This is a genomic window from Hyphomicrobiales bacterium (genome assembly GCA_016710435.1).
In the GTDB taxonomy this organism is placed as follows: domain Bacteria; phylum Pseudomonadota; class Alphaproteobacteria; order Rhizobiales; family Aestuariivirgaceae; genus Aestuariivirga.
In genome coordinates this window covers 1,862,610-1,974,942 of sequence record JADJVV010000001.1, presented here as the reverse complement: position 1 = coordinate 1,974,942, position 112,333 = coordinate 1,862,610, and the positions used below count along the sequence as shown (strand labels likewise).

Genomic DNA, 112,333 nt, shown 5'->3' with positions numbered 1-112,333 from the left:
CGATCTCGGCACCCACGGCCTTTTCGCGGACCTTCTCCGTGAAGGTCTTGACCACTTCGAGGGCAACGTCGGCTTCCAGAAGGGCGCGGCGGACTTCGCGCATGGCGGCATCGACGTCAGCTTCCGACAGCGCACCGCGGCCGGTGAGCTTGTCGAAGATGCCTGTCAGGCGCTCGCTTAAGGTTTCGAACATTGCGTCATCCTGTAATCCCAAACGAAAACGACACCCGGGGGCGCGAACGCGCTGCCGGATGCTGGCCGCTGCACCTCCCGGGAATTCTTGTCTTGAGCAACTTCGCTTGGCAAATCCGAGATTTGCCCGCCCGTTGCCCTGACCCCATGTGTGCAAGGACCTCGTAACGTTCAAGACGTTAGTGAGATGACGGGCGACATAGGGGAAACGGCAGGGGAAGTCAAATCCCGGGGGCCCCGCCCCCTCCCGGCAAAGGGGATGCTGCATTCCGCCCGCGCCGGGGTATAGTCAGGGCCGGGCCGGGGACGTGTGCTGGAGCAGACCATGCCTCAATCGTCCGCCGTTCGCCATGCCCTGCTCTTCTACGGGATCACGCTGTTCCTGGCGACCCTTGTGCGGCTTGCCGTACCCTGGGTGGGTGTAGCCAGCCTGCCGCTGACCATGCTGACGCCCGCGGTGGCGGTGCTGCTGATGCAGGCGGCAATCGCCCCGGAAGGGGGATGGCGCAGCTTTGCGGTTTCACTGGGACTGACCACCGCCGGGTGGAAAGCCTGGCCGCTGGCCCTGTTTGCACCGCTGCTGATTCATGGCGTGGGGCTATTGGTTCTCGTGGCCACTGGCCTGACGGTGTTCCGGCCGCTCGATACGACCGCGAACCTGGTGCTGGCGCTCGCGGATGTGCTGGCGGGACTCGTTGTCTCGACGCTCTTTGCAATGGGCGAAGAGGTGGGCTGGCGGGGATACATGCTGCCCCGCTTGCTCCGCCTCGGCGTGCTGCCGGCACTCCTGCTCACCGGATTCCTGCAAGGCGTGTGGCACATGCCGCTGTTGCTGACGACGGACCTCTATCACAGCAGTGGCAATCCATGGATCGTGGCACCGCTCTTTCTGGTGACGCTGACACTGGCAGGCATCTTTTTCGGATTCCTGCGGCTGTGGACGGGGAGCGTGTGGCCCGCTGCCCTGGCCCACGGTGCCGTGAACGTGGCGTGGTCCGCTGTGACGCGCATGTCCGGCACGGCATCGCCCATGGTGCTGGAATATATTGGCGGGGAGAGCGGGCTCATCGTGATCAGCGGTCTTGTTGTCGCCGATACGCTGATCATCGGCTACATGCTGCGCGTCGGCATGATGGGGCGGCGCGCACAAAGGCCTTGACCTGTCGCCTGTTTGCCTGCTCGAAGTTGTCATCCCATTTTTTTTCGCTGCACATGACAGACCTGCTTCACATCGCAACTTCATCCGCCCTCGTCCTTGCGGGGCGGAACGGGACCTTTGCTATCGGCCCCTCGCCCGGCATCCGCGAACTGTGGGAACAATTCATGCCGGACTACGGACGGATTGCGGGTCAGGTCGGCAGCAAGACCTATGGTGTCTGTCACCGCTTCGACGGCAAGGGGCGTATGGATTACATGGCCGCCGTGCAGGTGGAGAATGCGGGCGAGGTTCCCGGCTATCTCCACACGCTCATCATTCCCGCACGCAAGGTCGCGGTGTTCACCCACGGCGACGGCGTCGATACGCTGAGCGATAGCTGGCGGCGGGTGTTTGATGACCTGATCCCGGCCGCAAAGCTGACGGTTGCCGATGGCCCGCAGTTCGAAGTGTACGACTTCGCGTCCGACGAAGCGCCGGGCGCGGTCGAGATTCACATTCCCGTCAGGTGATGGCGCCATCCGCCGAGATGGTCAGGTGGGGGCACGGCACAAGGGCTGCGTAATCCTGTTCGGAAACGGCGATCACGGGGCATTCCCTGCCATAGAGCGCTGCCGCGACCTGCGCACCCACAGCGAGATTGATGTCCGGCGTGATGAGGATGATGCCGAGGGGGCCTGTGCCGCGGCGTACTGCTTCGGCGATGCCGCCCGGTGTGCCGCCGGAGCCCCGCGTTTCCGGCAGGAGAAGAATGTGACCGCCCAGTTTCGTGCCGCATTGCGGGTGATGGGTGTCGACGATGGCGCCGGTGCGCGGATCGAATGCACCCCAGAAACTGACGGGTTCGGTGAGCACGCGTGTTGGACCGCTGGCGGCGCCGGGATTGAGGATGGTGCCCTGAACTTTCATCAGAGGGCGCTCCACAATTGCGGATCGCGCCAGACTTCGCCGCGCACGGCGCTTTCCATGCATTCACTCAGGGAGCCGAAGCAGACTTCGACCGGCAGCATTCCCGGCGCGTAGTAGGCCCACTTGGCGGCGTTGGTCATGACACGGCCCTTCATGGGATTGATGCCGGGCGCATAGTAGCTGCAGATGTCGCCGATCACTTCCACGCCGGCGCGGCGCAAGTCTTCGGCCCAGCCCTTGTCCTCGATGTAGCCCATGACGAAACGCGAGGTGGTGATGATGCAGCGGAGGCCGGGTTTCACCTTGCGGCCATCGAGAAGGGCGAGGACGTCGCGGAATTCGGTGGTGGAGAAATGCGGTGTGCCAAGCGCTACCACTTCGAGCGGACCATCGCGGCCAATGGAAAGCGCGGCCTGGGCGGCGCGAAGATCATCGCGGGTGAGCCGGAATGTCTCACCGCCGCCGAAGACTGCGTCCAGCGACGGAGCTTCCGGTGTGACGCCGACCCCGTGCCAGAGTTCAACGCCCCCCGAGGAAGCAACGGCGGTGCTTACGGCCTTCAGGTTGTCGACACTTGCGGATTTCGGCAGGCCACTGACCACGGGCACGCGGCGGCCGGCCAGGCGGCCAACGTGATGGCCGAGGAGGTGGTAGAAAATGTCCTCGCGCTTCCAGTCCCCGGGAATTTCATCCGTGGACAGATGAATTTCGGCGCGGCGCCCCTCGTCGGTTTGCAGGCCGGCATAGGGCACCTTGCCGATGAGGGCGCAGGCAACGTCGAGGTAGTCGCCGTATTTGTTGGTGCGCGCGCCGGTGACGGAATTGTAGAAGCTCACGGCGTTGCTTTCGCCCGCAACGATCTGGTCCCCGAATTTCGGTCCTCCGGGAATGTGATAGGGGGCGCAGGTCCATGTGGGCTTGCAGCCCAGCAATTCGTAGAGTTCCAGCAGTTTGCGTGCCCCTTCCACCATCTCCGTGTCGGGATGATTGCGGTAGAGTTCCGGGTGCGTGAGGCTGACCACGCCGTTGTTGCCCCAGGTCGGCACGGCGAAGGTAGCGCGGTGATCGAGACAGAACCGGGCGAAGTCGATGTGGGCCTGGCCGTTGTAGAAACAGGCATCGAGATGGGCGAAGGTGACGTGCTGCAGGCGTTCCGCGCCCATGATGCGGCCGGCCTGCATAACGATTTCCATGGCCAGTTTCATGGCGGGTCCGCGCGCGCCTGCGAGCAATTCCCGGTCGTCGGAGTCAATATCCATAAATTCCCAAATTCAGCCGAAGTTCTGCCGCAAAGGAATGCCATCCTAGCATCATGCGGCGAATGCTCAAGGTCCTCGGCTGGTTTTCCCTTCTCCTCATCCTCGTCCCTTGCGCCATTGGCACGGGACTTGGCTATGCCCACGGGTGGCCGACCTCCTGGCGCAAGGCGAACTGGAGTTCTTCCGGTGTGTTGCCCCCTGCCCGTGCTTCCCGCGACGCCACCGTCATCCTGCTGGCTTCGCGCACCGGACAGTGGAAGAGCATCTTTGCCGAACACATGTCGATTGTCGTCAAGCCCGGGGGCGCGGAGCATTGGGTGCGCTATGACGTGGTGGGCTGGGGCAATCCGGTGCGCAAGGACGCCTATGCGGCGGATGCCTACTGGTACGGCAACGCGCCGCGGGTGATCTACCGCCTCGTCGGACAGGAAGCGGCGCGGCTCATTCCCCGGATCGAAGCGTCGATTGCGCGCTATCCCCATGGGGCACGCGGTACCTATACGGTGTGGCCCGGCCCCAACAGCAACACCTTCGTGAGCTGGGTGGTGCGCAACACCGAAGGCTTCCATGCCGAGTTGCCTCCCGTGGCGGTGGGCAAGGACTGGCTGGGCTGGGCCGGCATCGCGCCGGCGCCAAGCAAGACAGGCTATACGGTGTCGGTAGCAGGCCTCTTTGGCGGAACGCTGGCCACGGAGGAAGGGGTTGAACTGCACCTCCTGGGCTCGACCATCGGAGTCGACTTCAATGACCTCGCCATCAAACTTCCTGCGCTCGGCAAACTTGGTGTTCTGGACGTCTTGCGCAACCGCACGCTATGATTGCCGCCGAGGGGCGGGCGATGACATTCAGGGACAGGGTTGAATACTACTACGAAGGCGACTCCTACGCCGCGCACCGGTTCCGTTATGCGCTGCTCGCGTTCGACCTCGTCACCATTCTTTTCCTGATCGTCTCGTCCTTCCTGCACTGGAAGGGCACCGAATATCTGGATGCGGCCATCGGCATCGTCCTGACGCTGGATTTCCTGGCGCGCCTGTGGACCTCGGAACACAAGGTCCGGCATCTGTTCAGTCCACTGGGACTTGTCGACCTCGTTGTCATCGTATCGCTGCTGGCGCCGCTGGCGGGCGAAGGGGTTGCCTTCCTGCGCGTGGCCCGGCTCTTGCGGCTGGGGCGGAGCTACCTCATCATGCGGCGGCTGAAAAAGGACTTTCCCTTCATCCGCCGCAACGAGCAGACCTTCACCGCCTCGATCAACCTCGGTGTCTTCATGTTCATCATGACGGCCATCGTCTACGAGACCCAGCACGTCATCAATCCCAAGATCGTAAACTATGCCGACGCGCTTTACTTCACCGTGACGGCGCTGACGACAACGGGGTTTGGCGACATTGTGCTGGAGGGAACGTGGGGGCATCTCATTGCCTCGGTCATCATGATCGCCGGCGTGACGCTGTTCCTGCGGCTGGTGCAGGTGATGCTGCGGCCCCCCAAGGTGGATCACAGGTGCCCGGCCTGCGGGCTGCGGCGCCACGACCACGACGCCGTGCACTGCAAAGCCTGCGGAATCGTGCTCAATATCGAGGATGACGGTTCCGTCTGAGGTGCGCCCCTCAGACGCCTTTACCCGGCCAGTGTTTTCCGTTATCGCCTGCGCCGGAACCAGCTTCACCCCTTCAGGAGAGACGATCACCATGGCCCGCATCACCCTTCGCCAGTTGCTCGACCACGCCGCCGAACATGACTACGGCGTGCCCGCATTCAACATCAACAACATGGAACAGGCGCTGGCCATCATGGCGGCGGCGGACAAGACCGACTCGCCGGTGATCATCCAGGCGTCGCGCGGCGCCCGCTCCTACGCCAACGACATCATGCTCAAGCACATGATGGACGCGGTGACGGAAATCTATCCGCACATTCCCGTCTGCGTGCATCTCGACCACGGCAACGAGGCCGCGACCTGCATGACGGCAATCCAGTCCGGCTTCACCTCGGTGATGATGGACGGTTCGCTCAAGGCCGACGGCAAGACGCCGGCCGACTGGGCCTACAATGTGGGCGTCACCAAGAAGGTGACGGAGATGGCGCATCTCGGCGGCATTTCGGTTGAAGGCGAGCTTGGCGTTCTCGGTTCGCTGGAGACGGGCGAAGGCGAAAAGGAAGACGGCCACGGCGCGGAAGGCAAGCTCTCCCACGACCAGTTGCTCACCAATCCCGATGAAGCGGTGAAGTTCGTCAAGGAAACGGACGTGGACGCGCTCGCCATCGCCATGGGCACCTCGCACGGCGCCTACAAGTTCACCAAGAAGCCGGACGGCAAGGTGCTGGCGATGCACGTGATCGAAGAGATCCACAAGAAGCTTCCGAACACGCATCTGGTGATGCATGGCTCGTCGTCCGTGCCGGAAGACCTGCAGGAGATCATCAACAAGTTCGGCGGCAAGATGAAGCCCACCTGGGGCGTGCCGGTGGAAGAAATCCAGCGCGGCATCAAGAACGGCGTGCGCAAGATCAATATCGACACCGACAACCGCATGGCGCTCACCGGCGCCATCCGCAAGGTCTTCGCCGAGGAGCCTTCGGAGTTCGATCCGCGCAAGTACCTGAAGCCGGGCATGGATGCGATCAACAAGCTGTGCACGCAGCGTTTCAACGAATTCAACACGGCGGGCCAGGCCTCGAAGATCAAGAAGGTCATTCCGCTCGCGGACATGGCCAAGCTTTATGCCAAGGGCGACCTGAAGCAGAAGATCGCCGGCTGAGACAGCCACCACTGAACGTAACGAGGGCGCAGCCAAGGCTGCGCCCTTTTTTTCATGTCAGGCCCAGGCGCAATCTGTTCAGGCGCAGTCCCTTTCGCGTTCGCGCCATGTGGCGGGGGCGGTGCCGAAGTTCTTCTTGAAGGCGCGGCTGAAGGCTTCCTCCGACTCGTAGCCCACCTTGGCAGCGACGGCGGCGACGGTGTGGCCGCCGTCCTTCAGATGCGTCTGCGCCGCGCGCATGCGCCAGTCGGCCACATAGCGCATGGGCGACAGACCGGTGAGTTCGCTGAAGCGGTTGGAAAAGGCGGTGCGCGACATGCCGGCCTCGCGGGCCAGTACGTCCACCGTCCAGTCATGGGCGAGATCCTGATGGAGGCGGCTGAGGGCACGGCCCACCTGGCGGTCGCGGAAGCCGGCGAGCCAGCGGTAGTCCGCTTCGCCGGACGACATGTACTTGCGCAGGGCCTCGACCAGCAGAAGCTCCGCCAGCCGTGACATTGTGGTCGATGAGGCAAGGCGGCCCTGGACGATCTCCTGGATGGCGTAGCGCATGGAGCTTTCGATCCAGTCATAGGATTCGCATTCGTTGATGCTGATCTTGAGCAGAGGTGGCAGGGCCTCGAAGACCGGATTGGATTCCTCCGAGGTGGCGAGAAAGCCGCAGTAGATGCGGGTGAGCGCGCCACCGCCGCCCAGTCTGCAACAGGCGACCGAGCCTTCTTCGCCCGGAATGACGGACTCCTCGGCAGGCATGGGCGGCAGACCAAAGTCGCTCGACATGACATGCGCATCGTTGCGCGGCAGGATGACGGCATCGCCTGCCTCCGCAATGAGCGGCGCGTGCCCCGGGAGCGAGACAAAGCAGCGGCCTTCCGTGACGAGATGATAGGCAACAAGCTGGCGCGGATTCATGTGAAAGGGCACGCAATCCTGCACCGTCACCGAGGACAGGACCGACCATGGCGCAGTGAAATGGTTGTCGATGAACACGGCACCACTGAGCCTGATCATGCCCAGGATGGCGCCCAGCGGATCATCAGCAATCGAATTTGAACGTGCGGTCATGTGAGGTGGCCAATCTGTCATTCATGCCCCGCCCGCGCCTTCCTATGTAGCATCCCGTGCAAGACGCCCTCAACCCACTGACAGTTGAGAAATATTGCACGCGCGACGTGGGGCACGATGACCGAAGGAGAGAATGATGAGTATTCTTCGCGGCCGCCTTGCGCGCCGCATTGCCAACTGGCGGGCGGGACGCGAAACGCGCCGCGCCATCGCCCACCTTGACGACCGCCTTCTGGAAGATGCAGGCTTGCCCCGGCGCAGCACCGCGCCCCGCAAACAGACGCACCTGCACTATCCATACCTGGACATTTGAGGGTGACCGCCATGAGCTTTGATCTACAAGGAAACAGCCTGACGGGAGCGAGCCAGAACGGTGCCGCACAATTTGCGGCAGCGTTGCAGCAGCTTTCCAACTACGCCGGTGATCCCCTCGGACTGGCCGAGCAAGTGATCGCGGCGGAGCCCGGCTTCGTGATGGCCCACGTGCTGAAAGCGTGGCTCTACCTGCTGGGCACCGATGCCAAGGCCGCGGCTGCCATCCAGTCCGCCATCGCAGAGGCCGAGAATCTGCCTTCCAACGCACGCGAACAAGGCCACGTGGCGGCTGTGAAGGCGCTGGCGGGCGGGCGCTTTCACCAGGCGTCGCGCATCATCGAGGATGTCAGTGTGCACCATCCGCGCGACCTGCTGGCGCTGATTGCCGGACATCAGCTCGACTTCTTCACGGGCAATTCGCGCATGCTGCGGGACCGCATCGGACGGGCGGCGCCGCACTGGTCGCCTTCGATGGCGGGCTATCATTCGCTGCTCGGCATGCATGCGTTCGGTCTGGAGGAGATGGGCGACTATGCCCGCGCCGAGGCCAAGGGCCGCGAGGCGCTGTCGCTGCAGCGCCACGATGGCTGGGCGAAACATGCGGTTGCTCATGTGCTGGAAATGCAGGGCCGCCACGACGATGGCATCCGTTTCATGCGCGAGGATGTGGAGGGCTGGACCAAGGACAGCTTCTTTGCCGTGCACAACTGGTGGCATCTCGCCCTCTATCATCTGGAACGCGGCGATGAGGCGGCGGTGCTGGAACTGGCAGACGGGCCCATCACCACGGTGGCGCAGAACCAGATGATGGATCTGGTCGATGCCTCCGCCCTGCTGTGGCGGTTGTCCTTGCGCGGCATTGATCCCGGCAAGCGCTGGGCCGCGCTGGTGGCGCGCTACGAAGACCTGTGGGTGCCCGGATATTATGCCTTCAACGACCTGCATGCGGTGATGGCCTTCCTCGGCGCGGGACGGCAGGACCTGGTGGAGGCGACGCTGGCGGCGCAGATGGATGCGGAAGCCGACAACATCGCGTTTTCCAACGATGTGGGGCTGCCCCTGATCCAGGGCTTCATTGCCTTCCACAAGGGCGACCATGCGAAGGCCGTCAGCCTGATGCGGCCGGTGCGGAACAGTGCCGCGCGTTTCGGGGGCAGCCATGCCCAGCGCGACATCATCGACCTCACGCTGCTGGAAGCGGCCTTGCGCGGCGGAGACGCTGCACTGGCACAAGCCCTGACAGCGGAACGGGCGGAAGCCAAGCACGACAGCCCGCTTGTGGCCATGTTCGCGCGGCGTGCCGCTATGCTGCCAGAGACTGTAGCGGCATAGACCAGACACAACGCCAGATGGTTCTCTCCGGTGTTCCCGTGCCCATGCGGGAACTCCGGGGGATTAACTTCGATTTTGGCTGTGACAGGGTGACACGATGAAACTAAAAGGGGGTGCTGGCATAGCTTGACGTGTGTCAATGCGCTGCCAGCATCTCCATCCCAGATGATGCGGCTTTTTCAGAGGACCTTGTCATGACATTCTCCAAATCCCTCCTTGCCCTTGCTGCCCTCGCAGCGCTCTCGGCCCCCGCGCTCGCTGATGGTGACGCCGCCAAGGGTGCCATCGTCGGCAAGAAGTGCATCGCCTGCCACAGCGTCACTGACGCCAAGAACAAGGTCGGCCCGTCGCTGGTTGGCGTCGTGGGACGCCCCATCGCCAGTGCTGCCGACTTCAAGTACTCGGACAGCATGAAGGAATATGCCGCCACTGCCGGTGCGTGGGATGCGGCCAAGCTCGACTCCTATCTCGAGAACCCCAAGAAGGACGTGCCGAAGGGCAAGATGGCCTTCCCGGGCGTGAAGGACGCCACCGAGCGTGCCGACCTGATCGCCTATCTCGCCACGCTCAAGTAAGCGGGCCAACCCATTTACACGAACGGCAGCACTTCTGGTGCTGCCGTTTTTCATTGGCGAGGGCGTGTTCCCTACTGCACCGGGATCATGAGGTGGGCGTAAGGCGTGTTGGCCCACATGACATAGGGCTGCGTGGTGTCGGGTTTTGCCGAGGTGGGATAACCCTGCATCATGTCCATGGCGTTGACGACCATGACGTGCGGGCCGGTGGAGACCCAGTTGTTGCCTTCCGTGGGCCCGGCGGCAAAGGGATCCGTGTTGCTGCCATCAGAGCCACCCGCCAGCATGTACATGAAGCCGACCTTGCCCTTGGGCGGTTCCTTCTTGCCGATCCAGGCCATGGCCCATTCCATGGAATTCTGGTCGCCGCACATGGGATCGGGCCCCGGCGTCGATTCCACATCGGGCATGCACCAGAAACCGTTGCTGCCCTCGCGCAGGGTGCGCATCTGGCCCGAGGCATCCATGGCATAGATGGCGGCCTTGGCGGAAACCGTGGCCGGTGCTGCTGCCTCCGCACTCTTGATGAGGGCGGCGTCGTCGGCACGGGCGGCGGATGCGAGCGGCACGGCAGCCGTCAGCGTGATCGCCGCGGCGATTGAAAACTTCTTCATCGGACGTCTCCTGAAAAGCTGGTCTAGTTATCCCAGGCCTGAACCGTGGTCTGCTTGGTGATGCCCTGCGGGCCCACTTCCGCCACGGAAGATGAGATGACGCGGGTGCCATCGGAATATTTGCACCCCTGCACGAAGGCGAGGTGGCCATCCGACCGCACACCCATGTCGAGGGTGTGGACCATGTCGCGGCTATAGACGTCGTCGAGGAAGGCACCGATCTCCGCCGTGCCCTTGAGCGTGCGGGGCTTGCTGGGCGGGTTGTCACTGTCGATGATCGTCAATTCGGCATTGGGCGCATAATACGCCTTCAGGCTTGCGGCATTGCGGGTTTCAATCGCCTTGCGCAGATCCTGGATGGAGACGGCACTCTTGGCAGACATGGAACCTCCTTCCGCCGCGCAGTTCAACTGCGGGGGCATTGCATGATACAATCCGGTTCGTCACTCATGGCGCGGACTTGAAGTCCGGACCGGCTTCATCTACGTATGAAAACTGGAACTTGTCTACTAGTTGGTAAGTTTATTGCGGGCGGCGATGCAAGCCCGGATTGAGGGGGCCGGCCCATGGCAGACGGACACACTTCTTCCCGCGGAACCGCCGATGCCATCCTCGACGTGGCGCAGCGCCTGGTACAGACGCGCGGCTACAACGCCTTCAGCTACGGTGACATTGCCAGTGAACTGAAAGTCACGAAGGCAAGCCTGCACTATCATTTCCCATCGAAGGCAGAACTCGGGGCGCGGCTCATCGAACGCTATGACGGCCTGTTCACAGCCGAACTTGCACGGATTGATGACGTTGCAAAGTCCGCGCCGCAGAAGCTCAAACTCTTTGCCGACATCTACGGCCGTGTGCTGGCGGACAACCGGATGTGCCTGTGCGGCATGCTGACGGCGGAGTTCGAAACACTGCCCGGCGACATGCGGGAGCGATTGGCACTGTTCTTCAGGCACAGCGAGGCTTGGCTCACACAGGTTCTGAGTGACGGCCGCAAGCAGGGTGAACTTGCCTTCGAGGGCAAGCCCGCCGACGTGGCACAGTTCCTCGTGGGCTCGCTGGAAGGATTGATGATGATGGCGCGCTCGCAGGGCGGCGTGGCGCGCTTCAAGGTTTCGGTGCGGCGGCTGCTGGCAGAAGCGGGCGTTGACTGAGCCTCACGCGGCATCGGGGCGGCGCAGCGGCACGGGCGCGTGCTCCTGCGCCCAATCCTGCATGAAGCTGAAGGCTTCATCCATCAGGTGCGGCGTGTGCTTGCCGGGCGAGGTGCGCAACGCGCGGGCGAAATAGTCCTGCAGGGCGGCACGGAACTTCGGATGGGCGCAATTGGCGGTGATGACGGCGGCGCGCTGCTTGGGGCTGAGGCCGCGCAGATCGGCAAGGCCCTGCTCCGTCACGATCACCTGCACGTCATGCTCGGTGTGGTCGACGTGGGTGACCATGGGGACGATGCAGGAGATGCTGCCGCCCTTCGCCGTCGATGGTGTCATGAAGAAGTTGAGATAGGCGTTGCGGGCAAAATCGCCGGAACCGCCGATGCCGTTCATGATGCTGGTGCCGCTGATGTGGGTCGAATTCACGTTACCGTAGATGTCGGCCTCGATCATGCTGTTCATGGCGATGAGGCCAAGCCGTCGCACCACTTCGGGATGGTTGGAGATTTCCTGCGGGCGCAGGATGATGCGCTCGCGATAGAAATCAATGTTGTCGAGGAAGTCCCGCAGCGCTGCTTCCGACAGCGAGATCGCCGAGGCCGATGCCGAGGTGAGGCGGCCCGCGCGGATGAGGCGCAGCATGCCATCCTGCAGGACTTCGGTGTAGGCGGTGAGGTCTTCAAAGGGCGCATCCTCAAGGCCAGCGAGAACGGCGTTGGCGACGTTGCCCACGCCCGATTGCAGCGGCAGCAGGTTTTCCGGCATGCGGCCCGCCCTCACCTCATGGTGGAGGAATTCCAGCATGTGCGCGGCGATGGCCTGCGACGTGGCGTCCGGTGCCGCAAAATCGGTGTGACGGTCCGGCAGGTTGGTCTCGACGATGGCGATGATCTTGGCGGGATTGCAGCGCAGGTGCGGCACGCCAATACGGTCTGACGGCTTCGTCATCGGGATGGGCTTGCGCTGCGGGGGAAGTGCGGTGCCGTAGTAGATGTCGTGCATGCCCTCGAGACGAAGGTCCTGGGCGCTGTTCACTTCGAGGATGATGTTCTGGGCGAGATCGAGCCAGGTCTTGTTGTTGCCGACTGCCGTGGAAGGAATGAGGCTGCCGTCTTCGTTGATGCCTGTCACTTCGATGACGGCGTAGTCCAGCGGGCCGAAGAAGCCGAACCAGGCGTGTTGCGCCACATGCGAGAGATGCATGTCGATGTAGTTCATCTGCCCGGCGTTGATGCGCTGGCGGCAGGTGGGGTCTGACTGATAGGGCAGGCGCACGTCGATGCCATCTGCCTTGGCGAGCGCGCCATCGAGTTCCGGCGCGGTGGAAGCGCCGCTCCAGATGTTGACCTTGAAGGCCTCGCCTGCGGCATGGCGGGCGTTGATGATCTCGGCGAGTGCCAGCGGAACCGCCTTGGGATGGCCGGAGCCAGTGAAGCCACTCATGCCGACATTGCTGCCGGGGCGGATGAGTGCGGCTGCTTCCGCTGGCGACATGATCCTGGAGGCAAGGTGGGCCGCACCGATGCGCCGGCCATTCGTCAATTTAGTTGTCATTTCAAATCACTGGGCGGCCAAGCGAATCCATCCGCTGAAGGCCGATTTAGGCATGCAGGATGCGCATAACAAGTGAATGACGGGTTAAATTATTGCGCCTGCGAAGTGGCGCCCATGTCATGCTCCCAGCCGATCTGATGGATGGTCTGGCACCGTCCCAGGTCCTTGATGGCTGCAAGTCCGCACATGCGCGCGCGATCGTCCGGCGCGCCTACCGGCGAGACCATTTCATTCATGATGCGCTCTGCGGCGGCTGCGGGGGAATGGCCGGGGCCATACCTGAATGCCGCATCAACCTGGCCTGCCGTGAAATTGGACTTGCCTCATGCGGCTTGCGCCACAAGTTCGTTCAATCAGATGGCGGCCATGATCACGTGTGCCTGAATCTTGGCGGCAACCTCGCCACTGCCGTGACGGTTGGCGATCACCGATGCAACATAGTCAGTTGCCGCCGCCAGTTTTCCCGGGTCCCTGGCCTCGATTTCGTTCCGAAGAAGAGTGCCTTGGCAGTAGGCCACAGCCGGAATATACGCCGAAGATGCGCGGCTTTGTTCCGCTCTGGTCTCGATCTCCACGGCGGAGAAGCCTGCCGCCTCCACGTCGTCACGAATCCGCGCCTTGTCGTGGTAGCCATGCGGGGTGCGGGCCATGAAGCGAGGCGGATCGCCGGGAAACATCCCGGCGAGGGCATTCGTCACATCATCCGCAAACACGTTCTCTTCGATGCGATCCCATACGTTGAACAAGAAATGTCCTCCGGGTTTGAGGACCCGTTTGGCCTCGCGGTATGCAGACACGCGGTCGGGAAAGAACATCGCGCCAAACTGACAGCAAACAAGATCGAAGGACGCGTCTTCAAACGGCAAGGCCAGAGCATCCGCCTGGCGCCAGGTGATCCGACTGTCAACACCTTGCCGCAACGTGGCAAAGTCCAGCATGGGCTGGTTGAGGTCGGTTACGACATAGCGTGCATCCGAGGACAGTCCCGGCGCCAATGCGCGGGTGACGGCCCCGGTGCCTGCGGCGATTTCCAGAACAGCGCCGGGCGAGAGGGACGCTGCCCGCCGGGCAATATCTGCAGCGTACTGGGCGAATATCAACGGCACCATATAGCGGTCGTAGTTTTCTGGCACCGAGCCCGCGAACACCTTGTCGGTTTCCTGCATGCTGCCTCCTGGTGTCAGTTCATCGGCCCGCGCAAGACCAACCTGATCCAGCGTCCGTGTGGAGCGTTGGATCATCTCCTACCAGAAACTGCACGCGCCAGACAGTTCGAATCTCGATTGGCGGATTGGCGCGCCCGACAGGATTCGAACCTGTGACCCCAGGTTTAGGAAACCTGTGCTCTATCCTGCTGAGCTACGGGCGCTGTGGGGTCTCTGCTAACATGTGCTGGCATGATTTCGCAATGTTTGCTGCTGGGGTCCGCCCAAACAGTGCGGGCGTTCTGGACCTAGCATAGGTCCAGTTGGGCGGCTAAAGATGCGCTGACCCCATTTGGAGACACGCGCCCATGAAAATGACGACCGAAGAAGCCTTCATCAAAGTGCTGCAGATGCACGGCATCGACAATGCCTTCGGCATCATCGGATCGGCCTTCATGCCGATTTCCGATCTCTTCCCCAAGGCGGGCATTGCGTTCTGGGACTGCGCGCATGAAGGCTCCGGCGGCATGATGGCGGACGGGTTCACGCGCGCCTCCGGCCGCATGTCCATGATGATCGCGCAGAACGGCCCGGGCATCACCAATTTCGTGACCGCGGTGAAGACCGCCTACTGGAACCACACGCCACTGCTGCTGGTGACGCCGCAGGCGGCGAACCGCACCATCGGCCAGGGCGGCTTCCAGGAAGTAGAGCAGATGGCGCTGTTCAAGGACATGGTGTGCTACCAGGAAGAGGTGCGCGACCAGCACCGCGTGGCGGAAGTGCTGAACCGCGTGATCCAGAACGCCAAGCGCATGTCGGCGCCGGCGCAGATCAACATGCCGCGCGACCTCTTCACCCATGTGGTCGATATCGAACTGCCGGTGATCGTGGACTTCGAGCGGCCGTCGGGCGGCGATGACACGCTTGATGCGGCGGCGAAGCTGCTCTCCGAGGCCAAGTTCCCGGTGATCCTGAATGGTGCGGGCGTGGTGATCGGCGGGGCCATTCCGGCATCGAAGGCGCTGGCCGAGCGGCTGGATGCGCCGGTGTGCGTGGGTTACCAGCACAATGACGCCTTCCCCGGATCGCATCCGCTGTTTGCGGGTCCGCTGGGCTACAACGGCTCCAAGGCGGCCATGGAACTGATCAAGCAGGCCGACGTGGTGCTGTGCCTCGGCACGCGCCTCAACCCCTTCTCGACGCTACCTGGATATGGCCTCGAATACTGGCCTAAGGATGCCAAGATCATCCAGGTCGACATCAACCCCAACCGCATCGGCCTCACCAAGAAGGTGAGCGTGGGCATCGTGGGAGATGCGAAGAAGGTGGCGGAAGGCCTGCTGGCCCGCCTCTCGCCCAAGGCGGGCGATCAGGGCCGCAGCGAGCGCAAGAACCTCATCTCCACCACGAAGTCGCGTTGGGCGCAGGAACTTTCGTCGATGGATCACGAGAACGATGATCCGGGCACGACATGGAACGAGCGCGCCCGCAAGGCGAAGCCCGACTGGATGAGCCCGCGCATGGCGTGGCGCGCCATCCAGTCCGCACTGCCGCGCGACGCCATCATTTCCTCCGACATCGGCAACAACTGCGCCATCGGCAACGCCTATCCGTCGTTTGAAGCGGGTCGCAAATACCTGGCGCCGGGCCTGTTCGGCCCGTGTGGCTACGGCCTGCCCTCCATCGTGGGCGCCAAGATCGGCTGCCCCGATGTGCCCGTGGTGGGCTTCTCCGGCGATGGTGCCTTCGGAATTGCCGTCACGGAACTCACCGCCATCGGCCGCAAGGAGTGGCCGGCGGTCACCATGGTGGTTTTCCGCAACTATCAGTGGGGCGCAGAGAAGCGCAATTCGACGCTGTGGTATGACGACAATTTCATCGGAACCGAACTTGACCCGGAAGTGTCCTACGCCGGCATTGCCAAGGCCTGCGGATTGCAGGGCGTGCAGGCGCGCACCATGGACCAGTTGCGCGATGCGCTGTCGAAGGCCATCGACGACCAGATGAAGCATGGCAAGACCACGCTCATCGAAGCGATGATCAATCAGGAACTGGGCGACCCCTTCCGCCGCGACGCCATGAAGAAGCCCGTGGTGGTGGCAGGTATCGATGCCAAGGACATGCGGAAGCCCAAGGTGGCGTGATGCAGCCGATCGTGTGACGTGGGAAAGGGCGCAGGTTTCTGCGCCCTTTCTCTTTTATAAGGCGACGCGCGTCAATCCGTTGTCGTGGTCTGCTTCAGCTTGCCGATGCCGAGGACATCGAGCGCGAGTTTTTCGTAGAAGGTCTCGCTGGTGCCGCGGCGCATCTTGTGAAGGAAGTATTTTTCGAAGCCGATCTTGGCGCCGTGGACCCACTTGCCCGACGACGACCAGTTGACGTTGCGGGGCGGGATCTGCGGCTGGGCCACAAAGGCCACGCCGGAATCGCCAAAGTCCGCGAGGCAGACGGCATTCCATGTGGCCTGATGCTTGGGCTCTTCGCCGCGCAAGAGCAGGCCGATGTTCTGCGCCGTGGCCGTGACCATGGACTCGATCATGAAACCCGTCTTGGGCACGCCGCAGGGCACCGGCGTCGGTCCCATGGGCGGGATGGCGACGCAGACACCGACGGCGAAGACATTCGGGTATTTCGGGTTGCGCTGGTGCTTGTCGATGATGGTGAAGCCGCGCGGGTTGGAGAGACCTTCGATTCCGCGCAAGGGCGCGATGCCACGGAAGGCCGGGAGCATCATGGAGAAGCCGAAAGGCAGTTCCTTCGTTGCCTTCACCGTGCCGTCGTCGGCGACTTCTTCCACCGTCATCTTGCCGGCTTCGACTTTCTTGACGCGGCTCGACGTCATCCACTTGATGTGGTGTCCGCGCATTTCGCTTTCCAGAAGGCCCTTGGTATCGCCCACGCCATCAAGGCCGAGGTGGCCGATGTAGGGTTCGGCGGTGACAAAGGTCATTGGCACGCGGTCACGGATCTTGCGGCGGCGGAGTTCCGTTTCGAGAATGAAGAGGAACTCGTAAGCGGGTCCGAAGCATGACGCGCCCTGCACGGCGCCGACAATGATGGGGGCCGGGTTCTTGCAGAATGCCTCGAAGGCCTCGCCCGCCTTCTGGGCGTGATCGACGTGGCAGACAGATTGGGTGTGCCCGCCGTGGGGGCCAAGTCCCTCGATCTCGTCAAAGGCGAGTTCAGGGCCTGTTGCGATGACGAGATAGTCGTAGGTGACGGATGAACCGTCCGCCAATTCAATTGTATTGCTGGCGGGATCGACCTTCGTGGCCGGTGACGGGCGGAAGGCGATGCCCTTGCGGGCAAAGACGGGCGCCAGATCGACTTCCACGTCCTCGCGCTTGCGCCAGTTGACGGCCACCCAGGGATTGGATGGGACGAAGTGATACTTGGCTTCCTTGGTGACGACGGTGAGCGTGTCTTCGGGCCGCAGCTGATCCTTCATTTCATAGGCCATGATGGTGCCGCCCAAGCCGGCTCCCAGTACAACGATATGCGCCATGATTTCCTCCCTTATGGTGGCACGTCGGTTGGAACGAATTCGTGTGATGGAGGCGCATCCGCATCCTGCGGAGGTGCCTTGTAACGAAGCGCCATGTAGATCGCCGGAATGACGATCACGGTGAGCGCTGTCGATGAGGCAAGGCCGAAGAGCAGCGAGATCGCGAGGCCCTGGAAAATGGGATCCGCCAGGATGACGACGGCGCCGATCATGGCGGCAATGGCGGTGAGCAGGATGGGCTTGAATCGGATGGCGCCGGCTTCCAGCAGAACCTCGCGCAAATCGCGGCCCTCTGTTTTCGTGTGGCGGACGAAATCCACCAGCAGGATCGAGTTGCGCACGATGATGCCGGCGAGCGCAATGAAGCCGATCATGGACGTCGCCGTGAAGGCGGCACCGAAGAGCCAGTGGCCGAACATGATGCCGATCAGGGTGAGGGGAATGGGCGTGAGGATCACCAGAGGCAGCTTGAAGGAGCCGAATTGCGCCACGACAAGAATGTAGATGCCGAGGAGCGCCACCATGAAGGCCGCTCCCATGTCGCGGAAGGTGACCCACGTCACTTCCCACTCGCCATCCCACAGCAACGCGGGCTTGCTGTCGTCCTGCGGCTGGCCGTGGAGGATCACCTCCGGCTTGACGAGGCCGGTCCAGTCCACCTGGTCGAGCGCGCGGCCCACTTCAAGCATGCCATAGACCGGCGCTTCGAAGGCCCCGGCGAGTTCGGCCTGCACCATTTCGGTTGCCTTGCCGTTGTGGCGGAAGATGGGGAAGGAGGAGAGCTCCTGCTTCACGCGGACCACGTCACCCAGTTCCACGACCCCACGGTCGCCGGGCAGGGCGTTGGCGGGCACGGGTGTGGAGAGCACACGCTCATCCAACACTCTGGATTCCTTGGAGAGCCCGAGCCGGATGGGAATGGGTTGGCGTCCCCCGCCCCGGTGCGAATAGCCGACGGTCGTCTGGGCATACAGATATTGCAGCGTGGAATAGACATCCGCCTCTTCCACCTTCTGATATTCGAGATTGTCCTGGTCGATGGCGGCGCGCAGCCGCGGCTTGCGCGTACCGAAACTGTCGTCGATGTCGACGACGAAAGGCACCCTGGCGAAGGCTTCGCGGACCTTGGTGGCGGTGGCGCGGCGCGTTTCGGCATCCGGGCCATACACTTCCGCCAGCAGCGTGGCGAGCACGGGAGGACCTGGTGGCGGCTCCACCACCTTCACGGACGCGCCGTCCGGCAGGGCGATGGATTTGAGCTGCTGGCGAAGGTCCAGCGCGATCTGATGGCTGGACCGTTCGCGGTCCGATTTGCCGGTGAGGGTGAGCTGCACGTCGCCCATCTCCGGATTGGAGCGGATGTAATAGTGCCGCACGAGGCCGTTGAAGTTGAAGGGTGCCGCGGTACCGGCATAGGACTGGATTGAAATCACTTCCGGCAGGGCCAGGGCCTTCGCGGCGATCTCGGTGAGATAGCGGCTCGTTGTTTCGACGGATGTTCCTTCCGGCAGGTCCACCACGACCTGAAGCTCCGACTTGTTGTCGAAGGGCAGGAGCTTCACCGTCACGTCCTTGCTGTAGAACAGCGCCAGGGAGGCGAGCGTGACGATACCCGTGGCGATGAGGAACAGCCAGCTCCGCGCCTTTGACTTGAGCACCGGGCGGGCGAAGAAGAGATAGACGCGGCCGAAGACACCACCCGGCGTGCCGACCGCGTGTGTATCCGCATGGGCATGGCCGCTGCCGAGCTTCATCATCAGCCAGGGCGTGACGATGACGGCGACGAAGAAGGAGAAGATCATGGCCGCCGACGCATTGGCGGGGATGGGGCTCATGTAGGGACCCATGAGGCCAGAGACGAAGAGCATGGGCAGCAAGGCGGCAACGACGGTGAGCGTTGCCACGATGGTGGGATTGCCGACTTCCGCGACGGCATCGATGGCCGCCTTGACGCGGTCACGGCCATCGCGCATGGCCCAGTGGCGTGCGATGTTCTCGATGACGACGATGGCATCATCGACAAGGATGCCGATGGAGAAGATGAGGGCGAAGAGGCTGACGCGGTTCAGCGTGTAGCCCATGATGCGCGCCGCAAAGAGCGTGAGCAGGATCGTCGTCGGAATGACGATGGCCACCACCAGTGCCTCGCGCCAGCCGATGGACAGCGCCACGAGGATGACGATGGAGATGGTGGCGAGGCCAAGGTGGAAGAGGAGTTCATTGGCCTTTTCGTTGGCGGTTTCGCCATAGTTGCGCGTGACTTCGACCTGCAGGTCTTCGGGAACGAGCGTGCCCTTCAACGCTTCAAGGCGTTCGGTCACGCGCTCGGAAATGACGACGGCGTTGGTGCCCGGCCGCTTGGCGATGGCGAGCGACACCGACGGCACCGATACCGGCCCCGCGGCGGATTTGCGGAGCGAGGTGACACGGGTCTCGGCGCTGTCTCCGGCCAAGAAAATGCGTGCGACATCGCGGACATAGACCGGACGTCCATCACGGGCGGTGAGCAGGATGTTGCCGATGTCGGATGGCGATTGCAGCGTCTGTCCCGCCATGATGGAGATCTGCTGGCCCTGTTCGCGCACCTGGCCTGCCTCGAAGGACCGGTTGGCACCTGCCACCTTTCCGGCCAACTGCTGCAGCGTGATGCCGAAGACGGACAGTTTCTCGGGATCAGGCTCGACGCGGATTTCTTCCGTCTGTTCGCCGACGATATAGGTGAGACCGATGTCATCCAGTTTGGCGAGCTCCACCTGCAATTCGCGGGCGACACGGCTGACGGCGTTGGCCGTCCAGTGGGCGGCGGCTTCCGGCTTGGGCGAAAGTGTGAGCACCACGATCGCCACGTCATCGATGCCGCGCCCGACGATCAGCGGTTCCGGGATGCCCACGGGAATGCGGTTCATGTTGGCGCGCAGCTTTTCGTGCACGCGGAGGATGGCAGCGTCCGGGCTTGTGCCCACGAGGAAACGGGCTGTCACCATGGCCCCATCGTCGCGCGTCTGCGAGTAGACGTGTTCGACGCCGTCGATGCTCTTGACGATGGTTTCCAGGGGCTCGGTGACAAGTTTCACGGCATCTTCGGCGCGCAGGCCATCGGCCCGCACGTGAATGTCCACCATGGGCACGGAAATCTGCGGTTCTTCTTCGCGCGGCAAGGTGATGAGCGCCACAAGGCCCACCATGAAGGCGGCGAGAAGGAAGAGTGGCGTGAGCGGCGAGGCGATGAAGGCGCGCGTCAGGCCACCGGCGAGGCCGAGTTTCATGGCGTGATCACCGTGTCACCGGCAGCGAGGCCGGAGAGGATTTCGACCTGTTCGCCGTCGGCGGCCGGCAGGCTGGCGCCGGTGATGACGGGTACATCAAGCGGGCCTTCGCTGCCCTTCAGCGTGACATAATCAACGCCGTGGCGGTTGCTCACCGCCGCTGCCGGAACGCTGACGACGTTGCGGGTTTCCACTGGAATCCAGACCAGAGTCCGCTCACCGACAAAATAATCGCCGAGGCCATCGACCTCGACATCGGCGATGACGCGGCCGCCTTCCAGTTCGGGGTAAACCTTGACCAGTTTGCCTGCGCGGGCCTTCTCCGCCGTGTCGGCTCCGATGCCGCGTGCGCCGACGCGCACCGTGTCGCCCTGCTGGATGCGGGCGGCGTGGCGTTCGGGCAGCGAGAGGCGCAGGAAATAACCGCCACCGGCAATGCGGGCCACCGTTTCACCCGGCATGATCACGGAGCCCTTTGTGACGGGGACGGAGAGCACACGGCCGGGTGCGGGCGCGATGACCTGGCCTTCGCTTCCCTGCTGCACGAGGACGGAACGTTCTGCCGTCGCCGCTTCAACCTGACGGGTGAGGACGTCGGACTGGGTCTGCAATGAGTCCACGCGGCTCTTGGGGACGACGCCCTGGCCCAGCAATTTCTTGCCACGCGCGAGTTCCGTGCCGGCATTGGCAAGCTCGGAACCGAGGGCTGCGATGCGGGCATCAAGGGCCTGGAGTTGCAGCGCCAGCTTGTCATCCACCACGATGGCGATGACGTCGCCGGCCTTGACGGCGCTGCCTTCCTCCACCGCGAGTGACACGATGCTGCCGCCGATACGGGCGCGGGCTGGAACCACGTCGCGGCTTTCCACCCGGGCGAAGACCGATTTGTAGTCCGGCAGGAGCTGCACCCTGACCTTCACCTCAGCGCCGTGGGCTTGCTGAATCAGGCCGAAAATGCCCAAGATGGCCGCAATTGCGCGCGTTCCCTGTTGTACCCGGCCCATGCTCATTTCAAAAACCCTTGCCAACGCCAAGCATATGTATATTTTAGAAGATACGCAAATATGAATATAGTCGAACTCAACCGTTCCGCCGAGAAGGCCAGCGACTTCCTGAAGTCCCTGGCCAACCCCAACCGTTTGCGCATTCTCTGCCTCATCATGGAAGGCGAGCGGCCGGTGGGTGAATTGGCCGAGGCCATCGGCATCAATCAGAGCGCCACGTCGCAGCACCTCGCCCTGATGCGGCGTGAGGGATTGGTGAAGTCGCGCCGCGACGGACAGACGATCTACTATCAGCTGGCGGACAAGAACGTTTCCAAGACCCTCAAGCTGCTGAGCGACCTGTTCTGCCCGCCAGGCCGCTGATTATTCGAAGGCCACGCCGGGCTTGGCGCCGAGCTTCTTGAAGACGATCGCCGCCGGACAGAACCCTGTGAAGGAAGCCTGCAGCATGTTCACGCCCGCGAAGGCGGTGAGCCACAGCCATTGTGGTGAGACGAAATGAGCAAGTGCCAGCGAGGCGAGAACGACGACACCCGCAAAACGGAGAACGGCCTTGTCGAGACACATGGGAGCGGTCCTTTCTTTATATATGTAAATTAGAATATACGCATATATAGGATAGGTGCGGGGGCTGGCAAGGCTTTCCTTGCCAGCTGGCGGAAACGCCGCAGCATGGCGTTTGAGCAGTCAGAAGGCTGTTCAGGTGCCGGCGAGATAGTCCCGCAAAGTCTGTTCGGTGCCCCTGCTCCACAGGCTGCCGAGAGCCGCGGCGAAGGCCGTACGGAATGTCTCTGACTGCGCCACCCCACCGTAAATGTCATCCATGGTGAGCCATTGCAGGGGATCATCCTTGGCCTTGCGGGCGAGCTCCTGCAGGCGGTCCCAGCTCGGGTCGTTGGGATCGATCACCTTGCCGCTTTCGCTGACGCCGTAACAGTAACGGCACCACAGCGCGGATTCAAGCGCGAGGCCCGCGATGGAGCGTCCGGCCTGCAGGTTGTCGGCGATCACCGGCACGATGAACTTGGGCTGGCGGTTGGAGCCATCGAGGCAGAGGCGGCGCTCGGTGTCGCCGATCTTGGGATTGGAAAAGCGTTTTTCGATGAGCTTGTAGTAGTCCTGGATGTCGGTGTTTGGCACCGGCGGCACAGTGGGGACGATTTCCTCCTGCTCAACCTTCTCGAAGAAAGGAAGGATGAGCGGATGCTGCATCGCCTCGTGCACGTAATGCACATCCAGCAGGCCGCCGGGATAGGCGATGACGGCATGGCCGCCGTTGAGGATGCGGATCTTCATGTATTCGAAGGGCGTCACGTCGGCGACGAATTGCGCGCCGACCTTTTCCCAGGCGGGACGGCCCAGCGGGAAATGATCCTCCACCACCCACTGCTTGAACTCCTCGCAGAACACGGGCCAATTGTCGGTGATGCCGTAGGCCGTCTCGACGAGGCCGCGCTCGCGATCCGAGGTCGCCGGCGTGATGCGGTCCACCATGGCGTTGGGGAAGGCGACATTGGCAACGACCCAATCTGCCAGCGCCGGATCGAACAGCCGCGCCAGTCCGGCGATGGCATTGCGCGTGACGACGCCATTGTGGGGAACGTTGTCACAGGACATCACGGTGTAGGGCGCAATGCCCCTGGCCTTGCGGCGCGCAAGCCCTGCAAGGATCAGTCCGAACACCGAGGTGGGGTCCTTGGGGTTTGCGGCATCGCGGGCAATGGCCGGATGCTGCGGATCGAATTTTCCCGTCGCCGGGTTGATCATGTATCCGCCTTCCGTCACCGTGAGCGAGACGATGCGAATGGCGGGGTCGGCCAATGTCTCCAGCAGACGGGTGCGGTCGGCGGGGGGAATGAAATCAATCATCGCGCCGGTGACGCGGGCCTGGCTGATGCTGGCCTCCTGTTCCACCACGGTGGTGAGGTAATCCTGGTCCGCGAGCTTCTCGCGCATGACCTCATCCGACGGCAGCACGCCTGCGCCGATGATGGCCCAGTCCTGGTCCAGCCCCATGTTGAACAGGTCGTCGAGATAGATGGCGAGATGGGCGCGGTGAAAATTGCCGACGCCGAAATGGACGATGCCGGGCGTGAGGGCGGAGCGAGCATATTTCGGAACGCTCACCGTGGCATTCAGGCCACGCACGGAACTCAGGGACAGCTTGGGCATTGTCTTCTCAACTCATCCATTGGCCGCCATCGACATTGAATGTCTGGGCGACGACATAGTCACTTTCATTGCTGGCGAGGAATACGGCGCACCCCACATGGTCCTCGGGAAGGCCCATGCGGCCATAGGGAACACCTTCGCCCACGAGGCGCTTCTTCTCGCCGAGCGGGCGGTTCTCGTATTTCGCGAAGAGCGCGTCCACATGCTCCCACATGGGCGTATCGACCACGCCGGGGGCGATGCCGTTCACGTTGATCTTGTGCTTGATGAGCGCGAGGCCCGCCGACTGCGTCAGCGAGATCACGGCGGCCTTCGAGGCACAATAAACCGCGACAAGCGGTTCGCCGCGACGGCCAGCCTGCGAGGCAAAATTGATGATCTTGCCGCCCTGCCCGCGCGCAATCATGGATTTGGCCACCGCCTGCATCATGAAGAGGACGCCCTTCACGTTGACGGCGAAGACCTTGTCGTAGCTCTTCTCGGCAATGTCCTCGAGCGGGCCCATATCGAAGATGGCGGCATTGTTGACCAGGATGTCGACGCCGCCAGCGGCCTTCTCCACCTCGGCGACGCAGGCGGCAATCGAGTCGTGCCGCGTCACATCGAGATTGAAGGCAAAGGAATTGCCGCCGATGGCCTTGGCGGTCTTCTGGGCCTCGGCGTATTCGATGTCGGCGACGCAGACGCGAGCGCCTTCCTTCACATATGCCGCAGCGATGGCTGCGCCGATTCCGCGCGCGCCTCCGGTCACGATGGCGGTCTTGCCTTTCAGTCGCATCAGCGGATCACCTTGCCGTTGTCATCAAATTTGTGCAGACGCGCCATATCGGGCTTCAGGACGATCTTGTCACCATCCTTTCCGCGGAAGTCGCCGGGGGCGCGCACGACGAGGCGGCCTGCGGTTTCGGTATCGACATGGAGGAAACTGTCGGCGCCCAGATGCTCGGCGAGCGCAATGGTGCCGCCCCAGCCGCCCCGGCCCGATGCGATCTCCAGATGTTCCGGCCGGATGCCGATGGTCTTGGCCTTGTGCTTTTCCGCTTCCGCGCCGGTGACGAAGTTCATCTTCGGCGAGCCGATGAAGCCCGCCACGAACAGCGAGTCCGGATTGTTGTAGAGGTCGAGCGGTGAACCCACCTGCTCGATGTTGCCACGGTTGAGGACGACGATGCGGTCCGCCATGGTCATGGCTTCCACCTGATCATGGGTGACGTAGATCATCGTGGTGCCGAGGTCCTTGTGCAGCTGCATGATGAAGACCCGCATGTTGACGCGGAGCGCTGCATCTAGATTGGAGAGCGGTTCGTCAAACAGGAAGGCTTCCGGCTGGCGCACGATGGCGCGCCCGATGGCGACGCGCTGGCGCTGGCCGCCCGACAATTGACGGGGCTTGCGGTCGAGATATTCAGTGAGGTTCAAGGTAGCCGCAGCCTTGGCGACCTTCTGGTCGATCTCGGCGGGTGGCATGCCCGCCATCTTGAGCCCGAAGGCAATGTTGTTACGCACGCTCATGTGGGGATAGAGCGCGTAGGACTGGAACACCATGGCGAGGCCGCGCTGGGAGGGAGCGGCATCGGTGACATTCTTGCCGTCGATTTCGATCGTGCCGGAGGTGAGGTCCTCCAGCCCGGCGATCAGCCGCAGCAGCGTGGACTTGCCGCAGCCGGACGGACCCACAAAGACGACGAACTCGCCGTTGCGGATGTCCAGATTGGCGTTGGGGATGATGTTGGCATCGCCAAAGGACTTGCGGACGTTCTTGAGTGAAATCGTTCCCATGTTACTTCACCGCTCCGAATGTGAGGCCGCGTACGAGTTGTTTCTGGGCGAACCAGCCGAGGACGAGAATGGGGGCAATGGCCATGGTGGAGGCGGCCGAGAGCTTGGCCCAGAACAGGCCTTCCGGCGAAGAATAGCTGGCGATGAACTGCGTCAGCGGTGCCGCATCCTTGGTGGTCAGCGCCAATGTCCAGAAGGCTTCATTCCAGGCGAGGATGACGTTGAGCAGCACGGTCGAGGCAATGCCCGGCACGGCCATGGGGGTGAGGACATAGACCAGTTCCTTCCACACGTTGGCGCCGTCCATGCGGGAGGCTTCGAGGATCTCCGCCGGGATTTCCTTGAAGTAGGTGTAGAGCATCCAGATGATGATCGGGAGGTTGAGCAGCATCAGCACGGTGATGATGCCGCCGCGCGAATCGAGAAGGCCGAAGTCGCGGAAGATCAGGTAGATCGGGATGAGGGCGCCCACCGGCGGCATCATCTTGGTGGAGAGCATCCACATCAGCAGGTCCTTGGTCTTCTTGCCCGGTGCAAAGGCCATGCCCCAGGCGGAGGGAATGGCGATGATGAGTGCGAAGGCGGTGGAGCCCAGTGCAAGGATGATCGAGTTCATCGCGAACTTGATGTAGTCGGAACGTTCCTGCACCACGCCATAATTCTCGGTGGTCCAGTCGAAGAACAGGAACTTCGGCGGAATGAGGATGGCGTCGCCTTCCGACTTGAAGCTGGTCAGGATGGTCCAGAGGATCGGAAAGAAGATCACGAAGGCGATGGACCAGGCGAGGATGGTGAAGAACCATTTGCGACGGGTGGAAACTGCGCGTGCCATGGTTTCAGCCCTCCAGGTTCTTGCCAATCATGCGCATCAGGAAGAATGCGACGATGTTGGCGAGGACAACCGCAATGAGTCCGCCGGCCGACGCACCGCCGATGTCGTTCGAAATGAGGCCGTACTGATAGACGAGGAACGGCAGGTTGCCCGCGCGCCCGCCGGAGCCCGAGACGTAAATCTCGGCGAAGACGTTCAGCAGGAAGATGGTCTCGATCAGCACGACCACCGTCACGGGCCGGGCAAGGTGCGGCAGGATCATGTACCAGAAGAAGGAGAGCGGCGGCGTGCCATCCATCTGGGCTGCTTCCTTCTGCTCCTCATCAAAGGATTGCAGCGCGGTGAGCAGAATGAGGGTGGCGAAGGGCAGCCACTGCCAGGCCACCATGATGACGATGGCGGTCATGGGATAATGGGCGAACCAGTCGATGGCACCGAGACCCAGCGACTTGGTGATCCAGGCGATGAAGCCCTGCACGGGATGCATCATCATATTCTTCCAGACCAGCGCCGAGACGGTGGGCATGACGAAGAAGGGAGCGATCACCATGAGGCGGACGATGTTGCGGCCCATGATGGCCTGATCGAGCAGGAGTGCCAGCAATGTTCCGCCCACCACCGAAATGAGCAGCACCCACCCGACCAGGATGAGCGAATTGGCCATGGCCTTGAAGAAGGCGGGGTCGGTGAGGAAGTAATAGTAATTGGTGGTACCGGCAAAGCAGCGGTTGGCTTCGTCGAAAAGCTGGCCGGGGGTCAGCAGCGAACAGGCGTAGTTGGGATCAAGCAGATTGTAACGCAGGAGCGAGAACCAGATGGTCATCGCCAGCGGAACAATCATCCAGAGGAAGAGCGCGATAACCGAGGGAGCGACCGCGAGGCGGCCGAGACTGCGGGATTGCTGTGTCGCCATGGTACCCACCACCTGTTCGAGGGGCCGCGCGGGGCGGCGATTGGAGGCTGCCCAGCATAGCGCCGGACAGCCCCGTCGTCATGGGAGGTCTGCGGTTACTTGATGTAGCCCGCTTTCGTCATCTCGCGGGTTGCGACGTCCTGCGCTTCGGCAAGGGCGTCATCCGCGCTCTTTTCGCCAGCAAGTGCTGCCGAGAAGATCTGGCCCACCGTCGTGGCAAGGCCGGCAAATTCCGGGATGGCCACGAACTGCACGCCAACATAAGGCACCGGCTTCACCGTCGGCTTCGTCGGATCAGCCGAGTTGATGGAGTCGAGCGTCATCTTGGCGAAAGGAACCTTGGCGTATTCCGGGTTGGCATAGAGAGACGTGCGCGTGCCCGGAGGAACGTTGGCCCAGCCTTCCTTGGCGGCCACGATTTCCGTGTAGTGCTTCGAGGTGGCCCAGCTGATGAACTTCTGGGCGGCCTCTTCCTTCTGCGTGCCGGCGGGAATGGCCAGCGACCAAGCCCACAGCCAGTTGCCGCGCTTGCCGAGGCCCTTGTCAGGCGCCAGCGCGAAGCCAACCTTGTCGGCAACCGTCGAGTCCTTGCCGGTCACGAAGGACGCGGCGACCGTGGCGTCGATCCACATGCCACACTTGCCCGCGTTGAACAGTGCCAGATTCTCGTTGAAGCCGTTGGACGACGCGCCGGGAGGGCCATCGGCCTTCAGGAGTTCAAGATAGAAGTTGAGGGCGTCTTTCCATTCCGGTGAATCGAACTGGGGCTTCCAGTTCTCGTCAAACCAGCGGGCGCCGAAGGAGTTGGACGTGGCGGTGATGAACGCCATGTTCTCACCCCAACCGGCCTTGCCGCGCAGGCACACGCCGTAGATTTCCTTGTCCTTGTTGGTGATCTTGTCGGCAATGCGCTTGATGTCGTCCCAGGTGGGTGCGTCAGGCATCTTCTCGCCGGCAGCGTCCACGAGGTCCTTGCGGTACATCACCATGGAGCTTTCGCCGTAGAAGGGCGCAGCCATCAGCTTGCCGTCAACCGTGAGGCCGCCTGCGATGGCGGGCAGGAGATCGGCCGGATCATCGACCTGCGTCAGCGGCACGAGCCAGCCCTTCTTGCCCCAGATCGGCACTTCGTACGTGCCAATGGTGAGGACGTCGAACTGTCCTCCCTTGGTGGCGATGTCGGTCGTCACCTTTTCGCGCAGCACGTTCTCTTCGAGTGTCACCCACTCGAGCGAGATGTCCGGATTGGCCTTCGTGAAGTCATCCGTCAGTCCCTGCATGCGGATCATGTCGCCGTTGTTCACGGTGGCGATGGTCAGCTTCGTTTCAGCCAGCGCCGTGGTGGACAGCGCCGCAATGGCGAGCGCGCCAAGCACGCCCTTCAGCTTCAATTTCATGGTTTAACCTCCCAAGTGAAACCGTGGGCTTTTGCCCACGTCACGGGAATATGTCACATTCGAAAACGCGCCGAGTCAAGCCAGATTCGTCGCTGCAGTGCGACGAAGCGCTCTTCGCTGTCGCAGTAAGTACCTGTAATATTTCTATAATTTGATTATTGGGCAATCGCCTATTTCGATAGCAATTGCCCAGCCATGGTCTCATTGGTGATCAGGCCATTGATCAAACGGCCCGCCAGCGCCCCTTGTATGGCCTTGTAGCGGCCAGGCGCCATGGCGACGCCTATGACGCGGCGGCGGGCCGGCGTTTCGAGGGGAACACTGAGCACCCGGTCGTTGACGAGACCCTCCGTGAGTTGACCATCGGCATCGAAACTCCAGCCGGTGATCTCGCCCACGGCGCCCGCCTTCATCATGGCGCGGATTTCGTCGGCGCGGACAAATCCGTCGCGCAGCATGGCGGAGGAATCGTCCACCGTACCGATGCCGACGAAGCTCACGTCTGCCTGGGCTGCAAGATCCATGACGTTGCGGAGCGACTTCTGCGTGACGAGAAGGTTCTTCTCATGCACCGTCGCGGTCACCACAGGAAACGGCATGGGATAATGCGGCGCGCCCACGCGGTCTCCGACGCGCGACGCAACGTCGAACACGGTTGCCGACCCATCGGGCCCGATGTTGCCGACGAGCGAGACGATCTTGTGCTGGGGGCATTCCATCGGGCTCACCTGCTCGGCAACGGCGCGCAATGTGCGCCCGGTACCGAGACCGATGATGACGGGATGTTGCGAGACGAGATAGCGCTCCATCTCGGTCGCTGCCGCTTCCACGATGCCCAGCGTTTCGGAATGGGAAGCGGGATCGGCCGGTACCACCTCGCAGGTTTCCAGGCCGAAGCGTTCCTTCATGCGGTCGGAGAGTTCAAGGCAGCGGCCGAGCGGATGATCAAAGCGCACCTTGATGAGGCGCTCGGTGACGGCGAGCGAGACGAGGCGCTGGGCCGTCTGGCGCGAGACGCCGAGCTTGCGGGCGATCTCGTCCTGGGTATTTCCGGCGATATAGTAGAGCCATCCCGCGCGGGCGGCATCATCCAGCCGTTCCTTTTCGGGTTCAGGTTTGCGCGCCACGGCTGCTCCTCATGCGGGATGTGCTACACGGGCGGGCGCACAAATGCCAGCATCGGCGAAAACACGGTGAAGCTCCGCCATATCGGCGATGGTGCGGTCGGCGGTGAGGCCGTCGGGCAAATCATATCCCATCTGCATGTGCACACCGCCGCGGAAATGCCAGACCGCCATGCCGGCCGCGCGGGCCGCAAGGATACCCATCTCGCTGTCTTCGATCACGAGGCAGGCGGCAGGGTCTGCGTTCAACCTGCTGGCTGCGAGCAGCAGGAGATCGGGTGCGGGCTTGCCGTGGGCGACTTCCGATGCCGTGCTGCAGCGGCCCGCGAAGAACGGCGCCAGCCCCGTCACCTGCAAGGAGGTGGCGAGGCGTTCGGGCGAACTGCTGGTGGCCAGGCAATAGGGAAGGCGGATCGTTTCCAGCACCTCCGTCACGCCCCCCATGGGTTTCAGGTCGTGGCGCATGCGCTCCAGCAGGCGGCCGCGGTAGCGCATCTGGAAATCATCCGGCATGGGGCGGCCAAAGCGTTGCAGCACGCGCTTCGCCGCGCTGGCAAAGCTGCGGCCGAGAAAATCCGTGCGGAAAATCTCGTCGGTGATGGGGAGTCCGATCTCCGCCATCATGCCCATGAGCACGCCAGCCGACAGGCCCTCGCTGTCCACCAGAACACCGTCGCAATCGAAAATCACGTGGCTGACAGGCTGTCCGTTGGTCACGGGCTTTCATCTCCCCGCTCCAGACATGCCAAAGGCCCAGGCTCCGTGCAAGTTTTCGCCGCTGGCCTGCTGCAAATTGCATCAGCGCCGCCCTTGCCAAGTCCGAAGGTTTGACGCCATCATGCGCGGCAGGGAGACAGTGTGGCGAACATCTTCAATGAAATGCAGGACAAGGGCGGGCAGGTGCGTAGCCCATACCTGCGGGTGGGAGATTGGCTGAAGACGCTGACGCGCAAGGACGCAGAACGCGCCCGCCAGGAGGCAGAGAACCGTTTCCGCCGGCAGGGCATCACCTTTGCCGTCTATGGCGATGAAGAGGCAGCCGAACGCCTGATCCCCTTCGACATCATTCCGCGCGTCTTCGCGGCCTCTGAATGGCGGCGGCTTTCGGCCGGTATCGAGCAACGGGTGCGCGCACTCAACGCCTTCATCCACGACATCTACCACCGCCAGGAAATCCTGCGCGCGGGGCGCATCCCGGCCAGCGTCATCGTGCAAAACGCCGCCTTCGTGCCCGAAATGATGGGGGTCGATCCGGCGCGCGGCATCTATGCCCACATCATCGGCATCGACATCGTGCGCATCAGCGAGAACGAATTCTACGTGCTGGAAGACAATTGCCGCACGCCGTCCGGTGTTTCCTACATGCTGGAAGACCGGGAAACGATGATGCACCTGTTCCCGGAACTGTTTGCACACCAGCGCGTGGCACCGGTCGAGAACTACCCCTCGCTGCTGCGCAAGACCCTGGAAAGCGTGGCACCCGCGGCCTGCGATGGTGAACCCACCATCGTGGTTCTGACGCCCGGCATTCACAACTCGGCCTTCTTCGAACACGCCTTCCTTGCTGATGAAATGGGGGCGGAACTGTGCGAGGGCGACGACCTGTTCGTGATGGACGGGGCACTCTACATGCGCACCACGCAGGAACCCAAGCGCGTTGACGTGGTGTACCGCCGCATCGACGATGCCTTCCTCGATCCGCTTACCTTCCGGCCCGATTCCTCCATCGGCGTGCCGGGCCTGTTCGATCTGTACCGGGCGGGCAAGGTGACGATCGTCAATGCGCCGGGGACGGGCATTGCCGACGACAAGTCGATCTATACCTACCTGCCAGACGTCATCGAGTTCTACACGGGCGAAAAGCCGCTGCTGAAGAACGTTCCGACCTGGCGCTGCTCGGACACGCAATCCCTTACCTATGTGCTGGAACACCTGCATGAACTGGTTGTGAAGGAGGTGCATGGCTCGGGCGGCTACGGCATGCTGGTGGGACCGACATCCTCCAAGAAGGAGATCGAGCAGTTCCGGGCACGGCTGAAGGCCAACCCGGCCAACTACATTGCCCAGCCAACGCTGGCGCTCTCGGCGGTGCCGACTTACACGGCGTCGGGCGTCGCACCCCGCCATGTCGATCTCCGGCCCTTCGTCCTGTCGGGCGACCGCGTGCGCATCACCCCCGGCGGGTTGACGCGCGTGGCGCTCAAGAAGGGTTCGCTGGTGGTGAACTCCAGCCAAGGCGGGGGCACCAAAGACACCTGGGTGCTGGAGGACTGATGCTCGGACGCACCGCCGCCTCGCTGTTCTGGATGTCGCGCTACATGGAGCGGGCCGAGAACATGGCGCGCCTTCTGGAAGTGGGCCACCGCATCTCGCTGATGCCGGGCGCGATCGAGGGGCACCGCGACGAGTGGCGCTCGACCCTGCTCAGCGCGGCGAGCGAGCAGACTTATTCCAACAAATTCGACACGATCACCGGCCCGCAGGTGGCGGACTTCCTCATCTTCGACGAGAGCAATCCGTCCAGCATCCGCTCCATCATCCGCACTGCGCGCAACAATGGGCGGGCCGTGCGCACCGCCCTCACACGTGACGTATGGGAGAGCATCAACACCACATGGAACGAACTTGTGGCGGTGAAGGCGAGCGAACTCACGCCCGACCGCCTGCCCGTTTTCCTCGACTGGGTGAAGCAGCGGTCCATGTCGTTCCGGGGCGCCGTACTGGGGACGATGCTGCGCAACGAGAACTACTATTTCAGCCAGCTCGGAAATTTCATCGAGCGCGCCGACAACACGGCGCGCATCCTCGACGTCAAGTATTTCATCCTGCTGCCCAAGCCTTCCGACGTGGGCAGCGATATCGACACGCACCAGTGGGGCCAGATCCTGCGCAGTGTCTCCGCCCACCGGGCCTACCGCTGGTTCTATCGCAACAGCGGCTACAAGCCGTGGCTCGTGGCCGAGTTCCTGATCCTGCGCGAGGAAATGCCGCGTTCGCTGCTGTTCAGTTCGGCATGGATCTGCACGGCGCTTGCGGGCCTCAGTGCCCTTCACAGCAAGCGCTACAGCGTGCATGACCAAGCCGAAGAAACGCGCGACCGCTTGCGCAACGGCCGCATGGAAGACATTTTCCAGAGCGGGCTTCACGAATACCTGCAGCACTTCATCCTTTCCAACAACCAGTTGTCGCGCGACATCGGCGCGACCTACAATTTCCCGTGAGGCCCGGCTGACATGCGCCTCAAGATCCAGCACGCCACCCGTTACGACTACGACGCCGCTCCGTCCTACCTGGTGCAGCGGCTGCATCTGACGCCTGTTGACTTCGATGGCCAGCGTACGATCTCGTGGAAGATTACGGCACCGGGCATGGACAGCAGCCTTCGCCACCGCGACGGCTTCGGCAACATCACCCATCTCCTGACGGTGCGCGGCCACTGCGGACCCCTGGTAGTGGAGGCGGAAGGGATCGTTGATACGGAAGAACGTTCCGGTGTGGTGCGCGGCATCGCGAGCACGATGCCGGACACCGTGTACCTGCGCCACACGGCGGCCACCCAACTGAACCCGGCCCTCACGGCATTCCTGAAACGCTTCGACACCCGCGTGCCGACGCTCGACCTCGCGCATCGCATCATGGCCGACATCCATGAGGCGGTGGCCTACGAGACGGGCAGCACGCACGCCCACACGACCGCAAGCGAAGCCTTCCGCGACGGCAGGGGCGTGTGCCAGGACCACGCCCACATCATGATTGCCGTGGCCCGGGGCCTTGGCCTGCCCGCCCGCTACGTGACCGGCTACCTGGTCACGGGCATTGGCGCGTCGGCCTCCGCGGCCCATGCCTGGGCGGAGATTGCCGTCCCGGACCTGGGCTGGGTGGGGTTTGACGCGGCCAACGGACAATCCCCCACCGACCATTACGTGCGCATCGCCGCCGGGCTTGACGCGGCCGCGGTGGTGCCCGTGCGCGGTTTCCGCCGGGGTGGGGCGGGCACGGAACAGATGACGGTTGAAGTCCGCGTCGAGATTGCGCAACAGTGACCGAAACGGCTTCGGAATCCTGATTCATGACCTATTGCGTGGGAATGCTGCTCGACAAGGGCCTTGTGATGGCCGCCGATACCCGCACCAATGCGGGCGTCGACAACGTCGGCAAGTTCAAGAAACTCTATTGCTGGGAACACCCCGGCGAGCGCGTTTTCGTGCTGCTCACGGCGGGCAACCTCGCCATCACGCAAGCCGTGGTCAGCGTCCTCAACGAGCATGAAGACCATCCCCCCGAAACGGGTGACACGCTGAAGACCTCCTCCACCATGTTCCAGGCGGCGCAGGTGGTAGGCGATGCGGTGCGGGAGGTGAAGGCCATGGATGCAGCGCACCTTACCTCCAACGGCGAAGCCTTTGCCGCGAGCTTTATCTTCGGCGGGCAGATCGGAACAGAGCGTCCGCGCCTGTTCAACATCTACGCGGCGGGCAATTTCATCGAGGCGACGCCTGACACACCCTTCTTCCAGATCGGCGAACACAAGTATGGCAAGCCGATCCTCGACCGCGTGGCGCGCAGCGACATGGAACTGGGAGAGGCGGCGAAGATGGTTCTGCTCTCGTTTGATTCCACCTTGCGCTCAAACCTCAGCGTCGGCCTGCCCATCGACCTTCTCACATACGAGACGGGATCGCTCAAGGTGGAGCACACCAAGCGCATCGGGCTGGACGATCCCTATTTCAAGATGCTGTCCACGGAATGGTCGAAAGCCCTGCGGACGGCGTTTGCCAATATCGAAGCACTGGACATCTGACGGAGCGGGCGATGAGCAAGACGATCTTCATCCTCAACGGACCAAACCTCAACCTGCTTGGCAAGCGCCAGCCGGAGATTTACGGCCGTGAAACACTGGCCGATGTGGAAGCGCAGTGCGCCGAGGCGGGAAAGCCGCCCGGGCTTGCGGTTGTGATGCGCCAATCCAACAGCGAAGGTGAACTTGTGGGCTGGATTCACGAGGCCCGCGAAAAGGCCAAGGGCATCATCATCAATCCTGGCGCCTACACGCACACCTCCATTGCCATTCTCGATGCACTGAATGCCTTTGAAGGACCGGTGCTGGAAGTGCACGTCAGCAACGTGCACAAGCGCGAGGCTTTCCGGCATCACTCCTATGTCTCGCTGCGGGCCGATGGCGTGATCGCGGGCTTTGGCGTGGAAGGTTATGCGCTGGCCATGCGGCGCATGGGATCATTGCTGAAGTAGGTTGCTCACGGCTTCGGCGATGGCCAGCGAACTGGTGAGGCCGGGCGATTCAATTCCGAACAGGTTGACGAGACCGGGCAATCCGTGAACGGATGGTCCGTCCATGCGGAAATCGGCAAAGCCTGCGTCCGGTCCGTGGATCTTCGGGCGCACACCGGCATAGGCTGGGGCGATGTCACGCGCCGCCAGCCCCGGCCAGTAGGGCAGGCAGGCTGCGCGGAAACGCTCCACGGCCTCGTCCGGCACCGTGTAGTCGAGCGTCTCGATCCAGGTGATGTCGGGACCGAGGCGCACCTGGCCCTGCATGTCCAGCGTTGCGTGGATGCCGAGGGCGCCGGGGACGGGAACCGGATAGATGAGACGGCTGAACGGCGATTTGCCCGAGACGGAACAGTAGCAGCCCTTGGCGAGCCAGTGGCCCGGCAGGTGAGCGGGTGAAAGGCCTTCCGTGGCGCGGGCCACATCCCATGCGCCAAGTCCCGCGGCATTGATGAGGAGCTTGCACTCCATGTCAAAGCCCTCGCCTGCGGACTCGAGCGTGAGGGCATAACCGCCGTTTACGGGCCGCGCTGACAGAAGCCTGGTGTGCAATGCAAGGGTGGCGCCGTTCGCCTCTGCCGCGCCAAGCAGCGCCATCATCAGGCCACGCCCATCCACAATTCCCGTGCGGGGCGAGAGCAAGGCCGCGGTGCAATTCACTTCCGGCTCCAGCGCCCGCGCTTCCTGCGCGGTGAGACGCTGCAGGTCTGTCACGCCACAGGCGGCCGCTTGCTTTGTGATGGCGTCCAGCTTGGCGTGTTCTTCGCTCCGCGTTGCCACGATCAGCTTGCCGAGCGGCCGCGCCGCCACACCGTGGACCTCACAGAATTCATACAGGAGATCACGGCCACGCGCGCACAGCTTCGCCTTCAGGCTGCCGGGTGGGTAATAAATTCCAGCGTGGATGACTTCGGAATTCCGCGATGACGTGCCAGTGCCGATATCGGCCGCGGACTCGATGATGAGCACATCACGCCCGGCGGCCGAAAGTGCGCGCGCGATGGCAAGGCCCACGACGCCTGCACCCACCACAACTGCTTCAACCTTTTCCGACATGGGAGCTCTGTAGCTGATCCCATCCCGCCCTGCAAAGCAGGATCAACTGGGAGCGACGATGGCTTGCAATTCCCGGGCGGTGTGGACCTGGGCGCTGCGGAGATAGGCGCCGAGCGATTGCAGCTCCGTGGGATCGATGCTGCCGATCTCCGTCTCGATGCGGGTGGCGAGGTGGCAGAGGCGGTTGGCCCCGATGGTGCCCGCAATTCCGGAAATGGCGTGGGCCGCCTTCTTCATCTCGGCACGGTCCTGCTGGGCCATCGCCTTTTCCAGACGTCCCAGTTGCAGGTCCACGTCGTTGCCGAAGCATTCGATCATGATGCCGAGTGCATCGTGGCCAACGTCCGATTTCAACTGGCTGAACGTTGTCACATCGAGAACCGCGTCGACGCTGCCTTCCAACAACTCCCCGGACGACTGCTGTTTCGGGGGCCGTACGCAATCGCCCAGGGCGCGGGCCAGGTCGGCACGCCGCATTGGCTTTGCGACATATCCGGTGAACCCCTCGCGGAGGAACTTCTCGCGGTCGCCTGCGACGGCGTTGGCCGTCATCGCGATCACCGGAAGGTTCTTGTGGGCGCTGGACATCTTGCGGATGATCTTGATGGCGGACAGCCCGTCCATCACCGGCATGGAGATGTCCATCAGCACCGTGTCGAAACTCCCGGTGCGCAGGCGGTCCACCGCTTCGCTGCCGTTCTCGGCCAGCTCGCAGCTGTGGCCAAGGCCTTCCAGCATCTTCCGGCCAACGAACCTGTTTGTGGCATTGTCCTCAACCAGCAGGATACGGAGCCGCTTGGTCACGCCGGTGTCGCCTTCGGCACTACCCTCCGCGGCGGTTGCCTCCTCCGACTCCGGCAAGGGCACCTCGAACCAGAAGGTGCTGCCCTGCCCTGGCTTGCTCTCCACGCCGATGCGCCCACCCATGGCGGTAACGAGACGTTTGCAGATGGCGAGGCCGAGGCCCGTGCCGCCGGATGAGCGGCGGAGACTTGAGTCCACCATGGAGAATTCGCGGAACAGCGCGCCGATATCTTCCGGCCTGATGCCGACGCCCGTATCCGTGACCGAGAAGCGGACGTTGCCGTTGCCGGCGCGGACGCAGTAGATCGACACGCTGCCACCGCGGGTGAACTTGATGGCATTGGTGCCGAGGTTGAGCAGGACCTGGCGGATGCGCTGTTCGTCACCCATGACGATGGCATCACGCTTTCCGCCGAAACAACTGTGCGAAACCTGATTGTTGTTTTCAGGATGGACGTGGGACAACACGCCCACGATACCCTCCAGCATCGTCTCGATGCGGAAAGGGATCCTTTCGATGTCGAGTTTGCCCGCTTCCATCTTGGAAAAATCGAGAACATCGCTGATGTGCGTGAGAAGTTCATCACCGGCGCGGAGGGCGGTTTCGATGAGGCGGTGCTGTTCGCTGTCCAGTTGCGTGCTGTCAAGGAGATCGAGCGCGCCAATGACGCCGTTCAATGGCGTGCGCATTTCGTGACTCATCACCGCGAGGAAGCGGGCCTTTGATTCACTCGCGGCCTCCGCCTCCTGCAATGCGGCCTTGAGTGCCTTGTCGCGGGCCACGCGGTCGGAAATGTCGCGCAAATAGGCGATGAAGACGGGCTGGCCCTGGCCACGTGATACACCCAGTGTCATTTCCACGGGAAAAACGCGGCCGCTGGCGTGCAGGGCTTCCACTTCCACGCGCCTGCCGATGACGCGGGCTTCACCTGCCGCAAGGTAACGCGCCATGCCGACATCGTGGGCCTGGCGGAATTTCGGCGGGATCATGAGGGTAGACATCTTGGCGCCAATGGCCACCTCGCGGGTATGACCGAAGACCGACTCCGCCCCCTCGTTCCAATCAATGATGGTGCCTGATGCATCGGAAATCACGACAGCATCAAGAGCGGCCTTGATGGTGGAGGCGAGCTTCTCGCGGCTTTCGGTGAGCATCGCTTCGCGACGCGAAAGCTGGATGGTACGCCGGCGCAATGATGCAACGCTGGCAAGAAGCGCCATGACCAGTGCGGTGGACAGTACGGCGGCGAGCAGCATCGAGGTCGCCAGTTGCCGGCGCTCGCTGTCGGACTGGACTGCAAACTGGGTGATCGCATTCAGCACCAGCGCCTGTACGTTTTTTCCAGCCTCCTCGGTGGCCGTGTCCAGCGCGGGCCGAACCGCGGGAAAGGCGTTGAGGCCCCCATCGACATCTCGCGCGGCGCTGTCCCGGAACCTGACGAGGCGCGACAGCAGCTCCGCGAATTCCGCGTTCTTCCGCAGGGCATCGGTGACAGCGGCAGACTTGAGCAGTTCGATGCGCGAGTAGAAGATGTCAAACCGCTTGGAGAATTCCGCGTAACTCTCGCTGTTTTGCGGTGCGACCTCATGCAGGGCCTCGTGCATGCGCAGGTACTCCGTCTGCGTCTGCAGGATCGTCCACTGCACGTTGTCCTTCGGCGATGTGCGGAGCGTCTGCACGCGCGTGTAGACATCCGTGAGAATGGCGCCGAGCGCCGCCATCAGCACAATGGCCAAGGCCAATATGGCCAATTGCAGCGGCCGCGCCGATTTCACGGAAGACATCGCTGGCAGGACGATGTTCACGGCTTGATATCGATGGCCTTGAGCTGCCAGACGGCGCGCGAATAATATTCCTCGGCCTTGAGTTCAGGGCGCTGATCGAAGGGATAAAGAACCCAGAGCGGCCCCCGCTCGCGCACCGACATCTCGGCGCCGTCCATCAGATAGGCAATGAAGGCACCCTTTTCGGTTGCGTCAGTCACCGGAATTGTGGCGGCGTAATCATTGAGGGCGATTGCCGAGAGTTTGGTGCCCGAGGCTCCGGCCAATTCGAGCAGCGTCTTCAGTTCCACGCCCTTGAAGCGCGTGACGCCGTTGGTCCAGGGCGAAGCCGTGGAGACCTCGATCGAAGGGAGCGCCCGAAGCATTGCCATGTCGAACTGCAAGGCATCGGGCGCGTTGGTTTCCGTCACCGCACCGGTGATGGTGAGGATCACGTCACCAGATGGTTGCGGAAGCCCGGCACGGGCTGCGCCGCAGAGCAGGAAGGATGGCAGGGAGAGAAAAAAGGAACGGCGGGAAAACATGGAAAACTCCGGGTGGGGTGTCTGGACAAGGTCAGGCGGATTTCGCCAGCATCGACTCAAATTCGGCCTTCTTGCGGTATAGGGTGGAGGCACCTACTTCGAGGAAAGCGGCGGCGCGTGTGACGTTGCCGTCACAAATGCGCAAGGCGTCGAGAATGGCGTCACGTTCCACCTGCCACAGCGGACGGATCCCGCCGGGGCTGCCTGCCGCTTGCTGTGACGCAAACGATGCGGGCAAGGCCTGCGGCGTCAAACGCGGCACCATTGTCTCAGGCCTCGGAGCAGCCGACACCCATGCTGGCAGCATGGAGGCTTCCAGAACGGTGCCGGAATTCAACACCACAGCGTTGCGCACGGCATTCTGCAATTCACGCACGTTACCGGGCCAGGCGTGGGCAATGATCCTTGCTTCCGCTTCGGGCGAGAAGCCGTCGAACTCCTTGTGTTCCTCCGCGGCGCATTTGCCGAGCAGAAAACTTGCAATCGTCATCACGTCACTTCCGCGTTCGCGAAGCGGCGGCAGGTGAAGCGGAATGACGTGGAGGCGGTAGTAGAGGTCTTCGCGGAAACGGCCAGCGCGGACCTCCTCCATGGGATCACGGTTGGTGGCGCAGACGACGCGGATATCCACGGGCTCCGGCTTGCTGGCACCGACGCGCTGTACCGTGCCGCTCTGCAGGAGGCGCAAGAGTTTCGCCTGGAGATCCAGGTCCATCTCGCAGATTTCATCGAGAAACAGCGTGCCGCCGTTGGCGGCCATGGCTGCACCCGTGCGGTCCGTCACGGCGCCGCTGAAGGCCCCTTTCACATGACCGAAGATTTCCGATTCCATCAGTTCGCGGGGGATCGCCGCGCAGTTGAGCGGAATGAATGGCTTGGCAGCGCGGTCGGACTCGGCGTGAATTGCGGCGGCGCAGACTTCCTTGCCCGTGCCGCTCTCACCTGTGATGAACACGGTGGCCTTGGAAGGTGCCGCACTTTCGATCATCCGGTAGACGGCCTGCATGGGCTTCGATGCGCCGACGAAACCATGGAAGGATTCGCGCGTGATGTCCTTGCGGATGTCGCGGACCTCCTTGCGCAAGACCGTGCGCTCCATGGCGTTGCGCACGGTGGTGTTGAGGCGCTCGGCGCTGAATGGCTTCACGACATAGTCGAAGGCACCGAGTCGCATGGCCTCGACGGCCGTGCCGAGCGAAGCGTTGTTGGTGACGACAACGACGGACACACCCGGCTGATCCTTGCGGACAGACTTCAGAATATCGAGGCCGTTCATGTCGGGGAGGCCGAGGTCAAGCACCAGCACATCGGGTGCGCCCGCCTTGATGTGTTCGAGGCACTTCGCGCCGGTATCGACCGCAGAGACGCGCGCACCGAGGCCGCGCAGAAAGGCCTGATAAGCCACGGACAGCGACATGGTGTCTTCGACCAGAAGAATGGTCCGCTCGGAAAAATTCGCCACCGTATCCAAAACTCCAGAAAGGAACCGCACAGGCACTATATTTTGCGGGAGCGTTTGCGGTGCTTCTCCCTTGGCATTGTTCATAGGATGAGCTCGCTAATTAACCACGATGATGATCACTAAAATTCTCTGCAATCAGGCGACATTTCAGGCCGCATCCAGCAGGCGCGGATCGTCGATGGCGCAGGTGATCTGGCGCTGCGGGCAATGGATGCGTTTGCCGCTGACGACCTTGCCCGTCAGAACGGCACCGCGGCCCACATAGGTTCCGGGCAGCACGACGCAATCTTCCAGTTCCGCGTCCCTGTCGATGAGGCAGTTGTTGCCGACGACGACGTTACGCCCCAGCCGCACGCCTCGCTCGATCAGGCAGTTCGTGCCGATGACGACGGATTTTTCCGGTGCCTGGGTGGAAAGAACGATAGAGCCCTTGCCCACGATGATTTCATCCGGTGCCTTGCGGCCGGCACTGCGGACACCGGGAACGAGACCCTGCAACGCCATGATGTTGGCGGTGTGATAAATGGCCACCGTATCGACGAGGCAGGGCACGAGACGGCAGGTCGCGGTGACTTCGGTCCAGCTGATGCGCGCCAGGCCGCCTTGATCGTGAATGCCGACGGCAACACCGAGCGCTGTGTAGATGTCGGCGCTTTGCTGTTCGCCCGAGCGGCGGAGCGCTTCCTCCAGCAGGCCGAAGGGGCGGAGCATGTCGCCGCGCACGGCAAGAAGTGTCGTGTCTCCCGCGAGGGCGGCAAAGGCAGCTTCGTTCGCAGTGGAGAGATCTTTCCACGTGACGGACAATCCCCAGCGGCTGCCGTCGCCCACAAAGCGGCGCAGGTCCCGCTGCTCGCCATCGTCGGACACCGTGCACGTCCGGACGCCGACGTCATATAGCTCCTCCAGTGCGATCTGGATCAGGGGCTTGTTGCCGATGGGCAGCATGGCTGGGCAGCGCTCGTGGGCGAGAAAGCCCAGGCTTTCGGCGCTGCGGTTCACCAGCACAATGGCATGATAGCGTTTCATCAATAGGCTCCTTTGCCGCCGAGAATGGCGGGCAATGTCTTGGCAATGAGGTTGATGTCCTGCTTGAGGGACGGTTCGTAGACATAATCGAGGTCCATCTCGACCTGGCGTTCCCAGGGGATTTCAGCGCGGCCCGAGACCTGCCAGATGCAGGTGATGCCAGGCTTTGAATCAAGCCGGCCAAATTCGTCGATGCGGTAACGGGCCACTTCCGATTCGAGATTGGGCCGGGGTCCGACGATCGACATGGTGCCCCTGAGGACATTGAAGAGTTGCGGCAGTTCATCGATGGAGGCGCGGCGGATGATGCGGCCGACGCGGGTGATGCGCGGGTCGTGCTTCATCTTGAAATGCATGCCGCTCCGGTCGCTCTGGGCCAGCAGGGCCGCGCGGCGGGCCTCTGCGTCCACAAACATGGAGCGGAATTTCCACATGCGGAAACGTTTGCCGCGCAAGCCCACGCGCTGCTGCGAGAAGAAGACAGGACCGGGCGATTCCAGTTTGATCGCTGCCGCAATGGCGAGGAACACAGGAGCCAGGGCAAGCAGCCCACAACTTGCGAGGATGATATCCAGCGTTCGCTTTGCCGCGTGATAGAGTGGCTGGCGCGCGCGCAGCGACGTCTTGCGGAAGATGCGCTGGATGCGCGTTGCCTCCGTCCGCCATGGGAACAATGTGGCGGAGCGCAGCGCACACTGTTCGCGCCACGTGCGCCAGAGGAAGGCCGGATTTCCCAGCACGTAGCGGCGCCACATGCGAGACGGTTCCTGACGCAGGCGGTAGATCCATTCCAGTCCGGAGCGGCGCATCCACATGGGCGCACGGGGAATGCGGCCGCTGTAGAAATCGAACAGGCCGCCTACTCCAATGGCGGCGTTGGCAGTGAGTTCGTCCCGGTGCCTGCCGATCCACAATTCCTGGTGCGGCGCGCCCATGGCGACAAGAAGGATGCGCGCGCCCGAAGCGTTGATGGCTTCGATCACCTTGTCTTCATCTTGTGGCGGGTAATAGCCGTGCTGCGTGCCGCTGATAATCAGTCCCGGGTGGTCAGCCTGCATGCGCCGCGCGACTTCGGCAGCGATTCCGTCGCGTGCGCCGAGGAGGAAGAGGCCGTGACCTTCGCGCGCGGCCCAGGCGCAGAGCAGCGGAAACAAGTCCGTGCCGTTGACATTGTCCTTCATGTACAGTCCGCGGAGGCGGGCTGCGAGGCGGATGCCGCTGCCATCAGCGAAGACTGCCGCCTGCCGGGAGAGCACACGCGCATAGGCCGGATTGGCGGCGGCCTGGTTCAGGCAGTCCGCGTTGACGAAAGCGAAGCTCTTTCGCACGTCGAATTCCACCGCAGATGCGATCTGGGCGAGGGCCTCCTGCATCGTGACATTGGCCATGCCGACACCCAGCATGTGTACGATGCTGGCAGCCGGATGCCTTGCCGCAGTCGTTGAATTTCCGTCCATGACCGTGTCCTCAAATCGTTTGAAGGAGCAGTCGCAAGGGGCATGCCGCATCGGCTTTCCCGGATAAGCGTTTGAAAACGCGATGGGATTGCACATCATGGCGGGCGGAGCGGATGGCGGGCCGCCGCAAGGTGAGGGCCAAAGCGGCTCCCGATTTGAGAGCCGCACAGGCGCGCGGAGTGGCGACAGAAGCCGCTCCCAAAAAGGCAACGCGCTGAATGACAAGCCGAATTCCGATTATCGCGCGTGAAGACTGATGTGGTCCGGCGCTTGCGACCGTGGGAGCTGGATCAATTCAACAGTGGCGGCGACCCCATGCACATCGGACTTCTCAACATGTACTCCACGCGAAACCTTGGGGACGCCGCGATCTATTCGGCGCTCGCCGCCATGTCGCCGGGTGAAAGCGTCTCGGGCCCGTTGCAGGAAGAGCGGCCAACGCCGGTGCGGGGACTCTTGCGTGGCGCGTCTTTGCGGCCCTGCAATGGTTTTGTGAGTGTGGGCGGAGACATCTTCAACAATGCGCGGCCCCGCCTTGTCACAAGGCGCTTCCTGCAAAACGTGAATGCGCTCCGTGCGGCCCCTTCTTCCACGATGCTGTTTGGACAGTCCATCCCCCGCTCCTGCCGCAACCTCGCCTTTGTGGGGCTGGCGCAGACTTTGAAGAGCTTGGGATACGTGGCGGTGCGCGACCGCGAAAGCCATGACCGCCTGACGGCTGCCGGCGTGCGCGCGGAACTGACTTTCGACACGGCCTTTGCCCTGCCGCCGCAGCGCCACGCGCGCGCCGAGGCTCTGCGACTGTTTGCCATGGCAGGCCTCCATTCGGAGAAGACGATCCTCGTTTCGCTCCGTAACCAGAGTGAGCTCTATGCGGAGAATGGCGGCGAAGACCAGATCCTCAGCATTGCCCAGGCACTCACGCGGCGGGGCCACCAGATCGGCCTCCTGATCCAGGCGGATGGCGATTCCGCCGACAGCGACCGGTTCCTGGCGAGACGCATCCAGCAGGCCATTCCCGAGAGCCGCATCCTTGATCCGTTTGAGTGTGCGGCACCGCACGAACCTTGGGCCGTGCTCAGCGCGCTGCTGGGACTGGCGCGTGCTGTCGTTGCCGTGCGTTATCATGCGGCGGTGTTGCGCATGGTGGAGGGGCGGCAACCCTTTGTGCTCTCCTACTCCAACAAGGGTGAAGACCTGTGCCGCCGCCTGAATCAGCCAGGCTCCACCCTTGGGGCTGGTGACGTTTCCAGCCTCGTAACGCAGATCGAAGCCTCCGCCGAATGCGACTTCGATGCGGCAACCGTTCGCGCTGATGTGCTGTCACATTACTCGAATGGCCTTTCGAGGATCGCGGCATGACAAGCGAGGCCGCTGTCCTGTCTCCCATCGTACAGGCGCCGCTGGTGCGCGGGCTGTTCTCGAACATGGTCACGCTTGGGGGCGCGGAAATGGTGAACCGCGTCACGCGTCTCGCCACCGCCGTGGCCTTGGGCTGGGCGCTTTCGCCACCCGAATTCGGCCTTGCCGCCATTGCACTGACGGCGTCAGACATCCTGCGCGCGCTTACCCAGACGGGAATTGGCGCACGCATCATTTCCGTTGAGGAGACGGCGCTGGAGGAGACCTGCAACACGGCCTATCGCTTGAACTGGTGGGTCTATGGGGGTGTTGCACTTCTGCAAGCTGCGGCGGCCTACCCGGTGGCGTACCACTTCGGTGATCTCCGCATCGCCGGGCTGATGCTGGCATTTGCGCTTCCTTATCTGCTCTATCCCATGGTCGCCGTGCAGGTTTACCGCATGCAGCGGCAACAGCGCATGCGCGAGACGGCGGTGATGCTGGTGGTGCTGCTGTCCGGCGACAACCTTCTCACTGCACTGCTTGCGGCTGCGGGGTTCGGAATCTGGTCGCTGGCGTTGCCGAAACTGATTTGCGCGCTCGCATGGGTGGTGATGTACCGCAGGATGGAAAAGTGGCGGCCTGGTACCCCGGTGGCACCGGTGAAACCGCTGCTCACGTATGGACTGGCGGTCATGGCGAGTGAACTCACGGCAGCATTCCGGCTCCATGCGGACAAGCTCATCATCGGGCAGGTGCTGGGCATCACCCTCCTCGGACAATATTTCTTTGCCTTCAACGCAGGCCTTGGCATGACCAGCGCCTTCGTTTCCGCGGCAGCGACGGCCTTGCTGCCGCATTATTCCGGACACCAAGCCTTTGCCCTGGTGCAGCGGCGCTTCCTCAAGGGCACCGGGCTTCTGGCCTTGCTGATCATTCCCGTCATTGCGGCGCAGACACTGCTGGCGCCGATCTACATTCCACTCGTCTTTGGGGCGAAGTGGAACGAGGCCATTCCGCTGCTCATGCTCTTGTGCTGGCTGGCCTTGCCGCTCCTTCTCTCGCGCTCTACTTCCCTTTTGCTTCGGGCGCGCGGACTTGCGGGTCTCGAATTCAAGCTGACAATGGCGCAGGCCACCGTTGCCATCGCTGCGCTCTCGGCGGGATTGCCCTTTGGCCTTCAAGCATCGATCCTGGCGCAAATCGTCGTTGCCGGAGTTGCGGCCGTGGCAGCAACGGTCATCGCCTTGCGCGCCTGCACACAGGAGAACACGCGATGAGCCGCCCCGCCGTCTCCATCGTGATTCCGCTCTACAACGCGGCATCGTTCATCACGGAAACGCTTCGTTCCGTGCAAGCACAGATATGCAGCGACTTTGAAGTCATTGTCGTCGACGATGGTTCGCGTGATCGATCCGCAGAGTGCGTTGCCGCCGTGGCACGGGAGGACAGCCGCATCCGGCTTCACCGGCAAGGCAATGCAGGGGTCTCCGTGGCGCGCAACCGCGGGGCCGAACTGGCGGCGGCACCCGTCATTGCCTTCCTCGATGCAGACGACCTGTGGCACGCCACCTTCCTGTCCGCCACGCTGGCCTTCATGGCGGCACGGCCCGATGTCAGCGTATGCCATGCGGGCGTGCGCTTCGTGGATGCGGCAGGCGTGCCGACCGGTGCCTTGTCACGCCTGCGCACAGCTCCCTTGTCAACGCGCGACCTGCTCGCCGGCAATCCCACGACGACGTGTTCGAACCTGGTGGTGCGGCGCGCGGATTTTCTGGCCAGCGGCGGGTTTCCCGTCGGTCTAAACCATGCGGAAGACCAGTTGTGGCTTCTCAGCATGCATCTCCGCGGGCATCGCATCGCAGGCCTTGCCGATGTGCTGGTGGACTATCGCACCAATGCCGGCGGTCTCTCCGCCGATACGCGCGCCATGGCGCAGGGCTTCGAAGCGCTTGTCCACCACGCGGTGCATCTGGCCCCGCTGGAGGTTGGGCCAGCAGTTCGCGAGGCGCGGGCGCTCAACCGGCTGTATCTGGCCCAGCGCGCGTGGCGCACCAGACGTGATCGCGCGTCAGCGGCGCAACATATCCGTGATGCGCTCCGCAGCCACTGGCCAACCGTTTCCCACGAAGCCTTTCGCCTCTTGCGGAAAGCCCTGACCTGACATCCGACCGAGGAGAACTCTTATGCCCACCGTTTCCGTGATCATGCCCGTCTACAATGTCGAACGCTACGTGGAGCGCTCCATTCGCTCCGTTCTGGAGCAGACCTTCACCGACTTTGAGCTGATCCTTGTCGATGACGGTGGCACGGACAGTAGCGTTGCCATTTGCCGGTCCTTTGATGACCCGCGCATACGCATTCACAGCCAGATGAACCGCGGCCTCGCAGGCGCGCGCAATGCCGGAATCCGTGTGGCACGGGGCGCATTGATTGCGCTCCTCGATTCCGATGACCTCTGGCACCCCGAAAAACTGGCGCGCCATGTGGCCCATCTGGCCACGCGGCCAGGCGTTGGCATCAGCTTCTCCGGCAGCGCCATGATCGACGAAAGCGACAGGCCCATCGGGATTTCCATGCGTCCGGCGCTCCGGGACCTCGGCCCGGCAGACATTTTCTGCCGCAATCCTGTGGGCAACGGTTCAGCACCCGTCATTCGCCGCGCGGTGTTCGATGACATTGCCTTCACCGTGGATCGTGGCGGAGTGGCTGAGACCAGCTATTTCGACGAGACGTTCCGTTACGGCGAGGACATCGAGTGCTGGATGCGCATGGCGTGCGCTACAAGCTGGCGCTTTGAGGGCATTTCAGGCGACCTGACGCTCTATCGCATCGTGTCCGGCGGACTTTCCGCCAACACCGACAAGATGTACGAGCATTGGCAGCGCATGTTCGAGAAGGTGTCACGCATGGCGCCTGACCTCGTGGCGGGCCACGGCCATCGTGCGCGCGGATACCAGCTGCGTTACTACGCGCGCCGCGGCGTGCGCGAGCGGCAGGGTCGTGCAGCGTTGCGCAGCTTTGCCGCTGCCATGGCGTCGCATCCACTGATGGTGCTGGAAGAACCGAAGAAGACGATCGAGACGGGCCTTGCCGCCCTTGCCGTAACGCTGCTGCCAGGCCTGTTCTAGCCAGCGAGCAGCGTGCGGAATGGACTGCTGACGCGCTGCGATGAGGCCCGGCCCAACAGGATGAGGCCCGGCCAGAACTGGTAGACGAGGATCTCCAGGTTTTCCCCGAAGGTGTAGAAGAACAGGATCAGCATGATGGCGAGCCCGGCGCGCGCCGTCCGGGAGGCTTGCGCCTTCACCAGCATCTCCAGAAAGCTCGCCAGCATCGGCACCGCCAGAGCGCCGAATCCCACCATGCCCTTGACGAAGAGCAGGCCATACCATGTGTGGTGCGAGCCGATGGGCATGAACTCCACCAGATGAGAGCCGCGCTCCACCGCACCATGACCGAACCATGGCGCCTCCACGGACCAGCGCTGCACTGCGATCCGCCCCAGCGCGGCGCGCACGCGGCTGGAGGCGGCACGTGCGGCGGAGAAGCGCGCCTGCGCCTGTTCGGCGAGATCGATGAGGGTTGTCGCGGTGATGCCTGCCACTGTTGCCAATAGTGCTGCCAGCATGGCCAGCGCGGGCTGGGTGAGGCGGGCAAGCAGCCATCCCAGCAGAGGCACGACGATGACTGCGAGAAGTGCGAGGCGCGATTGTGAGAGCAGGCAGACGGCGACGGCTGCTGCGACACCTGCCGTGCGCCACCACAGGCCGCGATCCAGCCACGAGATGACCAGCGAAACATTGGCCACCATCCCGGCGGCAGGGGCCCAAGGCGAGAAGAAACGCCAGCGCAAACCTTCGCCCCCTGCGCCATAGGCATAGAGCTGGACTTCAAAGAACTCCGGCCCCGGACCGCCCAGCATGGAGAACGGCGAGATGAAGAGCCGTCCGGGCAACCCAATATGTGGTGCGATGAGAAAGAGCGGCACCAGCAGCAGCGTTTGCAGGGCCAGGATGTTGATGGCACGGGCCAGCACTTGCACGCGAATCCGCAAACTGGCGCCTGCGAGAACGAACAACGCCATCAGCGCCCAACCCTTGGCCCAACCCACCATGGATTTCACCAGCTGGGCCGCACCGAGTGCGAACGTCACGTGACCGACGATGAGGGCCACAAGCATGACCAGCATGCCGCCGCACCAGATCAGCGCCGTCAACGGCAGGCGCACCGGCGCTTCTTCCGCATAGAGGCGCCAGATCAGCAGGGCCAGCAGCATCCAGCCCAGCGCAGGCGCCAGCAGATAGAGCGCGCCGATGGCATAGAAGCCCCAGGTGCAGGTGATGGACCAGAAGATCAGGTGTTCTTCAGGAGTTTCTGGAGAAGCGGCTGTCGGATCCATGCGAGTCCCAGTGCGAGAAGGATGAAGAGGGAGGCCAAGAGTGCGCCCGCCACGGCGAAGAGCGGCTTTGGGGATACGGCTGCATCGGGCAGCGAGGGTTCGGTGAGCACCTGCAGCAGCGGATAGGACGCGTAAATGTCCTGGCGGTTGGTATCCACCCGTGCGAGTGCAGAACTGAAGACCGCTTCCGCGATCTTGTGATCACGTTGCAGGTCTTCCAGCCGCGCGGCCTGCTGGCCTTGCACGCGCAAATCGATTTCGCTGGCGCGGAGGGTTTCCTCGATGGATGCGATCTGGCCTTCCAATCCGGCGGCAGCGCCTGCGGTTTCAACGAGGCGGCGGAACAGTTCGGCCCGGTCGCGGCTGTCGCTCAGCAGAAGATCAGAGACGATGCGGCTTCCCCGCTTGCCGCCCTGCTTCGCCGCCATGGCCGCAACGGCGCGCCGTGCGGCGGCGGTGCGGGCGGCGGCGGCAACAACCCGTGGGTGGCGCGCCCCCCATTTCGAGCGGCTGGATGTCTCGTCCGTCGTGGCGACGGCCAGTTCGGCATAGAGCGAGGAGAAGCGCGGATCGCCCTGCACCTTCAAGGCGAGGGTAGCGTCTGCCGGCGATATGCCCAGCAGGGCGCCAAGACTCTCCGCTTCACTGGCCGTGCGCCGCTGTTCGGCGCGCAACTCGGCGCGCTTCTGGCGCATGCCTTCGGCATTGGCAACCTGTGCATTGAACTGTTCCGGCGAGATGATGTCGGATTGCGCCTGGTAGGCCAGCAGTTTTGAGCGCGCTTCGGCGAGGTTGCGGGACACTTCCTTCAGGCTCTCTTTCACTGACTTGGCGCGGCGCTCTACTTCGTCCTTGCGCAAGATGTCGAGGTATTGCTGGAGGGCATGAAGCAGCGCCTCGCCCTCGTGCTGCGCGGCCTCCGGGGAGCCTGCAGTCACGGAAAACTGCATGATCGCTGTTTCGTCGATGAGCTTGATGCGCGGCATGGCAAGCATGCCTTTCTTTCCCACGATCCTTGCCGCAAGACCGCGCACATGCGCGCCCTCCGCGATGGACTTGTAGATGACCTTGGGACTCATCGCCGCAGAACTGAAGGGGTTGCCGCTGCTGGTGGAGGCCTGGCCGATGCTGTCGAGTGACACGTTGGACGAACTGGCGGCACCCGGCAGATTGAGCGTCATCTCGCTCACATACGTCTTCGGCGTGAGGATGATGTAGGCTGCCACGGCCGTCCACAGGCCGAGCAAGGGCAGGCCGAACACCAGCAGGTAACGGCGCATGCGGAATGCGGCCGAGCCCTGCCACAGGAGGATGTTGCGGATCACCGTGAAGGGGTTGGCCGCGCCGCGGGTGCGGCGGGTCCTTCGGCTTGCGGGACGACCAGCGCGGAGAGTTGCGTTCGGCACGATCACAGCAGCCCCAGCACGATGCCCAAGGGGCCAAGGACTTCCGTCATGGTGCGCGCCACTTCACGCATGTTGGTCACGCCGCTGTCGTAGCAGGCCATGGCATCGTTCGGCAGAAGATATGGATTGATGTCGTCGCGGTTGGCGTTGCGGATCAGTTCGTCGATGCTGCGCTCCATCACCTCGGCCTTGCCGGTGAGCGGGTTGTTGCTGATGAGAACGACACTCCGCGCGGCATTGCTGGCGCTGGCACCGCCGATGCAATTGGAACTGGTTGCGGCCTGCAGAAGGCGGGTGCCGTAGGGCAGGTTGGTTGCGTAGTTGTCAACGGCGCTGGGATTGTTGCCGGTGGCCGGCACCGTGAGATTCGACATGAAGACGCGCATGCCGGGCGGCGTTGCCTGCGACGGGCGCATCAGTTCTTCATGGAAACAACCAGACGACGGCACTTCGATGCGGTCGCCGAACATGAGCGGAATATCGGGTGTGCCCAGACCGGTGACGAGGCCGGTCAGGTCAATGCGGCTCGCCTTTCCGCCGCGGATGAGCTTCACCTGCGAGAGGTCGGCGTCCGGGCGGATGCCGGCACCGGCGCGCAGGCCCGCATCAATGTAGCGTGCCACAGGTGCATCGCCGATGGTGGTAAGGGCCTCGAGGTCGCGCTTTTCGGCCGACGGATCGTTGATCACGGCACGGCCAGGCTGAAACACGGCCCCGGCCACACTCACATTCATGGCCGACCAGCGCAGAGGCACGACTGAAACCTGCAACTGACCCGCGTGAAAGTAGCCGCCCTGGGTCAACTTTGCTTCAATACTCTTTGCCAGCTGCTGCGAAGTGCGGCCCTCGGCGCGCACATTGCCCGCGTAGGGAAGGCTTACACTGCCATCCACATTGACGGCGAAGGTGCCGGAAAAATCCGCACCATCGGGAATATCAATCCGGATCACGTCGCCGGGGCCATGTACAGGCATCTGCACGTCCAGTGATCCTGAAACCTCGGGCGCTGACGTCATGTCCAGCGGCGCGCAACGGTTGGTGGAACGCGACGGACGCGAGACCTGGCCCGGCACATCGGCCACGGGCACGGCGCGCAGACCATTCGGCATCGCTTGCGAATTTGACGTATGGACCGTGCAGCCCGCCAGCATCCACGCCACGCCGGCAAGAGCCACGCAAGTGAAAAGCAGCGACGGCAGGCGACGGAAGGGGGCGGGGGAAACAGGCGGACTGTCTGTCCGTCCGGCAAGTGGAACATCGACCACATCAAAATGACGGCGCAGCGCCGCCACTTCCAGTTTGAGAAGCATGGCGGGAGATGCATTCTCGATGATGGGGAAAATGGCGTGGCGGTTGGCAAGCTGTGCAATGTCCGCCAACGCATCCAGCTTTCTTGCCGACAATTCACTGGATTGCGTAAAGACAATGTAAGGCGTGCGGCCAGAACGGATGAGCCGCGCCGCGCGCGTCAAGAGCCTTGTGTCTTCCAGCGTGATCGCGGTGTCCTGGTCGTGGGCGTTCGTGTTCATCTTTTCTTATCCTGATTGCTGGTCCTGTCCCCTCCTCCGCAAGTGTTGCGCCACATCAGCTTCGTTGTTTTCAATGTGAATTTTGCAGCGAAGGGATGGGGCTTGCTGCACCGGCTCCCGATTTGAGAGCCAATCCGACGGAATGACCCCAGGCAGGCAGCGATCCGCATGGACAGTCGGCGGCTTTCATTCCGGGAGCTGTTCCCGCCATGGCTCCCGCTTTGAACAGAAATCGCCTGCGTCTCGCCCGGTACGCGCGAAAACGCCCGTATTCAGGTTGGCACGAGTCTTGAAATTGCAACTTCGAATTTCCCCGCAGTGGGGAAGCGAGCGAGGCAATGACATGATCAAGACGATTACCGGTACCAACAGCAATGATGTGTTGGCGGGCACGACAGGGGACGACCTCTTCATCGGCGGTGGGGGCGACGACACGCTGTGGGGCGCGGGCGGCAATGACACGTTGAAGCTGACGGGCAACCCAGGCGACTATGCTGTCACACGCAACGCCAACGGCTCCTACACCATCGCCGATCTCCGCCCCGGCAGCCCCGACGGCGTTGACACGTTCCGCGATATTGCATCGCTGTCCTTCGGCAACAACACAACTGTTTCGGTCACGAGCTTTGTTGCCGGCGCGGCCACCTATATTGCCGGCACCTCCGGCGCAGACAATCAGCTGGGCACGGCGGGTAACGACGCCTTCATCGGCAGTGCCGGCAACGACAGCATCTGGGGTGGCACCGGCGGCACGGACAGCATCACCTACAATGCCAAGTCCACCGACTTTGCCTATATGAGCAATGCCAACGGTTCGTTCACGTTGGTGGACATGCGGAACGGCAGCCCGCTCGGTGTCGACACGCTGCGCTCCATTGAAACCATCCGTTTCACTGACAAGACGCTTTCCGTCGATGCGCTCGGCATCACACTGCCGCGGCTCAATGCCGGCACTTCGGGTGCGGATATCCAGAACGGCACGGGGGGAAATGACGTGTTCATGGCCAGCGCCGGAAACGATCATGTGTGGGGCGGTTCAGCCGGGACCGATACGCTGCTCCTTGGTGGCAACCTCGCCGACTACAAGGTGGTGCGCGCTGCCGACGGCCTGTTCACGCTGACGGACCTTCGCGCCGCCAACAGCGAAGGCGTAGATTCCGTGCGTGCCATCGACTCCTTCGTTTTTGCCGACCAGACCCTGACGGAATCCCAGCTTGCGGCGCGCGCCGCCGCAGCACAGCCCAATGTGATCGGCGGCACGGCAGCCAATGATGTGCTCCTCGGTACGACGCAGGACGATGTGCTGACGGGCGGTGCGGGCAATGACCGCGTGTGGGGCGGCTTCGGCGGCAAGGACACGGCCATGTATTCCGGCAATTTCAGCGACTACATCATCACCGACAATGACAATGGATCGCTCACCATCGTTGACAAGCGGGTGAATGGCGATGGCACGGACGTTGTGCGCGATGTGGAGGTGTTCCGCTTCGCCGACCGCAGCGTGTCGGCCACGCAGGTGGTGACGGCTGCATCGACCTATGGCCAGGTGATCACGGGCACGGGCGCGAATGACGCGATGACGGCCGCCTTCATGGACGACCTCTTCGGCGCACATACATCTGACATCATGGCGGGCAGCGGCGGCAATGACACGTTGCGCGGCGGCCCGGGCCACGACCTCCTCGTGGGTGACAGCCTGAACGGCGTGGTAGCGACGCAGACGCTCAACGCCATCACCGCGACACAGCAAGGCGCACCTGCTGCCGTGCCCGGCATGCTCGCCTATACCGCCGGTGCCGACAGCACCGTGACGGTGACCTTCAACGGCGAGACTGCCGGATTCCAGAACAGCCTCGGCGTCTACAAGATTGCTGCCAACGGCGCGATCTCGGGCGTCGATATCCTGTTCCCCAATTCGTCGCTGACGGGTTCAGGCGGTGATCTCATCGCCAACACGAGTCATGATTCCTTCAGCGTGGCGGCAGGCGAGCAGTTCGGTTTCTTCCTGTTGCCGAACGGCTATGGCCAGACGGCGACGCAGGCACTCCTCGCCAATCCGTCCACCGTCTTCAAGATGGTCAATGCAGACGGCTCTCCGGCCAGCGTCCTGGCCGGCCATGAGGTGTTCCTCGCAGCCGTGAACGCAAACGGCACGACAACGCTAATCAAGTCCAACTACGGCACCAGCATCTTCCACAGCATCGATGGCACGGGCAGTTCCGGGTTGAACGGCGACTGGTTCGGCCACACCACCAACGCGCTGCGCTTCGACGATGGCTCATTCAAGATGGGCTTCGAAGACCTGTGGGGCGGTGGTGACAAGGACTTCGACGACACCACCTTCACGGTCAGCACATCGTCGCCACAGACGCTTTCATTGCAGCAGGTCGGCATTGTTGCCACCCCGGCCGGCAACGACACGTTGTTCGGCGGCGCGGGCAACGACACGTTGCTTGGCCAGGCGGGCAACGACACGCTGGAGGGCAGCACGGGGGCTGACATCATTGATGGCGGTACCGGTTTCGACACCGCTGATTTCTCCCGCGCCATCTCCGCTGTCACGGTCGATCTTGTGAGCGGTGGATTGAAGGGTGAGGCCACGGGCGACAAGTACATCAGCATCGAGCAGGTCGTGGGTTCTTCCTACAACGACCAGCTGCTCGGCTCTGCCAATGCGGACGTTCTGGATGGCCGCGGCGGCGCTGACGTATTGCGCGGTCGCGACGGCAACGACACCCTGCGCGGCGGTGCTGGTGCGGACACACTGGACGGCGGCAACGGCTTCGACACGGCAACCTACTACGACAGCGCCAACGGCGTTGTTCTCTCGCTGCTCAAGGCGCTTGGCACAGGCGGTGATGCGGCTGGCGACAGCTTCATCGGTATCGAGCGCGTTCAAGGCTCGAATGTCGGTGCCGACAGCATCACAGGCTCTGACGCCTACGACGTTCTCGAAGGCTACGGCGGCGATGATGCGCTGTTTGGCCTTGCGGGAAATGATTACCTGCATGGCGGCGACGGCAATGACGCGCTGACCGGTGGCCTTGGCAACGACACGATGGTGGGCGGCAAAGGTTTCGACACCGCATTCTTCAACGGTGCCAAGGCCGGCTACACCATCACGCAGAATACGGACGGCAGCTACGCCGTGCTGGGCGTGGATGGATTGGACCTCATCACCGGCGTCGAGAAGCTCGTCTTCTCCGATGGCGACATGCTGCTGTGAGGCGTGCCATGGGACAGTCTTATCCACTTCACGCCCTTGCCCGCGCGCAAGGAACACCCAAGGCAGTGCTGCACCGCCGTGCCAACAGCATCGCGAGCTTCGTGATGGCGTTGCACGACGGCGGTTTGACGGCAGAGGAAGCCATGACGGCTCTCGGTTTCCATTTCCGTACCGCCTGTTTCGATGCCGTCGATCTTGCAACACGCATCCTGCAGCTGGGACTTTCCAGCCAGCAGGAGACGGCAGCATCGTCGCTCAAGCGGAAAGCCAGGGTCAATGCCGCGCGCAAGAGCGCGCGGCTGGATTGCGCGCTTGATCTTCTGCGGTCCTACCCCGCTACCAAACCCCATTGAACACTCCCCTCACGAGAATGACCATGAACATCCTGAACACCACTTCCGCCCGCAAGGTCCGAAAGGCCGTTTTTCCGGTCGCCGGCCTTGGCACGCGCCTTCTGCCGGCGACCAAGGCCATGCCAAAGGAGATGCTGACGGTCGTCGACCGCCCGCTCATCCAGCTTGCCGTCGATGAGGCCCGCGAGGCGGGTATCGAGCATTTCATCTTTGTCACCGGCCGCAACAAGGAGGTGATCGAGAACCACTTCGACCAGGCCTATGAACTGGAAGACACGTTGCATCGCCGCGGAAAGGTGACTGCACTTGAACAACTGGCGCTGGACCGCATCGGCGCAGGCCGCGCCAGCTTCACGCGCCAGCAGGCCCCGCTCGGTCTCGGCCACGCCGTCGCCTGCGCGCGCGACCTCGTGGGCGATGAACCCTTCGCGGTCATCCTGCCTGACATGGTGATGCATGCAAATCCCGGTTGCCTGAAGCAGATGATGGACGTCTACGACATGCACGGCGGCAATATCATCGCGTCCGAAGCCGTGCCCGATGCGGACCTTCATCGCTACGGGGTGCTGGGTCTCGCGAGTGCCACGGGCAATGTCTATCGTGTGGATTCGATGGTTGAGAAGCCGGCACCGGGGCGCGCGCCCTCGAACCAGATCATCTCTGGCCGTTACATTCTCCAGCCGGAAATATTCAACATTCTCGATACGGTGAAGCCGGGCGCCGGAGGCGAAATCCAGCTCACGGATGCGCTTATCGAAATGCTGGCCCGGCAAGCCTTCCACGCCGTTCGCTACGAGGGCAAGACCTACGACTGCGGTGACCGGCTGGGCTTTATCCTCGCCAATCTCGCCTTTGGCCTGTCCCGCCCGGACCTCGGCAAGGACTTGCGGCAGGCATTGATCCGCATGCTGAGCGATATGGACATGGCGGGAGAGGAGATTCCTCAGCAGTCACTCTCGCATGCAGCCTGAGCGCGCAGACCACCGGAGATGGGCATCGGCCTGAGAGGCCGATTCCCATCTCCCATGCGTTCATCATGAGAATCCGTCACGTCCGCAAAGCGCTGGCCTGTGATACGCTGCGGCGTCAGTTCCTTGTGAGGTGCATCATGTTCAGATCCTTCCTGGCTCTCGGTGTTCTTCTTTTCGTGACAATGGACCTCGGCATGGCGCGGGCGGAAACCGTTTCCGAAACCACCGTGGAGAAAGCATGCGGCGGCCAGATTGAAGGCGGTTGCAACAAGACCCAATGCGCGACGGGTTGCCAGAAGAAGGAGAAGGGCAAGACCTATGACTATGGCTGCGTATTCTCCTCCAAGCCGGGCAAGACAAAGGCCACCTGCAACAAGACGCTGCTCTACTAGCGGCGCGTGCAGCCTCTCCCTCAATCCTTCGCAATGAATGATGCCGCCAAGGCAGTTGCCACCACGGCAGCCGCGACGAGGAATACAATCGCCAATCCCGAATGATCTGTTGCAAGCGTCCATGGAAGCGCAATTGCGGGTCCCGCAGCATAGACCGCTCCCATCACCGAGGCGCCGCTAATCAGGCCGAGGTTGCGCGACAGCCCGAGCAATGCGGATGTGACACCGCGGTGGGCCTTGTCGACGTTGTGCATGAGGCGCGTGGTGTTGGCCGCTTGAAACACCGCATAGCCCAGCGTGATCAGGGCAAGGCTCGCCGCATATCCCGTGAGGCCCAGGCGCTGGGGCAGGATTCCCATGAGCACCGATCCTGCGAGAGCCGTCCCGAGGCCGACGAACAACACGCGTGATGCTCCGATGGAATCCACCAGCTTGCCGGCTGGCGCACCGGCCAGGGCCGCAATCACCGGTCCCAGCGACATCACAAGTCCCGTCTGGCCGGGCGTGAGGTGGAGGTGTTCGGTGAGATAGAACGGCCCGACAACAAGCGTCGTCATGACGACGGCCGAGATAGCCATCATGGAATAGAGACCGCTGGACACTTTTGGCTGCTTGAGAAGCCCGAGTTGCACAAGCGGCACAGAGGTGCGCAACTCGTGAAGCACGAAGCCAGCAAGCCCGAGCAAGGCGAGGACGGCCAGGCCCAGAACCAATTGCACCGGGACCTTGCCACATAGGGTCGCTGCCGCGCTGACGGCCGCCAGGGATGCGGCGAGCAACACCATGCCAGTGCCATCATAGGAGCCCACGCTTGCTTGCGGCACGCTGTCAGACGGGAATGCACGCTGCAGCACCCACGCCACTCCGCCCAACAGCGCGAGAAGAAGAAAGATGGCGTGCCAACCGACCGTTGCCAGCAAAAGGCCGCCCAGGCTTGGACCAAGAGCCGTTCCGGCTGCGGAGATTGTGCCCAACCATCCCATGGCCGTGCCTGCCTTGTGCGGGGGAACGATGTCGCCCACCATCGCGATCGACAGCGCCATCAGCAGGGCGGCGCCTGCCCCTTGCGCGATACGCGCTGCAACAAGGAAGGGAAGGCTGGGGGAAATTGCAGCGGCCGCAGAAGCCACTGCAAAGACGGCAATCCCAGCCGACAGCATGCGGGATTTTCCCAGCTGATCGCCAAGCCGCCCTGCCCCGACAATGAAGCTGGTCATGGCCAGCAGGTAAGAGATGACAATCCATTGTGCCCCGGCCATCGGCACGTCAAAGTGCGCTGCCAGCGTGGGCAAGGCCACATTGGCGATGCTGGTGCCGAGTGAAGGCAGCAGCATCGCCAGTCCCAGGACGGCAAGAGACGGCCATCGGCCGGTGCCTGCTTCCGCTGCGGCACTCATCCCCGCACCTGCGGCGCTGGTGCCTTCACGAACAATCCGACAAAGCGCCGTGCCAGCGGCGCGACGAGCAGAACCGTGGGGAATGCGATGAGCCACGACGGCAGCCAGGCGCTGATCCACATGCTGCCGAAATCATCCGCAAGGCCGGCGTTCCTCAAGGTCGCAATGCCGGAGACGATCAGGGACATGAGTGCGGACAGGACGAAACCGAACAGGACGGGGGCATAACGGGGTGACATCTTTCAACTCCTTCTTGATGATGCCCCTCAGCTAGCCCCCTGAAGATACTTGCGGAAGACGCACGTTTTGCATTTAATAGTTGCGTTGAACGCCCTGTCTGAAAGGGAGCCTCCGATGACGGATCTCAACCTCCTTGCAACACTCAACGTATTGCTCGCGGAAAACAGTGTGGCGGGCGCGGCCCGGCGACTCAAACTCAGTTCTTCGGCGATGAGCCGCGCGCTGACACGGTTGCGCGAGGTGACCGGCGACCCACTGCTCGTAAGGGCCGGACGCCGCCTGGTGCCCACGCCCCGCGCCACCCAGATGCGAGATGAGGTTGCCGCCCTCGTCGACAGCGCCAACGCCCTGCTGCGGCCAGCGGAGAAACTGGATGTGTCACGCGTTTCGCGCCGATTCATCCTCCGTTGCAGCGAGGGCTTCGTCGAAACCTTCGGGCCAAAGCTGCTCACACGGATTGCCACCGAGGCGCCCGGCATCACCCTGCAGTTTGTGACCAAGCTCGACAAGGACAGCGCGCCCTTGCGGCAGGGCGAGGCCGATTTCGAGACCGGTGTCGTCGACAAGAAGACTGCGCCAGAACTGATCACGCGGCCCCTCTTTCACGATCACTGGATTGCCGCCGTGCGGAAGGGGCATCCTCTTGCCTCCACACGCATGCGTGCGCGGCTTCTGTCCGAGGGACAGCATGTGGTGGTGGCGCGCCGGGGATTGCAGGATGACGACATCGAAGCGGCGTTCCAGCAGATGGGTGTGCAGCGCCGCATTGCCACGGTGGTCAACGGGTTCTCCGCTGCGCTGGCGTTGGCGCGGAATTCCGATCTCATCGCCACGGTGCCGGCCCGGCACACGGAAGGACTTCGAGCGGGAATGCAGGAGGTCAACCTGCCGGTCCGGCTCAGGCCTTTTCACATTTCCTTGCTCTGGCATCCGCGCATGAACGGCGATCTCGCCCATCGCTGGCTGCGCGAGGCGCTCAGGACGGTGTGCACGTTGCGCTGAAGCAGCGCACGGCTATGTGTAGGTTTCGGGAGAACGGAGGAATGCCTCTTCACATTGCTTCGAACAGAACCACGGCCCACTGGGTGCGGCGCGTTGATAGCTCTCGTATGGTGCGTGCATCTTGCAGACGGGATCAATCCATGCGGGGTCCGCTGTTTGCGACAGGGAAATCTCGTAGAGGCGCATCTTGTCGGGAAATGAGCGGAGTGATGTCTCACCAAGATCCCTGAGGGTGATCCCTTCCTGCACCGCCGCCTCCGCCACGGGACGGGTTGCGATCAACTGTCCGGGCTTGGCCAAGGCGGCGATCCGTGCCGCGATGTTGACGGTCGAACCAAAGAGGTCGCCTCCGCGCCGCACAACGGGGCCATGATGCAGGCTCGTTCTTGTCAGTGGCAATCGCGGGTCCTGGCGGCAGGCGGGGAGGAGCAGCCCGAGGGCACGGATTGCCGTCTTCGGATCCGGAAAGGACAGCATCACCTCGTCACCAATCCATTTGATCGGTGGCGCGTGTGACTTGAGGGCTTCGGCCACCAGTCCTTCGAAGTGTTGAAGCATGGCAACAGCGGCGTGATCGCCAAATACGCCCGTGATGGCGCTGAAGCCCGCCAGATCGATGAAAGCCACCGTCGCCAGATCATTCAATGAGGCGTCATTCCGAACCATGCGGCTACCATGACCAGACGGAGTGTGATCAATTACATTCAGACACAACAATACGCATCAGTCTGTGACAAGGAACGTCCGGTTGCTGCCCACGTCAAGCAAAGGCAGGCGCCTGTTGCCAGCGACTGTCGAACTCGCCGCGTTGCCACCAAAATGATAGGCAATACCTACAGATGCATCGAACTGTTCCCTGCCCGATCCGACCGGACCATCGGGCGCGTCCGGCACAACATAGTTGGCAGTGGCGGACATCGACAGGTAATCATTCAGAGGCACTTTGCCCGCCGCCCCGACCTGCCACTTGCCGATATCATCACCATCGAACATGCCGACATAGCCCGTGAGCTCGCCGCCAAAATCAAAGTTGTGCTTGAGGTAGGCATTGGCGTGCGTTGCCGCTTGAATCCTGGTGAGAAGGCCGGGAGCACCTGCCACCGTGACTGCCGCCATGTCGTGATTGACGCCTGTCGCTCCCCAGACACCAACTTCGGTCGAATTTGTCAGCGCATAACCAATAGAGGCCCGGACCTGCGCAAGCTCGATATCATTTGCGTTGATGCCCCAGCGCTTGGCCACCATGCCGTCATAGACGACACCGAAATTGATGCGGTCTACGATGGACGGATCAGGCGAAGACAAGTTGCCCCGCTTGTAGACGCCGGCCGTGTAGTACAACTGCTCTTCCGGATTGGTTGCATCCGGAACGATGCGAAGGCGGCCTTTCCAGTCATAGATTCCGTAGCTCGCGCCTGCCTGGAAACCAAAATCCGAATCTCCGAGTGTAAAGCCCGAGTTGACTCCGGCCACGCCACCAAAGCTGCCGGTGAGTGAGCCCGTGCCGCCATTAATATTGGTAAGTCTGTCACCGAGTGATTTGTAAGTATCGGCACCGACCCAAACATAGGTCCCTGCCAAAAGGCCGGTTGCACCCTCGGCGGCCCCAGACGGATCGGCATGAGATTGTGCCCCCGCCTCAGAACTGCCTGGCGCTGCTGCGACTTCAACAGCGCCAAACAGCTTCACCTGATCAGCTTCGCTGATATTGTACTTGGCGACGAGCGCCCGCTGCTCAGATGTGAGATTTGCAGCGTTCGCGGCGACGCTCCCAATCGCCATCGTCAAGGCGGTGGTCACCAGAAGCCGAACTGCAAGAACCGAGCATGCACTGCGATGTACCGCCAGAAGCGCTTCATTCATCATTCATCTCCCAGATTCGTTTTGGTCTGTCGCCGGTAAATGTATGACGGCAAAAGTTGGCCGGGGAAGCGGATTAGTGCCCCCGACAAACGTTGGTTGCGCAGAGTGCTGCATTTGCAACATGTACTGCAGCGTGCATTGGAATGGCCGATACGTATTTTCGGCGCCAATGATTTGCGGCCCGCAAGCGCTTAGGTCCTCGCCTCCAGCGTCCACATCAAGCGCCACCATCATTGCCGCCTGACGTGTCGGGGGGCGTATTTGTTTGCTGGACCTGCAAGGCCGTCACCTCGCCGGGTTTGTGCTGCCATTGGCCTGTGCCATCTCCGGACCCCAAAAGGCCCAAATCAGACCCCCAGTGGACGCCCGCGAACGCAACGATGGCAGAACCTTATGAACCGCCACATATTGCGGTCATTGGCGGAAGATGGCGGCTGTCTCTGAAGGAAAGTATGGCGGAGAGGGAGGGATTCGAACCCCCGGTACCCTTGCGAGTACTTCGCATTTCGAGTGCGACGCGATCGACCACTCTGCCACCTCTCCGCAGAACGGGTGTTTCCCGTGGTCGTGGGCGCTCATAGCGGAGGTTGGACGGGCTGCCAACCCCTTTTCAGGTGGCCGGGCGGGTGCGGCACAGGGGTGTTTTCCCTTGGTTGACAGGGCCTTTCCCCCTGCCTATGAGGCTGCCCATGTTCTTTGCGACGAAAACCAAAACGGTTTGACGTCATCCCTCGGGCCCCATCCCCCGCGAGGGGTGGCGGCGATGCCTTTTGGCAAGCCGGGTCCGCAAGGGTCCTGCGGGGAGCCACAGAGAAGAAATCCTCAGGAGTTCCCCCATGGGTTACAAGATTGCAGTCGTCGGTGCCACAGGCAACGTGGGCCGCGAAATGCTGAACATCCTCGCCGAGCGCCAGTTTCCCGCGGATGAAGTGCATGCACTCGCCTCGCGCAAATCGATCGGCGTCGAGGTGAGCTACGGCGACAAGACGCTCAAGTGCAAGGATCTCGAAACCTTCGATTTTTCGAGGATGGATTTCTGCGTCATGTCGGCGGGGTCTTCGGTGTCGAAGGAATGGTCGCCGAGGATCGGCGCCATGGGCTGCATCGTCATCGATAACTCGTCGTGCTGGCGCTACGACCAGGACTGCCCGCTGATCGTGCCGGAAGTGAATGCCCATGTGCTGAATGCCTACATGGCCAACCCCAACCGCAAGAACATCATCGCCAATCCCAACTGCTCCACGGCGCAGATGGTGGTGGCGCTGAAGCCGCTGCATGATGCGGCCGTGATCAAGCGCGTGGTGGTCTCGACCTACCAGTCGGTATCGGGTGCCGGGAAGGAAGGCCTGGACGAGTTGTGGAACCAGACCAAGGGCATCTTTGTCACCGACGCGCCGGAGCCCAAGAAGTTCACCAAGCAGATTGCCTTCAACGTCATTCCCCACATCGACGTGTTCCTCGATTCCGGCGACACGAAGGAGGAATGGAAGATGTCGGCCGAGACCAAGAAGATCCTTGATCCGAAGATCAAGGTGACGGCCACATGCGTTCGCGTGCCGGTTTTCGTGGGTCACTCCGAAGCGCTGAACATCGAATTTGAAAAGCCTATCACGGCGGATGAAGCGCGCGAGATGCTGCGCGAGGCGCCGGGCTGCATGGTCGTCGACAAGCGCGAGAACGGCGGCTACGTGACGCCGGTTGAATGCGTGGGCGACTTCGCCACCTTCATCTCGCGCATCCGTGAGGACCAGACCATCGACAACGGCCTCAACATGTGGGTCGTTTCCGACAACCTGCGCAAAGGTGCTGCCCTCAATGCCGTGCAGATCGCAGAATCGATCATCAATCGCGGGCTGATGAAGAAGGCCGCGTGATCGCCGCCCAAGACACACGCACAAAGGCGGGATTTATCCCGCCTTTTTCTTTTTGGCCGGTGCGAGAGCTGGCCTGAGGGATGTGGAACCGCTCGCCAGATCGGCAAGGGTCTCCGAATCAAGCTTCTGGTAGAAATCCTGCAGGGCGCTTGCCAACAGGCCCTTGATCTTGCAGGCAGAAGTGATCACACAGTCATTCTTATCGGTCATGCATTCCACAAGGCCTGAATTGCCTTCGATATGGCGGATCACGGCGCCAATCCGGATCTGATCCGCAGGCCTGGCCAGACGAAGGCCGCCGCCCCGACCGCGCGTGGAGGACAAAAATCCAGCGCGAACAAGTTCATTTGCAACCTTCATGAGGTGGTTTTTGGAGATACGGTAGGCCTCGGCCGCCTCGGCAATCGTCACCTGCCCTTCCACCTTGTCGGCGCAGAGGATGAGAAGCCGCAGGGCGTAGTCACTAAAGGTTGTGAGTCTCATGACATTTCATCTGGTACGGCAATTTCCCTCCAAATTGCTGCAGGGTCCTTGATCATGATCAAGGCGGGCAGCGGCTTCCGGTGCCAAAGATGCATCCAAGATGAATATTTAAAGGAGCACAGCCCATGACGATGAAACATCTACTCGCAATGGCGTTCGGTACTGCGGTCCTCGCCGGTTCTGCCCAGGCAGACTCGCTTGTGCGCGTGACGCTGATCGACAAGACCGGTGCCGCCGACTCGAGCGGCCTGCGCCTTGGCATGGGCATGCACGCCGACATGTCGAAGGCCAAGATGGCCGTCAATGCCAACCCGAAGACGGCCAAACGCGGCGCCGTGACACTCAATGTCACGAACCTCGCCTCAGGCATCGTGCATGAAGTGATCGTCGCGCAGATCAACAGCGGCGAAGAAATCCTGCCCTACGACGAGAGCCGCAACAAGGTTGATGCCGAGCAGCTTCTCACGCTCGGCTCGATCAACGAGATCAAGCCCAACTCCTCCGCCTCGATCACCCTCAATCTCGATCCTGGCAAGTACCTGCTCTACTGCAACATCGCCGGACACTACATGGCGGGCATGTGGACCGTCATCAGCGTTGAATGACGATCCAGGCAACAGGCAACTTTCCGGCAAAAGGTAACATCATGTCTATTCTTTCCAAAACACTCGCCCCCCACCTCACCCGCCGCAATCTTCTGGTGGCGGCGACGGCCACCGCGGCGGCGGCATCGCTCGTCTCCGCTCCCGCTTCAGCGGAGGAAGAGGCCGATATCGCCAAACTTCCCCGCGTGAAGCAGAAGCTCGTGGCGCCTCCCTTCCTGCCCGAGCATGAGCAGGTGGCAACTGGCGGCCCCAAGGTCATCGAAGTCACGTTGACCATCGAGGAAAAGAAAATGGTCATCGACGACGAGGGCACCGAAGTCTGGGCCCTCGCCTATGGCGGCAGTGTTCCCGGCCCGATGATTGTTGCCCACGAGGGCGACTATGTGGAAGTGACGCTGCAGAACCTTCCCAACAACATCATGGAACACAACATCGACTTCCATGCCGCAACCGGCGCACTTGGCGGCGGTGCCCTGACGAAGATTGTCCCCGGAGAGCAGGTCGTGTTGCGCTGGAAGGCCATCAAGCCCGGCGTGTTCATCTATCACTGCGCCCCCGGCGACATCATGATCCCTTACCATGTGGTGCATGGCATGAACGGTGCCGTGATGGTGCTGCCACGCGACGGCCTCAAGGATGGCAAGGGCAAGGCGGTCAAGTATGATCGTGTCTACTACGTCGGCGAGCAGGACTACTACATCCCCCGCGACGACCAGGGCAACTTCAAGAAGTACGAGTCTGCTGGCGAAAACATGTCGGATGCACTGGATGTCATGCGCACGCTGACGCCCACGCATGTTGTCTTCAACGGTGCCAAGGGTGCCTTGACGGGTGATCATGCCCTCACGGCCAAGGTTGGCGAGACGGTGCTCTTCATCCATTCGCAAGCCAACCGCGACTCGCGCCCTCATCTCATTGGCGGCCACGGCGATCTGGTCTGGGAAGGCGGCTCATTCAACGATGTCCCCGATACGAACCTGGAAACGTGGTTCATCCGCGGCGGCTCGGCCGGCGCCATGGTCTATACCTTCCGCCAGCCTGGCATTTACGCCTACGTCAACCACAACCTCATCGAAGCCGTGATGCTGGGCGCCACGGGCCACGTGATGGTGGAAGGCGAATGGAATGACGACCTGATGAAGCAGGTTTCAAAGCCGGGGCCGATCACCAATCAGGGCTAATCAGAGAGTAGCAACCATGTTGCGCACCGGAACCAGTCTTGCCCTCGCCGTGCTGACAGCAAGCCTCCTTCACTGGAGTGCTCCGCAGAAGACACACGATGATCTGGTTCCGGTGATTTTTTCCGGCGAGGCCCTCAAGGTTTCGCCTTACGAGGTCACCGTTGCGGAGTGGAACCGTTGCGTTGCCGCGAAGGCCTGCGAAGACATCGCAGCCCATGTGGCGCGCCCCACGGTCACTCCTGTCACCAACGTGAACTGGTTTGACGTTGAAGCCTACATCGCCTGGTACAACAGCGTTCACGTTCAACACGTCCGCCTGCCAACGGCAGCGGAATGGCGCGGCTTCAGCCGCAAGCCCGAACCGAAGGCGCTGAAGCCCCTGTGGGATGATCCGCGCATGGCATGGGCTGCGAACTACGGCCAGGAAGAATCACCGCGTGGGCCTGTGCGCCCGCAAGGCACCTGGGCCGCGACGCCGGATGGTGTCTATGACATCGGCGGCAATGTCTGGGAATGGACGTCAACCTGTGCCGCCAATGATGCGCGGATCACCGATGCGGAACATTGCCCGGCCATGACTGTCATGGGCGCGCACACGGCCTCCGTTTCGGTCTTCGTCCGCGATCCTTCCTCGGGCGGCTGCGCCTCGGGATTGCCTCCTACTCATATCGGATTCAGGCTTGTGGCGGAAAATGGGTAAGCCGCGCGCCTAACGGCCGTCGTGCTGTACGGCAAAGGACCGTCACTCCCAGATGTGATGGAATTGCGCCGCCAGTCAGCAGCGTGACGACCGAGAAGGGCCGGAGCGATCCGGCCCTTTTTCATGTCCAGAATCGCCTGAGCGGCTCCGCGCGTGGCAACTCGCGAGGAAAATAGACTGAGACATCCGCTTCATCCAGCTGCCGCGCCCAGCGATGCCCGGCATAAACCGCGGACTGGATGGTGCTGGGCGAATTGCAGTCGCCGATGCGGCTGAGCGACGGAGGCGCATTCCCTTGCGGGATTCGCGCGCGCAATGCCGTATCAAGATCGTCACCGGGCAGGCGGGCCGTCACCGTAACGAGGGCTTGCGCCGGGATGGCGCGCGTCTCACCAGAGAGATGATCCGTCACCCGCAGGGCAGCACCGTCAAAAGACTGCGCACTCACCCGCGTGACAAGCGTAACGCCGACCTTCACCAACCGTTTCGCAATCGCCGCGGCCTCCAGGGTGTTGACGGCGAAGGCCGAAGGCTGCAGCGCCGGCGTCACATAGGTCGTAGGCAGGCCCGATGCCGCACAAAGCTCGGCAATGACGCCGCCCATGTAGAAGTGGTCATCGTCGTAGATGGCAACACTGCCTTGTGGACGCTTGCCGGCGAAAATGTCGTCGGGTGTCAGAACCTCGCCGTGATCGAAACCCAGAATGGCAAAGCCGCTGTCACGGCCCACGCCATCGCGGCGCCATGTGGCCCCCGTGGCAATCGCCACATGATCGGCACCAAAGCCCAGCACATCATCCGCCGACAATCTGCTGTCGCGGTAGATGGTGACGTTGCCCAGGCGCTGCAACTGTCCGACGCGCCAGTCGCGCACGCGAATCCATTCCGCCAATCCCGGCAAGCGGGCTTCCTTCACGATACGGCCGCCCAGTTCCGTGCCAGCTTCCGCGAGATGCACGTCGTAACCTCGCCGCGCCGCCGTGAGTGCGGCTTCCAGACCCGCAGGCCCTGCGCCTACCACGAGCACCGTCCGGCCTGCACCTTTTGCCGCCACGCGCTCAGGATGCCAGCCGCGCCGCCATTCTTCTCCCATCGTCGGGTTCTGCGTGCAGCGCAGGTTGGTCATGGTGAAGTCGCTGGTCACGCACATGTTGCAGCCGATGCACTCGCGGATATCGTCGAGGCGGCCCTCTTCGATCTTCTTCGGCAGGAAAGGATCGGCAATGGACGGCCGGGCTGCGCCGATGAAGTCGAGCACACCGCCTTTCACCAGCGAGACCATGCGGTCGGGCGAGGTGTAGCGGCCGACGCCAACCACGGGCTTTGTCGTCACCTGCTTCACGAAACGCGTGTAGTCTTCCTGGAAGCCTTCCTTGCGGAAGCGCGAGGTGGCGCTGTCGTTTGCCCAGGACGAGATGTTGACGTCCCAAAGGTCGGGCAATTCGGCGAGCATCGCTATCACATCGCGGCCTTCGCCCGACGATGTGATGCCGGCGTCGCCCAGCAACTCATCGACGGCAATGCGCACGGCAACCCCGCAGGTGTCGCCCACGGCATCCTTGGTATCCTCGATCAATTCGCGCAGCAGGCGGGCACGGTTCTCCAGCGAGCCGCCGTATTCATCCGTACGGTCGTTCATGCGGCGCGAGAGGAAATGCATGGGAATGCCCAGTTCGTGCCCGGCATAGACATAGACGATGTCGAACCCGGCGCGGCGGGCGCGGAGTGCGGCGTCCCGGTGCCATTTGCGCAACGCCCGGATATCGTCCTTGTCCATGCGGCGCGCCTGCACGGGATCATAGGCGGTGACCGGACGGTGAGACGGTCCAATCGGCACTTCGCGGCTGCCGCGATTTGCCGCCGAGGGACCGTGATGCATGATTTCGATCGCCGCCAGAGATCCGTGGAAATGCACGGCTTCCGCCATCAGCGCGAGGGCGGGAATATCGGCGTCACTCCACAGGCGGCCCTCGTGATAGGGTTCGCAATCGCCGGAGGGATGGATTTCCACTTCTTCCGTGGTGACGACGGCCCAGCCGCCTTCAGCCTTGATGCCGCGCATTTCGGCGAGGGCCTGTGGCTGCGTCCAGCCGTAGCCATTGCAATGGGCAACCTGGAAGAAACGGTTGCGGGCGGTGACGGGTCCGATGCGGACTGGTTCAAACAAGATATCGTAGCGCGGATCACGGGACATTCGCCCGGTATACCGCGCGGCATATAGGAATTAAAGGGGCAGGCTCGTCACCTGCCCCTTCACATCATTCACGCATGCAATCGCGCTGCGAAACTGCCCGCGGCCACCATACACCCGCGGGCACAACGCGATTACGACTTGGGCAGGAGGACCTTGTCGATCACGTGAATGACGCCGTTCGACTGCTTGACGTCGGCAATCGTCACCGTCGCGGCCGTGCCGTTTTCGTCGCTGATCATCACCTTGCCGTCCTTGACCGAGGCGGTGAGTTCACATCCGCCTACGGTCTTCACCTTGTGCATGCCGCCGTCATCGGCAACCATCTTCTGCACATCGGCAGCAAAGGCCGCTGCGGGCACCACATGGCAGGCGAGGATCGTCGCCAGCTTTTCCTTGTTCTCGGGCTTCAGCAGCGAGTCGACAGTTCCGGCCGGCAGTGCATCAAAGGCGGCGTTGACCGGAGCGAAGACGGTGAAGGGGCCCTTGCCCTGCAGTGTTTCAACGAGGCCCGCCGCCTTCACCGCGGCAACGAGGGTGGTGTGATCCTTGGAATTCATGGCGTTCTCGACGATGTTCTTTTCAGGATACATCTCCGCGCCGCCCACCATGGGGTTCATGGCATAGGCAGCGGTTGCGAACAGGCCAGCAGCGAGCGTGGCAAGGATGGGCTTGCGCATGGGATTTTCTCCGTTGTGTGTTTCAGGCGCTGCCTCATGCAACGCACTGACATGGAGAACGGACGGAAGCTGCGGACGGATGACAGAGGCGACTGCTGTTCACGCGCTCGTGAGAAGGTGTCAGGCGCGTGCGAGGCCTATGACTTGCCCGGTCTTGTCCTTCTGGAGGACGGCGATGCACGACGTGCAATCAGGGGGAATGACGGCGTCCCGCATCCAACTGCCGCTATAGGCCTCGCCCTTCCACAGGGCGGCGGGCACCATGGACCGCACCACGTTGTGATAGGTCACCGTCTTACCCGCGTTCTCGCCGCGCTCGATTGCGGCCTGAACCTCGGGGGCGAAGGCCATCAGCCACAGCGTCGCCTCGCCCTGGAAGGGTTGGGCGGCGATGCTGACCTTCACTTCCTTGCTCGACACGGTGAGATCGATTTCAGCCTTCAGGCCTTCTTCGCGGCACTCCGAGATGAATTTGCGCACTTCCGTGGGATCGCTGCCAACCGCGTGGTAGTGGCCGTTCATCACCATCTGCGGGGTATAGACCTGCATGTCGCCGCGCGACTTGCCGTAGTCGAACTGGCGCTTGGAAAATTCAGGGCGTGCCAGCGTGTCGTGCCAGCCCAGATAATCCCAATAGTCGACATTGAGGGAGACGACGAAATTGAGCGGGTTGCGGGCCAGTTCACCCGCGAAGGCATCGGCGGGTGGACAGGAGGCGCAGCCCTGGCTGGTAAAGAGTTCGACCAGCACCGGAGCCTCCGCCGTTGCAGCCTTGCCCGCATGCGGCGCTGCGACGGCGCCCGCCATGATGGCGAGGGCCGCGCGGCGCGAGAGGGTGGCCTGGTTCTTCATGATGTGTTTATGGGCAGATCGCCGCACACATGCCAATCACATGGGGGTGAGCCAATCACATGGGAGCAAACGTCGCGGGGATGGACCCGGCGCGCGGCGTGGCCCGCCACTGGCTCACGCGGTTGGGCGTGCAGGTGCCCTCCAGCACCAGCCACGACGAGACGTTGAGGCTCATTCCGCATTTCAGCCGCCTGCCGTTGATGCAGGCCACCGCGCCTTGTGCATAGTGCCGCTCGGCGGCGAGGCACTGGCAGTTGTGGGCAAATTGCAACGGGTTCCGGGACTGGCCGGACTCGGCCTGCGCAAAGCCGGCGGGCAAGGCCATGATTGCCGCCGCGGCGGCAACCGGGTGGAACAGACGGATGACGCACATGGCTCTCCTCCTGTGTTTGCAGGAAGGACCATCGCACGGATGTGGGTCTGGCGCCAGAAGGGGGCCGCCCCGGTCCGCCTCAGGCGGACCAGGGTGCCATTGCGTCAAGCCGCCTTGGCGATGTTGCGCAGCACGTAGTGCAGGATGCCGCCGTTCTTGTAGTAGTCGATCTCGTCCAGCGTATCGATGCGGCAGAGCACGGTGAAGGTGGTCTGGGTGCCATCGGCACGGGTGACTTCCACGGTCATGTTCTCGCGCGGCTTCAGGCCATCGGCGAGACCCCTGATGGTAACCTGTTCGTCACCGCGCAGGCCCAGCGTCTGCCAGCTCTGGCCGTCCTGGAACTGCAGGGGCAGCACGCCCATGCCGACGAGGTTGGAGCGGTGGATGCGTTCGAAGCTCTGGGCGATCACGGCGCGCACGCCGAGCAGGTTCGTGCCCTTGGCGGCCCAGTCACGCGACGAGCCATTGCCGTATTCGACGCCTGCGAAGACCACCAGCGGAACCTTCTCCTTCTCGTACATCATGGCGGCGTCGTAGATCGGCATTTCCTCGTTGGAGGGATAGTGGATGGTGAGGCCGCCTTCCTTCACGTTGCCGTCTGTTCCCTTCACCATGTTGTTCTTGATGCGGATGTTGGCGAAGGTGCCGCGCATCATCACTTCATGGTTGCCGCGGCGCGTGCCGTACTGGTTGAAGTCGAGCGGCTTCACGCCGTTCGCCGTCAGGTACTTGCCGGCAGGCGAAGCCGCCTTGATCGAGCCTGCGGGCGAAATGTGATCGGTGGTGATCTTGTCGCCGAAGAGGCCGAGCACGCGCGCCGAAACAATGTCGGTCACGGGCTTTGGCGTCTTGGTCATGCCCTGGAAGTAGGGCGGGTTCTGCACATAGGTCGAGGTGTTGTCCCAGCCGTAGGTTTCGCCCTTGCCGGACTTCACCCCACGCCAGTTCTTGTCGCCCTTGAAGACGTCCGAGTAGCGCGCCTTGAACATCTTCGGCGTGATGTTCTTGCGAATGAAGGTCTCGATCTCCTTGTTCGTGGGCCAGATGTCCTTGAGGTAGACAGGCTTGCCGTTCTTGCCGGTGCCGAGCGGCTCGGTGGTGATGTCGATCTGCGTCGAACCAGCCAGCGCATAGGCCACCACCAGCGGCGGCGAGGCGAGATAGGCGGCCTGCACGTCCGGCGAGACGCGGCCCTCGAAGTTGCGGTTGCCGGAGATCACGGCAGAAGCCACGATGCCATTGTCGTTGATCGCCTTGGAGAGCGCGGGATCGAGCGGGCCGGAGTTGCCGATGCAGGTGGTGCAGCCGTAGCCCACAAGATAGAAGCCGACCTTGTCCAGTTCCTTCTGCAGGCCGGACTTCGAGAGATATTCGCTGACGACCTGCGAGCCGGGCGCGATCGACGTCTTGACCCAGGGCTTGGCATTGAGCCCCAGGGCCGCCGCCTTCTTGGCCAGAAGCCCGGCACCGATCAGCACCGACGGGTTGGAGGTGTTGGTGCAGGAGGTGATGGCGGCGATCACCACGTCGCCGTGGCCGATGTCGTAGTTCTTGCCTTCGACCGCGACACGCTTGGCCGCTTCACCCGGCTTGGCAAAGCCGCCCTTGTCCTTGGCGCTGTCGAGCGCCGAGGCAAAGCCGGACTTGATCGTATCGAGGGGTGCAAACTTCTCCGGGCGGTTGGGGCCGGCCATGGCGGGCACGACGGCGGAGAGATCGAGTTCCAGGGTGTCGGTGAAGACCGGGTCTTCGCTCTTGGCCGTCAAGAACATGCCCTGGGCCTTGCTGTATTTCTCGACGAGCGCGATTCGGTCGTTCTTGCGGCCGGAGAACTTGAGGTAATCCAGCGTCACCGCATCGACGGGGAAGAAGCCGCAGGTGGCACCATACTCCGGCGCCATGTTGGCGATGGTCGCGCGGTCAGCAAGCGTGAGCGCCTGCAGTCCGGGGCCGAAGAATTCCACGAACTTGTTGACCACGCCCTTCTTGCGCAACATCTGCGTGACCAGCAGCACCAGATCGGTGGCGGTGACGCCTTCGTTGAGACGGCCCGTAAGCTTGAAGCCGATCACTTCCGGCAGCAGCATGGATTGCGGCTGTCCCAGCATCGCGGCCTCTGCTTCGATGCCGCCCACGCCCCAGCCGAGCACGCCGAGGCCGTTCACCATGGTGGTGTGCGAGTCCGTGCCCACAAGCGTGTCGGGGTAGGCGACCGTCACCTTGAGCTTCGATTTGCCCTTCACCACGGTTTCCGTCTTCGTCCAGACGGTCTGGGCGAGATATTCGAGGTTCACCTGGTGGCAGATGCCGGTGCCCGGCGGCACGACGCGGAAATTCTGGAAGGCACCCTGCCCCCACTTCAGGAACTTGTAACGCTCCTCGTTCTGCTCGTATTCCCGCGCCACGTTGGCGGCGAGCGCCTTGGGGTTGCCGAAGTTGTCCACGACGACCGAATGGTCGATCACGAGGTCAACCGGCACCAGCGGGTTGATCTTCTGGGCATCGCCCTTGAGCAGCTTCATGCCATCGCGCATGGCGGCGAGGTCCACGACCGCCGGCACGCCGGTGAAATCCTGCATCAGCACGCGGGCCGGGCGGAAGCCGATTTCCGCCTCGCCCTTGCCGCGGTTGTCGAGCCAGGCGACGAAGGCCTGGATGTCCTTCTTGGTGACGGAGCGGCCATCCTCGTTGCGCAGCAGGTTCTCCAGCAGCACCTTCATGGAATAGGGCAATGTCGATATCCCTGGCAGACCGTTCTTTTCCGCCGCCGCGAGGCTGAAATAGGTGTAGGTTTTCGAACCCACTTTGAGCGTCTTGCGGGACTTGAAACTGTCGAGCGACATCGGATGGAGCCTCTTTCTGAGCGGGGAAATTCGCGCCGCGTATAGACCATGTTGCGTCGCAAAACAAATCAATCGAAAGGCGCATGAATGCCGCTCGGGCGCGGTAGGGGCATGTTCAGGGTTAACGCCCCGTCACCGCGTTCCTTCGAATTTGCGCCTCCCCGCTCACGGGACACCAAGGTCTTTCGGCTATGCCAAAACCCGTCTCCGGGTGGGTCCGGGACAAGGGGAGAGTGCCATGACGAAGCATGCGGTGAAGAAATGGTTGGGCTTGACGGCAGCGGCGCTGCTGCTGGCCGCCTGCGGCAACGGTGATGCCGAGGTGAAGGCCATGGTCAAGCAGATGCACATGTCGAAGCTGCAGTCGGCTGCATTCAGCGCCTGCGTCAAGGACATGAAGAGCAAGAAGCCCATCTTCATCACCGGCGAAACCGCCGTGCAGATGACCAAGGTGCCGCTGGAAGTGTGCGCCTGTCACAGCCAGACCATTGCCAAGTTGTTCAAGGACGACAAACTTTCCGGCCACACGCGCTTTGCCGACTATATCAGCAAGAAGAAGCGCAAGCCCGAACTGAAGCTGGGCCGCCGTGACCTGCGCACCGCCATGGACCCCGCAAAGGGCGGCGCCCTGCTTGTGGCCTCGTTCCGCACCTGTGCTGATGATTTCGTGAGCAAGAATGCAGAACTGAGCAAGGGCCTGATCGTGCCCTTCGAATTGCCAAAGAAGAAGCCCAAGAAAATTGAAGGCGAAGATGGCACGGATGCCGCTGCCGCCCCTGCCGAAGCCGTCACCAAATCGTAAGGGCGGTGGCTAGACCATCCGCTCCACCATCATCTTCTTGATCTCGGCAATGGCCTTGGCGGGCGAAAGGCCCTTGGGGCACGCCTTGGCGCAATTCATGATGGTGTGGCAGCGATAGAGCCGGAACGGATCTTCCAGATTGTCGAGGCGTTCGCCCGTGGCTTCATCGCGGCTGTCGATGAGCCAGCGATAGGCCTGCAACAACACCGCGGGACCGAGATAGCGGTCGCCGTTCCACCAGTAGCTTGGGCAAGAGGTTGAGCAGCAGGCGCAGAGGATGCACTCGTAGAGGCCATCCAGCAGTTCGCGTTCCTGCTTCGACTGTTTCCACTCCGCCTGGGGCGCGGGTGTTTCCGTCTTGAGCCAGGGTTCGATGGAGCGGTGCTGGGCGTAGAAGCGGGTGAGGTCCGGCACCAGATCCTTCACCACCGGCATGTGCGGCAGGGGATAGATCTTCACATCGCCCCTCACGTCGTCGCAAGCCTTGAGGCAGGCAAGCGTGTTGGTGCCGTCGATGTTCATGGCACAGGAGCCGCAGATGCCCTCGCGGCAGGAGCGGCGGAAGGTGAGCGTCGGGTCCTGCTCGTTCTTGATCTTGATGAGCGCGTCCAGAACCATCGGCCCGCACTCGTCCATGTTCACATGGTAGGTATCCACCTGCGGATTCTTTCCGTCATCCGGGTTCCAGCGGTAGATCTTGAAGGCACGGATATTCGCGCCCGCCGGCATGGGCCAGGCCCTGCCCTGCTGGACAACCGAGTTCTTGGGGAGTGCAAATTCAGCCATGTTTTCTCTCAATACACCCGCGCCTTGGGCTTGATGTAGTCGATGTCGCCGGTCATCGTGTAGTCGTGGACGGGGCGGCTTCCGAGGGTGACTTTCTTCTTGGCACCGTCAGTCCAGGCCAGCGAGTGCTTCATCCAGTTCTTGTCATCGCGGTTGGGGAAATCCTCGCGGGCGTGGGCGCCACGGCTTTCCTTGCGGGCGAGCGCTGAATCCACCGTCACTGCAGCCTGGATGATGAGGTTGGCAAACTCCAGCGTTTCGATGAGGTCGGAGTTCCACACCAGCGACCGGTCGGTGACGGCGATGTCGTCCATGCCGGACCAGATGGCGTTGATCTTCTTCGAGCCTTCGGCAAGCGTCTTCTCGGTGCGGAACACCGCGGCGTCTTCCTGCATGGCGCGTTGCATCCTGTTGCGCAGCACCGCCGTCGGAGAACCGCCCGCGGCGTAGCGGAAGCCGTCAAGGCGCGAGACGGCCTCTTCGCCTGCATCGCCCGGCAAGTCGGCATGGGTGCCGCCCTGCTGCTTCACCAGTTCGGCGCAGCGCAGGCCTGCGGCGCGGCCGAAGACCACGAGGTCGATCAGCGAGTTGGAGCCGAGGCGATTTGCGCCGTGCACGGAGACACAGGCCGCCTCGCCCACCGCCATGAGGCCGGGGACGGTCTTTTCGGGGTTCTTCTTGTCGCCGGCGAGCACTTCGCCGTGATAGTTCGTCGGGATGCCGCCCATGTTGTAATGCACCGTGGGCAGGATCGGGATCGGCTCCTTTGTGACATCCACGCCTGCGAAAATCTTGGCACTTTCGGAAATGCCGGGCAGACGCTCGTGCAGCACCTTGGGGTCGAGATGTTCGAGGTGCAGGTGGATGTGATCCTTGGCCTTGCCGACGCCACGCCCTTCACGGATTTCGATCGTCATGGAGCGCGAAACAACGTCGCGCGAGGCGAGGTCCTTGGCCGAGGGCGCGTAACGTTCCATGAAACGCTCGCCCGCCGAGTTGGTGAGATAGCCGCCTTCGCCACGTGCGCCTTCGGTGATCAGACAGCCCGCGCCGTAGATGCCGGTGGGATGGAACTGCACGAATTCCATGTCCTGGCAGGGCAGGCCGGCGCGCAGCACCATAGCATTGCCGTCACCGGTGCAGGTGTGAGCCGAGGTGGCGGAGAAAAAGGCGCGGCCATAGCCGCCGGTTGCCAGCACCGTCTGGTGTGACCGGAAGCGGTGGATGGAGCCATCTTCCATGTTCATGGCGATGACGCCACGGCAGGCACCGTTCTCCATGATGAGGTCGAGGGCGAAGAACTCGATGAAGAAGGCGGTGTCGTAGCGCAGGGATTGGCCATAGAGCGTGTGCAGCATGGCATGGCCAGTGCGGTCAGCAGCGGCGCAGGTGCGCTGCACGGGCGGGCCATCGCCCATGTTCATCATGTGGCCGCCGAAGGGACGCTGGTAGATCTTGCCCTCTTCGGTGCGCGAGAAGGGCATGCCGAAGTGTTCGAGTTCGTACACGGCGGTTGGCGCGTTGCGGCAGAGGTATTCGATGGCGTCCTGGTCACCCAGCCAGTCGGCACCCTTGACGGTGTCGTACATGTGCCAGCGCCAGTCATCGGCGCCCATGTTGGCGAGCGAGGCGGCGATTCCGCCTTGCGCCGCCACCGTGTGAGAGCGCGTGGGAAAGACCTTGGAGATGCAGGCGGTCTTCAATCCAGCCTGCGAGGCGCCCAGCGCCGCGCGCAAGCCGGAACCACCGGCACCGACGACCACGACATCGAACGTATGATCGGTAATGGGATAGGCGCGGCCACCGGCCGTGACGGTCTTGGGGGCCTTCTTCTTGATATCTGCGGCGGCCATCAGGGTGCGAAGCTCATCTTGAGAATGGAATAGGCTGAAACGGCGAAGAACGATGTCGCCACGGCGATATTGAGGGCAAGCGCCGAGAACTTGGTGAGATGCGAATGGAGGTAATCCTCGATCACCACCTGGAGGCCGAGGCGCATGTGCCAGAATGCTGATGCGAGCCCCATGATGAGGAGCAGCGCCACGATCGGATGATGCAGCGAGGCAATCACCTCCGCGCGGGTGGCGCCAAGATGCCAGATCACGAAGCCCACCATGAAAGCCATGAGCGGCAGGTTGGCGACGGCGGTGGCCCGCTGCTGCCAGAAATGATCGGTGCCGGACTTGGCCGAACCAAAGCCCTTCACCTTCTTGAGCGGCGTCTTCATGCCGGGATCGATGATCATGGCTTCACTCCGTAGGCGACGGCCCAGAGAAGGATGGTGAGGACGATGGAGCCGATGAGGTTGGCGCGCACCATCCATTCCACCGTCGACAGCTTGAAGCCCTGGCCCATGTCCCAGATGAAGTGGCGGATGCCACCGAGGGCATGATGGATCAGCGCCCAGCTGAAGCCGAACAGCACGATGCGGCCGAACCAATGGTTGAAGAACGCCTGCACGAGATCGAAATAGGAATCGGATTGCGCAGCAGCGGCAAACCACCAGACCACCAGGATGCTGCCGCCGTAGAGCGCAATGCCTGTGGCCCGGTGGGCAATCGACATCGTCATCGACAGCATTGGGCGGTAGATCTGCAGGTGCGGTGACAGGGGCCGCTGGGGACTTGCAGCCGGTTTGATTTCAGCCATCTTGTGGTCCTGATTGTTGTGGCAGGTGTTCTATCCGGTGCAGTGCACAATGGCAAATTCGGCGAAGGTAGCAAGGGCGGCATGCGGCAAAACGGCTCCCTAGCCCTGCGCGTTGCCATCCGCGCCCTGCTGGGCGTGCTGGTTTTGCTGGCGGTTTCCTATCCCCTGTCGCGGCTCGGTGTCTTTGAATGGCCGCGGGCCTATGATCCGCTGGCGCTGCCTGACCTTGATCAAACGCCCAATTTCATGACGGATTGGCAGTTGCGCCTGGCAGAGGTTGATCCGGCGGGTTGTGCCGTGGCCCTGCGGCGGGCGGGGCTCCCTGCCAGCATCCGCGCGGATCATGGCGCCCCTGCCTGTGTTGTGAGTGGTGGCGTGCTACTCTCGCGGCTCTCCCAGGCAAAACTCCGTCCCGAGGAAACGCGCTGCGTGATGGCGGCGCGGCTTTACATGTGGGAACGCCACGGCTTGCAGCCCCTCGCGCGGCGGTTGCTGGGGCAGCCTGTGGCGGAAGTGACGCATTTCGGCTCTTACAGCTGCCGCACCATGCGCGGGAAAAGCCACATGAGCGAGCACGCCACCGCCAATGCATTCGACATCTCGGGGTTCAGGCTGGGGAACGGCACGGTGATCTCGGTGAAGAAAGATTGGGCCATGGGCGGCGGCAACGCCACCTTCCTCCGTGCCGTGCGGGCCTCGCTTTGCGACTGGTTCAACGTGACGCTGTCACCCGACTACAACGCTGACCACGCCGACCATTTCCATGTGGACATGGGCTGGTACCGGACGTGCCGGTGAGAGGATCGCGGGTGGTGGCCCTTTGGCGTCTATATCGTGCGGAAACCGTCCGCATACGGATCATCGGGATGGCGTATGAGGGTGGCTTCCTTGACGACGAAGGCGCGGCCACGGATTCGGGCGATGACATGGCCCCGGTCATCGCGGCGGTAGCGGGCGCGGAACGTTCCGCCGGTCACACTCTCCTGCACCCATTCCTGACCCGGTGGCAGAACGCCATCGGCTGCGAGGCAGGCGAGCTTGGCGCTGGTGCCCGTGCCGCAGGGTGAGCGGTCGAAAGCACCGCCCGGGCAGAGCACGAAGCTGCGGCTGTCACCACCGGCCAGCGGCGGACCGAAGACTTCGACGTGATCGATCTCCTGGCCAAGCGCACCGGTAATGCCTTGCGCGCGGAGCGCCTTCTGCACGGCGATCGAAAAGACCGTCAGGTCCGTCAGATGCTTTTCATCGACTGGGCACGGCGCCGATTTGCAGAGGAAAAACCAGTTGCCGCCCCAGGCCACGTCGCCACTCACCATGCCGTGTCCCGGCACGTCCACACTCACGGCGTGGGCATGGCGGTAGCTTGGCACGTTCTCGATTTCGGCTTCGGTTGGGCTGAGGAGATCGACGGTGACGACACCGACCGGCGTGTCGATACGATGGCGGCCAGGCGACAGGCGGCCCACATGGGCCAACGTCACGGCAAGGCCAATGGTGCCGTGGCCGCACATGCCGAGATAGCCTTCATTGTTGAAGAAGATCACCCCCGCCGCACAACTCCTGTCGTGCGGCTCACAGAGCAGCGCACCCACGAGAGCCTCGTGTCCGCGCGGTTCGAGCACGACGCTGCGGCGGAAGGAATCGAAGTCACGGGCGAAGCGGGCGCGGCGTTCGGCCAACGGCCCATCCCCCAGATGGGGACCGTCCTCCATCACCACGCGCGTCGGCTCACCTTCGGTGTGGCTGTCGATCACCCGCAGCATCAGCCGCGGCCCGGCCAGTTGGCGTACCAGTCCTTGAACAGCTTGTATTGCGTGTCGGCATAGTGCTGCTGGCTGGCCGAGAGCTCGTCGCTGGCGATGAAGTGGCGGCCGTATTCGGCAAAGCCGGCCAGCACCATCAGGCGCTTGTAGTAGAGCACGAGATCGGTGCCCTCGTCGTAGGACGACAGCACGCCGAGCGCCTGCTCCAGTTCAAGGGCGAGACGGCGCGAGTCCGCATCGCCCGTGGCGGCGCGGGTGCACAACTCCACAAGCCGCAGCACTTCGCGCGGCAGAACATTGCCGATCCCGGTGATGGCGCCGGTCGCACCGCAATTCACGAAGCCGTGGAAGACCTGCGTATCAACACCCACCATCAAGGTGAGGGACGTGTCGCGGCCGGTGATGTGTTCAGCGGCGTAGCGGAGTGCCGCCGCACCACCGAATTCCTTGAAGCCCACGAGGTTGGCGTGTTTTTCGCGCAACGCAAAGAAGAGGTCGGCGCGCGTTTCGTAGCCGTAGTGCGGGCTGTTGTAGATGACCGAGGGAAGGCCTTCGCCCGCGTTGAGAACAGCTTCGAAGTGCGCTTTCTGGGCGGCGACGGAGGTTCCCCGCGAGAGCACGCGCGGAATGATCATGAGGCCTTTGGCGCCGACTTTCCTTGCGTGGGCCGCGAGTGCGGCGGCGCGCATGGAATTCTGGGCCCCGGTGCCAACAATCACGGGAATGCCGGCTTTCACCAGTTTCGCCACGCCTTCCATCCGCTGCTCATCGGTCAGGAGCGGCCAGTCGCCCATGGAACCGCAATAGACAACCGCCGACATGCCTTCGGAGATCATGTGCTTGCCCATGCGGACAAGGGCCTCGAAATCGGGGCTGCCGTCTGCCGCGCAGGGCGTCATGAGAGCTGGGATGGTGCCGCTGAAGATGTTGGTCATGGGTGAACTCCGGTTGCCGCGCACACTAATGGAAGCGCCTTCATGCGTCTTGCAGGATTGACTGGCGGCGACTGCGGAATCGGCACAAAATCATCCCGTCATGCCAGCCCGCCGCCGTTCCCCTGGTCCACAACCTCTGCCGCCGTCCGGTACCCCGGCAGCGCCGCCGTGGCTGGAAGCGCTCTATGATGCGGTGCCGGACACGGTGTTCTTCATCAAGGATGGCACGGGTCGCTACACGTCTGCCAACCAGACGCTTGCGGCGCGCCTTGGCTTGCGCGACGGGCGGGCGCTCATCGGAAAGACGGCGGCGGAGGTCTTCCCCGGCGTGCTGGGGCAGCGTTACGCGGCGCAGGATCTGTCCGTGCTGCAATCGGGCCAGGTGTTGAGCGGCGTGCTGGAACTGCACCTCTATCCGGGCGGCGCGGACGGCTGGTGCCTCACCTGGAAGACGCCTGTCCGTGATGACGGGGGCCACGTCACGGGCCTTGCCGGCCTGTCGCGAGACCTGCCGGCGTGGTCGGTGATGAAGCCTGAAAACCGCAAGCTGGCACGGGTTCTGGATCATGTGCACGATCATCTGGCCCAGCCGCTGCGTCTCCCTGCGCTGGCGCGGATCGCAGACCTCTCCGCCTGGCAACTGGATGCGCGGATGCGGCAATTGTTCGGCGTGTCGATGGCGCAGTTCATCACGCGCACGCGCATCACGCGCGCCTGCCAGCTCTTGCAGGGCGAACGGCAGCCGGTCAGCAGCATTGCGCTTGGTTGCGGCTACAGCGACCAGGCAGCCTTCACCCGCGCATTCCGGCAAGCGACAGGGCTGACGCCGCTGCAATACCGGAACCTCAAGCGTCCGTAATTGTTGAACGCAACTTTCACCCTCAAGCACTCCGCACTTGAGGATTCGCTGCTTTAGAGAACGATCACCTTGGTGCCGACGCGCACCTTCTCGTAGAGCTCGATCACTTCCTTGTTGAGCATGCGGATGCAGCCCGAAGACGCGGCCGTGCCGATCGATTCCGGATGGATGGTGCCGTGAATGCGGAAGCCCGTGTCGCCGCCCTTGTTGAAGAGGTACATGGCGCGCGGGCCCAGCGGATTGATGGGAAGGCCGCCCGGCATGCCACCGGCCCACTTGGCGTATTTCGGTGTGCGCTCGATCATCTCCGGCGGGGGCGTCCACACGGGGTTGACGCGCTTCAGTCCGACGCGCGCCGTGCCAGCCCAAGAGAAGCCCTCCTTGCCGACGGCCACGCCGTAGCGCACGGCCTTGCCGCTGCCGAGGACGAAATAGAGCGCACGCTCGTGAGTCCGGATGATGATGGTGCCGGCCTTTTCACCGCTGGCAAACGTCACCGTTTCGCGGCCCTTGTAGTTCAGCTTCTTGCGGCTGCTGATCTTGACCTTGCGGACCTTGATCTTGCGGGCATCCGTTGCGGTGCGGACGGGTGACTTGCGGCCCCGCTTCTTGGCCCAGATTTCCTCGAAAATGCTGGCCTTGGCATCAGCAGCGCCGAGTGCCACGGCAGCGGCGCCCGACAGGATGGCGGACAGGAAAGAACGGCGTTGCATCAAAATCCCCAGAATGTCCCAGACGAATCGAGTTGCCCCCTCAGGCGAACCGGACGCCTTATAGCCAAACCGGCTGTCCGCTTACAAGACGATGACCTTCGTTCCAATTCTGACGTTATCGTAAAGTTCCATCACCTCTTCATTCAACATCCGAATGCAGCCGGAGGAAGCGGCGGTGCCAATGGAGCCGGGTTCGTTGGTGCCGTGGATGCGGAACATGGTGTCGCGGCCATTGGCGAAAAGGTAAAGCGCCCGCGCGCCCAGGGGATTTTCCGGGCCGCCCGGCATGCCATCGGCCCATTCCGCAAGTTCGGGCCTGCGGCGGATCATGCTGGCGGGGGGCGTCCAGGTCGGCCATTCCACCTTGCGGCCCACCTTGGCGATGCCCGCCCAATCGAAGCCCGCCTTGCCCACGGCGACGCCGTAGCGGACCGCCGATTCACGGCCGATCACATGATAGAGTGCGCGTTCGCCGGTGTTGACGATGACGGTGCCGCGCTTTTCAGGGGTGCGGAACTCCACCACCTCCGCGCCGAGATAGACTGGGCGCCGCTTCTTCTTGGTTGCAGCAAGCGCCGGCGAAGCACTCGCAAGCGCCGCCAGTGACCCCAGAATGAAATCCCGCCTGTCCATGATGGCGCGTTCTTAGCGCGTGACTGTTGGCGGGATTGTGGCGGGTCAATCCACCGTGCCGGGCAGTTCGCGTTCGCGGCGGTTGACAAAGTCCTGCAGGGCTTCGGCGACGGCCACATCCATGGCGGGCTTCTCGTAGGCGTTGAGCATGGCGCGGGCCTTCTCGCGGCCACGCGTGTCGTGATCCTTGGCGCCTTCGCTGGACCATTGCTCGTACGAGTTGAAGTCCATGATGGTGGGCATGAAGAAGGCCTTCTCGAAATGCTCGAGCGTATGGGCCGTGCCGAGGAAATGCCCTTGCGGGCCCACTTCGCGCACCGCCGCCATGGCGTCCTTGAAGTCGTCGAACTTGAGGCCACCAGCATACTTATACCAGCCCGCCACCTGTTCGGCGTCGGTCACGAACTTGGAATAGCCGCAGGACAGGCCTGCCTCAAGCCAGCCGGCGGAGTGCCAGATGTAGTTGGCACCGGAGAGCACGGCGGCGTGCATCAGCATGTTGGATTCATAGCCGGCCTGTGCATCGTTGAGCTTGGAACCGACATGGAAGCCGCTGGTGCGCCAGGGCAGCTTGTACTTGCGGGCGAGCTGGCCCATGGCAAACATCATCTGGGCCGCTTCCGGCGTTCCACCCATGGGAGCACCCGACTTCATGTCGACCGCCACCATGAACTGGCCGTAAATCACCGGCGCACCCTTGCGGATGAGCTGGGTGAAGGCAACGCCTGCCAGCGCCTCGGCATTGACCTGCGCCACCGCACCCACGGACGATGCCGAGGTGGACGCACCGCACAGCGCGAAGGGTGCGCAGATCACGGGCTGGTTGTTCGAGGCATAGACGCGCATGGCATCCAGCATGGTCTGGTCCCAGACCAGCGGCGAGTTGCAGTTGGTGATCGAGACGACGACCGTGTTGTCCTTGACGAACTCATCGCCAAAGACGATGCCCGCCATCTTCATCACGTCTTCGGCGCGTTCCTTTTCGGTGACGATGCCCATGAAAGGTTTGTCGCCATAGGTCAGCGCCGACTGGATGATGTGGAGGTGGCGCTTCGGCACCGCGATCTCCATCGGCTCGCAGCAGATCGAGGACATGGAGTGGAGCGACGGCGACATCTGCGCCAGCCTGTGGAAATTGTTGAGGTCGGCAAGCGAGCCGTAGCGGCGCACGTTGTCGAGGTCGCGCACGAAGGGCGCACCATACATGGGAATGAAGATCGAGTTCTTGCCGCCCACCTTCACGGTTCGCTCGGGATTGCGGGCGTGCAGCGTGAACTCGGGGGGCACGGTCGAGATCAGCGACATGAGCAGATTGCGGTCGATGCGGACGCGCGTGCCCTGCACGTCGGCGCCGGCCTTCTTCCACATGGCGGGCGCCTGGTCGTCGCGGAATTCGCAGCCCACCTCCTCGAGGATCTTCATGGATTCCTCGTGGATGAGTTCCACCGCTTCATCGGGCAGGATTTCGTAGGTGGGAATGTTGCGCACCAGCGTGGGGAACGATATCTGCGGCGCGGCCCGCATGGCCCGGCGTCCGTCGCGGCCTCCGCCACGGCGTGAGGTGGGAGCGGACAGTGTGGCGGCTTCGGTCATGGCGTGTATCCCTTGTGTAGGTCCCTTATGCAGCGGCTGCCAATCCCCACTCAATATCCATAAGTGGCATGCTTGCAGTGAGAAAATCTCAATCGATGTTGCGGAGCAACCAGTCGTGGAGGATCCTGGCCTCGGGCGAGGCCCGCTCCAGCGAGTGACAGCAGAGGTAGTAGGAATCAGGCGCGGGCATGCCGAACTCTCCCACCTGGACCAGCGATCCGTCCTTGATCAGCGGGGCAACAAGCCGTTCCCATCCCAGAACAATTCCCTGCCCGTCGCGGGCGGCCTGCACGGCAATGACAAAGCTGTTGAAACGGCGGATGTTGAGTCGCCCCGGCTTGGCGCCGTTGGCGCGGAAGAAATCGGCCCAGGTCGTCCACGTCCAATCCACGCCTTCGACGGAGAGGAGCGGTTGGGCAGCAAGTTCAGCCAATTCCGCGATCTTGCGGCCCGCGAGAAATGCGGGGCTGGCGAGAGCCACGATGCGGTCGTCAAACAGCTTGTGTGCCTCGCCCTCGTCGGGAAAGGGTGCCGTGCCATAACGTGCCCGCAGGTCCACGCGCGTTGACCACCGGTCGTGGCCGCGGTCGGAGATCACGTGATCGACCACGATGTCCTGGTGTTCCTTCCAGAAGCGGGCGAGGCGCGGCATGAGCCAGAACTGGGCAAAGGCGCTGGTGGTGCCGATGCTCACCGTCTTGACGCGGCGTGCGGGGTCCAGGCCCTGCAGGGTTTCTGAGATGTGCTGGAAACTCTCGCGCAGGCTGGCGAGGAGTGCGGCCCCTTCGGCGGTCAAGTCGAGGGCCCGGTGCAGGCGGACGAAGAGGCGCACGCCCACCTCACTTTCCAGCTGCTTGATCTGCTTTGATATGGCGCCGGGCGTCACGTTCAGTTCCGACGCGGCTTCGGTGAAACTCATGTGGCGGCCGGCCGCTTCGAAAGCGGCCAGTCCGTTGAGGGACGGGAAATTATAGGGGCGCCGGACCATGTGATGCGCCATAGCATGAACAGCTCGAGTGAGAAATACTCACACACCGCCTGCGTCAGTCCAGCGCATGACGATCAGGTCCACCGGGTTGTGCACAGGATGAAGAGGACTCGCCTCCGAGTTGACGGCCCCGGCCCTTTCACTCACACTGGAGCGGGGGCTCTCGCTGGGCCCGCCGTTTCGGCAATCAGCGCGAGCGCAAAACACATCAACAATAAATGCCGTTCCACCCCGGAACGGCGGGGAGGCCAGAATGGCTGACAAACACGTGAGCGAGGACAAAAAAATCCTCCACGACATGGGCTATGCGCAGGAACTCGCGCGCAGCATGAACAAGTTTTCGAACTTCGCAATTTCCTTTTCCATCATCTGCATCCTGTCCGGCGGCATCAACTCGCTGGGCCAGGCCACGTCAGGTGCAGGCGGGGCCGCAATCGGCATCGGCTGGCCGGTCGGTGTCGTCATCTCGGGCGTCTTCGCGCTCGCACTGGCACAGATCTCCTCGGCCTACCCGACGGCAGGCGGCCTCTATCACTGGGGCTCGATTCTCGGCAACCGCTTTACCGGCTGGCTCTCGGCCTGGCTCAACCTGCTCGGCCTCGTGACCGTGCTGGGCGCCATCAACGTCGGCACCTTCTATTTCTTCTTCGGCGCCTTCGGCTCGCTGTTCGGCGTGGAAGACACGCTTACGCACCGCGTGGCCTTCGTTGCCATCATCACCATCCTCCAGGCGCTGGTGAACCACTACGGCATCAAGCTCACGGCAAAGCTCACGGACTTCTCGGGATACCTGATCCTTGGAACGTCAGTGCTGCTGACCATCGTGCTTCTCGCCTCCGCCAACAGCTATGACTTCTCGCGGCTGTGGACATTCGGCAACTACACGGGCACCGAAGGTGCATCCGCCGTGTGGCCCGTCGCGGTGGGCGGCCTGATGGCTTTCCTCCTCGGCCTGCTGCTGCCGGTCTATACGATCACCGGCTATGACGCCTCGGCCCATACCGCCGAAGAGACCCACGACGCCGCCCGTTCCGTGCCCTCCGGCATGGTGTCGTCGGTGCTGTGGTCGGGTGTCTTCGGCTGGATCTTCCTCTCGGCCTTCATCCTGATGATCCCGAGCATGGACGATGCGGCGAAGCAGGGCTGGAACGTGTTCTTCTGGGGCATGGACCAGCAGGTGAACCCCACGGTGAAGAACATTCTCTATGTCCTCATCTTCATCAGCCAATGGCTCTGCGGCCTTGCCACAGTCACGAGCGCGTCGCGCATGCTCTATGCCTTCTCGCGTGACGGCGGCATTCCCGGTGCATCCGCGGCGCTCGCCAAGGTAAGCACCTCGCACCGCACACCGGTTGCGGCGATCTGGACGGCCTCGATCCTGTCGATCCTGTTCGTCTGGTTCACCTCAGCCATTACCATCGCCGGAACACCGGCCTATTCGATCGTGGTGTCGTGCACGGTGATCTTCCTGTTCCTGTCGTTTGCCGTGCCGATTGCCCTTGGCATCATCGCCATCGGTGGACCGAAATGGCCGCAGATGGGGCCGTGGAACATGGGCATCGGTACCTACAAGGTGATAGCGGTGCTCTCGCTCCTCGCCATGGTGCTGCTTATCGTCATCGGCGTGCAGCCACCCAACGATTGGGCGCTGGAGATCACGGTGGGCTTCATCATCCTGTCGCTGATCATCTGGTTCGCGTTCGAGAACAAACGCTTCAAGGGTCCGCCCATCGGCGACGAGATCAAGCGCCGGCAGGCCGAAATTGCCAAGCGTGAAGCCAAGTACGGCGAATCGTGACGGCAATGGCTGGAAAGCTCAACAACAAGGTGGCCCTGATTTCCGGCGGGGCCACCGGCATGGGCGGGGCAGCGTCCCGCCTGTTTGCCGCTGAAGGTGCTGCCGTCGGCATTGTCGACATCAATGCGGACGCAGGGCAAGCGGCGGTGGCGGAGATCGAGAAGGCCGGCGGCAAGGCCTGCTTCGTGCAGGCCGATGTCTCGAAGGCCGGCGACGTGACGAAGGCAGTCGAGAAAGTCCGGCAGACGCTGGGTCCCATCACCGTCCTCTTCAATCACGCCGGCTCGATCATCATCAAGCCATTCCTCGACACGACGGAGGCGGACTGGGACCGCCTCACGGACATCAACGTCAAGAGCATGTACCTGATGACGAAGGCCGTACTGCCGCAGATGATCGCGGCGGGCGGCGGGTCGATCGTTTGTACGTCCTCCATCTCCGCCGTCGCGGCAACACCCATGGAAGTGCTCTACAACACGACCAAGGGTGCCTGCCACATGTTCGCCCGCGCCATTGCGGTGGAGTTCCGTGACCGGAACATCCGCTGCAATGCCGTGTGTCCGGGGTTCGTGCGCACACCGCACGGCCTCCGCGAAGTGAAGGAGTTGCAGGCGCTCGGAGTCGACGTCTCGGAAGCTGCCCTCGCCGCCCAGCAGGGCCGCATCTGCGAACCGGAGGAAGTGGCCCGCGCGGCGCTGTTCCTGGCGAGCGAGGATGCGAGTTTCGTCAACGGCGCCCATCTCTTCGTCGACAACGGCTTCACCGCAATCTAGCCGCCGACGGCAGGCGACCCCGACTCAAAACATGGGCGGCACAGTTCTGTGCCGCCCATTTCCATTCCCGATGGAACCTCGATTCTTCCCGTAAAATCTTGAAAATTCAAAGGCTTTACCGCAGTTGCTCAGTGCCTCTGATTGACTGTGACCGCGCTTTCTTCCACTATGGTCGAAGGGGACGTTCACGGCTGGCTCAGGTTTTGGGGGAGGCAGCGGCGGGCAAATCATAAATCAAACAAACAAGCCGTTCCGCCCCGGAGCGGCCGGGAGGCCATTATGGCTGACAAGCATGTACTGACAGAGGACGAAAAGGTCCTCCATCAAATGGGCTATGCCCAGGAACTTCAGCGCCGGATGGGCGCATTCCAGAACTTCGCAATCTCATTCGCCATCATCTGCATTGTTGCCGGCGGCCTCACGGCCTTCCCGGTGGCATTGAGCGCGGGTGGCGGCATGTCCGTCGGCATCGTCTGGGTGCTGGGCTCGATCTTCGCCCTCATCGTGGCGGCTGCCATGGGCCAGATCGCGTCCGCCTATCCGACCGCGGGCGGCATCTATCACTGGGCCTCGCTCCTCGGCGGGCGTGGCTTCGGCTGGGCCGCGGCATGGTTCAACCTGCTCGGCCTCATGTTCGTCGTCTCGTCGGTGAACATGGGTCTGTTCCTCCTCACCCGCGACCTGCTGTTCGCGCAGGTGTTCGGCTGGGACGTGACGCCGTGGGTCTCGACCGGCGAGTTCAGCAGCGGCTGGTGGCGCCAGGTGATGTTCATCGGCGTTGCCACCATCATCCAGGCCCTGATCAACCAGCGCTCGCTGCACTGGACGACCAAGCTCACGGACTGGAGCGGCTACATCATTCTCGCAACTGCGGTGCTGCTGACACTCTCGCTGCTGGCCTTCTCGGAAAGCCATGACGTGAGCCGCCTCTTCACCTTCAAGAACTTCACGGGCGAAGCAGGCGGCAACGTCTGGCCGCTCGCGACCTCCGCTTTCTACGTCTTCCTGCTCGGCCTCCTGCACGTGGTCTACACGATCACCGGCTTCGATGCCTCGGCGCATACGTCGGAAGAAACCATGAATGCCCAGCGCGAAGTGCCGAAGGGCATGCTGCGCTCGGTGTTCTGGTCCTTCGTCTTCGGCTACATCATGGTTGCCGCCATGGTCATGGCCTTGCCGGACCAGAAGGACGCGACGGGTGCCGTCGTGATGGATGGCGTCACTGCCGGTGCTGCCCAAGGCTGGAACGCCTTCAACTGGGTGATCGCCCAGGTGCAGATGCCCAGCATTCTGCGCACCATCATCATCGTCGGCATCGTGGTGTCGAACTTCCTCTGCGCGCTCGCGGGCCTCACCTCCTGCTCGCGCATGCTCTATGCCTTCGCGCGTGACGGTGGCGTTCCTGCCTCCGAGACGCTCAAGAAGGTTGACCACCACCTGCGCACGCCGGGACCTGCGATCTGGGTTGCCGGTGCGCTGGCCTTCGTCGCCACGCTCTACGGCGGCGCCTTCCTCGTGCTGTCCACGGGCTGCGCGGTGTTCCTCTACCTGTCGTACCTGATGCCGATTGCCGCCGCGCTCAAGTCTGAAGCGGCAGGCAACTGGAAGAACAAGGGTCCGTTCAACCTCGGTGGCGCCTCCATGCTCGTTGCGGCGGTGGCCATCATCGGTTGCGCCATCCTGATCTTCGTCGGCGTTCAGCCGCCGCAGGAAAAGGTGGGCTACCTTATCGTCATGATGCTGCTGGCCCTCATCGGCTTCTGGCAGTCGATGGAAGGCCGCATGCCGGTCGGTCTCGTCTTCTCCGTGCTGACGGCTGCTGCCGTCTACTACTTCTGGCACGTGGAAGGCGACAACTTCGGCACCTATGCCGCCGTTGCAGCGCTCGTCATCACTGCGGTACTGGTGTTCATGCTGAACGGCAAGCGCTTCCACGGCCCGCCCGTGGGTGGCGAAATCGCCCAGCGCCAGAGCGAGATCGCCAAGGCCGAAAAGGCCATGGACGCATAAGCCTGCTGACCATTGCAAACAGGAAAGGGTGGCCTTTGGGCCACCCTTTTTTTCGTGCCATAGTCGCGGCATGGACGGCAGATTCGATGTTGCGGTGATCGGGGGCGGTGTGGTGGGACTTGCCATCCTGCGCCGCCTCGCCATGGCGGGGCTGTCCTGCGTGCTGCTGGAAAAAGGTGCCGACATCCTCTCTGGCGCCAGCAAGGGCAACAGTGCGCTGCTGCACACGGGCTTCGATGCGCCTCACGGCAGCACCGAACTCGCCTGCATGCAGGCGGGGCATGCCGAGTATCTCTCCATCCGCGAAAAGCTGAACCTGCCGCTGCTGGAAACATCGGCGCTGGTCGTGGCATGGAGCGAAGAGGAACGCGCCGCCCTTCCCGGCATTGTCGCCAAGGCCCACAAGAATGGCGTCAAGGACGTTGCCTTGCTCACGCGAGCCGAGATGCACCGGCGTGAGCCGCGGCTTGCCGCATCGGCACTGGCGGCGGTGCTGGTACCGGGCGAGCACGTGATCGACCCGTGGTCGTCGCCGCTGGCCTATGCACACCAGGCGATCGCCCATGGTGCCGTCATCCACCGCAAGGCCGAGGTGCGAGGCGCGGAGCTGCGCGGGGGGGCCTGGACGCTTTCCGCAGGTGATGTCACGGTCGAAGCCGCCATCGTGGTCAACGCGGCGGGATTGTTCGGCGATCACGTGGAGGCTTTTGCGCGGGCTTCGCCTTTCCACATCAAGCCGCGCAAAGGGCAGTTCGTGGTCTTCGACAAGCCTGCGGCGCGGCTGGTGCGGGCCATCATCCTTCCTGTTCCCACCGAGCGCACAAAGGGCGTCGTGCTGTTCCGCACCATCTTCGGAAATCTTGCCATCGGCCCCACGGCGGAGGAGGCCGAGGAGCGGGAAGCGGGAACTTGCGATGGGGCTACGTTGCAACGCCTCCAGGCGCGCGCCATCGAGATGGTGCCGGATCTCGCTCACGTGGGCGTGAACGCCATCTATGCGGGCCTCAGGCCCGCGACCGACCACAAGGACTATGTGATCGAAGCGCTGCCGGGTCGGAACTGGATCACCGTCGGCGGCATCCGCTCCACGGGCCTTACGGGATCGCTTGGAATCGCGGGGCAAGTGGAAGCACTCTACGCCCGGCATTTCGGAAAGCTGCCCCGGAAGCCAGCACCGCTGTGGACACCCGTGCCCATGCTGGCGGAACACGACAACCGCCCGTACCAACAGGGCGGCGACATCGTCTGCCATTGCGAATGGGTGACGCGGCAGGAGATCACGGACGCACTTACCGGGCCACTTCCCGCCGGCGATCTCGGCGGACTGAAGCGGCGGACCCGCGCCATGATGGGGCGCTGCCAGGGCTTCAATTGCGGCGCCGAGGTGCGCAGCCTGTTCGAGAAGGCGCCCCATGGAAAAGCATGATGTCGTCATCATCGGCGGCGGACCATCGGGGCTTGCCTGTGCCGTGCAATTGCAGGCCCGCGGCATCCGCGATGTGGTGGTGCTGGAGCGCGAGTCGGAAGCGGGTGGCGTGCCCCGGCACTGCGGCCACTGGGGTTTCGGCTGGGAAAGCCACCGCCGCCTGATGAGCGGTCCGGATTATGCCGCGCGCCTGCGCCGCGATGCGCGCGGCGTGGACGTGCGCACGCAGCATACGGTGGTCGAGATGACATCGCCCACACTGTTGCGCGTGCATGCGCCGCTGACCGGCATCGGCGCCATGGAAGCGAAACATGTGGTGCTGGCGACGGGGGCACGCGAATCCACACGGGCGGCGCGGCTTATCGGCGGTACGCGCTCGACCTCGGTGATGAACACGGGCACGCTGCAACAGCTTGTCTATCTGAAGAGAATGAAGCCCTTCGTGCGGCCCGTGATCATCGGGGCGGAATGGGTGTCTTTCTCGGCGCTGATGACCTGCGCCCATGCGGGTATTCGCCCCGCCGCCATGATCGCCGAACGGCTGGAAGCGCCCCTCGCCTTCCGCTGGGGGGCGCGGCTCCGCTATGGCGTGCCGTTGCTGTTGCAGGCGCGGGTCACGGCCATTCACGGCACGGATGGCGTGACCGGCGTTGAGATTGAACAAGCGGGGCAGCGCCGCACCATCGCCTGCGACGGCGTCATCGTGAGCGGCGCGTTTGTGCCGGAGGATGCGCTTCTTTCGAACACTACCAGCCCTTCGCTGCCCACGCCCACGCGCGTTGGAAATGCCTGGGGTGATCTCAAGACCGCCGGGCGGTGCGTGGCAGAAGCGCGCGGTATCGCCGACCAGATTGCAGGAGCAATGCGATGAAGGTTCTCGCCATCGACCAGGGCACCACGGGCACGAAGGCCTTCACGCTGGATGAAGCGGGCACGTTCACCAAGGTGGCGGGCTTCGAGCATGCGCAACATTATCCGCAACCGGGCTGGGTGGAGCATGATGCGGAGGAATTGCTGTCGCATGTGCAGGCCTGCATCGCGGCGGCGGGGCCTGTTGATGCGATCGGGATCGACAATCAGGGCGAAACACTGGTGGCATGGGACGCGAAGACGGGAAAGCCCTGTCATCGCGCCATCGTCTGGCAGGACGACCGCACCAAGGATGTGACGGAACGGCTGAAGTCTGAGGGGGAGGAGGAGCTGACGCTTGCGCGCGCCGGTCTGCCGCTCGACCCCTATTTCTCGGCCACGAAGATGCGCTGGATCATGGACAACGTGCCCGAGGCGAAGGTCTTGCTCACACAGGGGCGCTTGCGCATTGCCACCAGCGACGCCTTCTTCCTCGACTGGCTGGCGGGCCAATTCGCGACGGATGTCACGACGGCGTCGCGCACCTCGCTCATGTCGCTCGATACGCTGCAATGGGATGATGATCTGCTGAAGCTCTTCGGCATTCCCCGCGAGGTGTTGCCGGATATCCGCGATACGACCGGGCCGTTTGGAAATCACAAGGGCATCGCCATTACGGCGAACCTCGTTGACCAGCAGGCCGCATTGTTCGGGCACGGTTGCGAAAAGCCGGGGGATGCCAAGATCACATTCGGAACGGGCGCCTTTGCCCTCGGCATTGCCGGTGGCAGGCGGCCGCCGCGCGACAACTCGGGATTGGCGGCGACAGTCGCCTGGCGAAAGGGACACTCTGCCGCCGACTTCGCCCTCGATGGCGCCGTCTACAATGCGGCCTCGGCCATCAACTGGGCGCGGTCCATTGGATTGTTTGCGTCCTACGACGAGATCAATGCCTTCGCCGCGCCATCCGCCTTGTCGCGCGGCCTGTGTTTCGTGCCTGCCCTCTCTGGACTCGCCTGCCCGCACTGGGACCGCAACGCTGCGGGACTGTGGATCGGGCTTGGCCTCGACACCACGAGGGCCGATATGATGCAGGCCGTTCTGGAAGGCATTGCCCTTCGTGCTGCGGAGGTGATGCAGGCCATGGCAGCGCTGCTGCCGCTTGGTCCGGCCATCTCCATCGACGGTGGCCTCGCCAACAATGATTACTTCATGCGCTTCCTCGCCAATGCACTGAACCGCACCGTCACCGTGGCATCATCGACCGAACTCACGGCACTGGGCACGGCCCGCATGGCCATGGCCGGGGCGGGTGGGCAGACCTTGCCGCCACTACCCCGCCCCGCCCAGGTGCATCATCCGGAGGCCCCCCTTCCGGATGAGCAGCGCCAGCGCTTCGCCACCGCCGTCGAGCGGGCGAAAGCCTGGCGGTAACTCAGGCTGCGACGGCGCCGCGCAACTGTTCCCGTACGGCACCCGATGCACTCAGCAGGCCTTCCGCGCCATCGAGCGCGCCGGGCGTGAGTTCGAGGCCGAGGAACCGATCACGCTCCACCGGGCCCGGCAGGTGCAGGCTGCGGGTGTGGCTGCCATCAAAACCGAAGCGCGCGTAGTAGGGCGCATCGCCCACCAGCAGCACGGACTCGTGGCCGAGCACGCGCGCGCTGTTGAGGGCGTGCTCCATCAGCTTGCGGCCGATGCCTTTCTTCTGCTGGCGGCAATCGACGGCGAGCGGGCCGAGCAGCAGCGACGGTCCCGCTGAACCGGCGATGATGTTCCACAGGCGAAGGGTGCCGATGACCCGGCCCTTCGCATCAAGGGCTGTGAAGGCCAGGCCCTCCGCCGGCAAACGGCCTTCACGCAGGCGCTCTGAGGTCTTGCGGAGACGTGCCTTGCCGAAGGCCTTGTCCAAAAGGGCTTCGCGGGCAGCGACATCAGAGGCGGTTTCATGACGAATGGTGACCATTGAAAGTCTCCCATGGGAAATGAGATTGAACATGCTTCGAGGCACGGCGTTGCCGTGCTCCTCAGCATGAGGGACGATGGGGGAAAGTCCCTCACCCCGAGGTGCATCGCTCAGCGATGCCGCGAAGGGCGAGGGACGCGCGTGGTGTCAGATCACGTAGGCCCGGAGTGGCGGAAAGCCGTTGAAGGCGACGGCCGCGTAGGTCGTGGTGTAAGCGCCGGCGGCTTCGATCAGCACCTCGTCGCCCACCGTCAGCGTGATCGGCAGCGGATACGGTGTCTTTTCGTAGAGCACATCAGCCGAGTCGCAGGTCGGGCCGGCGATCACGCACGGCTCCTTCACGTCGCCATCGCGGGCGGTGGTGATGGGATAGCGGATCGCCTCGTCCATCGTCTCGGCGAGGCCGCCGAACTTGCCGATGTCGAGATAGACCCAGCGCGTGTCGTCGTTGGCGTGCTTCCTGGAGATGAGCACGACCTCGGCCTTCACCACGCCGGCGTTGCCGACCATGCCACGGCCCGGTTCGATGATCGTCTCGGGCAGGGCATTGCCGAAGTGCTTCGTCAGCGCATCATGGATCGCGTTGGCATAGGTGGACTGGCCCGGTACCGGCTTCAGGTACTTGGTGGGGAAACCGCCGCCGAGGTTGACCATTTCCAGCTTGATGCCGTGGCTCAGCATGCGCTCGAAGATCGCCTTGGCTTCGCCGACGGCCACATCCCAGGCGTCCAGACGCGTCTGCTGCGAGCCGACGTGAAAGGACACTCCATAGGCCTGGAGGCCGAGCGCATGAGCCGAAAGCAGCACGGACTCGGCCATGGCAGGCTCACAACCGAACTTGCGCGAGAGCGGCCATTCGGCGCCAGCGCCATCGGTGAGGATGCGGCAGAACACCTGCGCGCCGGGGGCGGCACGGGCGACCTTCTCCACTTCGGTGTGGCTGTCGACGGCAAAGAGGCGCACACCCATCTCGTAGGCGCGCACGATGTCGCGCTCCTTCTTGATGGTGTTGCCAAAGGAAATGCGGTCAGGCGTGGCACCCGCTGCCAGCGACATTTCGATCTCGGGCACCGAGGCCGTGTCGAAGCACGAGCCCAGCGAGGCGAGGAGCGAGAGCACTTCCGGCGCAGGATTGGCCTTCACCGCATAGAAGATGCGGGTGTCCGGCATGCTGCTGGCAAAGGCCTCATAGTTGTCACGCACGACGTCGAGGTCGACCACGAGGCAGGGGCCTTCGGGCTTTTCACGTCGGAGGAATTCGATGATCTTCGCGGTGGCCATGGACGTGATCCCTTCAAGAGCAGACGTTGAAATGCCAGACCAGAACTCCGTGCAGGCGCGATGGAGACGCCAACTGGGAACCCAGACCGGTTTTCGCTTCTGATTGATTGGGATGGCCCAATCGCACATCGAGCAGACTTGTGTTTGCCTCAAGTGACACTGGCGTTTGGACACACCAGCAGAGACGAGAAGCCCTCACCGTCGTTACTTTGGGGATCACCTTCACGCGGGAAGAAATCACCTTAGCGGCACGTGCGACTTTGGACGGGTGCGCATATGATGGAGTCGCCCGTCGCAATCAAGATTTTTTTTGGCTTCACCGAGATTTTTTTGCGGGCCGTACCGGACGCGGCTCCGCCGCCACCTTTCAACCACAGAGCGCGTGAGAGTGGAGACGGGAACGGACGGCGCATGGCGGAACGGACAAGCCTGGAAGCGAGAATCGATGCGGCGGCACATGGCGTGCTGGCACGCCTGCCGCAGCACGGTCTGGCGGGGGCGGCGATCGAGTTCCTTGTCTTCGGCCTGAAGCAGGCCTGGGCCTGCCTGTTCGGCGGCCTGTTGCTGGGCCTCATCATGCTCTCCGCCGTGGCCTGGCCCGCCCAGGCAGGCGTGGCCCGCTATGATGCCCTGTTCGTGGCCGCCCTGCTGCTGCAGGCAGCCATGCTCGCCTTCCGCCTGGAGAAACCGTCGGAGGCCGTGGTTATCTTTCTCTTTCATGCTGTGGGCACTGGCATGGAACTGTTCAAGACGCACATGGGGTCGTGGACCTATCCCGAAGAGAACGTGTTGCGGCTCGCGGGCGTACCGCTCTTCTCCGGCTTCATGTATGCGGCCGTCGGCTCTTATCTGGCGCGGGTGACACGGATCTTCGACTTCCGCTTTTCCAACTACCCGCCCGCCTCCGCCACGCTGCTGCTGGCCGTTGGCATCTATGCCAATTTCTTCACGCACCATTTCCTGTGGGATCTGCGCTGGCTGCTGTTTGCGGCCACGGCCCTGCTCTTCTGGCGCTGTTCGGTTCACTACAAGGTGTTCCGTTTCCGGCACAGGATGAACATGCTGCTGGGATTCTTCCTGGTGGCGCTGTTCATCTGGCTCGCGGAGAACATCGCCACGGCGTCGCACATCTGGCTCTATCCGAACCAGCAGGCGGGCTGGCAACTCGTCTCGCTGGGGAAGTTCACCTCATGGTACCTGCTGATGATCATTTCCTTCGTGCTGGTGAACCTGGTGCACAGGCCCAAGTCATTTGACGCCGCCTGAACCGAAGGCCTGCCAGCCCGCCGCCATGCGCGTCGCCGTGGTGACACAGCAGAGGGCGGCGTAGACATAGGCCAGGAGCGGGAAGTGGGCCGGCCACAGGCACATGGCCACGAAGCACAGCACCGTCTCGAAACCTTCGGTCAGCCCGCCCAGATAGTAGAAGGACTTCGACGGGTAGTCCGTGCTCTTGTCGCCGCGCTTTTCCGCCATGATGGCGTAGGCGAGAAAGGTGACGCCGGTGCCGATGAAGGCCGCCAGCAGGACTGCGGCGGGCAGCGCATTCTGCGGCGGGTTGCAGAGCGCGAAAGCCAGCGGCACGCCGGCATAGAAGAAGAAGTCGAGGGTAATGTCGAGGAAGGCGCCGCGGTCAGTTGCCACGCCCTTCCGCGCCAGTGCGCCGTCGAGGCCATCGCAGAGGCGATTCACCAGCAACGGGATGATCGCCCACCTGATCTCGCCTGCCACGATCAGGAGGGCGGCGAGCATGCCGAAGGCGAAGCCGAACAGGCTGACGTGATCCGCGGTGATGCCGCGCTCATTCAACCGCCGGGCAACGCCTTCCACCGCGGGCCGGGTGAGTGCGAGAATCTGGCGGTCAAACATGGTGCATGTCTCCCTGCGCCGAGATGGTCAGCACCCGCCCGCCCGGCGGCACATCGGCACGGTCGTGGGTCACGAGAACTGCCGGCACCTGGCGTTCGCGGATGTGATCGCAGGTGAAGCTGCGGATGGTGCTGCGCAAGTCCTGGTCGAGGCGCGAGAAGGGTTCGTCGAGCAGAACGGCGGCGGGGCCGGAGAGCAGCGTGCGCATCAGCGCCACGCGGGCGCGCTGGCCACCGGAGAGTGTCTGCGGTGCGCGGTCCGCATAGCCGTCGAGGCCTGCGTCTGCCAGGGCCTGCCGCATCATCTCCAGCCGGACCTCGCGGCGCGCAGCCGGAATGGCGAACAGCAGGTTTTCGCCCACCGTCATGTGGGGAAAGAGGTAGTCGTCCTGAAACAGGCGGCCGATGCGGCGGCGTTCAGGCGCCATGCCAATCACATTCAGGCCGTTCAACAGGACCTCGCCTGCGCCCTGCATCGCGCCGGCAAGATCGCCGCCGATCCAGGCGAGCAAGGCGGATTTGCCGCTGCCGCTTGGCCCCATGATGGTCAGGATTTCACCCGCCTGCACCGACACGGAGAAGGGCCGGATCAGGGGCATGCCCCGCAGGCTCACGGCAACGTCGCGCAGGACAAGCGTCATGGCGTGCTCCAGCGGGACCGGCCTTCGCGAGCAGCGATCAAGAATGCACCGAGCGGCAGCGCCATGAGGGCGATGCCATAGACGGCCAGCAAGGGGCGGTTGCCGCCCGACGACAACGTCACGGCCTCCATGGGCAAGGTGGAGAAGCGGCCGGCGGCGGCGAGTTGCGCAGGAACATACTGGCCGACCGACACCGCGAAGCCCACGGCTGCCGCCGCCCACACGGGCCCCTTCAGCATCGGCCACTTGACCCGCCAGAGGAAGCGGGCACGGCCTTGCTGCAAGCCCGCGGCAACCACCGCCCACTGCGTTCCGTAGGCGCGATAGGGCCGCGCCAGCAACAGGAACACATAGGCGCATACGGGCACGGCATGGGCAGTCCAGAGCGCCACCGCCGTTCCCGTGAGGTCGAGGGCCAGGAAGGCGCGGTACTCACCCAAGGCGATCAGCAGCATGGGAATCGTGACGGCGGCGAGCGCCGAGAGGTTCATCGCCCTGTCCGTCGCGCACGGGGCCCATTCGAGCCAGATCACCGTCGCCCCGACGGCGAAAGCCGTGGTGGAGAGGGCGAGCGCCATGCTCGTCATCACCGGGCGCGGGTCGGACAGCAGATGGGTCCAGGCGTGGAGAGTCGAAACGTTCGGCAGCAGATATGGAAACGGCCACTGCGCCGCCACGGACTGCAGCAGCAAGACTGCTGCAACGGCAACATAGATGGCAAGAAGCGCTGGCCACAGCAGCCACGCGGCCCCGCCATGCCCTGCCCCGTGCCGTGGAGAGGCGGCGTAGAAACGGTGCAGATGGGTGCGCGAGAATATCAGCACGACGGACGCAGCGGCGAGAATTGCCGCCACGACAGCGCACAGCACAAGAACACCCGCAGCGCCACGTGCCACCGTTGCAGGTTCGGCGTCGGAGAGGTCGGTCCAGGCCAGTTGCGCCAGCGTGGGCGGCTGGGTGGGCCCGATCACCAGCGCCATGTCGACGACAGTCATGCCATAGGCCAGCACGGCAATGAGCGGCCCCAGCGCTTGCGGCAGAAGTTGCGGAACAATCACGCGGAGGAAGGTGGAGGCCTCGCCATGACCGAGGCTGCGGGCCACGGCGCGCTGTCCTGCAAATCCGGCCGCAAGATCCTCCCGCGCGAGAAGGCTGGCAAAGGCCCAGACGAGGAATGGCGTTTCCTTCAGGACAAGGGCCGCCGCGAGGGCGAGGCCCCAGGGGTCCTGCGTGGTCACCCACTGGGGCGGCATCGTCCAGCCAGCGGCCAGAGCCACGGCGCGGGCGAGCAATCCCGCCGGCATGATGAGGAAGGCAAGTCCGATGGCAAACGACACATGCGGCACAGCGAGGAACAATCCCGCACGCGAAGACAGGTGTTTGCCTTTCGCCGCAAAGATTATCCCGAGCGCCAGCACGAGCGACCCTGCGGTGCTGGCGAGACCCGTGGCAAGTGACAACGCAAGCGCACCCCAAAATTGCGGATGATTGGCGAGTGCGCGGAAGGAGTCGAGGTCAGCAACACCGGGCAGGATAAACAGCAAAGACGCCAACAACGGCAGGAGAAGAACCACGGCAAGAGGCAAGGTTGCGAGCGTGCGCATCACCCGTTGCCGTAGCGACTGAGCCAGGCCTTCTCGATAAGCGGCACCCACGAGGCGCGCGGTTCCAGAAGTGCCGGCCCCGGCAAGCTCACGCTGCCCGGTGCAGCGGCACTGGCGAAGGCCGCCTGATCTTCGGCGGAAAGTTTTTCAACTGCAAGAACAGTGGGATCGCCCCAGATCTTGATATCATTCTTGCGCGCCTGGGCTTGCGGCGAGAGGAGGAAATTGGCGAGGACTTCAGCACCGGCACGGGCGCGGGCATTCACGGGTATGGCCACAAAATGCGTGTTGCCGATGGTGCCCTTCTCATGCTGCCACGCCACCGTTGTTGCAGGCATCGTGCCTGCAGCCACGAGATTGGCAGGCTCATTGGGGTTGAAGGTGAGGCCCACGAGAAGCTCTCCATCCGCCACCATCTGCGTGACCTCGGCTTGTGATTTCGGGAATTGCTTTCCGGCGCGCCAGCAATGCGGGTGCAAGTCGTCGAGGAATGAAAACGACTCCGGCCGCACCTGTGCGTCGACCGGGTCGCGATAGAGCGCGTTGCGATCCACCGCCTGCTCCAGCATGACCTGCTTCAGGAACGTGGTGCCGTGAAAGTCTGGCGGCGCGGGATAGGTGACGCGGCCCGGATTGGCTTTTGCGAAAGCGAGCAACGCCTTCATGCCGCGCGGAGGGTCGGCAACCCTTGCCCCATCGGCAAAGAAGGTGAGCTGCGCCATGCCCCAGGGCGACTCCAGACCATCGACGCTTTCGGCGAAGTCCTGCCGGGTCGTGGGCTTTCCATCGACATCGACGTAGCGATAGTTCGGCAAGGTTTCCGAGAAGGGACCGAACAGCAGCTTCCCCTTCTTCATCAGGCTGAAGTTCTCGCCGTTGATCCATACGAGGTCGACAGAGCCATCGCGCTTGCCCGCTGCCACTTCATCGCGCACGCGCTTCACCACTTCGGCGGTGTCGGTGATCTTGACGTGTTCAACGGTGATGCCAAAGCGCGATTTCATCTCGCCTGCGGCCCAGCCGATGTAGGCATTGATGGGTTCGGAGCCGGCCCAGGCGTTGAAATAGACGGTCTGGCCCTTGGCCTCCGCCTCCGTTCCGGACCAGTCGGCCGCGAGCGCCTGTCCTGCGCGGGGCAGGAAAAGGCCAGCGGCCGAGGTTCCGATGAATTGGCGGCGGTTCAGCATCATGTCACTCCGGTTGTGACACTCTCATACGCAGAAACGTGGAGCAAGAAAGTCACGCCTCACCGCGCGGGCTTCAGGTTTTCGTGATCAGAGCATGCCCGGCAGAACGCGGTCTGGGGGCTTGTGGCCATCGGCCCAGGTCTTGATGTTGATGATGACCTTCTCGCCCATGTCGATACGGCCTTCGATGGTGGCAGAGCCCATGTGCGGCAGCAGCACCACGCGGCTCGATGCCAGCAGCTTCGGGTTCACGGCCGGTTCGTGTTCGAACACGTCCAGCCCCGCGCCGCCAAGTTCGCCTGCCTCCAGCATGCGGGCGAGGGCATTCTCGTCGATCACTTCGCCCCGCGCCGTGTTCACCAGGAAGGCGTCCTTCTTCATCATCCTCAGGCGGCGGGCCGAGAGGAGATGGAAGGTTGCAGGCGTATGGGGGCAGTTGACCGAGACGATGTCCATGCGGGCAAGCATCTGGTCGAGGCTTTCCCAATAGGTGGCGCCGAGTTCCTCCTCGGTCTTGGGATGGACGCGCTTGCGGTTATGGTAGTTGATCGAGAGGCCGAAGGCCTTGGCGCGGCGGGCGAGAGCCGTGCCGATCCGTCCCATGCCGATGATGCCGATCTTCTTGCCCCAGATGCGGTTGCCCAGCATCCAGGTGGGCGACCAGCCCTTCCATCGCGCCGGATCGGCGAGGGCCCGCGATCCTTCCATCATGCGCCGCGACACGGCGATGATGAGGCCCATGGTCATGTCCGCAGTATCTTCGGTGAGCACGCCCGCCGTGTTGGTGACGGTGATGCCGCGCGCCAGTGCGGTCTCCACATCGATGTTGTCCACGCCATTGCCGAAATTGGCGATGAGCTTGAGACGGGGGCCGGCCTGCAGGATCACCGACTTGTCGATGCGGTCCGTGACCGTCGGCACCAGCACGTCAGCGTCCTTGGCGGCCTGCACCAGCGCGGCATGGTTCATGGCCACGTCGCTGGTGTTGAAGCGGGCATTGAACAGCTCCGCCATGCGGGCTTCGACAGCTTCCGGCAGTTTGCGCGTGACGATGACGGTGGGCTTGGAAGAGGGCATCCGGTATCCAGAAAAACGGCAATTTCAACGCAATCTTAACCTTGAAAGCGCCATGTAGGGAGTAGCCCAAAGGCTGAGGTGGCGACAAGGTTGATCTTGCGTCGGCTTGACCGCTTCAGCTTTGGCGCAAGGGCCCCGCGCCCGCAACACCAAAGGCCATCTGTCTGTTATGTCGCTGCGTTTGTACCCTGCGTTTGCTGTCGCATCCCTTCTCGCGCTGGCCCTTGCCAGTGCAGGCACATCCTACGGCCTTGCCAGCCTGATGAACCGGAAGTCCACGGAAGCCGCCCAGAGCCGCTCCACCGCCGGCGACATCACCGCTTCCCTCGGGTCCGCAAAGGCGCCCGCCAAGGACAAGGAGGCCGATGGCACCGGCCTGCCGCTTCCCCGCTTCGTCTCCCTCAAGGCCGACAAGGTGAACGTGCGTCGCGGTCCCTCGAGCGATCATCCCGTGGCTTTCGTGTTCCAGCGCAAGGGGATGCCCGTCGAGATCACCGCGGAATTCGAGAATTGGCGCAAGATCCGCGACAGCGACGGCGCCGAAGGCTGGATCCTGCAGAGCATGCTCTCCGGCCGCCGCAATGCCTTTGTCGCCGCCTGGAGCGGCAATGACATGCCGCTTGATCTTCATGATGCGAAGGCCGCGAAAAGCGGCGTGACAGCACGACTCTCGCCCGGCGTTCTGGCCAGCATCGGCACCTGCGATGGCCGCTGGTGCGAAATCACGGCCGGTGACTACGAAGGTTATGCCGAACAGAACCGCCTGTGGGGCGTATATCCCGGCGAAGTGGTGGACTGAGCCGCCTCAGGTTCTTCCCAGGCTGTTTTCAGGCGTCCTTGAGACGCACGATCACGTCAATGCGGTCGATGACCTTGCCCTTGGGCGCTTCAGGCAGTCCGACGACACGCAAGTCAGCCAGATCAATGTCCATCAGCTGGTGCTTCTCATCGTCGAAGAAGTGATAGTGGTTGGACGTGTTGGTGTCGTAGTAGCTGCGGTCGCCCTCGATGGCGATTTCGCGCAAGAGTCCTGCCGCCTTGAACTGGTTCAGCGTGTTGTAGACGGTGGCCAGTGACACCGGCACCTTGGCGGCCCGGGCCTCGGCATGGAGGTCTTCGGCGCAGAGGTGGCGGTCGCCTTTGGAAAAGAGCAGATCGCCCAAGGCAAGGCGCTGCTGCGTGGGACGGAGCCCCACAGCGCGCAACCGTTCAGCAAGGTGCAGTCTGCCTGTCATGTTTCCTCATATAGCGTGGGGGCGCGCGAATTGCAAAGCGGGGGCGGATCCCGTGGTGAACCGTGCGGGGATCAGGGACGCGGCTTGTCGTCGTCGTCGCGGAGGATGCGGACGGCAGCGCCATCCAGGTCCTCATACTGCCCCGAAGTCAGGCTCCAGAGGAACGCACCCAAGCCGAGGGCGCCGAGCCCCAGGGCGACGGGAATGAGGAAGGCCAGGTTGGTCATGCGTGGGCCTCCTTGGCCAGAGGCGCGATCATAGACTGCGGGGAACCGGCCTGTACAGCCGCAGCCCCGGCCTCGGGCCGGAGCAGGTGCAGGCGCAAGCTGTTGGCGACGACGATGATCGAGGAGCTCGACATGGCGAGGGCCGCAATCAGCGGGTTCAACTGCCCCGACATGGCGAGCGGCACGGCCAGCACGTTGTAGACAATGGCAAGCGCGAAATTCTGCCGGACCACCCGGCCCGTGGCTTGCGCCACGCGATGGGCAAAGGCCACGGCCGTGAGGTTGTTCTGGGTCAACACGAAATCTGCTGCCGTGCGGCCGATGTCGGAGGCCGAGGCCGGGGCCATGGACACATGTGCCGCAGCAAGGGCGGGAGCATCATTGAGGCCGTCCCCCACCATCAGCATCTTGCGGCCCGCCTGTGCGGCGGTCGTCAGGAAGGCCAGCTTGTCGCCGGGTTTCAGTTCGGCATGAACGTCGGCAATGCCCAGTTCGCGGGCAATGGCCGCGACCTGCGTCTGGCCGTCGCCGGAAAGAAGTGTCACGGGGAGATGGCGCTGCTCCAGTGCGGCCACGAGCGCACGGGCACCGGGACGGGTGCGTTCGGTGAGCGTGGTGAGCCACAGCTCGTCACCTTCCATGGCGAAGGCAACACCCTGCCCTGTTGTACTGTCACGGCGTTGGGCAATGTCCGCCACCCAGGTGCCGCGGCCAAGACGCACGCGCTTTCCGTCGAACAGGCCTTCGACGCCATTGCCCGGAACCTCATGCAATTCGGTGACGCGGGTTTCGGCTAGACCTTGCAGGTGACGCGCCAGGGCGCGGGCGGCGGGGTGGACACTGCGCAAGGCGAGCGCCTTGGCCACGGCGGCGACAGCGCCTTCGGGAATTTGGCAAAGGGCAACGGCGGGTTCGCCGGTCGTCAACGTACCGGTTTTGTCGAAGGCGGCAGCGTCGATCGCGGCCAGGCGCTCGAGTGCAGAACCATCCTTCAGGAGAATGCCATTGGCGAAGAGGCGGCTGGCGCTGACCACATGCGCTACGGGCACAGCAAGGCCGAGCGCACAGGGGCAGGTGATGATGAGGACCGCCACCGCGACGGTGAGGGATTGATGCCAGTCGCCACCGGTCCACAGCATCCAGCCCGTGAAGGAGGTGAGTGCGAGGAGGTGCACGACGGGCGAATAGATCCGCGCCATGCGGTCGGCGACACGCACATAGGACGAGCGGCCGCGTTCAGCCGCGGCCATCATCTGCGTCACTTCGGCGAGGAAAGAATCCCGGGCGGCGCGGGTGGCGAGCATGTCCACGGGGCCGGTGAGGTTAAGCGTTCCGGCTTCGACGCCGGAACCATCGGCGATGCGCTGCGGTTCGCTCTCGCCCGTCACCAGCGCGCGGTCCACGTCGCTTGTGCCTTCGACAACCGTGCCATCCACGGGGAAGCGTTCGCCGGCGGAGACGCGCAGCCGCATGCCGGGGTTGATGGCATCAAGCGCCATGTAGGTGAGTTCGCCCGCCTCGTTCACCACGAAGCCGCCCTTGGAGGAGAGGCGCGCGAGATTGCCTGCCGCGGCACGGGCACGGGCGCGCATGAGGTGATCCAGCACGCGGCCAATCAGGAGGAAGAACAGCAGCGATGTGGCGGCGTCGAAATAAGCGTGTCCGCCGCCAATGAAGCTTTCGTACATCGACATGCCGGTTGCGAGCGTCACGCCAAGCGAGATGGGCACGTCCATGTTGACCCGGCGGCGGCCGATGGCGGCAATGGCCGACCGGAAGAACGGCATGCCGCCATAGGCGACGCAGGGAATGGCGATGAGCGCCGAAATGAAATGGAAGAGTTCCTTGGTGGCGCCTTCGGCACCGTTCCACACCGGAACAGACAGCAGCATGATGTTGGCGGCGGCAAAGCCCGAGACGGCAAGCGAGCGCACCAGCACCTTGAATTCAGGATCGCTGCCACCTGCTTCCTCCGCCGTGAGCGACTGCGTGGCGTAGCCCAGGCCTTCCAACGCCTGCAGCACCGGCAGGAGGCTGCGGTTGGTATCGTCGAGCGTGACAGACACCCGCTTCATGGTGAGGTTGGCGCGCACGTCGGTGACGCCGTCGATCTTCGTCACGCTGTCTTCAATGGTGTTGATGCAGTTGCCGCAATGGATGGCGGGTGCGGACAGGAGATAGGTGACGCGGCCATCCACCAGTTGCTTGCTGTTGGCGCGCAGGTCTTCCAGCAATGCAATGCGGCTCGCGGACAAGGTCTCGCGGGCGGAATCGCTGATCAGCGGTGCGGCGCAACAGGACATGGCACGGCGCTCCCGTCCTCAGCCCTTGATGACGAGACGGACGGGACGCGTCCACTCGCCGTGGCCGGGCAATTCGGCTGTCACGGAACCCGTCCACTGGCCCAGCGCCAGGTCCTGCGGCGCCTCGAAGGTGCCGGAGGCGCGTTCGGCCAGATCGACCACACGGTCTTCCCCCTCGTTGGAGGGACGGCCAATGGCCAGCTTGACGTTACGGGCCATCACCGGCTCGCCAGCGCGGGTGTGCAGGCGCACACGCAGCGTGCCTGCTTCGAAGGTCACGTCGGGATGCACATCAACAGCCTCCATGGCCTCGAGCTTCTGGGTCTTCTCATTGAATTCCTGGCTCGCAACATAGGAGTTTTCGACGACAAGGCCGGTCCAGCTGTGGCGGGCGAAATAGACCATCGTCATGTTGGCGGCGAGCACCACGGCGAAGAAGCCGAGCATGATGGCCAGCATGTGCTTGCCCGTGAACTGACGTGTGCCGTTGCTCATTTCATGTTCTCCGGAACTTCGAAGATCGCTTCATAGCTGTCGGTTTCGAAGGACTGCTTGTCTGAAACGACGATGCGGAAATTCGTCTTGCCCGGCTGGAGCAGTTGCGCCGGAACTGAGACGAAAACATGGAGGGCGCGCAATTTGTCGGGCTGGACTTCAACGTCCGCGCTGCGGCCGACGACCTCCGGCATTTCGGCGATGGCCATAGACGCACCCGGTGGGCCCTCGATGGTCAGCGTGATGGTGCGGGGTTCGGGCACCATGTTGAGGATCTTCATGGTGTAGCCGTTGCGCACGGCACCGTCCGAGAGCTTCACGGCAATCGGGTTGCGATCGTGTTGCACGTTCACTTCCAGGCGGTCGCGGGTGAGCAGGAGGAAAAGAAGGCCGACGCCGATCAGTGACCACATGCCCAGGTAGATCAGCGTGCGGATGCGGAAGAAGATCTTCCAGTCAAAGTGCTTCAGGCCATCGATGAAGCCGCCGCCGGGCTTGTGCACGCGGGTGGGATCGATGCGGCCCCAGACGTCATCGGTGGCGTCCGGGCAGGCGATGTCCATGTTGTGGTTGTAGTCACGCAGCGTCGAATAGCCGATCAGGTCGCGCGGCTTTCCGATCTTGTCCATGATGGCATTGCAGGCATCGATGCAGAGGGCACAGGTAATGCATTCGAGCTGCTGGCCGTTGCGAATGTCGATGCCGGTCGGGCACACGGCGACACAGGCGTTGCAGTCGATGCAGTCGCCCACGGCGAGGCCGGCGGCAGCGGCCTTCTTGGTGCCGGCGGTGCGGGGTTCGCCGCGCCAGTCGTTATAGGTGACGACGAGGGAATCCTCATCGAGCATGGCCGCCTGGATGCGCGGCCACGGGCACATGAAAATGCACAGCTGCTCGCGCATCAACCCGCCGAAGATATAGGTCGTGGTGGCGAGGACGCCCACCGTCGCATAGGCGATGAAGGGCGCGTCACCCATCACGAAGCTCTTCAGCAGCGTCGGTGCATCGGCGAAGTAGAATATCCAGGCGCCGCCGGTGGCGAGCGAGATCAGCAGGAAGATGAGATGGGTGAAGCTGAGGAGAGACAGCTTGCGGAACGACCACGGCGCCTTGTCGAGCTTGATGCGGGCGTTGCGGTCTCCCTGGACGAGTTCCTCCACCTTGATGAAGAGATCGGTCCAGACCGTTTGCGGGCAGGTGTATCCGCACCAGGCGCGGCCCACGACCGAGGTGACGAGAAAGAGCCCCACACCCGCCATCACGAGAAGACCGGCCACGAAGTAGAATTCCTGCGGCCAGATCTCGATGAAGAAGAAATAAAAACGCCGGTGGGCCATGTCGAGCAACACGGCCTGGTCCGGCGCGAAGGGACCACGGTCCCATCGTATCCAGGGCGTCAGGTAGTAGATCCCCAGCGTCACCGCCATGATGATCCACTTGAGCCTGCGAAAGGTTCCCTCCGCGCGTTTTGGAAACACCTTCTGGTGCGCCGCGTAGAGGGAACTTTGGGTCTTGGCCCCCGTATTGACGGCCTTGACGTCCTGGGTGTCGATGATGGTGTGCGTGGTCACTTTTGCTTACGTACTCTCTTCGAAGGGTGACTTACTGTCCGCCACCCAGCGACAGGACGTAGGCGGCCAGCGCCTTGACCTTACCCTCGCCCAGCTTCGCGTTCCAGCCCGGCATCATGCCATGGCGGGGAGCGGTGACCTGGGCGGTGATGCCTTCAAGGCTGTCGCTGTAGAGCCATACGGCGTCGTTGAGCTGGGGCGCACCAAGGTCCTGGTTGCCTTCACCCTTTTCACCGTGGCACGAGGCGCAGTTCTCGGCGAAGACGGTCGCACCGGCGGTTGCCGCGGCGGCGTCATGTTCGAGATTGGCGATCTGGCGCACATAGTTGGCCGCAGCCGTGATCTTGTCGGCCTCGAGCAGGCCATCCTTGCCGAAGTTCGGCATGATGCTGTCACGGGTATCGCCGTTCGAGGTGTCACGGATGCCGTTGCTGATGGTCTGCACCACCTGGTCAGGCTTGCCGCCCCAGAGCCACGAGTCGTCGTTCAGGTTGGGGAAGCCGGGTCCGCCCTGTGCACCCGAACCGTGGCACTGCACGCAGTTCACCTTGAAGAGTGATCCGCCGGCAGCGATCGCGAAGGTGCGGGCTTCCGGATCGGCCATGATGGCATTGATGTCCATCGCGGCGATCTTGTCGTTCAAGGCCTGGCGGCCCTGGTCGACGGCGGTCATCTGGTTGCGCAGGTCAGCGCGGCTCGACCAGCCCCACAAGCCATGCGTATAGCTCGTGAGGCCAGGGATTGCCGGATACACGATCACGTAGCCGATCGCCCAGACGACGGTGGCGTAGAGAGTCCACAGCCACCAGCGTGGCAGCGGGTTGTTGAGTTCCTTGATGCCGTCCCATTCGTGGCCAGTTGTATCCACGCCAGACAGTTGGTCAATTTCTCGGTTGCCGGACATGGAAGATTACTCCTTGAAAGGGATATTGGCTGCTTCGTCGTGGGCAGGCTTGGCCGAGGGTCGCACGGCCATCCAGATGACGAGCAGGAAGACGAGGAACATGAAGAGCAGGCCCCAGCTGTCGGCGAAGGTCCGCATGGCGTGATAGTCAACGTTCATGGCAGCCTCCCTCAGCGTTCGTTCTCTTCCGGCTTGTAGGCCGAGAAGTCGACGAGTGTTCCAAGTACCTGCAGGTAGGCCACGAGGGCATCCATTTCGGTGAGCTTCGCGGCATCGCCGTCGAAGTTGCCGATATTGGCCTTCGGGTAGCGCGCGGTCACGCCGGCGCCATCCTGGTTCGGATCGGCCTGCGCCACCATGTCGGCAGCAGCATTGTCGATCTGTTCCTGGCTGTAGGGCACGCCCACGACCGTCAGTGTCTTGAGGTGTGCGCCGATCGCCTGCGGATCAAGTTCATTGCTGGCGAGGAAAGCGTAGGGCGGCATGATCGATTCCGGCACAACGTCGCGCGGATTCTTCAGATGCTGCACATGCCAGTCGTTCGAGTACTTGGCGCCGACACGGGCGAGATCCGGGCCCGTGCGCTTGGAACCCCACTGGAAGGGGTGGTCGAACATGGACTCGGCCGCGAGGCTGTAGTGTCCATAGCGCTCCACCTCGTCACGGAAGGGGCGGATCATCTGCGAATGGCAGACGTAGCAGCCTTCGCGGATGTAGATGTTGCGGCCCGCCAGTTCGAGAGGCGAGTAGGGGCGCATGCCCGTCACCTTCTCAATGGTGTTCTGAAGCCAGAACAGCGGAGCGATTTCCACGATGCCGCCGATTGTCACCACGAGGAGCGACAGGACGAGGAGCAGCGTGACATTGCGTTCGATCTTGCTGTGGAAGCCGAGCGCAGGTGCGTTGTTGGTAGCCATAGTCTTCTTGCTCCTTATTCGGCAGGCTTCAGGGCGGGCGCTTCGGCACCCATCGGGACTTCCGCACGCACGTCGCCGCGGATGGTCTTGTAGACGTTGTAGATCATGACCAGCATGCCGACGAGGTACAGCAGGCCGCCGACGACGCGCATCACGTAGTAGGGATGCATGGCAGCGGTGGTTTCGGCGAAGCTGTAGACCAGGAAGCCCTGCTCATCATACTCGCGCCACATCAGGCCCTGCATGATGCCGGACACCCACATGACACCGGCATAGACAACGATGCCGAGGGTCGCCAGCCAGAAGTGCCAGTTGACCAGGCGCAGGCTGTAGAGCTGCTTGCGGTTCCAGAGCTTCGGCGTCAGGAAGTACAGGGCGCCGAACGTCACCATGCCGACCCAGCCGAGGGCACCGGAGTGCACGTGGCCGATGGTCCAGTCCGTGTAGTGCGACAGACCGTTCACGGCCTTCACCGACATCAGCGGACCTTCGAAGGTGGACATGCCGTAGAAGGCAAGCGACATCACCAGCATGCGCAGCACGGGGTCCGTGCGGAGCTTGTCCCAGGCGCCCGAAAGCGTCATGAGGCCGTTGATCATGCCACCCCAGGAGGGCATCCACAGCATGACCGAGAAGACCATGCCAAGGGTCTGCGCCCAATCCGGCAGAGCGGTGTAGTGCAGATGGTGCGGACCGGCCCAGATGTACATGAAGATCAGGGCCCAGAAGTGCACGATCGACAGGCGGTAGGAGTAGACCGGACGGCCAGCCTGCTTGGGCACGAAGTAGTACATCATGCCAAGGAAGCCAGCCGTGAGGAAGAAGCCCACGGCGTTGTGGCCGTACCACCACTGCGTCAGCGCATCCTGCACGCCCGAGAAGGCGGAGTAGCTCTTGACGCCGAGGAAGGACACCGGAACAGCCATGTTGTTCACGAGGTGAAGCATGGCGATGGTGACGATCATCGACAGGTAGAACCAGTTGGCCACGTAGATGTGGGGTTCCTTGCGGGTGATCAACGTGCCGAGAAAGACGAGAAGGAAGGCGACCCAGACCACTGTGAGCCACAGGTCAACATACCATTCGGGTTCGGCGTATTCGCGGCCCTGGGTGATGCCCAGGAGATAGCCGGTGGCGGCCAGGACAATGAAGAACTGGTAGCCCCAGAACACGAAGGACGGAAGCCAGCCGCCCCAGAGACGGGCGCGCGTGGTGCGCTGCACGACATAGAAGGCCGTGCAGATCAGCGCGTTGCCGCCGAACGCGAAGACCACTGCGGACGTGTGCAGCGGGCGCAAGCGTCCGAAATTGAAGAAGGGCTGAATGTTGAGTGCGGGCCACGCGAGCTGCGAGGCCACGAGCACACCGACCAGAAGGCCGGCCGTGCCCCAGAAGAGCGTGGCGATGACCCCCCAGCGGACGACATCGTCATTATATCCTGTCGTATCCGCCGCCAAGGCAGCGGCGCCAGCGGGGCCGAAGCTCACGCGGCGGAACATGAACACGGCGCCGAGTGCCAGCACCGTGAAAGCGATCCAGAAGTGGACCTTGAAGAGAGCATCTTGCCCTAACGCGGCACCCAAAAGTGCCAGAAAGGCTGCCACAGCGACAGCGATTGCAGATGTACCGTTTCTCATTGTGGCGAACCTTTCCAGCCAGTCATGGTTTGCATTGCGCGGGTCGGAGGGAACCAATGGGATGACCCACGTATGCACTGCGGGTTGTGGCAGTGCGGCAAAACCGTGACCTTGATTCAGATCAACGACGCAAAAGTCGCCAGCGGTCAATTTGCCGCAACAGGAAATCCACCCGCATGACGCCCACCACAATGCCATCCCCCGACGTCACTGAAAAACATCCGGCCGCAGGCATTGCCAACACCATGCAGCACTATCTGCGGGAGCAGGCGCGCTTCTGCGATCGCCTGGAAACAATGGCGGATTTGCTGCCCGATGGCGTCAATGACCGTGACTGCCTTCTCATGGCGCAGAACATCGTGCCGCTGGTCAAGCGGGCTCACGAGTTCGAGGAACAGACCGTCTATCCCCTCCTCGCGGCCACCCCGGACATGACGCCGGAACTGCTGGCCACACTCGAGCGGCTCCGTTTTGAGCATCTGGGTGACGAGGAATTTGCCGGAGATCTGTGTGTTTCCCTGCGGCAGTTCGTCACCGACCGGGAGCGGTGCAACGTCGAATCACTCGCGTGGATGTTGCGCGGCTTCTTTGAAAGCCTGCGCCGCCACGTCGCCTTTGAACGCGAGCACGTGCTGCCGCTGGTGGAGAAACACGCCGCATGAATATTGTCTTCAATCCGGACGCCGTCCTCGCGAAATATCCCGAGAGCCTGCCGCGCTACACCAGTTATCCGCCGGCGAATCATTTCCAGCCCGGCGGCGGTGCGGCGCAGCGCGATGCCTTCGTGGCCGCCGTCGATGCCGCGCCTGCGGTTTCCGCCTATATCCACATTCCCTATTGCGACCGCCTGTGCTGGTTCTGCGGCTGCCATACCAAGCAGACGCTGCGCTACGACCCGGTGCGTACCTACGTCACCGCGCTCATTGCCGAAATCGGCATCTGGCAGCAGCGACTGACGCGAAAGCCCCGGCTTTCGCGGCTGCATCTCGGCGGCGGCAGTCCGAGCCTGCTTCAGCCGGACGACCTGAAACGCATGCGCGAGGCGCTGGACGGTGCTTTCATCATCGACGGCGAAACGGAAATCAGCCTCGAGCTTGATCCCTCGGACATCCGCGAGGGCAGCATCGCCGGTTACATGGATTTCGGCCTGACGCGCGCCTCGATTGGCGTGCAGGACTTCGATCCCGAAGTGCAAGCCGCCATCAACCGCCCGCAAGGCTACGACATCACGCGGGGACTGGTGGAAGCGCTCCGCGCGGCCGGTGTGAAGTCGATCAACATCGACGCACTTTACGGCCTGCCGCTGCAGACCATGGAACGCCTGCAGAAAACGATTGCGCAGGTGATCGAGATTGCCCCGGACCGCATCGCGCTGTTCGGCTATGCCCACGTGCCGTGGATCAAGCCGCACCAGAAGTTGATACGCGACGAAGACCTGCCGGATTCGCGGCAACGCTTTGCCCAGGCCCGCATGGCTGCCGAGATGATCCGCGCCGCCGGCTA

Annotated in this window: 108 protein-coding genes and 2 tRNA genes (2 of these 110 only partly in view); 42 read left to right on the top strand and 68 right to left on the bottom strand. The window is 63.0% G+C overall.

The window, feature by feature from the left end; genetic code table 11:
• Nucleotides 1-193, bottom strand: partial view of a signal recognition particle protein gene (ffh, locus tag IPM06_09565; GenBank protein ID MBK8770663.1) — the 5' portion only. The gene continues 1,406 nt to the left of window position 1, outside the view; the window shows 193 of its 1,599 coding nt (coding positions 1-193); the start codon lies at nt 191-193; its stop codon lies off the left edge, out of view.
• Between the two features lie 324 nt (nt 194-517).
• Between ffh and IPM06_09560 the strand changes: the two genes are divergently transcribed.
• Complete coding sequence (locus IPM06_09560) at nt 518-1,351, top strand: CPBP family intramembrane metalloprotease (protein ID MBK8770662.1); 834 nt, start codon at nt 518-520, stop codon at nt 1,349-1,351.
• A 53-nt stretch (nt 1,352-1,404) separates the two neighbouring features.
• Nucleotides 1,405-1,860 carry an AraC family transcriptional regulator gene (locus IPM06_09555; GenBank protein ID MBK8770661.1) on the top strand — a complete coding sequence of 152 codons (456 nt, stop codon included), beginning with the start codon at nt 1,405-1,407 and terminating at the stop codon, nt 1,858-1,860.
• Here IPM06_09555 and IPM06_09550 read toward each other — a convergent pair.
• Both IPM06_09550 and IPM06_09545 read right to left on the bottom strand, forming a co-directional pair.
• Nucleotides 1,853-2,257, bottom strand: coding sequence for a DUF126 domain-containing protein (locus IPM06_09550; GenBank protein ID MBK8770660.1), 405 nt, complete (start codon nt 2,255-2,257; stop codon nt 1,853-1,855). The genes IPM06_09555 and IPM06_09550 overlap by 8 nt on opposite strands.
• Nucleotides 2,257-3,516: an aconitase X catalytic domain-containing protein gene (locus IPM06_09545; protein MBK8770659.1), complete on the bottom strand. Its 1,260-nt coding sequence runs from the start codon at nt 3,514-3,516 to the stop codon at nt 2,257-2,259. Before IPM06_09545 ends, IPM06_09550 begins: the two co-directional genes overlap by 1 nt.
• Nucleotides 3,517-3,578: 62 nt before the next feature.
• Between IPM06_09545 and IPM06_09540 the strand changes: the two genes are divergently transcribed.
• From IPM06_09540 to IPM06_09530, 3 genes are all read left to right on the top strand, one after another.
• Nucleotides 3,579-4,334: a DUF3750 domain-containing protein gene (locus tag IPM06_09540; GenBank protein ID MBK8770658.1), complete on the top strand. Its 756-nt coding sequence runs from the start codon at nt 3,579-3,581 to the stop codon at nt 4,332-4,334.
• Between the two features lie 20 nt (nt 4,335-4,354).
• Entirely contained in the window at nt 4,355-5,119 is a 765-nt protein-coding gene (locus IPM06_09535) for a potassium channel family protein (GenBank protein MBK8770657.1), read from the top strand.
• Between the two features lie 91 nt (nt 5,120-5,210).
• Entirely contained in the window at nt 5,211-6,281 is a 1,071-nt protein-coding gene (locus tag IPM06_09530) for a fructose-bisphosphate aldolase class II (protein MBK8770656.1), read from the top strand.
• Nucleotides 6,282-6,359: 78 nt separating this feature from the next.
• On the opposite strand, the gene IPM06_09525 is transcribed toward IPM06_09530, so the two are convergent.
• Entirely contained in the window at nt 6,360-7,346 is a 987-nt protein-coding gene (locus IPM06_09525) for an AraC family transcriptional regulator (protein MBK8770655.1), read from the bottom strand.
• A gap of 133 nt (nt 7,347-7,479) precedes the next feature.
• Between IPM06_09525 and IPM06_09520 the strand changes: the two genes are divergently transcribed.
• From IPM06_09520 to IPM06_09510, 3 genes are all read left to right on the top strand, one after another.
• Nucleotides 7,480-7,659 (top strand): DUF1127 domain-containing protein, encoded by a 180-nt coding sequence (locus tag IPM06_09520; GenBank protein ID MBK8770654.1) that lies wholly within the window; start codon nt 7,480-7,482, stop codon nt 7,657-7,659.
• A gap of 11 nt (nt 7,660-7,670) precedes the next feature.
• A complete protein-coding gene (locus IPM06_09515; protein ID MBK8770653.1) occupies nt 7,671-8,993 on the top strand; it encodes a tetratricopeptide repeat protein in 1,323 nt (440 codons plus the stop codon).
• A 194-nt stretch (nt 8,994-9,187) separates the two neighbouring features.
• Complete coding sequence (locus tag IPM06_09510) at nt 9,188-9,568, top strand: c-type cytochrome (GenBank protein ID MBK8770652.1); 381 nt, start codon at nt 9,188-9,190, stop codon at nt 9,566-9,568.
• A 71-nt stretch (nt 9,569-9,639) separates the two neighbouring features.
• Here IPM06_09510 and IPM06_09505 read toward each other — a convergent pair whose 3' ends face one another.
• Both IPM06_09505 and IPM06_09500 read right to left on the bottom strand, forming a co-directional pair.
• The gene (locus tag IPM06_09505; GenBank protein MBK8770651.1) at nt 9,640-10,182 is read right to left on the bottom strand and encodes a hypothetical protein; all 543 of its coding nucleotides are present in this window, start codon (nt 10,180-10,182) and stop codon (nt 9,640-9,642) included.
• 23 nt (nt 10,183-10,205) lie between these two features.
• The gene (locus tag IPM06_09500) at nt 10,206-10,565 is read right to left on the bottom strand and encodes a nuclear transport factor 2 family protein (protein ID MBK8770650.1); all 360 of its coding nucleotides are present in this window, start codon (nt 10,563-10,565) and stop codon (nt 10,206-10,208) included.
• Between the two features lie 183 nt (nt 10,566-10,748).
• Between IPM06_09500 and IPM06_09495 the strand changes: the two genes are divergently transcribed.
• Complete coding sequence (locus IPM06_09495; GenBank protein MBK8770649.1) at nt 10,749-11,336, top strand: TetR/AcrR family transcriptional regulator; 588 nt, start codon at nt 10,749-10,751, stop codon at nt 11,334-11,336.
• Nucleotides 11,337-11,339: 3 nt separating this feature from the next.
• Here the strand turns inward: IPM06_09495 and IPM06_09490 are convergent, their stop codons facing one another.
• From IPM06_09490 to IPM06_09475, 4 genes are all read right to left on the bottom strand, one after another.
• Nucleotides 11,340-12,890, bottom strand: a complete 1,551-nt coding sequence (locus IPM06_09490) for an acetyl-CoA hydrolase/transferase family protein (protein ID MBK8770648.1) — start codon at nt 12,888-12,890, stop codon at nt 11,340-11,342.
• Nucleotides 12,891-12,979: 89 nt separating this feature from the next.
• Nucleotides 12,980-13,126 (bottom strand): hypothetical protein, encoded by a 147-nt coding sequence (locus tag IPM06_09485; GenBank protein ID MBK8770647.1) that lies wholly within the window; start codon nt 13,124-13,126, stop codon nt 12,980-12,982.
• 117 nt (nt 13,127-13,243) lie between these two features.
• A complete protein-coding gene (locus tag IPM06_09480) occupies nt 13,244-14,056 on the bottom strand; it encodes a methyltransferase domain-containing protein (protein MBK8770646.1) in 813 nt (270 codons plus the stop codon).
• A 126-nt stretch (nt 14,057-14,182) separates the two neighbouring features.
• A tRNA-Arg gene (locus IPM06_09475) sits at nt 14,183-14,259 on the bottom strand.
• A gap of 144 nt (nt 14,260-14,403) precedes the next feature.
• On the opposite strand from IPM06_09475, the gene xsc reads away from it, so the two are divergent.
• Entirely contained in the window at nt 14,404-16,182 is a 1,779-nt protein-coding gene (gene xsc / locus IPM06_09470; protein ID MBK8770645.1) for a sulfoacetaldehyde acetyltransferase, read from the top strand.
• Between the two features lie 71 nt (nt 16,183-16,253).
• Here xsc and IPM06_09465 read toward each other — a convergent pair whose 3' ends face one another.
• The 3 genes from IPM06_09465 to IPM06_09455 are packed head-to-tail and all read right to left on the bottom strand — an operon-like array spanning nt 16,254 to nt 21,813.
• Nucleotides 16,254-17,543 (bottom strand): NAD(P)/FAD-dependent oxidoreductase, encoded by a 1,290-nt coding sequence (locus IPM06_09465; protein ID MBK8770644.1) that lies wholly within the window; start codon nt 17,541-17,543, stop codon nt 16,254-16,256.
• Nucleotides 17,544-17,554: 11 nt separating this feature from the next.
• Nucleotides 17,555-20,809, bottom strand: coding sequence for an efflux RND transporter permease subunit (locus IPM06_09460; protein ID MBK8770643.1), 3,255 nt, complete (start codon nt 20,807-20,809; stop codon nt 17,555-17,557).
• Entirely contained in the window at nt 20,806-21,813 is a 1,008-nt protein-coding gene (locus tag IPM06_09455) for an efflux RND transporter periplasmic adaptor subunit (GenBank protein MBK8770642.1), read from the bottom strand. The genes IPM06_09460 and IPM06_09455 overlap by 4 nt, the downstream gene beginning before the upstream one ends.
• 60 nt (nt 21,814-21,873) lie before the next feature.
• Here IPM06_09455 and IPM06_09450 point away from each other — a divergent pair, with 60 nt between their 5' ends.
• Nucleotides 21,874-22,176 carry a winged helix-turn-helix transcriptional regulator gene (locus IPM06_09450; GenBank protein ID MBK8770641.1) on the top strand — a complete coding sequence of 101 codons (303 nt, stop codon included), beginning with the start codon at nt 21,874-21,876 and terminating at the stop codon, nt 22,174-22,176.
• On the opposite strand, the gene IPM06_09445 is transcribed toward IPM06_09450, so the two are convergent.
• The 9 genes from IPM06_09445 to IPM06_09405 all read right to left on the bottom strand — a co-directional run bounded on the left by IPM06_09445 (nt 22,177) and on the right by IPM06_09405 (nt 30,747).
• Nucleotides 22,177-22,380 carry a DUF2892 domain-containing protein gene (locus IPM06_09445; protein ID MBK8770640.1) on the bottom strand — a complete coding sequence of 68 codons (204 nt, stop codon included), beginning with the start codon at nt 22,378-22,380 and terminating at the stop codon, nt 22,177-22,179. It lies immediately after the preceding gene.
• A gap of 132 nt (nt 22,381-22,512) precedes the next feature.
• On the bottom strand, nt 22,513-23,985 hold the full coding sequence (locus tag IPM06_09440) for a mannitol dehydrogenase family protein (GenBank protein MBK8770639.1): 1,473 nt from the start codon (nt 23,983-23,985) through the stop codon (nt 22,513-22,515).
• A gap of 7 nt (nt 23,986-23,992) precedes the next feature.
• Nucleotides 23,993-24,763, bottom strand: a complete 771-nt coding sequence (locus tag IPM06_09435; GenBank protein ID MBK8770638.1) for an L-iditol 2-dehydrogenase — start codon at nt 24,761-24,763, stop codon at nt 23,993-23,995.
• Complete coding sequence (locus tag IPM06_09430) at nt 24,763-25,764, bottom strand: ABC transporter ATP-binding protein (protein ID MBK8770637.1); 1,002 nt, start codon at nt 25,762-25,764, stop codon at nt 24,763-24,765. Before IPM06_09430 ends, IPM06_09435 begins: the two co-directional genes overlap by 1 nt.
• A 1-nt stretch (nt 25,765) precedes the next feature.
• On the bottom strand, nt 25,766-26,596 hold the full coding sequence (locus tag IPM06_09425) for a carbohydrate ABC transporter permease (GenBank protein MBK8770636.1): 831 nt from the start codon (nt 26,594-26,596) through the stop codon (nt 25,766-25,768).
• A 4-nt stretch (nt 26,597-26,600) separates the two neighbouring features.
• Nucleotides 26,601-27,509: a sugar ABC transporter permease gene (locus tag IPM06_09420; GenBank protein MBK8770635.1), complete on the bottom strand. Its 909-nt coding sequence runs from the start codon at nt 27,507-27,509 to the stop codon at nt 26,601-26,603.
• Nucleotides 27,510-27,604: 95 nt separating this feature from the next.
• Nucleotides 27,605-28,906: a sugar ABC transporter substrate-binding protein gene (locus IPM06_09415; GenBank protein ID MBK8770634.1), complete on the bottom strand. Its 1,302-nt coding sequence runs from the start codon at nt 28,904-28,906 to the stop codon at nt 27,605-27,607.
• Between the two features lie 170 nt (nt 28,907-29,076).
• The gene (locus tag IPM06_09410; protein MBK8770633.1) at nt 29,077-30,033 is read right to left on the bottom strand and encodes a sugar-binding transcriptional regulator; all 957 of its coding nucleotides are present in this window, start codon (nt 30,031-30,033) and stop codon (nt 29,077-29,079) included.
• A 9-nt stretch (nt 30,034-30,042) separates the two neighbouring features.
• Nucleotides 30,043-30,747 carry an HAD family hydrolase gene (locus tag IPM06_09405; GenBank protein MBK8770632.1) on the bottom strand — a complete coding sequence of 235 codons (705 nt, stop codon included), beginning with the start codon at nt 30,745-30,747 and terminating at the stop codon, nt 30,043-30,045.
• Between the two features lie 162 nt (nt 30,748-30,909).
• On the opposite strand from IPM06_09405, the gene IPM06_09400 reads away from it, so the two are divergent.
• The 5 genes from IPM06_09400 to aroQ are packed head-to-tail and all read left to right on the top strand — an operon-like array spanning nt 30,910 to nt 35,280.
• Nucleotides 30,910-32,304 carry a circularly permuted type 2 ATP-grasp protein gene (locus tag IPM06_09400; protein ID MBK8770631.1) on the top strand — a complete coding sequence of 465 codons (1,395 nt, stop codon included), beginning with the start codon at nt 30,910-30,912 and terminating at the stop codon, nt 32,302-32,304.
• Nucleotides 32,301-33,251 carry an alpha-E domain-containing protein gene (locus tag IPM06_09395; protein MBK8770630.1) on the top strand — a complete coding sequence of 317 codons (951 nt, stop codon included), beginning with the start codon at nt 32,301-32,303 and terminating at the stop codon, nt 33,249-33,251. Before IPM06_09400 ends, IPM06_09395 begins: the two co-directional genes overlap by 4 nt.
• A gap of 12 nt (nt 33,252-33,263) precedes the next feature.
• The gene (locus tag IPM06_09390; GenBank protein ID MBK8770629.1) at nt 33,264-34,073 is read left to right on the top strand and encodes a transglutaminase family protein; all 810 of its coding nucleotides are present in this window, start codon (nt 33,264-33,266) and stop codon (nt 34,071-34,073) included.
• 26 nt (nt 34,074-34,099) lie between these two features.
• Complete coding sequence (locus IPM06_09385) at nt 34,100-34,831, top strand: proteasome-type protease (GenBank protein MBK8770628.1); 732 nt, start codon at nt 34,100-34,102, stop codon at nt 34,829-34,831.
• Nucleotides 34,832-34,842: 11 nt separating this feature from the next.
• A complete protein-coding gene (gene aroQ / locus IPM06_09380) occupies nt 34,843-35,280 on the top strand; it encodes a type II 3-dehydroquinate dehydratase (protein MBK8770627.1) in 438 nt (145 codons plus the stop codon).
• Here the strand turns inward: aroQ and IPM06_09375 are convergent.
• From IPM06_09375 to IPM06_09350, 6 genes are all read right to left on the bottom strand, one after another.
• A complete protein-coding gene (locus IPM06_09375; GenBank protein MBK8770626.1) occupies nt 35,266-36,375 on the bottom strand; it encodes an NAD(P)/FAD-dependent oxidoreductase in 1,110 nt (369 codons plus the stop codon). The genes aroQ and IPM06_09375 overlap by 15 nt on opposite strands.
• Before the next feature lie 42 nt (nt 36,376-36,417).
• The gene (locus IPM06_09370; protein MBK8770625.1) at nt 36,418-38,985 is read right to left on the bottom strand and encodes a response regulator; all 2,568 of its coding nucleotides are present in this window, start codon (nt 38,983-38,985) and stop codon (nt 36,418-36,420) included.
• Nucleotides 38,982-39,488 (bottom strand): molybdopterin-dependent oxidoreductase, encoded by a 507-nt coding sequence (locus IPM06_09365; GenBank protein MBK8770624.1) that lies wholly within the window; start codon nt 39,486-39,488, stop codon nt 38,982-38,984. The genes IPM06_09370 and IPM06_09365 overlap by 4 nt, the downstream gene beginning before the upstream one ends.
• Before the next feature lie 31 nt (nt 39,489-39,519).
• Entirely contained in the window at nt 39,520-41,034 is a 1,515-nt protein-coding gene (locus IPM06_09360; protein ID MBK8770623.1) for a sigma-54-dependent Fis family transcriptional regulator, read from the bottom strand.
• 63 nt (nt 41,035-41,097) lie between these two features.
• Nucleotides 41,098-41,976 carry a hypothetical protein gene (locus tag IPM06_09355; GenBank protein MBK8770622.1) on the bottom strand — a complete coding sequence of 293 codons (879 nt, stop codon included), beginning with the start codon at nt 41,974-41,976 and terminating at the stop codon, nt 41,098-41,100.
• Nucleotides 41,976-43,433, bottom strand: coding sequence for a WecB/TagA/CpsF family glycosyltransferase (locus tag IPM06_09350; GenBank protein ID MBK8770621.1), 1,458 nt, complete (start codon nt 43,431-43,433; stop codon nt 41,976-41,978). Before IPM06_09350 ends, IPM06_09355 begins: the two co-directional genes overlap by 1 nt.
• A 315-nt stretch (nt 43,434-43,748) precedes the next feature.
• On the opposite strand from IPM06_09350, the gene IPM06_09345 reads away from it, so the two are divergent.
• The 4 genes from IPM06_09345 to IPM06_09330 are packed head-to-tail and all read left to right on the top strand — an operon-like array spanning nt 43,749 to nt 47,905.
• Entirely contained in the window at nt 43,749-44,795 is a 1,047-nt protein-coding gene (locus tag IPM06_09345) for a polysaccharide pyruvyl transferase family protein (GenBank protein MBK8770620.1), read from the top strand.
• Nucleotides 44,792-46,054 (top strand): oligosaccharide flippase family protein, encoded by a 1,263-nt coding sequence (locus tag IPM06_09340; GenBank protein MBK8770619.1) that lies wholly within the window; start codon nt 44,792-44,794, stop codon nt 46,052-46,054. The genes IPM06_09345 and IPM06_09340 overlap by 4 nt, the downstream gene beginning before the upstream one ends.
• On the top strand, nt 46,051-46,938 hold the full coding sequence (locus IPM06_09335) for a glycosyltransferase family 2 protein (protein MBK8770618.1): 888 nt from the start codon (nt 46,051-46,053) through the stop codon (nt 46,936-46,938). The genes IPM06_09340 and IPM06_09335 overlap by 4 nt, the downstream gene beginning before the upstream one ends.
• Before the next feature lie 22 nt (nt 46,939-46,960).
• Nucleotides 46,961-47,905: a glycosyltransferase gene (locus tag IPM06_09330; GenBank protein MBK8770617.1), complete on the top strand. Its 945-nt coding sequence runs from the start codon at nt 46,961-46,963 to the stop codon at nt 47,903-47,905.
• On the opposite strand, the gene IPM06_09325 is transcribed toward IPM06_09330, so the two are convergent.
• From IPM06_09325 to IPM06_09315, 3 genes are read right to left on the bottom strand one after another with little or no spacing between them, the layout of a single operon-like run.
• On the bottom strand, nt 47,902-49,176 hold the full coding sequence (locus IPM06_09325; GenBank protein MBK8770616.1) for an O-antigen ligase domain-containing protein: 1,275 nt from the start codon (nt 49,174-49,176) through the stop codon (nt 47,902-47,904). The genes IPM06_09330 and IPM06_09325 overlap by 4 nt on opposite strands.
• A complete protein-coding gene (locus IPM06_09320; protein MBK8770615.1) occupies nt 49,131-50,582 on the bottom strand; it encodes a hypothetical protein in 1,452 nt (483 codons plus the stop codon). Before IPM06_09320 ends, IPM06_09325 begins: the two co-directional genes overlap by 46 nt.
• A 2-nt stretch (nt 50,583-50,584) precedes the next feature.
• A complete protein-coding gene (locus IPM06_09315; protein ID MBK8770614.1) occupies nt 50,585-52,111 on the bottom strand; it encodes a polysaccharide export protein in 1,527 nt (508 codons plus the stop codon).
• A gap of 343 nt (nt 52,112-52,454) precedes the next feature.
• On the opposite strand from IPM06_09315, the gene IPM06_09310 reads away from it, so the two are divergent.
• The 4 genes from IPM06_09310 to IPM06_09295 all read left to right on the top strand — a co-directional run bounded on the left by IPM06_09310 (nt 52,455) and on the right by IPM06_09295 (nt 57,053).
• A complete protein-coding gene (locus IPM06_09310) occupies nt 52,455-55,337 on the top strand; it encodes a DUF4114 domain-containing protein (protein MBK8770613.1) in 2,883 nt (960 codons plus the stop codon).
• Between the two features lie 8 nt (nt 55,338-55,345).
• Nucleotides 55,346-55,690 carry a hypothetical protein gene (locus IPM06_09305; GenBank protein MBK8770612.1) on the top strand — a complete coding sequence of 115 codons (345 nt, stop codon included), beginning with the start codon at nt 55,346-55,348 and terminating at the stop codon, nt 55,688-55,690.
• Between the two features lie 23 nt (nt 55,691-55,713).
• Nucleotides 55,714-56,661: a UTP--glucose-1-phosphate uridylyltransferase gene (locus IPM06_09300; protein MBK8770611.1), complete on the top strand. Its 948-nt coding sequence runs from the start codon at nt 55,714-55,716 to the stop codon at nt 56,659-56,661.
• A 137-nt stretch (nt 56,662-56,798) separates the two neighbouring features.
• Nucleotides 56,799-57,053 (top strand): hypothetical protein, encoded by a 255-nt coding sequence (locus tag IPM06_09295; GenBank protein MBK8770610.1) that lies wholly within the window; start codon nt 56,799-56,801, stop codon nt 57,051-57,053.
• Between the two features lie 20 nt (nt 57,054-57,073).
• Here the strand turns inward: IPM06_09295 and IPM06_09290 are convergent, their stop codons facing one another.
• Entirely contained in the window at nt 57,074-58,450 is a 1,377-nt protein-coding gene (locus IPM06_09290) for an MFS transporter (protein ID MBK8770609.1), read from the bottom strand.
• Nucleotides 58,447-58,689: a DUF2798 domain-containing protein gene (locus IPM06_09285; protein ID MBK8770608.1), complete on the bottom strand. Its 243-nt coding sequence runs from the start codon at nt 58,687-58,689 to the stop codon at nt 58,447-58,449. Before IPM06_09285 ends, IPM06_09290 begins: the two co-directional genes overlap by 4 nt.
• A 115-nt stretch (nt 58,690-58,804) precedes the next feature.
• On the opposite strand from IPM06_09285, the gene IPM06_09280 reads away from it, so the two are divergent.
• Complete coding sequence (locus IPM06_09280; GenBank protein ID MBK8770607.1) at nt 58,805-59,692, top strand: LysR family transcriptional regulator; 888 nt, start codon at nt 58,805-58,807, stop codon at nt 59,690-59,692.
• Between the two features lie 12 nt (nt 59,693-59,704).
• Here IPM06_09280 and IPM06_09275 read toward each other — a convergent pair whose 3' ends face one another.
• From IPM06_09275 to IPM06_09265, 3 genes are all read right to left on the bottom strand, one after another.
• Nucleotides 59,705-60,358 carry a hypothetical protein gene (locus tag IPM06_09275; protein MBK8770606.1) on the bottom strand — a complete coding sequence of 218 codons (654 nt, stop codon included), beginning with the start codon at nt 60,356-60,358 and terminating at the stop codon, nt 59,705-59,707.
• A 57-nt stretch (nt 60,359-60,415) separates the two neighbouring features.
• Nucleotides 60,416-61,558, bottom strand: coding sequence for a hypothetical protein (locus tag IPM06_09270; GenBank protein MBK8770605.1), 1,143 nt, complete (start codon nt 61,556-61,558; stop codon nt 60,416-60,418).
• A gap of 450 nt (nt 61,559-62,008) precedes the next feature.
• A tRNA-Ser gene (locus IPM06_09265) sits at nt 62,009-62,098 on the bottom strand.
• Nucleotides 62,099-62,391: 293 nt separating this feature from the next.
• Between IPM06_09265 and IPM06_09260 the strand changes: the two genes are divergently transcribed.
• Nucleotides 62,392-63,429 carry an aspartate-semialdehyde dehydrogenase gene (locus IPM06_09260; protein MBK8770604.1) on the top strand — a complete coding sequence of 346 codons (1,038 nt, stop codon included), beginning with the start codon at nt 62,392-62,394 and terminating at the stop codon, nt 63,427-63,429.
• Nucleotides 63,430-63,462: 33 nt separating this feature from the next.
• Here the strand turns inward: IPM06_09260 and IPM06_09255 are convergent, their stop codons facing one another.
• Nucleotides 63,463-63,912 (bottom strand): Rrf2 family transcriptional regulator, encoded by a 450-nt coding sequence (locus IPM06_09255; GenBank protein MBK8770603.1) that lies wholly within the window; start codon nt 63,910-63,912, stop codon nt 63,463-63,465.
• Between the two features lie 125 nt (nt 63,913-64,037).
• On the opposite strand from IPM06_09255, the gene IPM06_09250 reads away from it, so the two are divergent.
• From IPM06_09250 to IPM06_09240, 3 genes are read left to right on the top strand one after another with little or no spacing between them, the layout of a single operon-like run.
• Nucleotides 64,038-64,517 carry a hypothetical protein gene (locus tag IPM06_09250; GenBank protein ID MBK8770602.1) on the top strand — a complete coding sequence of 160 codons (480 nt, stop codon included), beginning with the start codon at nt 64,038-64,040 and terminating at the stop codon, nt 64,515-64,517.
• 41 nt (nt 64,518-64,558) lie between these two features.
• A complete protein-coding gene (gene nirK, locus IPM06_09245; GenBank protein MBK8770601.1) occupies nt 64,559-65,698 on the top strand; it encodes a nitrite reductase, copper-containing in 1,140 nt (379 codons plus the stop codon).
• A gap of 16 nt (nt 65,699-65,714) precedes the next feature.
• A complete protein-coding gene (locus IPM06_09240) occupies nt 65,715-66,398 on the top strand; it encodes an SUMF1/EgtB/PvdO family nonheme iron enzyme (protein MBK8770600.1) in 684 nt (227 codons plus the stop codon).
• Between the two features lie 121 nt (nt 66,399-66,519).
• On the opposite strand, the gene IPM06_09235 is transcribed toward IPM06_09240, so the two are convergent.
• The 5 genes from IPM06_09235 to acnA all read right to left on the bottom strand — a co-directional run bounded on the left by IPM06_09235 (nt 66,520) and on the right by acnA (nt 73,340).
• Entirely contained in the window at nt 66,520-68,592 is a 2,073-nt protein-coding gene (locus IPM06_09235) for an FAD-dependent oxidoreductase (protein MBK8770599.1), read from the bottom strand.
• Nucleotides 68,593-68,723: 131 nt separating this feature from the next.
• On the bottom strand, nt 68,724-69,269 hold the full coding sequence (locus IPM06_09230; GenBank protein ID MBK8770598.1) for a fasciclin domain-containing protein: 546 nt from the start codon (nt 69,267-69,269) through the stop codon (nt 68,724-68,726).
• A gap of 120 nt (nt 69,270-69,389) precedes the next feature.
• The gene (locus tag IPM06_09225) at nt 69,390-70,121 is read right to left on the bottom strand and encodes a DUF1223 domain-containing protein (protein MBK8770597.1); all 732 of its coding nucleotides are present in this window, start codon (nt 70,119-70,121) and stop codon (nt 69,390-69,392) included.
• Between the two features lie 55 nt (nt 70,122-70,176).
• On the bottom strand, nt 70,177-70,494 hold the full coding sequence (locus IPM06_09220) for a hypothetical protein (GenBank protein ID MBK8770596.1): 318 nt from the start codon (nt 70,492-70,494) through the stop codon (nt 70,177-70,179).
• Between the two features lie 104 nt (nt 70,495-70,598).
• Nucleotides 70,599-73,340, bottom strand: a complete 2,742-nt coding sequence (gene acnA, locus IPM06_09215; protein ID MBK8770595.1) for an aconitate hydratase AcnA — start codon at nt 73,338-73,340, stop codon at nt 70,599-70,601.
• Between the two features lie 238 nt (nt 73,341-73,578).
• Between acnA and IPM06_09210 the strand changes: the two genes are divergently transcribed.
• Nucleotides 73,579-74,142 carry a hypothetical protein gene (locus IPM06_09210; protein ID MBK8770594.1) on the top strand — a complete coding sequence of 188 codons (564 nt, stop codon included), beginning with the start codon at nt 73,579-73,581 and terminating at the stop codon, nt 74,140-74,142.
• Nucleotides 74,143-74,151: 9 nt separating this feature from the next.
• On the opposite strand, the gene IPM06_09205 is transcribed toward IPM06_09210, so the two are convergent.
• The 4 genes from IPM06_09205 to sdhC are packed head-to-tail and all read right to left on the bottom strand — an operon-like array spanning nt 74,152 to nt 77,577.
• Entirely contained in the window at nt 74,152-74,928 is a 777-nt protein-coding gene (locus IPM06_09205; protein ID MBK8770593.1) for a succinate dehydrogenase iron-sulfur subunit, read from the bottom strand.
• A gap of 8 nt (nt 74,929-74,936) precedes the next feature.
• A complete protein-coding gene (locus IPM06_09200) occupies nt 74,937-76,781 on the bottom strand; it encodes a succinate dehydrogenase flavoprotein subunit (protein ID MBK8770592.1) in 1,845 nt (614 codons plus the stop codon).
• Complete coding sequence (sdhD, locus tag IPM06_09195) at nt 76,781-77,155, bottom strand: succinate dehydrogenase, hydrophobic membrane anchor protein (GenBank protein MBK8770591.1); 375 nt, start codon at nt 77,153-77,155, stop codon at nt 76,781-76,783. Before sdhD ends, IPM06_09200 begins: the two co-directional genes overlap by 1 nt.
• Nucleotides 77,156-77,169: 14 nt before the next feature.
• Nucleotides 77,170-77,577: a succinate dehydrogenase, cytochrome b556 subunit gene (sdhC, locus tag IPM06_09190; protein ID MBK8770590.1), complete on the bottom strand. Its 408-nt coding sequence runs from the start codon at nt 77,575-77,577 to the stop codon at nt 77,170-77,172.
• Nucleotides 77,578-77,658: 81 nt separating this feature from the next.
• On the opposite strand from sdhC, the gene IPM06_09185 reads away from it, so the two are divergent.
• Nucleotides 77,659-78,375 (top strand): extensin family protein, encoded by a 717-nt coding sequence (locus IPM06_09185; protein MBK8770589.1) that lies wholly within the window; start codon nt 77,659-77,661, stop codon nt 78,373-78,375.
• Nucleotides 78,376-78,404: 29 nt separating this feature from the next.
• Here IPM06_09185 and IPM06_09180 read toward each other — a convergent pair whose 3' ends face one another.
• Complete coding sequence (locus tag IPM06_09180) at nt 78,405-79,337, bottom strand: proline racemase family protein (GenBank protein ID MBK8770588.1); 933 nt, start codon at nt 79,335-79,337, stop codon at nt 78,405-78,407.
• A gap of 2 nt (nt 79,338-79,339) precedes the next feature.
• Nucleotides 79,340-80,275 (bottom strand): dihydrodipicolinate synthase family protein, encoded by a 936-nt coding sequence (locus IPM06_09175; GenBank protein MBK8770587.1) that lies wholly within the window; start codon nt 80,273-80,275, stop codon nt 79,340-79,342.
• Nucleotides 80,276-80,375: 100 nt separating this feature from the next.
• Here IPM06_09175 and IPM06_09170 point away from each other — a divergent pair, with 100 nt between their 5' ends.
• Nucleotides 80,376-81,134 carry an AraC family transcriptional regulator gene (locus tag IPM06_09170; protein ID MBK8770586.1) on the top strand — a complete coding sequence of 253 codons (759 nt, stop codon included), beginning with the start codon at nt 80,376-80,378 and terminating at the stop codon, nt 81,132-81,134.
• A gap of 53 nt (nt 81,135-81,187) precedes the next feature.
• Here IPM06_09170 and IPM06_09165 read toward each other — a convergent pair whose 3' ends face one another.
• From IPM06_09165 to IPM06_09150, 4 genes are all read right to left on the bottom strand, one after another.
• Nucleotides 81,188-81,847: a L,D-transpeptidase gene (locus IPM06_09165; GenBank protein MBK8770585.1), complete on the bottom strand. Its 660-nt coding sequence runs from the start codon at nt 81,845-81,847 to the stop codon at nt 81,188-81,190.
• An 81-nt stretch (nt 81,848-81,928) separates the two neighbouring features.
• Nucleotides 81,929-82,480, bottom strand: coding sequence for a L,D-transpeptidase (locus IPM06_09160; GenBank protein MBK8770584.1), 552 nt, complete (start codon nt 82,478-82,480; stop codon nt 81,929-81,931).
• 45 nt (nt 82,481-82,525) lie between these two features.
• Nucleotides 82,526-84,073, bottom strand: a complete 1,548-nt coding sequence (locus IPM06_09155) for a trimethylamine methyltransferase family protein (GenBank protein ID MBK8770583.1) — start codon at nt 84,071-84,073, stop codon at nt 82,526-82,528.
• Between the two features lie 88 nt (nt 84,074-84,161).
• Entirely contained in the window at nt 84,162-85,061 is a 900-nt protein-coding gene (locus IPM06_09150) for a LysR family transcriptional regulator (GenBank protein ID MBK8770582.1), read from the bottom strand.
• Nucleotides 85,062-85,314: 253 nt separating this feature from the next.
• On the opposite strand from IPM06_09150, the gene IPM06_09145 reads away from it, so the two are divergent.
• The 6 genes from IPM06_09145 to IPM06_09120 all read left to right on the top strand — a co-directional run bounded on the left by IPM06_09145 (nt 85,315) and on the right by IPM06_09120 (nt 93,351).
• Nucleotides 85,315-86,859 carry an amino acid permease gene (locus IPM06_09145; protein ID MBK8770581.1) on the top strand — a complete coding sequence of 515 codons (1,545 nt, stop codon included), beginning with the start codon at nt 85,315-85,317 and terminating at the stop codon, nt 86,857-86,859.
• Nucleotides 86,860-86,864: 5 nt separating this feature from the next.
• Entirely contained in the window at nt 86,865-87,632 is a 768-nt protein-coding gene (locus tag IPM06_09140; GenBank protein MBK8770580.1) for an SDR family oxidoreductase, read from the top strand.
• Nucleotides 87,633-87,911: 279 nt separating this feature from the next.
• Nucleotides 87,912-89,642, top strand: a complete 1,731-nt coding sequence (locus tag IPM06_09135) for an amino acid permease (GenBank protein MBK8770579.1) — start codon at nt 87,912-87,914, stop codon at nt 89,640-89,642.
• Nucleotides 89,643-89,712: 70 nt separating this feature from the next.
• Complete coding sequence (locus IPM06_09130; GenBank protein ID MBK8770578.1) at nt 89,713-91,068, top strand: FAD-dependent oxidoreductase; 1,356 nt, start codon at nt 89,713-89,715, stop codon at nt 91,066-91,068.
• Nucleotides 91,055-91,939 (top strand): NAD(P)/FAD-dependent oxidoreductase, encoded by an 885-nt coding sequence (locus IPM06_09125; protein ID MBK8770577.1) that lies wholly within the window; start codon nt 91,055-91,057, stop codon nt 91,937-91,939. Before IPM06_09130 ends, IPM06_09125 begins: the two co-directional genes overlap by 14 nt.
• Nucleotides 91,936-93,351, top strand: coding sequence for a glycerol kinase (locus IPM06_09120; GenBank protein MBK8770576.1), 1,416 nt, complete (start codon nt 91,936-91,938; stop codon nt 93,349-93,351). The genes IPM06_09125 and IPM06_09120 overlap by 4 nt, the downstream gene beginning before the upstream one ends.
• A 1-nt stretch (nt 93,352) precedes the next feature.
• On the opposite strand, the gene IPM06_09115 is transcribed toward IPM06_09120, so the two are convergent.
• A complete protein-coding gene (locus IPM06_09115; GenBank protein ID MBK8770575.1) occupies nt 93,353-93,883 on the bottom strand; it encodes an N-acetyltransferase in 531 nt (176 codons plus the stop codon).
• A 147-nt stretch (nt 93,884-94,030) separates the two neighbouring features.
• Nucleotides 94,031-95,164, bottom strand: coding sequence for a type III PLP-dependent enzyme (locus IPM06_09110; protein ID MBK8770574.1), 1,134 nt, complete (start codon nt 95,162-95,164; stop codon nt 94,031-94,033).
• A 411-nt stretch (nt 95,165-95,575) separates the two neighbouring features.
• Here IPM06_09110 and IPM06_09105 point away from each other — a divergent pair, with 411 nt between their 5' ends.
• A complete protein-coding gene (locus IPM06_09105; protein MBK8770573.1) occupies nt 95,576-96,430 on the top strand; it encodes a DUF817 domain-containing protein in 855 nt (284 codons plus the stop codon).
• Here IPM06_09105 and IPM06_09100 read toward each other — a convergent pair.
• The 5 genes from IPM06_09100 to IPM06_09080 all read right to left on the bottom strand — a co-directional run bounded on the left by IPM06_09100 (nt 96,413) and on the right by IPM06_09080 (nt 101,541).
• Nucleotides 96,413-97,033, bottom strand: coding sequence for a CDP-alcohol phosphatidyltransferase family protein (locus tag IPM06_09100; GenBank protein ID MBK8770572.1), 621 nt, complete (start codon nt 97,031-97,033; stop codon nt 96,413-96,415). The two genes, IPM06_09105 and IPM06_09100, sit on opposite strands and share 18 nt — an antisense overlap.
• Nucleotides 97,026-97,673, bottom strand: a complete 648-nt coding sequence (locus tag IPM06_09095) for an ATP-binding cassette domain-containing protein (protein MBK8770571.1) — start codon at nt 97,671-97,673, stop codon at nt 97,026-97,028. Before IPM06_09095 ends, IPM06_09100 begins: the two co-directional genes overlap by 8 nt.
• Nucleotides 97,670-99,277: an ABC transporter permease gene (locus IPM06_09090; protein ID MBK8770570.1), complete on the bottom strand. Its 1,608-nt coding sequence runs from the start codon at nt 99,275-99,277 to the stop codon at nt 97,670-97,672. Before IPM06_09090 ends, IPM06_09095 begins: the two co-directional genes overlap by 4 nt.
• On the bottom strand, nt 99,277-100,464 hold the full coding sequence (locus IPM06_09085; GenBank protein MBK8770569.1) for an ABC transporter substrate-binding protein: 1,188 nt from the start codon (nt 100,462-100,464) through the stop codon (nt 99,277-99,279). The genes IPM06_09090 and IPM06_09085 overlap by 1 nt, the downstream gene beginning before the upstream one ends.
• An 87-nt stretch (nt 100,465-100,551) precedes the next feature.
• On the bottom strand, nt 100,552-101,541 hold the full coding sequence (locus tag IPM06_09080; protein MBK8770568.1) for a D-glycerate dehydrogenase: 990 nt from the start codon (nt 101,539-101,541) through the stop codon (nt 100,552-100,554).
• Nucleotides 101,542-101,803: 262 nt separating this feature from the next.
• On the opposite strand from IPM06_09080, the gene IPM06_09075 reads away from it, so the two are divergent.
• Nucleotides 101,804-102,340: an SH3 domain-containing protein gene (locus tag IPM06_09075; GenBank protein MBK8770567.1), complete on the top strand. Its 537-nt coding sequence runs from the start codon at nt 101,804-101,806 to the stop codon at nt 102,338-102,340.
• Between the two features lie 28 nt (nt 102,341-102,368).
• Here the strand turns inward: IPM06_09075 and IPM06_09070 are convergent, their stop codons facing one another.
• The 9 genes from IPM06_09070 to ccoN form a co-directional block, all read right to left on the bottom strand.
• On the bottom strand, nt 102,369-102,776 hold the full coding sequence (locus IPM06_09070) for a transcriptional repressor (GenBank protein MBK8770566.1): 408 nt from the start codon (nt 102,774-102,776) through the stop codon (nt 102,369-102,371).
• Between the two features lie 71 nt (nt 102,777-102,847).
• Complete coding sequence (gene ccoS, locus IPM06_09065) at nt 102,848-103,003, bottom strand: cbb3-type cytochrome oxidase assembly protein CcoS (GenBank protein ID MBK8770565.1); 156 nt, start codon at nt 103,001-103,003, stop codon at nt 102,848-102,850.
• Complete coding sequence (gene cadA / locus IPM06_09060; GenBank protein MBK8770564.1) at nt 103,000-105,306, bottom strand: cadmium-translocating P-type ATPase; 2,307 nt, start codon at nt 105,304-105,306, stop codon at nt 103,000-103,002. The genes ccoS and cadA overlap by 4 nt, the downstream gene beginning before the upstream one ends.
• A gap of 18 nt (nt 105,307-105,324) precedes the next feature.
• The gene (locus IPM06_09055) at nt 105,325-105,801 is read right to left on the bottom strand and encodes a FixH family protein (protein MBK8770563.1); all 477 of its coding nucleotides are present in this window, start codon (nt 105,799-105,801) and stop codon (nt 105,325-105,327) included.
• Nucleotides 105,798-107,372, bottom strand: a complete 1,575-nt coding sequence (gene ccoG, locus IPM06_09050) for a cytochrome c oxidase accessory protein CcoG (GenBank protein MBK8770562.1) — start codon at nt 107,370-107,372, stop codon at nt 105,798-105,800. Before ccoG ends, IPM06_09055 begins: the two co-directional genes overlap by 4 nt.
• Before the next feature lie 31 nt (nt 107,373-107,403).
• Nucleotides 107,404-108,276 carry a cytochrome-c oxidase, cbb3-type subunit III gene (gene ccoP, locus IPM06_09045; protein ID MBK8770561.1) on the bottom strand — a complete coding sequence of 291 codons (873 nt, stop codon included), beginning with the start codon at nt 108,274-108,276 and terminating at the stop codon, nt 107,404-107,406.
• 6 nt (nt 108,277-108,282) lie between these two features.
• Nucleotides 108,283-108,435: a cbb3-type cytochrome c oxidase subunit 3 gene (locus tag IPM06_09040; protein ID MBK8770560.1), complete on the bottom strand. Its 153-nt coding sequence runs from the start codon at nt 108,433-108,435 to the stop codon at nt 108,283-108,285.
• 11 nt (nt 108,436-108,446) lie between these two features.
• Nucleotides 108,447-109,193, bottom strand: a complete 747-nt coding sequence (ccoO, locus tag IPM06_09035; protein MBK8770559.1) for a cytochrome-c oxidase, cbb3-type subunit II — start codon at nt 109,191-109,193, stop codon at nt 108,447-108,449.
• 14 nt (nt 109,194-109,207) lie between these two features.
• The gene (ccoN, locus tag IPM06_09030; protein MBK8770558.1) at nt 109,208-110,830 is read right to left on the bottom strand and encodes a cytochrome-c oxidase, cbb3-type subunit I; all 1,623 of its coding nucleotides are present in this window, start codon (nt 110,828-110,830) and stop codon (nt 109,208-109,210) included.
• Nucleotides 110,831-111,006: 176 nt separating this feature from the next.
• Here ccoN and IPM06_09025 point away from each other — a divergent pair, with 176 nt between their 5' ends.
• Nucleotides 111,007-111,492, top strand: a complete 486-nt coding sequence (locus IPM06_09025; GenBank protein MBK8770557.1) for a hemerythrin domain-containing protein — start codon at nt 111,007-111,009, stop codon at nt 111,490-111,492.
• Nucleotides 111,489-112,333, top strand: partial view of an oxygen-independent coproporphyrinogen III oxidase gene (hemN, locus tag IPM06_09020; GenBank protein ID MBK8770556.1) — the 5' portion only. It continues 520 nt past the right edge of the window; the window shows 845 of its 1,365 coding nt (coding positions 1-845); the start codon lies at nt 111,489-111,491; its stop codon lies off the right edge, out of view. Before IPM06_09025 ends, hemN begins: the two co-directional genes overlap by 4 nt.

Bases quoted from the DNA above. Each gene is read 5' to 3' on its own strand.
- IPM06_09495 (MBK8770649.1), top strand. From the start codon at position 10,749: ATGGCAGACGGACACACTTCTTCCCGCGGAACCGCCGATGCCATCCTC.
- IPM06_09155 (MBK8770583.1), bottom strand. From the start codon at position 84,073: ATGACCGAAGCCGCCACACTGTCCGCTCCCACCTCACGCCGTGGCGGA.
- IPM06_09440 (MBK8770639.1), bottom strand. From the start codon at position 23,985: ATGCCCAAGCTGTCCCTGAGTTCCGTGCGTGGCCTGAATGCCACGGTG.
- ccoO (MBK8770559.1), bottom strand. From the start codon at position 109,193: ATGGCTACCAACAACGCACCTGCGCTCGGCTTCCACAGCAAGATCGAA.
- IPM06_09130 (MBK8770578.1), top strand. From the start codon at position 89,713: ATGGACGGCAGATTCGATGTTGCGGTGATCGGGGGCGGTGTGGTGGGA.
- IPM06_09170 (MBK8770586.1), top strand. From the start codon at position 80,376: ATGCCAGCCCGCCGCCGTTCCCCTGGTCCACAACCTCTGCCGCCGTCC.
- IPM06_09520 (MBK8770654.1), top strand. From the start codon at position 7,480: ATGATGAGTATTCTTCGCGGCCGCCTTGCGCGCCGCATTGCCAACTGG.
- IPM06_09070 (MBK8770566.1), bottom strand. From the start codon at position 102,776: ATGACAGGCAGACTGCACCTTGCTGAACGGTTGCGCGCTGTGGGGCTC.
- cadA (MBK8770564.1), bottom strand. From the start codon at position 105,306: ATGTCCTGTTGCGCCGCACCGCTGATCAGCGATTCCGCCCGCGAGACC.
- IPM06_09560 (MBK8770662.1), top strand. From the start codon at position 518: ATGCCTCAATCGTCCGCCGTTCGCCATGCCCTGCTCTTCTACGGGATC.
- IPM06_09330 (MBK8770617.1), top strand. From the start codon at position 46,961: ATGCCCACCGTTTCCGTGATCATGCCCGTCTACAATGTCGAACGCTAC.
- IPM06_09355 (MBK8770622.1), bottom strand. From the start codon at position 41,976: ATGAAACGCTATCATGCCATTGTGCTGGTGAACCGCAGCGCCGAAAGC.
- IPM06_09550 (MBK8770660.1), bottom strand. From the start codon at position 2,257: ATGAAAGTTCAGGGCACCATCCTCAATCCCGGCGCCGCCAGCGGTCCA.
- IPM06_09420 (MBK8770635.1), bottom strand. From the start codon at position 27,509: ATGGCGACACAGCAATCCCGCAGTCTCGGCCGCCTCGCGGTCGCTCCC.
- IPM06_09090 (MBK8770570.1), bottom strand. From the start codon at position 99,277: ATGCGCACGCTCGCAACCTTGCCTCTTGCCGTGGTTCTTCTCCTGCCG.
- IPM06_09365 (MBK8770624.1), bottom strand. From the start codon at position 39,488: ATGTTTTCCCGCCGTTCCTTTTTTCTCTCCCTGCCATCCTTCCTGCTC.
- IPM06_09500 (MBK8770650.1), bottom strand. From the start codon at position 10,565: ATGTCTGCCAAGAGTGCCGTCTCCATCCAGGATCTGCGCAAGGCGATT.
- IPM06_09285 (MBK8770608.1), bottom strand. From the start codon at position 58,689: ATGTCACCCCGTTATGCCCCCGTCCTGTTCGGTTTCGTCCTGTCCGCA.
- IPM06_09255 (MBK8770603.1), bottom strand. From the start codon at position 63,912: ATGAGACTCACAACCTTTAGTGACTACGCCCTGCGGCTTCTCATCCTC.
- IPM06_09305 (MBK8770612.1), top strand. From the start codon at position 55,346: ATGGGACAGTCTTATCCACTTCACGCCCTTGCCCGCGCGCAAGGAACA.
- IPM06_09425 (MBK8770636.1), bottom strand. From the start codon at position 26,596: ATGGCACGCGCAGTTTCCACCCGTCGCAAATGGTTCTTCACCATCCTC.
- IPM06_09040 (MBK8770560.1), bottom strand. From the start codon at position 108,435: ATGAACGTTGACTATCACGCCATGCGGACCTTCGCCGACAGCTGGGGC.
- IPM06_09270 (MBK8770605.1), bottom strand. From the start codon at position 61,558: ATGATGAATGAAGCGCTTCTGGCGGTACATCGCAGTGCATGCTCGGTT.
- IPM06_09540 (MBK8770658.1), top strand. From the start codon at position 3,579: ATGCTCAAGGTCCTCGGCTGGTTTTCCCTTCTCCTCATCCTCGTCCCT.
- IPM06_09340 (MBK8770619.1), top strand. From the start codon at position 44,792: ATGACAAGCGAGGCCGCTGTCCTGTCTCCCATCGTACAGGCGCCGCTG.
- IPM06_09080 (MBK8770568.1), bottom strand. From the start codon at position 101,541: ATGCCCTCTTCCAAGCCCACCGTCATCGTCACGCGCAAACTGCCGGAA.
- IPM06_09435 (MBK8770638.1), bottom strand. From the start codon at position 24,763: ATGCGACTGAAAGGCAAGACCGCCATCGTGACCGGAGGCGCGCGCGGA.
- IPM06_09505 (MBK8770651.1), bottom strand. From the start codon at position 10,182: ATGAAGAAGTTTTCAATCGCCGCGGCGATCACGCTGACGGCTGCCGTG.
- IPM06_09415 (MBK8770634.1), bottom strand. From the start codon at position 28,906: ATGAAATTGAAGCTGAAGGGCGTGCTTGGCGCGCTCGCCATTGCGGCG.
- aroQ (MBK8770627.1), top strand. From the start codon at position 34,843: ATGAGCAAGACGATCTTCATCCTCAACGGACCAAACCTCAACCTGCTT.
- acnA (MBK8770595.1), bottom strand. From the start codon at position 73,340: ATGTCGCTCGACAGTTTCAAGTCCCGCAAGACGCTCAAAGTGGGTTCG.
- IPM06_09110 (MBK8770574.1), bottom strand. From the start codon at position 95,164: ATGGCCACCGCGAAGATCATCGAATTCCTCCGACGTGAAAAGCCCGAA.
- IPM06_09240 (MBK8770600.1), top strand. From the start codon at position 65,715: ATGTTGCGCACCGGAACCAGTCTTGCCCTCGCCGTGCTGACAGCAAGC.
- IPM06_09225 (MBK8770597.1), bottom strand. From the start codon at position 70,121: ATGAAGAACCAGGCCACCCTCTCGCGCCGCGCGGCCCTCGCCATCATG.
- IPM06_09450 (MBK8770641.1), top strand. From the start codon at position 21,874: ATGAATATAGTCGAACTCAACCGTTCCGCCGAGAAGGCCAGCGACTTC.
- IPM06_09210 (MBK8770594.1), top strand. From the start codon at position 73,579: ATGACGAAGCATGCGGTGAAGAAATGGTTGGGCTTGACGGCAGCGGCG.
- IPM06_09490 (MBK8770648.1), bottom strand. From the start codon at position 12,890: ATGACAACTAAATTGACGAATGGCCGGCGCATCGGTGCGGCCCACCTT.
- IPM06_09315 (MBK8770614.1), bottom strand. From the start codon at position 52,111: ATGAACACGAACGCCCACGACCAGGACACCGCGATCACGCTGGAAGAC.
- IPM06_09115 (MBK8770575.1), bottom strand. From the start codon at position 93,883: ATGGTCACCATTCGTCATGAAACCGCCTCTGATGTCGCTGCCCGCGAA.
- IPM06_09455 (MBK8770642.1), bottom strand. From the start codon at position 21,813: ATGGGCCGGGTACAACAGGGAACGCGCGCAATTGCGGCCATCTTGGGC.
- IPM06_09465 (MBK8770644.1), bottom strand. From the start codon at position 17,543: ATGGCGCATATCGTTGTACTGGGAGCCGGCTTGGGCGGCACCATCATG.
- ccoS (MBK8770565.1), bottom strand. From the start codon at position 103,003: ATGACCAACCTGGCCTTCCTCATTCCCGTCGCCCTGGGGCTCGGCGCC.
- IPM06_09460 (MBK8770643.1), bottom strand. From the start codon at position 20,809: ATGAAACTCGGCCTCGCCGGTGGCCTGACGCGCGCCTTCATCGCCTCG.
- sdhC (MBK8770590.1), bottom strand. From the start codon at position 77,577: ATGGCTGAAATCAAACCGGCTGCAAGTCCCCAGCGGCCCCTGTCACCG.
- IPM06_09205 (MBK8770593.1), bottom strand. From the start codon at position 74,928: ATGGCTGAATTTGCACTCCCCAAGAACTCGGTTGTCCAGCAGGGCAGG.
- ccoP (MBK8770561.1), bottom strand. From the start codon at position 108,276: ATGTCCGGCAACCGAGAAATTGACCAACTGTCTGGCGTGGATACAACT.
- IPM06_09480 (MBK8770646.1), bottom strand. From the start codon at position 14,056: ATGCAGGAAACCGACAAGGTGTTCGCGGGCTCGGTGCCAGAAAACTAC.
- IPM06_09095 (MBK8770571.1), bottom strand. From the start codon at position 97,673: ATGACGCTTGTCCTGCGCGACGTTGCCGTGAGCCTGCGGGGCATGCCC.
- IPM06_09385 (MBK8770628.1), top strand. From the start codon at position 34,100: ATGACCTATTGCGTGGGAATGCTGCTCGACAAGGGCCTTGTGATGGCC.
- IPM06_09075 (MBK8770567.1), top strand. From the start codon at position 101,804: ATGAACCGGAAGTCCACGGAAGCCGCCCAGAGCCGCTCCACCGCCGGC.
- IPM06_09375 (MBK8770626.1), bottom strand. From the start codon at position 36,375: ATGTCGGAAAAGGTTGAAGCAGTTGTGGTGGGTGCAGGCGTCGTGGGC.
- IPM06_09345 (MBK8770620.1), top strand. From the start codon at position 43,749: ATGCACATCGGACTTCTCAACATGTACTCCACGCGAAACCTTGGGGAC.
- IPM06_09105 (MBK8770573.1), top strand. From the start codon at position 95,576: ATGGCGGAACGGACAAGCCTGGAAGCGAGAATCGATGCGGCGGCACAT.
- IPM06_09230 (MBK8770598.1), bottom strand. From the start codon at position 69,269: ATGCGCAAGCCCATCCTTGCCACGCTCGCTGCTGGCCTGTTCGCAACC.
- IPM06_09290 (MBK8770609.1), bottom strand. From the start codon at position 58,450: ATGAGTGCCGCAGCGGAAGCAGGCACCGGCCGATGGCCGTCTCTTGCC.
- IPM06_09275 (MBK8770606.1), bottom strand. From the start codon at position 60,358: ATGGTTCGGAATGACGCCTCATTGAATGATCTGGCGACGGTGGCTTTC.
- IPM06_09125 (MBK8770577.1), top strand. From the start codon at position 91,055: ATGGAAAAGCATGATGTCGTCATCATCGGCGGCGGACCATCGGGGCTT.
- nirK (MBK8770601.1), top strand. From the start codon at position 64,559: ATGTCTATTCTTTCCAAAACACTCGCCCCCCACCTCACCCGCCGCAAT.
- sdhD (MBK8770591.1), bottom strand. From the start codon at position 77,155: ATGAAGACGCCGCTCAAGAAGGTGAAGGGCTTTGGTTCGGCCAAGTCC.
- IPM06_09165 (MBK8770585.1), bottom strand. From the start codon at position 81,847: ATGCAACGCCGTTCTTTCCTGTCCGCCATCCTGTCGGGCGCCGCTGCC.
- IPM06_09145 (MBK8770581.1), top strand. From the start codon at position 85,315: ATGGCTGACAAACACGTGAGCGAGGACAAAAAAATCCTCCACGACATG.
- IPM06_09310 (MBK8770613.1), top strand. From the start codon at position 52,455: ATGATCAAGACGATTACCGGTACCAACAGCAATGATGTGTTGGCGGGC.
- IPM06_09260 (MBK8770604.1), top strand. From the start codon at position 62,392: ATGGGTTACAAGATTGCAGTCGTCGGTGCCACAGGCAACGTGGGCCGC.
- IPM06_09445 (MBK8770640.1), bottom strand. From the start codon at position 22,380: ATGTGTCTCGACAAGGCCGTTCTCCGTTTTGCGGGTGTCGTCGTTCTC.
- xsc (MBK8770645.1), top strand. From the start codon at position 14,404: ATGAAAATGACGACCGAAGAAGCCTTCATCAAAGTGCTGCAGATGCAC.
- IPM06_09120 (MBK8770576.1), top strand. From the start codon at position 91,936: ATGAAGGTTCTCGCCATCGACCAGGGCACCACGGGCACGAAGGCCTTC.
- IPM06_09335 (MBK8770618.1), top strand. From the start codon at position 46,051: ATGAGCCGCCCCGCCGTCTCCATCGTGATTCCGCTCTACAACGCGGCA.
- IPM06_09085 (MBK8770569.1), bottom strand. From the start codon at position 100,464: ATGCTGAACCGCCGCCAATTCATCGGAACCTCGGCCGCTGGCCTTTTC.
- IPM06_09280 (MBK8770607.1), top strand. From the start codon at position 58,805: ATGACGGATCTCAACCTCCTTGCAACACTCAACGTATTGCTCGCGGAA.
- IPM06_09510 (MBK8770652.1), top strand. From the start codon at position 9,188: ATGACATTCTCCAAATCCCTCCTTGCCCTTGCTGCCCTCGCAGCGCTC.
- IPM06_09200 (MBK8770592.1), bottom strand. From the start codon at position 76,781: ATGGCCGCCGCAGATATCAAGAAGAAGGCCCCCAAGACCGTCACGGCC.
- IPM06_09360 (MBK8770623.1), bottom strand. From the start codon at position 41,034: ATGAACAATGCCAAGGGAGAAGCACCGCAAACGCTCCCGCAAAATATA.
- IPM06_09325 (MBK8770616.1), bottom strand. From the start codon at position 49,176: ATGGATCCGACAGCCGCTTCTCCAGAAACTCCTGAAGAACACCTGATC.
- IPM06_09250 (MBK8770602.1), top strand. From the start codon at position 64,038: ATGACGATGAAACATCTACTCGCAATGGCGTTCGGTACTGCGGTCCTC.
- ccoN (MBK8770558.1), bottom strand. From the start codon at position 110,830: ATGAGAAACGGTACATCTGCAATCGCTGTCGCTGTGGCAGCCTTTCTG.
- IPM06_09485 (MBK8770647.1), bottom strand. From the start codon at position 13,126: ATGAATGAAATGGTCTCGCCGGTAGGCGCGCCGGACGATCGCGCGCGC.
- IPM06_09025 (MBK8770557.1), top strand. From the start codon at position 111,007: ATGACGCCCACCACAATGCCATCCCCCGACGTCACTGAAAAACATCCG.
- IPM06_09055 (MBK8770563.1), bottom strand. From the start codon at position 105,801: ATGAGCAACGGCACACGTCAGTTCACGGGCAAGCACATGCTGGCCATC.
- IPM06_09300 (MBK8770611.1), top strand. From the start codon at position 55,714: ATGAACATCCTGAACACCACTTCCGCCCGCAAGGTCCGAAAGGCCGTT.
- IPM06_09235 (MBK8770599.1), bottom strand. From the start codon at position 68,592: ATGTCCCGTGATCCGCGCTACGATATCTTGTTTGAACCAGTCCGCATC.
- IPM06_09555 (MBK8770661.1), top strand. From the start codon at position 1,405: ATGACAGACCTGCTTCACATCGCAACTTCATCCGCCCTCGTCCTTGCG.
- IPM06_09160 (MBK8770584.1), bottom strand. From the start codon at position 82,480: ATGGACAGGCGGGATTTCATTCTGGGGTCACTGGCGGCGCTTGCGAGT.
- IPM06_09400 (MBK8770631.1), top strand. From the start codon at position 30,910: ATGCAGGACAAGGGCGGGCAGGTGCGTAGCCCATACCTGCGGGTGGGA.
- IPM06_09140 (MBK8770580.1), top strand. From the start codon at position 86,865: ATGGCTGGAAAGCTCAACAACAAGGTGGCCCTGATTTCCGGCGGGGCC.
- IPM06_09545 (MBK8770659.1), bottom strand. From the start codon at position 3,516: ATGGATATTGACTCCGACGACCGGGAATTGCTCGCAGGCGCGCGCGGA.
- IPM06_09150 (MBK8770582.1), bottom strand. From the start codon at position 85,061: ATGGTCCGGCGCCCCTATAATTTCCCGTCCCTCAACGGACTGGCCGCT.
- IPM06_09535 (MBK8770657.1), top strand. From the start codon at position 4,355: ATGACATTCAGGGACAGGGTTGAATACTACTACGAAGGCGACTCCTAC.
- IPM06_09185 (MBK8770589.1), top strand. From the start codon at position 77,659: ATGCGGCAAAACGGCTCCCTAGCCCTGCGCGTTGCCATCCGCGCCCTG.
- IPM06_09295 (MBK8770610.1), top strand. From the start codon at position 56,799: ATGTTCAGATCCTTCCTGGCTCTCGGTGTTCTTCTTTTCGTGACAATG.
- IPM06_09350 (MBK8770621.1), bottom strand. From the start codon at position 43,433: ATGGACGGAAATTCAACGACTGCGGCAAGGCATCCGGCTGCCAGCATC.
- IPM06_09430 (MBK8770637.1), bottom strand. From the start codon at position 25,764: ATGGGAACGATTTCACTCAAGAACGTCCGCAAGTCCTTTGGCGATGCC.
- IPM06_09515 (MBK8770653.1), top strand. From the start codon at position 7,671: ATGAGCTTTGATCTACAAGGAAACAGCCTGACGGGAGCGAGCCAGAAC.
- IPM06_09525 (MBK8770655.1), bottom strand. From the start codon at position 7,346: ATGACCGCACGTTCAAATTCGATTGCTGATGATCCGCTGGGCGCCATC.
- IPM06_09175 (MBK8770587.1), bottom strand. From the start codon at position 80,275: ATGACCAACATCTTCAGCGGCACCATCCCAGCTCTCATGACGCCCTGC.
- IPM06_09220 (MBK8770596.1), bottom strand. From the start codon at position 70,494: ATGTGCGTCATCCGTCTGTTCCACCCGGTTGCCGCCGCGGCGGCAATC.
- IPM06_09100 (MBK8770572.1), bottom strand. From the start codon at position 97,033: ATGTTTGACCGCCAGATTCTCGCACTCACCCGGCCCGCGGTGGAAGGC.
- IPM06_09530 (MBK8770656.1), top strand. From the start codon at position 5,211: ATGGCCCGCATCACCCTTCGCCAGTTGCTCGACCACGCCGCCGAACAT.
- IPM06_09390 (MBK8770629.1), top strand. From the start codon at position 33,264: ATGCGCCTCAAGATCCAGCACGCCACCCGTTACGACTACGACGCCGCT.
- IPM06_09135 (MBK8770579.1), top strand. From the start codon at position 87,912: ATGGCTGACAAGCATGTACTGACAGAGGACGAAAAGGTCCTCCATCAA.